Below are 110,945 nucleotides of genomic sequence, written 5' to 3' on the forward strand. Positions count from 1 at the left end.
CTGGCGTTGACTTTTGGCACGCTGTTGAGTTCTCAAGGAACGGACGCTTCCTTTGTACTCACCCTCTCGGGCTTTCCTCCGGGCGCTTCCCTTCGGTATTTCGTGTTTCCAACCTTACCAGATCCGTTTTCCGTTCCGTTCCCGGTTCGGATTTCATTTCCGGTGGCCGTTGGAGGGCCTTTGCCTTTCGGCGTGTTCACTACGTTAGCGGATTCCCTCTGCAACTCATAATCGAGTTCCGCGAGTTCGAATTCGGGCATGCGAGCACGCCAAATTCGCCCCCGCTGAGGGGAAGTCGTAGGTAGTGGTTGGCCGCTTCCAGCTGCTGGCAGATTGCCGTCACCGGGTCAAGCGGCTCGGGCTACATTACGGATCGCTCAAGGCCGCGTCAAGTTCGGCGGCGACGGGGCGCGTGCGCCCGATAGGGGCTGACCGTCGGGTCGTTGAGGGTCCAGAAGCGCCAGGGGTGGACGGCGCCCTCGCCGCCGACTCCGGTGCGCGGGCCGTTGCTGATCTGCTCGGGATCGACAGGGGTGCCCGTAAGGAGGGTGAGGGGTGCGTCCCCTCCCGTACAGAGGTCGATGCCGTTCTGGCTGCGGTCCACGTCAAGGGCCGTGGCCAGGCGTGCGGGGCCTTTGGCCAGTTCCCTGTCGTTGCGGGCCGAGAGCCGGCGCTTGCGGGCGATCTCCGCGCCGGTCGTGATCTCCCCTGCCCTGAGCAGGACACCGCTCGCCTTGCCCTCCGGGCCGCACACGACGTTGAGGCAGTGCCACATGCCGTAGGTGAAGTAGACGTACGCGTGTCCGGGCGGACCGAACATCACGCTGTTGCGGGCGGTCGGGCCGCGATAGGCGTGTGATCCGGGATCGGCCTCGCCCGCGTACGCCTCCACCTCTGTGAGGCGCAGTTCGATCGGGCCCTCCGGTGAGCTGCGCACCAGGACACGGCCCAGGAGATCCGGGGCCACATCGAGGACGGGTCGCTCGAAGAAGTCGTGCGTGAGGGGCGTACGGTCAGGGGCCTTGATCATGCCGTCCGAGCCTACTGGAGACGGTCCGGCCCGGCGGGTGGCCACAGGCGGGACGGATTGCCAGGGTGATGGCGCGGAACCGGACGTGGGTTCATCGCGTTTGTATCGATCAAGGATTCAAGTCGAGTCGAACCACAGGCAGGGCCTGGGGAGGAGAGTCATGGGGTTCAAGAAGCTGCTTGCGAGCCTGGGTGCCGGTGGTGCTTCGGTGGAGACGGTGCTGACCGAGGCCAACGTCGTACCCGGTGGTGTCGTCCAGGGTGAGGTGCGCATCCAGGGCGGGAACGTCGACCAGGAGATCGAGGGTCTGTCCGTCGGTCTGCAGGCGCGGGTCGAGGTCGAGGGCCAGGACCAGGAGACGAAGCAGGACATCGAGTTCACCAAGCTGCGCCTCGGCGGGGCCTTCACGCTCCAGGCGGGCCAGGTGCACGCGGTGCCGTTCGGCCTGGAGATTCCCTGGGAGACGCCAGTCACCTCCATCGACGGGCAGCAGCTGCGCGGGATGAACATCGGTGTGACCACCGAGCTCGAGATCGCGCGTGCCGTGGACTCCGGTGACCTGGACCCGATCAACGTGCACCCGCTGCCGGCGCAGCAGGCCATCCTGGACGCCTTCATCCAGCTGGGCTTCCGCTTCAAGAGCGCCGACATGGAGCGCGGTCACATCCGCGGCACGCGGCAGAAGCTGCCGTTCTACCAGGAGATCGAGTTCTACCCGCCGCAGCAGTACCGCGGCCTGAACCAGGTCGAGTTGAGCTTCGTGGCCGACGACCGCGAGATGGACGTCATCCTGGAGATGGACAAGAAGCCGGGTCTGTTCAGCGAGGGCAGCGACTCGTTCCGGTCGTTCAAGGTCGGTCTGGCCGACTTCCAGGGCACGGACTGGGCGGCCTACCTCAACGAGTGGCTGTCGCAGGTCGGCAGCAAGCGCAACTGGTTCTAGGCTCGGAGCGGAAGAGCCGTAGAGATACCGCTGATCAGGAACCAACCAGGAGGTGCCGACGTGACCGAGCTCAAGAGGCCGCCGCTTCCCCATGACTTCCATCCGCCCGTGCCGTCGTTCACGGTCGTGAGCGAGGACTTCGAGCCGGGGGCGGTCCTTAAGGACGCTCAGGTCCAGGCGGCCGGGAACACCTCGCCGCACCTGCGGTGGGAAGGCTTCCCGCCGGAGACCAAGAGCTTCGCCGTGACGTGCTTCGACCCGGACGCGCCCACGGGCAGCGGGTTCTGGCACTGGTCCGTGATCGACATCCCGGTGTCGGTGACGGAACTGCCCACCGGCGCGGGCAGCGGCAAGTTCGAGGGGCTGCCCGAGGGCGCGGTGCAGGTGCGCAACGACTACGGGACGAAGGAGTTCGGCGGCGCCGCGCCGCCGCCCGGTGACCCGGCGCACCGCTATGTGTTCACCGTGTACGCGGTGGATCAGGAGAAGCTCGGGCCGGATTCGGACGCCTCGCCCGCCGTCGTCGGATTCAATCTCCGGTTCCACACGCTCGGGCGCGCTCAGGTGCTCGCCGAGTACGCGGCTCCCGCCGACAGCTGAGCGTCCAGCGTTCACCGGACGTTTGCCCGCCCCTGGTCATGGAATTGATCAGGGGCGGGCATTTTTTATTGCGTTGTCCATCTCGGCGTGCCCGGCCAGAGTTGATCCCAGCCCGCCAGGGGGTGGGTCGGTGTGCATACGGGAGGTGGGCGAAATGCGGGACACGCTGGTGCTGAACGCGAGCTTCGAGCCGCTGTCGACGGTGACGCTGAACCGTGCCGTCGTACTGGTCCTCACGGACAAGGCAGTCGTCGAGCAGGCCCACCCCGGACTCCGTGTGCGCGCGGCGGCGGTCGAGATACCGGTGCCCCGGGTGATCAGGCTCTGCAGGTATGTACGGGTGCCGTTCCGAAGACGGGCTCCGTGGTCGAGGCGCGGTGTCCTCGTCAGGGACCAGCACAGGTGCGCGTACTGCGGGAGGCGGGCGACGACCGTGGACCACGTGGTGCCGCGGGCGCAGGGCGGTGCGGACTCCTGGCTGAACACGGTCGCTTCGTGCGCCCTGGACAATCACCGCAAAGCGGACCGTACGCCGGAAGAGGCGGGTATGCCGTTGTTGCGGCAGCCCTTTGAGCCGACTCCTGCGGACGCGATGTTGCTGGCGCTCGGCCGGGACGAGTTGGCCTCGCTGCCGGAGTGGCTGGCGGCGCCCGCCGCGTAGCCCTGAACGCGAAGAAGCCCGCGCCCCTCGGAGGGCGCGGGCTTCTTCGCGTTCAGTCGATCCGAGGCTGCGTTCAGTCGATCCGAGGCTGTTCGCGGCGCTCGGTGGCGGGGGCCGGGGCGGGGCTGCCGGAACCGCCGGAGCCGCCGCCCAGGGGGCCGAAGTTGCCGAGGGCGCCGCCGAGGCCCTTGAGGGCGTCGCCGATCTCGCTGGGCACGATCCAGAGCTTGTTCGCGTCGCCTTCGGCGATCTTCGGGAGCATCTGGAGGTACTGGTAGGAGAGCAGCTTCTGGTCCGGGTCTCCGGCGTGGATGGACTCGAAGACCGTACGGATCGCCTGGGCCTCGCCCTCGGCGCGCAGGGCCGCGGCCTTGGCCTCACCCTCGGCGCGCAGGATCGCGGACTGCTTCTCGCCTTCGGCGCGCAGGATCTCCGACTGCCGGACACCCTCGGCCTGGAGGATCGCGGCGCGCTTGTCGCGGTCGGCGCGCATCTGCTTCTCCATCGAGTCCTGGATGGAGGTCGGCGGCTCGATCGCCTTGAGCTCGACGCGGTTGACGCGGATGCCCCACTTGCCGGTGGCCTCGTCGAGGACGCCGCGCAGCGCCGCGTTGATCTCCTCGCGGGAGGTGAGGGTCCGCTCCAGGTCCATGCCACCGATGATGTTGCGCAGGGTGGTGACGGTGAGCTGCTCGATCGCCTGGATGTAGCTGGCGACTTCGTACGTCGCGGCGCGGGCGTCGGTCACCTGGTAGTAGATGACGGTGTCGATGTTCACCACGAGGTTGTCCTGGGTGATCACCGGTTGCGGCGGGAACGGGACGACCTGTTCACGCAGGTCGATGCGGTTGCGGATCGAGTCGATGAACGGGACGACGATGTTCAGGCCTGCGTTCAGCGTTCTCGTGTAGCGGCCGAAGCGCTCGACGATCGCCGCGCTGGCCTGCGGGATCACCTGGATCGTCTTGATCAGGGCGATGAAGACCAGCACCACCAGAATGATCAGGACGATGATGATTGGTTGCATCGTTGTTCCCCGTACCCCTCTTGCCTCGGTGTTCCCGGAAGATCCGCAGGGCCGGAACGCCCGCGAAGATCTTGCTGGTCGAGTCTGTCAGACCGCCGCACACCCCGTGGTGGATTCACATGACGATGGCCGTCGCTCCGTCGATCTCGACCACATCCACCTCGCGTCCCGTCTCATAGCTCTGCTCGGTGTCGAGCGCGCGGGCCGACCAGATCTCGCCGGCGAGTTTGATGCGGCCTCCGGAGGCGTCCACCCGCTCCACGACGACGGCCGTCCTGCCCTTCAGCGCGTCCACTCCCGTGGCCAGCTTGGGTCCTTGGGTGCGTTGTCGCGCCGCGACGGGGCGCACGACCGCGATGAGCGCGACCGACACGGCGGCGAAGACGACGACTTGGAGCACGGTGTCGCCGCCGAGGCCCGCGGTCACGGCGCCCGCGACAGCGCCCACGGAGAGCATGCCGAGCTCCGGCATCGCGGTCAGTACGAGCGGGATTCCGAGCGCGGCGGCGCCGATCAGCCACCACACCCATGCGTCGATGTCCACGTGTTCATGGTAGGACCGCGAGACCGTCCCGCACAGGGCACGTGATCTACCGGCCGGAGCGGGCCCGGCCGTTGGCGCCGGTTTCAGCCGAGCGGCAGGCCGTGCGCGCTCCAGCGCTCGCCCCGCTCCTCGACCACCAGGGGCAGTCCGAAGCAGAGGGAGAGGTTGCGGGAGGTCAGTTCGAGCTCCAGCGGGCCCGCGGCCATGATCTTGCCCTGGCGGATCATGAGGACGTGGGTGAAGCCGGGGGCGATCTCCTCGACGTGGTGCGTGACCATGATCATCGAGGGGGCGATCGGGTCGCGGGCGAGACGGCCGAGGCGGCGTACGAGGTCTTCGCGGCCGCCGAGGTCGAGGCCCGCGGCGGGCTCGTCGAGGAGGAGCAGCTCGGGGTCGGTCATCAGGGCGCGCGCGATCAGGGTGCGCTTGCGCTCTCCCTCGGAGAGGGTGCCGAACCTGCGGTCCAGGTACTCGGTCATGCCGAGGCGGTCGAGGAAGGCGCGGGCGCGCTGCTCGTCGACCTCTTCGTAGTCCTCGTGCCAGCCGGCGGTCATGCCGTACGCCGCCGTGAGCACCGTCTGGAGCACGGTCTGGCGCTTGGGCAGCTTCTCGGCCATCGCGATACCGGCCACGCCGATGCGCGGGCGGAGCTCGAAGACGTCCGTGCCGGGCTTGCCGAGGGTCTCGCCGAGGATGGTGGCGGTGCCGGTGCTCGGGTGGAGGTAGCTGGACGCGACGTTCAGGAGGGTGGTCTTTCCCGCGCCGTTCGGCCCGAGGATGACCCAGCGCTCACCCTCCTTGACCGACCAGGAGACCTGGTCCACCAGAGCCCGGCCCTCGCGGACAACGGATACGTCCTCCAGCTCCAGTACATCGCTCATGAGCGCGTTGTCTCCCATTGCAGTCTCGGCTGTCGCTTGCGTCTGTGGACGCAGTCCCCTGGGAGAAAACCTACGCCACCGGTCGAGCGCTCCAGCCCCTAGCCCGGTCCTTAGGGTGTACGCATGCTCTCGGAACCACGCTCAGGACGCTTGGCGGCATGGGGAAATGCCTTGCTTGCCGGACTTGTCTCGCCGGATGAGGCGGTGCTCTCGATGGTCGGCGACGACGCCGTGCACCGGGTCGAAGGTCTGCCGGGCGAGTCGGGGCCCGTCGGTCTCACGCTTGCCCTGGGAAGACTGCGCACGCTCGGGGTGACCGGGCTGAGGGTCGCGCTGCCCGCGCCGGGGCATCCGCTCGGTCTGAGCGGGCCGCCCGACTTCAACGCGCGGGCCCTGGACGCCGAGGAGGCGGTCGTCGCCTACGGAGCGCCGTACGGCCTTGTACCGGAGGTGTCCGAGGCGGGGCCGGCGGGCGATGTGCACGTGGAGGTCCTCTGGCACTGCCTGCCCGTCCGGGAGGCACCGCCCGCCGACGTGCCCTCGCTGAGCGAGGCGGAGCGTGAGCTCGCCGAGGCGCTGCGGGACGCGACGGAGGTGCTCTCGCGGCTCGACGTCGCGGGTTCGGGGCCGGTCGCCGAGGCGGCGGTGGACGCGTATCGGGCGCGGGCCGAGCGGGGGCGCGAGGTGCTCGCGCCGGGCTACCCGCCTCGTGCGGTACGGGTGTTGGAGCTGGCCCAGCGGGTCGGCCTGCTGATCTCGGTGGCGTACGAGAACGGCCATGGCGGGGCCGTGAGCGCCTCGGAGATGGCCGCGCGGGGTGAGGCGCTCCGTCCGGTCGAGCGGACGGCCCGGCGGGCGCAGGTGGCCGCGTACAACGCGTATGTGGAGGAGCGGGAGCGGTAGCCCTGGGGGCGCCTTGGCGGTTTGTCTCGTGCCCGGCGGTGTGCCGCTGCGCGGCGGGGCCCCGGCCGGGGGTGAGGGTGCTTCATTTTTGACCGCGGGTGCTTGGTGGCTTGTCGCGCAGTTCCCCGCGCCCCTTCAGGGCGTCACTGCGGCGTCACAGCAGACCGGCCCCCCGGGCATGCCCGGGAGGCCGGTGGTCACTGCTGGACCGTGTTGCGTCAGACGTTCACGCCGTCGTTCCCGAAGGCCGGGTTGAGGGCGCCGATGACGGACACGGTGTTGCCCACGGCGTTGACGGGGATGTGCACCGGCGCCTGGACGAGGTTGCCCGAGCCGACGCCGGGCGAGTTGACGGCCTTGCCGCCCGCGTGCGCACCGTCCGTGGCGGAGGCGAGACCGGCACCGGCGACGACGAGGCCACCCGCCACCATCGTGACAGCCGCGGCCTTCTTCAGGTTCTTCACTTCTGGATCCTCCTAGGCGATCGCTGCGGCCAGCCGCCGCAGCACGCACTGAAGAACGGCCGGGCGGCTCACAGGTTGCGCCGATCGGGGGACATCCACACGACGGTATGAATCTCAGACTGCGACGCATCCGTCCGCCCTGCCGGTTGACGAGGTCCGCAGAAACGTTAATCAGCCGGTCACACCATGTCGTACGGCCCACAGGGCGGCCTGGGTTCGGTCGGCGAGGTCCAGTTTCATCAGGATGTTCGAGACGTGGGTCTTGACGGTCTTCTCGGAGAGCACGAGCGCACGCGCGATCTCCCGGTTCGAGCGGCCGTCGGCGATGAGCCCGAGAACCTCGCGCTCCCGCTCGGTGAGCGAACCGCCCCTCCCCTGGCCGTTATTGGTCTCCTCCTGGGACAGCAGGGCCCCCGCCACCTCGGGCTGGAGGAGCACATGGCCCGCGTGCACGGAGCGGATGGCGCCCGCCAGGGCCTCCGGGTCCACGTCCTTGTAGACATACCCAGCGGCGCCGGCTCGCAGGGCCGGGACGACCGTGCGTTTCTCGGTGAAGCTGGTGACGATGAGCACGCGCGCGGGGTTGTCCAGTTCGCGGAGCTTGCGCAGCGCCTCGACGCCGTCCATGCCGGGCATCTTGACGTCCATGAGGACGACGTCCGGCTTCAGCTTCTCGGCCTGCTCGACCCCTTCGGCGCCGTCCGACGCCTCGCCCACGACCTCGATGTCGTCCTGCACCTCGAGGAACGTGCGCAGACCGCGGCGGACCACCTGGTGGTCGTCGACCAGCAGCACCCGGATCCCTGTCTTGGGACGGAACACACCGTCAGCCACCGGGAACCTCCATCTCGATCGTCGTGCCCTTGCCGGGCTCCGATTCCACGGTCAGCCGTCCGCCGACCCCGCTCGCCCTGTCCCGCATCGAGACCAGGCCCAAGTGCCGTCCCGCGCGGCGGATTCCGCGCGGGTCGAAGCCGCCGCCGTCGTCCGTGACGCGCAGCACGGCTCCCGCTCCGCGCCGCACCAGGGTCACGCCGACGCGTTCGGCCCCGGAGTGACGCAAGGCGTTGTGCAGGGCTTCCTGGGCGACGCGCAGCATCGCCTCCTCCTGGGCGGCGGGCAGGGCGCGCACCGCGCAGCTCTCGAAGGTGACTTCGGCGGAGTGCGCGCGGTCCAGGACCTGCGTGTGCGTGCGCAGGGTGGCCACCAGGCCGTCCTCGTCCAGGGCGGCGGGGCGCAACTCGACGACCGCGGAGCGCAGTTCGTCCGCGGCCTCTGCCGCGAGCACCGCCACCTGCTGGAGTTCGCCCTTGGCGCGCGAGGGATCGCGGTCCACCAGGGCGGCGGCGGCCTGGGCCGTCAGGCGCAGGGAGAACAGCTTCTGGCTGACGGCGTCGTGCAGTTCGTGGGCGAGACGCGAGCGCTCCTCGGCGATGGTCAACTCGCGGCTGCGTTCGTAGAGACGGGCGTTCGTCAGGGCGATCGCGGCGTGCTGGGCGAGGATCGTCAGGAGCTCTTCGTCCTCGGCGGTGAAGCCGCAACTCCCCTGCGGCTTGGGGCACCTCTTGTTCGCCAGGAAGAGCGCGCCGAGCGTCTCGTCGCCGGAGAGGATCGGCAGGCCGAGGAAGTCGGACATGTCCGGGTGGGCGGACGGCCAGCCCTCGAAGCGCGGGTCCTTGCGGACGTCGGCGAGGCGCTCGGGCTCCGCCTTGTGCAGCATCGCGGCGAGGATGCCGTGCTGGCGGGGCAGCGGGCCGATGGCACGCCACTGCTCCTCGCTGACGCCGTCCACGACGAACTGGGCGAATCCGCCGTGGTCGTCCGGGACGCCGAGCGCCGCATACTCCGCGTCGAGCAGCTCGCGGGCGGAGGCGACGATCGTCTTGAGGACGTCGCGCACCTCGAGCTGCCTGCTCATGGCGAGAAGCGCGGAGCTCACCGCGTTCAGGCCGGACCGGTGTCCTTGACTCATGGCCTCACGGTACCGGCGGGGTGTGACAGTGCGTATCGGACCTGTGGCGGCCACCGCCTAGGGCTGCGGGCGTAGGCCGAAGGACCCTCGCCGTTGCGGCCCGCGCACGAGGCGCCGGCGGCGGGAGCGTTCCTAGCGTGGGGTCTACCGCTGGAGACGCGGCTGCCAGGGCGACCCGAGGGGACGGATGTCATGCCGGTAGCGATCATCACGGGGGCTTCGAAGGGACTGGGCCGCGCGCTGGGGGCGGCGCTCGCGGGGCGCGGCTGGGATCTGGTGCTCGACGCGAGAACGGCCTCGGTACTGGAGGAGGCCGCACGCGACCTCGCGGGGCGCGGCGCGCGCGTGGAGGCCGTCGCGGGGGATGTCACGGATGCCGGGCACCGGGCGGATCTGGTGGCCGCGGCGCGCAAGCTGGGCGGTCTCGATCTGCTGGTGAACAACGCGAGCGCGCTGGGCGCGGAGCCTCTCGTACGCCTCGAAGAGCTCACGCCCGAGGGGCTGCGGCAGGCCCTGGAGACCAATGTGGTGGCGGCGCTGGGGCTGATCCGGGAGGCGCTGCCCCTGTTGCGGGCCTCGGGGGCGGGAGCAGTGGTCGACGTCAGCTCCGACGCGGCCGTCGAGGCGTACGAGACATGGGGCGGGTACGGGGCGTCCAAGGCCGCCCTCGATCATCTGTCGGCGGTCCTTGCCGTGGAGGAGCCGGGGATCAGGGTGTGGGCGGTCGATCCCGGTGACATGCGGACCGACCTCTACGAAGCGGCCGTTCCGGACGACGACGCCTCGGGGCGGCCGCTGCCCGCGACGGTGGTGCCCGGCTTCCTGCGGCTGCTCGACGAGCGTCCGGCGAGCGGGCGGTACTCGGCTGCTTCTTTGGCGGACGGTTCTTCCTCGCTGCCGGACGGTTCTTCTTCGCTGCCGGACGGTTCCTCCTCCGTGGACGTCCGGTGACGCTCGCCGTGCGGGTGCCCGATGAGCTGGCGGCCCGGGTCCCCGCCGAGCAGCGGGGCCAGGGCCTCGGCAGGGACGCGGTGCGGCTGCTCGTGTCCCGCGGGACGGAGGTCTCGCATCACGCGTTCGCCGACCTGCCCTCGCTCCTGCGGGCCGGGGACCTGCTGATCGTGAACACGTCGCGGACACTGCCCGCGGCGGTCGACGCGACCGCCGGGCACGCGCGCGTAGTGGTGCATTTCTCGACGCGGGGCGACGACGGACGGTGGGCGGTCGAGTTGCGCGATCCGGACGGAAGGGGCACCACGCGTGCGCGTGCGGGCGGGCCCGCGGGTTCAGTGGTGCGGCTCCCCGGAGACGTACGTCTCGTCCTGGAGGAGCCGGTGGTGCCGGGGAGCGGGCGACTGTGGTGGGCCAGGGTTCCGGCCGATGTGCCGTCCCTGCTGCGGCGGCACGGGCGCCCCATCCGTTACTCCTATACGGAGAGGGACCAGCCGCTCTCCGCCCACCAGACCGTGTTCGCGCTGCCCTCTCCCGACGGGACGGGCAGCGCGGAGATGCCGAGTGCGGCCCGGCCGTTCACCGCGGGCCTGGTGACACGCCTGGTGAGCCGGGGTGTGCAGTTCGCGCCGGTCACGCTGCACACGGGGGTGGCGTCGCCCGAGGCGCACGAGCCGCCGTATCCCGAGCTCTTCGAGGTGCCGGAGACGTCGGCGCGCCTGGTCAACGCCGCCAGGGCCGGTGGCGGGCGCGTCATCGCGGTCGGCACGACGGCCGTGCGCGCCGTCGAGTCGGCGGCGGGACCCGACGGCGTGGTCCGGGCGGCAGCGGGGCGTACTGAGCTCGTGGTGACGCCGGAGCGGGGCGTGCGCGCGGTGGACGGGCTGCTCACGGGGCTGCACGAGCCGCAGGCCTCGCATCTGCTGATGCTGGAGGCGGTCGCGGGCAGGGCCGCCGTCGACCGGGGGTACGCGGAGGCGGTACGCCGTCTCTACCTGTGGCACGAGTTCGGCGACGTACACCTCCTACTTCCGGAGGAGTTTGCTCACCCACAGGGTTGCTTCGGCAACTCATGGTGAGTTTGTTACGTGTTCGATGTGAGCCCGCGCATAGGGTGCACGTCACGTACGAAGACCCCTAGTGGATGAGATATCCCTTTATGCGCATGGCAAGGAATGCTGCCAAAAGGTACGACGCACCCCCTGATCCACTACCCGGCTTCGTACGTCACTGCTTTGCCACAGAATTTTGCGGCCGCTAACAATTGCTCCCGTCGCTCGGCGCCGCGGTCTCGCACCGCGGCGTTTGTGCCGGAGCAGCAATGTCCCCGCCGGCCGGAGCGACCTCCGCTATTCGAAGAGGTCCATCAGCATGTCCCAGCACACCACCCCTGGTCATAGTCGCCCCGCGCTGACCAAGACCCAGAAGTTCTCGATCGCCGGTGTCGCCACGCTCGGCGCCGCTGCCCTCGCGTTCTCCCTCGTGCCGGGCAGCGCCGATGCAGGAACCCGCGACGTCTCCGCCGCGCCGGTGGCCTTCACGCAGAACGCCGACGCCCAGCAGTCGGTGCACGCCAGTGTCGCCAAGCAGCAGACCAACGCCGACAAGCAGGCCAAGGACGCCGCTGCCGCGAAGGCGAAGGCCGACGCCGAAGCCGCCGCGAAGAAGCGGGCCGACGAGGAGGCCGCGGCCAAGAAGAAGGCCGAGGACGAGCGCAAGGCCAAGGAAGCCGCGAGCCGTGCCGCCGCGCGCAAGCCGGTCTACGCCAACAACCTCGACGGCTGGATCCGCCAGTCCCTGGACATCATGAAGTCCAAGGGCATCCCCGGCTCGTACGAGGGCCTGCACCGCAACATCATCCGTGAGTCCGCGGGCAACCCGAACGCCAAGAACGGCTGGGACATCAACGCCATCAACGGCACCCCGTCCGTCGGCCTGCTCCAGGTCATCCAGCCGACCTTCGACGCGTACCACGTCGAGGGCACGTCCACGAACATCTACGACCCGGTCGCCAACATCACCGCCGCCGCCAACTACGCGGCCGACCGGTACGGCTCGATGGACAACGTGAACAGCGCCTACTGAGCCTGATCCCCGGATCAACGGACCTCTTCGCCGAGGCTCGACAGACGCCGAAGGGCGGCACCCCCACGGGGGTGCCGCCCTTCTCGGCTGCCCGCGGGCAGCCGGTTACTTGCGCATGACCTCGGGCTCGTGGCGGCGCAGCAGTCGTGCGACCGCGAAACCGCAGGCGATGCCGAGCAGGAGCAGGATCGTGATGTTGATGCCCCACTGGCTTGCCGAGTGTTCCCACAGCGGGTCGAGGTCGTTCGGCTTCTTCGGGTCCCACGGCGGCATGAGGTGCGCCAGGTCAAGGGTGGAGCCCGCACCGGCGATGGCCCAGCGCGACGGCATCAGCCAGGCGAACTGCTCCAGGCCCGGCGAGCCGTAGACCTGGAAGAGCACGCCGGTGAAGACGACCTGGACGATCGCGAACATGACCAGGAGCGGCATGGTCTTCTCGGAGGTCTTCACCAGCGAGGAGATGACCAGGCCGAACATCATCGAGGTGAAGCCCAGGGCGATGATGACCAGGCAGATCTCGACGGCCGGGGGCATGATCAGGCCCTCCGCCGGCATGTCGCGGGTCGCGAAGCCGATGCCGCAGATGATGACGCCCTGGAAGGCCGTGATCACGCCGAGGACGATGACCTTGGACATCAGGTACGCCGAGCGGGAGAGGCCGGTGGCCCGTTCCCGTTCGTAGATGACCCGTTCCTTGATCAACTCACGTACGGAGTTGGCCGCACCGGAGAAGCACATGCCGACCGCGAGGATCAGCATGATCGTGCCCGCGTCGCCGTTGAACTTGGCCGGCGGCTTGGGCGGGCCGAGCCCGAAGTCGGCCGGGATGACGACGCTGACGATGCCGAGGACCGCGGGCAGGATCACCATCAGGCCCATGAAGCCCTTGTCGGAGGCGATCACCGAGGTGTAGCGGCGGATCAGGGTCCACAGCTGTGAGCCCCAGCCCTGCGGCTTGGGCGGCCTGATGGCCTGCGGCGGCGGCATGTGGACCGACTGCGCGGCCACGGCGTCGATGTCGGCGGCGTACATCTGGTAGTGCTGCGAGCCCTTCCAGCGGCCCGCCCAGTCGTAGTCGCGGTAGTTCTCGAACGCCGAGAAGACGTCCGCCCACGTCTGGTAGCCGAAGAAGTTGAGCGCTTCCTCCGGCGGACCGAAGTACGCGACCGAACCGCCGGGCGCCATCACCAGGAGCTTGTCGCAGATCGCCAGCTCGGCGACCGAGTGCGTGACGACCAGGACCGTACGGCCGTCGTCCGCGAGGCCGCGCAGGAGCTGCATGACGTCGCGGTCCATGCCCGGGTCGAGGCCGGAGGTCGGCTCGTCCAGGAAGATCAGCGACGGCTTGGTGAGCAGCTCCAAGGCCACCGACACACGCTTGCGCTGGCCACCGGAGAGGGAGGTGACCTTCTTCTCCTTGTGGATGTCCAGCTTGAGCTCGCGCAGGACCTCGTCGATGCGCTGCTCGCGCTCCTGCTCGCTGGTGTCCGAGGGGAAGCGCAGCTTGGCGGCGTACTTGAGGGCCTTCTTGACGGTCAGTTCCTTGTGCAGGATGTCGTCCTGCGGGACCAGACCGATGCGCTGGCGCAGCTCGGCGAACTGCTTGTAGAGGTTCCGGTTGTCGTAGAGGACATCGCCCTTGTTGGCGGGCCGGTAGCCGGTGAGCGCCTTGAGGAGCGTGGACTTTCCGGAACCCGAGGGGCCGATGACCGCGATGAGCGACTTCTCCGGGACGCCGAAGGAGACGTCCTTGAGGATGTCCTTGCCGCCGTCGACCGTCACCGTCAGGTGGCGGGCGGAGAAGGAGACCTCACCGGTGTCGACGAACTCCTCGAGCCGGTCCCCGACGAGCCGGAACGTCGAGTGACCGACGCTGACGGTGTCGTTCGGGCCGATGAGGGCCGAGCCCGACTTCGCGATCGGCTGGCCGTTGATGTACGTGCCGTTGTGCGAGCCGAGGTCGTGGATCTCGAAGCGGCCGTCCGGAGTGGCCGTGAACTCGGCGTGGTGCCGCGAGACCTGGAGGTCGGAGACGACCAGTTCGTTCTCCAGGGCGCGGCCGATGCGCATCTTGCGGCCGAGCGCGAGCTGGTGGAACGTCGTCGGGCTGCGGTCGCCGTAGACCGGCGGGGCCCCCGCGGCACCGCCGGAACCCGCACCGGGACCCTGCTGCGGGACCTGCGGCTGCTGAGGCTGCTGGTGCTGGGCCTGCTGTTGCGGCTGCGGCCAGCCCTGCTGCTGGGGCATCTGCTGCTGCGCGTGGTGCTGCGGCGCCTGCTGCTGGGGTGCCTGGGCGGCCCAGCCGGGTCCGCCCTGCTGCTGCGCCTGGTGCTGCGGTGCCTGGTGTTGCGGCGCCTGATGGGCCGGTGCCTGCTGCGCGGCCTGCTGCGGCGCGGACATGGCGGCGGCGCCGGACGCGCTGCCGGACACATTCAGCCGCGGGCCGTCGGTCGCGTTGCCGAGGTTCACGGCCGAACCGGGACCGATTTCCATCTGGTGGATCCGCTGGCCCTGCACAAAGGTGCCGTTGGTGCTGCCGTGGTCCTCGATGACCCAAGTGCGGCCGCTCCAGCTGATCGTGGCGTGACGCCAGGACACCCTGGCGTCGTCAAGCGCGAGATCTCCCTGCGGATCACGTCCGAGGGTGTACGACCTGGATGGATCGAGCGTCCAGGTCCTTCCATTCAATTCCAGTACGAGTTCCGGCACTCCAGCCCCACTGAGTTGTCCCCCGAGCTAGCCCCCGTCATGGGGAGTCTAGGGATGTCGAACATCGGGAGGAACTATTTCAGGCGGAGGCCTCTGACCGAAAGTCGGGCCTTGTGAAGACTGCGTACGGGCCTCCGTGACGGCCCCGTTGACTGGGCAGAAACCGCCCCGGAGAGTAGTAACCGCCCATGAGTGCATACGGATCATGCGTATTGCACATATCTCGCGTGAATAGGGCGACGCGGTGCGAGTCGGGGGGGTCCTGATGGAGACCGGCGATAAGCGGGCCGAAGGCCGGGGCGTGCGGTGGGGCGATGTGCTGCTCTCCGCGATCGCCGCCGTGAGCTGGGCTCTTGTCGGCATGGCCGGCACGGCGGCGCTCGGCCTGCATCTGCTCGGCGCGGACGCGGCCGCGTCGCTGGGTCCGATGACGGCGGCCGTGGTGGCGCTCGGCGCGGGGGGCTCGGTCACGCCGTCGGGCGACGTGTCGGCATTCGGCCTCGAAGGGGCGGAGGCGACCACCGCGATCGATGTCGCACCGCTGGGTGTCGGCCTCGCAGGCGCGGTACTCCTTGCGTATTTTTTCCTACGTTCCCTGCGCGGGGCGGGAGTTGTGATCTCTCCCGCGGAACTGGCCGCGCGGGCCGGTGCGGTGATCGTCCTCTTTGTCGCGATGCTCGGGGGGCTCGCCTGGGCGGGTCACGACATCATCACGATCAAGGGCGACCAGCTGGGGATCGACCAGGGCATCGACAAAGGGATCGACCAGCTTCCGGACGACATCACGGACAAACTGCCCGGTGGGCTCGGTGACATCGGGGGCCTGCTGCCCGATCGTCTCGGCGATCTGGCGCAGGCCAAGGCGTCGGTCGGCTTCACCGTGGAGACGGGTCCGACGCTGCTCGGGGGCGCGGTGTGGGTGCTCGTCGTGCTGCTGATCGCGCTGCTCGCCTCGCGGCGCACGCCGCTGCCGCGGGGGTGGGACGTCGTGCATCGCGTGGTGCGGCCTGCCTCGTCGGCGCTGGTCACCGTCTTGCTCGTGGCGGTGCTCGCGGGGCTCGCGGCGGCGCTGTACGCGATGATCGGCGACGACCATCCCAAGCGGATCGCGGGGGCGGCGCTGCTGGGGGCGCCGAACGGGGTGTGGCTCGGGGTGCCGGTCGGGCTCTTCGTGCCGTGGGACGGCGAGGCGACGGGGCAGCTGGCGAAGCTGCTTCCGGATCCGGTGGACGACCTCCTGACCGGGTCAGGCTCCTCCGGGAGCGAGGCGGTGACGCTGGGGCGGCTCGCGGAAATCGACGGCCGGGTGTGGCTTCTCGGCGTCGCCGCGGCCCTGATGATCCTGTTCGCCGGGGTGCTCACCGCCGTCCGCACTCCTTACTTACGCGGCGAGACGGGCGCCCTGAGGTTCGCGGGGCAGTGTGGAGTGCGGCTCGGCGTGGTGACGGCGCTCGGACTGCCGTTGCTGGTGTGGCTGACGGGGGTATCCGCGGACGCGTCGCTCTCGGTGCTCGGCTTCGACGCCTTCGGCGCGGGCATCGAGCTGCACGGGCAGTTGGGGATGGCGTTGCTTCTCGGTGCGGTGTGGGGTGCGGGGGCGGGGGCGGTGGGGGCGTTGCTCACGGTGGCGAGCGGGGCTGCGGGGGGTCGGGTTTCGGTGTTTGCCCGTGTGGGGGGAGGGGCGGTTGCGGCGGGGGCTGCTGGGTCGGCCGGGGTGCATGGAACTGCCGGCGGCGCCGGGCGCCCTGGAGCGGTCGGGACACCTGGGTCAGCCGGGCCGGCCGGGCCGCCTGGGGCAGGCGGACCGTCTGGGGCAGGCGGACCACCTGGGTCAGCCGGGCCGTACAGCCCCAGTGCGCCCTACCGGCCCTCGAACCCCGACACCAACCCCTACCTCCGGCCGCCGCGCGATGTCTCCGGCGCGCCGACGGTGGCGGGACCGGTCACTCCCCCTCCCCGCCCGAAGCCCCGGCCCCGCCCCTCGGACGAGGGCGGCGAATGGCCACCCCCACCGCCCCCTCCACCTCCGCCACCGGGGCCTCGATCCGGGCCCCGGGGAGGCCGGGGGCGGTAGGCCCCGTTCCGCCTGCCTGCACGTCCGGGGCATTCGGGACCGGCGCTTCGCGCCGGATGTCTCCCACCCACCCACCCACCCACCCGATCACCCGGCGTCAGATAACGGGGGCAGGACGGGCGGGGGAACGGTCGAATGCGAGCTAACGGGCCGGTGGGTGGAAGAGAAGCGGCACCGAGGGGTGGGCGGGAGCGGTCGAACGCGGGATATCGGGCGGGTGGGCGGGAAAAGATCGCCGCGCAGCGGCGCACAAGACCGGCCGAACGCGGGGTAACGGGCGGGTGGGCGGGAAAAGATCGCCGCGCAGCGGCGCATGAGAGCGGCCGAACGCCGGGCGCGAGAGGCAGCGGCGCACGAGAGCGGTCGAACGCCGGGCGCGAGAGGCAGCGGCGGATGCAGATGGCCCGCCGGGGGCAAGTGGAGACGGGCCCCGGCATGGCGGGCGGAGGCAGGCCCCGCCCGCAGGCGGTGTCCGGTACGCGGACCGGCTCCGCGGGGTGAGCGGGGCGCCGGATACGGTGGGCTCACCATGAGCGCTCCTCATCACCCGCAGCCCGCCGATGTCCCCACGCTCCTCGTCAAGATCTTCGGCAAGGACCGCCCCGGAATCACCGCAGGGCTTTTCGACACCCTCGCCGCCTACTCCGTCGACGTCGTCGACATCGAGCAGGTCGTCACCCGTGGCCGCATAGTGCTGTGCGCGCTCGTGACCGAGCCGCCGGCCGGTCTGGAGGGCGACCTGCGGTCCACCGTGCACAGCTGGGCCGAGTCCCTGAAGATGCAGGCCGAGATCATCTCGGGCATCGGCGACAACCGCCCGCGTGGCCTGGGCCGTTCCCACATCACCGTGCTCGGCCACCCCCTCACCGCCGAGTCGACGGCCTCCATCGCCGCCAGCATCACCGCGACCGGCGGCAACATCGACCGTATCTTCCGGCTCGCCAAGTACCCCGTCACCGCGGTGGAGTTCGCCGTCTCCGGCACGGAGACCGAGCCGCTGCGGACCGCCCTCGCCCTGGAGGCGGCCAAGCTCGGCGTGGACGTCGCCGTCGTCGCGGCGGGCCTGCACCGCCGTGCCCAGCGGCTCGTCGTGATGGACGTCGACTCGACCCTCATCCAGGACGAGGTGATCGAGCTCTTCGCGGCGCACGCAGGCTGCGAGGCCGAGGTCGCCGAGGTGACCGCGGCCGCGATGCGCGGCGACCTGGACTTCGAGCAGTCGCTGCACGCCAGGGTGGAGCTCCTCGCCGGACTCGACGCCTCGGTCGTCGACAAGGTCCGCTCCGAGGTCCGCCTCACCCCCGGCGCCCGCACCCTCATCCGCACGCTCAAGCGCCTCGGCTACCAAGTGGGCGTCGTCTCGGGCGGGTTCACCCAGGTGACCGATGATCTGCAGGAACGTCTCGGCCTCGACTTCGCGCAGGCCAACACCCTGGAGATCGTCGACGGCAAGCTCACCGGCAAGGTGACCGGCGAGATCGTGGACCGTGCGGGCAAGGCCCGTCTGCTGCGCCGCTTCGCCGAGGAGGCCGGGGTCCCGCTGGAGCAGACCGTGGCGATCGGCGACGGCGCCAACGACCTCGACATGCTGAACGCGGCCGGTCTCGGTGTCGCCTTCAACGCCAAGCCCGTCGTCCGGCAGGCCGCGCACACCGCGGTGAACGTGCCCTTCCTCGACACCGTCCTCTACCTCCTCGGCGTCACCCGCGAAGAGGTCGAGGCCGCGGACACGCACACCGACTGACGCACTTACGGCGTACGGTGATGGGCCCCGGAACCGCTGCGGTTCCGGGGCCCATCACCGTACGTGCGTCGGGGCCTGCTCAGGGTCTGCTCAGGGTCTGCCGGGAAGATCTACTCGGAAGGCGACCAGTAGTCGACCAGGGTGCCGACTCCCGGCTCCAGGGCCTTCCACGAGCCGGAGTACGTCAGGACGGCGAAGGCGGCCGTGGGGAAGCCGCGGCGGTCCATCCGCGTACGGGCGTCACCCTCGGAGTCGCCGGCCAGGATGTCGGCGAGCCCCTGCACTCCGGGGTTGTGGCCGATCAGTACGACGTTCTGCACGTCGTCCTGGGTTTCGTTGAGCACGGCGATCAGCTCGCCCGGAGAGGCCTCGTACAGCCGGTCCTCGTAGACGGTCTTGGGCCTGTGCGGGAGCTCATGGACCGCGAGCTTCCATGTCTCGCGGGTCCGGGCGGCGGTCGAGCAGAGGGCCAGGTCGAGAGGGATGCCGCTGTCTGCCAGCTTGCGCCCTGCGACGGGCGCATCCTTGCGGCCTCGCTCCGCGAGCGGACGCTCGTGGTCGGACACCTGCGGCCAGTCGGCCTTCGCATGCCGGAAAAGGACAATCCTGCGGGGTTCTGCGACGCTCATGGGTCCCAGCTTCGCATGAAACCCGCCGGTGGGCGCAGGGAGTTGGACTGCTCCCCCGGCACGGGTGACGGCGACCGCCGGGGGCGGGTCACCCGGTCGTACGGAAGACCGTCTCCTGGATGCGCTCCAGCAAGTGGGTGACCACCGGCTCGCCTGCCGTGGCGTGGGCGTCGGCGGGGTTCAGCATCAGCAGGAGCAGGGCCGCGAAGGCTATGGCGGGGAGGGCGATCGCCCACCACGGAAGCTGGATCTCGACGCTCGCGGAGTCCTTGGTGGCTCCCGGGTCGCGCCTGATGTGCGAACGGGCCGACATGCCGCCTCCGTGGTCTTCGAGTCCTCCGTGCCGCGTCTTCGCGGCCACATCTCGAAGGTACGGATCAGGCGACCCTCAGCACATCCGGTGATCCACCCACTTGACCCTGACACTGACCCCCTAGGGGATGGTGGTGCTAGCCCCACCACCGGCCCCGCCGGGGTCAGTTCACGGCGAGGCGATGGAGGCGATGATCCCGATGATCACGGTGATGGCCAGCATCGAGCCAAGCACGATGAGCAGCTTCTTCTGGCCGTTCTGGGGGTTCGGGTCGAGCACTGGCATGGGAAGAGTCTCGCACCCTTTGTCCGGGGCGGCTCCGCCGGGGTGCGCGGTACTCCCCCGGGGTCAGGCGGCCGCACGCCCCTGAGGCCGGGCGGCCGTACTCTCCCGGCGTCAGCCGGCCGCCGCGATCTCGTCCTCGACCGTGCGGTTGCGGCCCGCCAGGATGCCCACCACGATCTGCGGCACCATCAGGCCCGCCATGAGCGCGATCGGCAGCCCCCAGCCGCCGCTGTGCTGGTAGAGCACGCCCACCAGGAGCGGCCCCGGAATCGAGATGAGGTAGCCCGTGCTCTGCGCGAAGGCGGAGAGCTTGGCGACGCCCACACTGCTCTTGGCCCGCATGCCGACCATGGTGAGGGCCAGCGGGAAGGCGCAGTTGGAGACGCCGAGCAGCAGGGCCCACACCCAGGCACCGCCCGCGGGGGCGAGGTAGAGGCCCGCGTACCCGGCGAGACCGCAGACGCCGAGCACGACCACCACGGGGCCCTGGTTCGGCAGCCGGGTGGCGACCCGCGGGATGACGAAGGCCAGCGGCACGCCCATCGCCATGATGACGGCGAGGAGGACACCGGCCTCCCCCGCCGGGACCCCCGCGTCACGGAAGATCTGCGGCATCCAGCCCATCGTGATGTACGCGGCGGTGGCCTGGAGCCCGAAGAAGCAGGCCAGCGCCCATGCCGTACGACTGCGCGTGATCCGCAGCTGCGCGTCCTCCTGGCGCACCTCGGAGCTGACGTGCTCCGGGGCGGCGGACGCGGCGCCCCGGTCCCGCACGAGCGGCAGCCACGGCACGACGGCGACGACGGCGAGGGTCGCCCACAACGCGAGGCCGGTCTGCCAGCTGCCGCCGAGGGCGTCGGTCACCGGCACCGTGATGGCCGCCGCCAGCGAGGTGCCGAGGGCGAGGGCCATCGAGTAGAGCCCGGTCATCGAGCCGACCCGGTCGGGGAACCAGCGCTTGACGATCACCGGCATCAGGACGTTGCTGACCGCGATGCCCATGAGGGCGAGCGCGCTCGCGGCGAGGAAGCCGACGGTGCCGCCGAGGAAGGGGCGGATCGCCAGGCCCGTGGCGATCGCGACCATGCCCGCGCAGACCACCGCGCTGGGGCCGAACCGGCGGGCGAGCCGCGGAGCCATCACCCCGAAGATCGCGAAGCAGAGCGGCGGGACGGAGGTCAGCAGGCCGGCGAGCGTGCCGCTCATGCCGAGTCCGTCGCGTACCTCTTCGAGGAGGGAGCCGAGGCTGGTGATGCCGGGGCGGAGGTTGAGGGCGGCCAGGACGATGCCGACCATGACGAGACGCGTCGCCCACGCGCGCGTGGCGGGCTGTTTCTGCGCTGCCCCGTTCGCCGCGTCGGTACGTATCGGTGTCGTCGGTGTCGGTGTCATCGTCCTGGTTTCCTCACTAGCCATGGAGCCATCATAGAATCATGGGATGATTGGCTGTCCAATCCGTTGCCTCTGTTTCCGTCACATCGCGCACGAAGGAACGTCATGCCGCTGACCACCCCTCACCGATCTGCGCTCTCCGAGCAGGTCATCGCCGAGCTGCGCAACCAGATCTCGTCGGGAGAATGGCCGGTCGGCTCCCGTATCCCCACCGAGCCCGAGCTGGTGGAGCAGCTGGGCGTGGCGCGCAACACCGTCCGGGAGGCGGTCCGCGCCCTCGCGCACAACGGCCTTCTCGACATCCGCCAGGGCTCGGGCACCTATGTGGTCGCGACGAGCGAACTGGCCGGCGTGATGCAGCGCAGGTTCGCCGACGCGGAGCCGCGGCACATCGCGGAGCTGCGCAGCACGCTGGAGTCGAGCGCGGCGAAGCTGGCCGCGCAGCGGCGCACGGAGCGCGACCTCAAGCAGCTCGACGCCCTGCTCGAGCGCCGCGAGGAGGCCTGGGCCTCGGGCGACGCGGAGGCCTTCGTGACGGCGGACGCGACCTTCCACCTGGCCGTGGTGGCCGCGTCCCACAACGACGTGATGACGGCGATGTACGCGGACCTCGGCGAGGTCATGCGGGACTGGCTGCGCGAGGACGTCGGCGAGAAGCTGACCCCCGAGAGCCACATGGACCACGCCAGGCTCGTCGATGCGATCCGGGAGAGCGACGCGGAGGCGGCGGCGAAGGAGGCCGCGGGCTACCCCTTCATGTGCCGCCCGGAGCTCTTCGACGACGCGGCACGAGCCTGATCCGGGGCACCGGGCCGCCCCGGCCGCGACCCTCACTTCTCGTGGCTGACCCAGACCGTCCGGATCTCTTTCCAGCACCGCCCGGTGAGCCGCACCGTGGAGGCGGGCCCCGCCTCGACGGGCACTCCGTCGCTGTCGATGTCCCACCACTGCTCGCACTCGACGTGCAGGCGCACCCGGTCGGTCTCGGGGTACGGGTTGTGGCAGTACGCGACCGCCTCCGAGCCCTCGACGCCGGTGCGGCACTCCGCGCCGAACGGCCGGGGTTCACCGGCCTCCACGCGTGCGCGTGGAGGCTCCGCCTCTGTGACGGCATGCGACGCGGCGCCGTGCGGCAGGGCGATCAGCAGGGTGAGAGCGGCGAGCACCGCGGGAGATGACGGGCGCACACCTCAGGGTGCGCGGTTTGGCCCCGGCCCCGCCTGGCCGGTGAGCCGAACGGGTGACGCCCCGTCTCCCGCGCGGTGCGGGGGACGGGGCGTCGGAGACGTACGTAATGCCTGCTCAGGCACCCATCATGTGCACGCCGCCGTCGACGTGGATGATCTCGCCGGTCGTCTTCGGGAAGAAGTCCGAGAGCAGCGCGACGATGCCGCGGCCCGCGGGCTCCGGGTCGGCCATGTCCCAGTCCAGCGGCGAACGGGTGTTCCAAACGTCCGCGAGGTCGGCGAAGCCCGGGATGGACTTGGCGGCCATGGAGCCGATCGGACCCGCCGAGATCATGTTGCAGCGGATGTTCTCCTTGCCCAGGTCGCGGGCGAGGTAGCGGCTCGTGGCCTCCAGGGCGGCCTTGGCCGGGCCCATCCAGTCGTACTTCGGCCAGGCGAACTGCGCGTCGAAGGTGAGGCCGACGACCGAGGCGCCGTCCTCGAACAGCGGGCGGCAGGCCATGGTGAGCGACTTCAGGGAGAACGCCGAGACGTGCATCGCCGTCGCGACGTCCTCGAAGGACGCCTCGAGGAAGTTGAAGGCACCCTGCGGCGCGAAGCCGATGGAGTGCACGACGCCGTCGAGACCGCCGAGCTCGTCCTTGACCAGGCCCGCGAGCCGGTCGAGGTGCTCCTGGTTGGTCACGTCGAGCTCGATGACCTTGGCGGGCTTGGGCAGCTTCTTCGCGATGCGCTCGGTGAGCGTGGGGCGCGGGAAGGCGGTGAGGATGACCTCGGCGCCCTGCTCCTGCGCGACCTTGGCCGCGTGGAACGCGATGGAGGACTCCATCAGAACGCCCGTGATCAGGATCTTCTTGCCGTCGAGAATTCCGCTCATGGTGATCAGTGACCCATGCCCAATCCGCCGTCAACGGGGATGACGGCTCCAGTGATGTACGACGCGTCGTCCGAGGCGAGGAACTTGACCGCGGCGGCGATCTCCTCGGGCTGCGCGTAGCGGCCGAGCGGCACCTGCGCCACGATGTTCGACCGCTGCTCGTCGGTGAGCACCTTGGTCATGTCGGTGTCGACAAAACCCGGCGCGACGACGTTGAAGGTGAGGTTGCGCGACCCGAGCTCACGGGCGAGCGAGCGCGCGAAACCGACCAGGCCGGCCTTGGAGGCGGCGTAGTTCGCCTGCCCCGGACCGCCCATCAGGCCCACGACCGAGGAGATCAGGACGACGCGGCCCTTCCTGGCGCGCAGCATGCCGCGGTTGGCGCGCTTGACGACACGGAAGGTGCCGGTGAGGTTCGTGTCGAGGACGGACGTGAAGTCCTCCTCGGACATCCGCATGAGGAGCTGGTCCTTGGTGATCCCGGCGTTGGCCACCAGGACCTCCACGGGACCGTGCTTCTCCTCGATCTCCTTGTAGGCCTGCTCCACCTGCTCGGTGTCGGTGATGTCGCACTTGACGGCGAGGACTCCGAGCTCGGTGAGGGCCTGGGGCGGTTCACCCGAGCGGTAGGTGATCGCGACCTTGTCGCCGGCGTCGGCGAAGACGCGGGCGATGGCGAGGCCGATGCCCCGGTTTCCTCCGGTGACGAGAACCGAGCGGCTCAACGGATCACCCTTTCGATAGCGGTCTGGTACCTCGAAAACCTATCGGTACGGTGCTCCATACGGAGAATCGACGACCGACAGTGGCGTACCGGACTCACTGTCGGGTCCCTACAGAAAACTCTGGCCGCCGGGCCTCCACGCGCGACATGATCTGACCGACCGGTGCCGACAGCAGGGAGACATCCGTGCCCCATTCCATCGATGAAGCCTTCACGGCGCTGCCCCTGCGGGCTCTCGCCGACGCGGCACTCGCCCGCGCGCGTGCCCTGGGCGCGGATCACGCGGACTTCCGCTTCGAGCGGGTGCGCAGCGCGTCCTGGCGGCTGCGGGACGCCAAGCCGTCCGGTACGTCGGACACCACGGACCTCGGCTACGCGGTCCGGGTCGTGCACGGCGGAACCTGGGGCTTCGCCTCGGGCGTGGACCTGACGATGGACGCGGCGGCGAAGGTCGCGTCACAAGCCGTGGCGATGGCCAAGCTTTCCGCCAAGGTCATCAAGGCGGCGGGCTCCGACGAGCGAGTGGAGCTCGCCCATGAGCCGGTGCACGCGGAGAAGACCTGGGTGTCGGCGTACGAGATCGACCCCTTCTCCGTGCCGGACGAGGAGAAGAGCGGGCTGCTCGCCGAGTGGAGCTCCCGTCTCCTGGCCGCCGACGGCGTCTCGCACGTCGACGCCTCGCTGCTCACGGTGCACGAGAACAAGTTCTACGCGGACACGGCGGGGACGGTGACCACGCAGCAGCGGGTCCGCCTCCACCCGCAGCTCACCGCGGTCGCGGTCGACGAGACGAGCGGCGAGTTCGACTCGATGCGCACCATCGCGCCGCCGGCCGGGCGCGGCTGGGAGTACCTCACGGGGACCGGCTGGGACTGGGACGCCGAGCTGGAGCGCATCCCCGGCTACCTCGCCGAGAAGATGCGGGCGCCGAGCGTGGAGGCCGGCTCGTACGATCTGATCGTCGATCCGTCGAACCTCTGGCTGACCATCCACGAGTCCATCGGCCACGCCACCGAACTGGACCGCGCGCTCGGCTACGAAGCGGCGTACGCGGGCACCTCCTTCGCCACCTTCGACCAGCTCGGCAAGCTGGCGTACGGCTCGTCGATCATGAATGTGACGGGCGACAGGACCGCCGAGCACGGGCTTGCGACCATCGGGTACGACGACGAGGGCGTGGCCGCGCAGTCCTGGGACCTGGTGAAGGACGGCACCCTGGTCGGCTATCAGCTGGACCGGCGCATCGCGAAGCTCACCGGTTTCGAGCGCTCCAACGGGTGCGCGTACGCGGACTCCCCCGGCCATGTGCCGGTGCAGCGCATGGCGAACGTGTCGCTGCAGCCGGATCCGGGCGGGCTCTCGACGGAGGACCTGATCGCGGGCGTCGATCGCGGCATTTACGTGGTTGGCGACCGTTCATGGTCAATTGATATGCAAAGGTACAATTTTCAATTCACCGGGCAGCGGTTCTACCGCATCGAGAACGGCCGCATCGCCGGTCAGCTCCGCGATGTCGCGTACCAGGCGACGACGACCGACTTCTGGGGTTCGATGGCCGCGGTCGGCGGCCCGCAGACGTATGTGCTCGGCGGTGCCTTCAACTGCGGCAAGGCCCAGCCGGGCCAGGTCGCGGCGGTCTCGCACGGCTGCCCCTCGGCCCTGTTCCGAGGCGTGAACATCCTTAACACCACGCAGGAGGCGGGCCGATGACCTCTCGTACGAGCCGTACGAACAAGCCGCACGAGATCGTCGAGCGCGCCCTCGAACTGTCCACCGCCGACGGCTGCGTCGTCATCGCCGACGAGCACTCGACCGCGAACCTGCGCTGGGCGGGCAACGCCCTGACCACGAACGGCGTCACCCGCGGCCGCACCCTCACCGTCATCGCGACCGTCGACGGCAAGGAAGGCACGGCCTCCGGCGTCGTATCGCGCTCGGCCGTGACCGCCGCCGAACTGGAGCCCCTGGTCCGCGCGGCCGAGCACGCCGCGCGCGGGGCCGGTCCCGCCGAGGACGCGCAGCCGCTGGTGGCCGGGGCCGAGGAGTCCGCGGACTTCAGGGACGCGCCCGGCGAGACGTCCTCCTCGGTCTTCACGGACTTCGCCCCCGCGCTCGGCGAGGCGTTCGCCACCGCCCGCGCGGGCGGGCGCGAGCTCTACGGCTTCGCGAACCACGAACTCGTGACGAGCTACCTCGGTACGTCGACGGGCCTGCGCCTGCGGCACGACCAGCCCAACGGCACCCTCGAACTCAACGCCAAGTCCCCCGACCGCACGAAGTCGGCGTGGGCGGGGCGTGCCACCCGGGACTTCAAGGACATCGACCCGGCGGCGCTGGACGCGGAGCTAGCCAAGCGCCTGGGGTGGGCCCGGCGGCGCGTCGATCTGCCCGCGGGCCGGTACGAGACGATCCTGCCGCCCACCGCCGTCGCCGACCTGCTGATCTACCAGCTGTGGTCGGCTTCGGCACGGGACGCGGCGGAGGGCCGGACGGTGTTCTCCAAGCCCGGCGGCGGCACCCGGGTGGGCGACCGGCTCGCCGAGCTGCCCCTGACGCTGCGCAGCGACCCGAACGAGCCCGGTCTGGAGTCCGCGCCGTTCGTACTCGCGCACGCCTCGGGCGGCGACTCGTCCGTCTTCGACAACGGGCTTCCGCTGGCCGCCACCGACTGGGTACGCGCGGGCGAGCTCGCGCATCTGACCAGCACCCGGCACAGCGCGGGCCTGACCGGTCTGCCGGTGGCCCCCGCCATAGACAACCTCATCCTCGACGGCGGCACCGACCGCTCCCTGGAGGAGATGGTCGCGAGTACCGAACGAGGGCTGCTCCTGACCTGCCTCTGGTACATCCGCGAGGTCGACCCGGCCACCCTGCTGCTCACCGGGCTCACCAGGGACGGCGTCTACCTCGTGGAGAACGGCGAGGTCGTGGGCGAGGTGAACAACTTCCGCTTCAACGAGTCGCCGGTCGACCTGCTCTCGCGGGCCGCCGAGGCCGGGCGCACGGAAAAGACGCTGCCCAGGGAGTGGGGCGACTGGTTCACTAGGGCCGCGATGCCCGCCCTGCGCATCCCCGACTTCAACATGAGCTCGGTCAGCCAAGGCGTGTGACGCCCATAGACTGGCCGGTGCCAGCCGGTACCGGCCGGCAGCCTTTCGACCGGCCAGAAACCTCTCAAGGAGACACAGGACCGTGACGGACATCGTCGACGAGCTGAAGTGGCGGGGGCTTTTCGCCCTGTCCACGGACGAAGATGCACTGCGCAAGGCGCTCGCGGACGGCCCCGTCACGTTCTATTGCGGCTTCGACCCCACCGCGGCGAGCCTGCACGTCGGGCACCTGGTGCAGGTCCTCACCGTGCGCCGCCTCCAGCAGGCGGGGCACCGCCCGCTCGCGCTGGTGGGCGGCGCCACGGGCCAGATCGGCGACCCGCGGCCGACCGCCGAGCGCACCCTGAACGACCCGGAGACGGTCGCGAACTGGGTGGCCCGGCTGCGCTCGCAGATCGAGCCGTTCCTGTCCTTCGAGGGCGAGAACGCCGCGCTGATGGTCAACAACCTGGACTGGACCGCGGGCATGTCCGCGATCGAGTTCCTGCGGGACATCGGCAAGCACTTCCGCGTCAACAAGATGCTGACCAAGGACTCCGTGGCCCGCCGCCTGGAGTCCCAGGAGGGCATCTCGTACACGGAGTTCAGCTACCAGCTGCTCCAGGGCATGGACTTCCTGGAGCTCTACCGCCGCTACGGCTGCGCGCTGCAGACCGGCGGCAGCGACCAGTGGGGCAACCTCACGGCGGGCATCGACCTGATCCACCGCCTGGAGCCGGACGCCACGGTGCACGCCGTCGGCACGCCGCTGATGGTCAAGGCGGACGGCACCAAGTTCGGCAAGTCCGAGGGCGGCGCCGTCTGGCTCGACCCGGAGATGACCACGCCGTACGCGTTCTACCAGTTCTGGCTGAACGTGGACGACCGCGACGTCTCGACGTACATGCGCATCCTCAGCTTCAAGTCCCGCGAGGAGCTGGAGGAGATCGAGAAGCTCACCGAGGAGCGTCCGCAGGCCCGTGCGGCCCAGCGCGCGCTCGCCGAGGAGCTGACGACGCTGGTGCACGGCGCCGACCAGTGCGCCGCGGTCATCGCCGCGTCCAAGGCGCTGTTCGGCCAGGGCGAGCTCGGCGACCTCGACGAGGCGACGCTGAGCGCGGCCCTCTCCGAGCTGCCGCGCGTCCAGGTCACCGAGCTCGGCCCGGTGGTGGACTTGCTCGCGGAGGTCGGCCTGGTGGCGAGCAAGTCCGCGGCCCGGCGCACGGTCAAGGAGGGCGGTGCCTACGTGAACAACGCGAAGGTCGCCTCCGAGGACGCCGTGCCGTCGCGCGAGGACCTGCTGCACGGGCGCTGGCTGGTGCTGCGCCGGGGCAAGAAGAACCTGGCGGCGGTCGAGGTCACCGCGGGCTGAGCGAAGGACGCGGGCCTGGGCCCGCGTTCCCCTGCCTCTGCGAAAGGGGGCCGGCCCATATGGGCCGGCCCCCTTTCGTGTACCGCGCAGCCGCAGGTCAGGCCCGCTGCTGTTTGTTGCCTCTGATCATCTTGTACAGCATGTCTCCGACGCCCACGACGACGAGCGCCGCCACCAGCTGCAGGGCGTGCCGACCCCAGTCGATGCCCTTGGTGTCAGCGATGCCGAACCCGGAGGCCAGCGAGTTGCCGATGATCGCGCCGATGATGCCGAAGATCGTGGTCAGCCAGAGCGGACTGTGCTGCTTTCCGGGCAGGATCGCCTTGGCGAGCAACCCCAGCACGAATCCGACGACGATGGCCCACAACCAGCTCATAGCTGCCTCCTCATCCGGCTCAACATGAGCATTACGGCCAGTGTCGACCGATCCTCCATACGGCGCATGTCGGGCGCCCCCATACGTGGCACGGCGCAGTCAGGACACCGAGAAGGAACCCGCCCCGGTCTCGAAGGCTGCGCAGCCCCGGCGTAACGTGGAGCAGGTCCGGGCCGGGGAGCGCCCGGCCTCTTGTGAGCAGGCGGTGGAATGTGATGCGGAAGCAGAGCGGCGCCCAGGTCTTCCGGATCACAGGGGCCCGTCAGGGTCTCGCGGAGGACGTACGCGGCAGGCAGCGCCGGTATGTGATCTCGATGTCGATCCGCACCCTTTCGGTCATCGCCGCGGCGGTGCTGTGGAACGTCGAGCGACACGTTGCTTTCGTCGCTCTGGTGCTCGGCATCCTCCTGCCGTACATCTCCGTCGTGATCGCCAACGCGGGCCGGGAGAACGCCCCCTCGTTGCCGTCGACCTTCGTACCGGCGCCATCCCGGCCAATCCTTCCGCCGCCGCCGGCGCCCGGCGAGGCCGCGGAACCCGTCCCGGAAGGCGGCGCGGGCCCCGGACAGGGCGGTCCCAACGCTCCGTAGGGCCACCAGAACTGACCGTCGACGTTGCGCCAAGCTCAAGAAAAGCTCAGATCAATCATGTAGTTCCGGTGCCGGGTAGCGGGTCCCCCATGACATACTTCGTACGCGCTCCGCATCCCCCGTCGGAGCGACAGACCGACGCCGGGCAGCTCCCCCCGTGGCTGCTCGGCGTCGCCTTGTTTTGAACGCACTTGGACGTTAGCTGTGAGCGACGAAACACCGATCTGTTCCGCCAAGGGCTGCCGCGCCGCCGCCGTGTGGGTGCTCGCCTGGAACAACCCGAAGATCCACACTCCGGAGCGCCGCAAGACGTGGCTCGCCTGTGAGGAACACCGCGAGCACCTCTCCCAATTCCTGGGCGTGCGCAGCATGTTGAAGGACGTCGTGCCGCTCGCCGAGTGGGAAGCGCGCGGCGAGTCCTCCGACTCCTAGCCGCCGATCGCCGACATCGGGCGGTCAGGCTGCAGGAACGTCGGGTCGTCCAGGCCCGAGCCCGCCTTCTTGCCCCACATCGCGAGCTTCCATATGCGCGCGATCGCCTCGTCCGAGCCGTCCTCGCTGTCCTCGGCGTTGGCCCGCAGGGCCCCGCGCAGGTCGGTCTCCTCGGTGGCGAAAAGGCAGGTGCGGACCTGGCCGTCGGCCGTCAGGCGGGTGCGGTCGCAGGCCGAGCAGAACGGGCGGGTGACGGAGGCGATGACGCCGACGCGATGCGGTCCGCCGTCCACGATCCAGCGCTCGGCCGGCGCGGAGCCGCGCTCGCCGGAGCCCTCTTCGGTGAGCTCGAAGCGCGTACGCAGCGACTGCAGGATGTCACCGGCGGTGATCATTCCGTCGCGCTTCCAACCGTGCTGGGCGTCCAGCGGCATCTGCTCGATGAATCGCAGTTCGTAGTCGTTCTCGACGGCCCAGGCGAGGAGGTCGGGGGCCTCGTCGTCGTTCAGGCCGGGCATCAGGACCGTATTCACCTTGACCGGGGTCAGGCCCGCCTCGCGGGCCGCTTCGAGGCCCTCAAGGACGTCCTTGTGGCGGTCGCGGCGGGTGAGGGTCTTGAAGACGTCCGGGCGCAGTGTGTCCAGGGAGACGTTCACCCGGTCGAGGCCCGCGGCCTTGAGGGCCGCGGCGGTGCGCTTGAGGCCGATGCCGTTCGTCGTCAGGGACATCTTGGGGCGCGGCTCGAGCTGGGCGCAGCGCTCGACGATGCCGACGAGGCCGGGGCGCAGCAGTGGCTCGCCGCCGGTGAAGCGGATCTCGGTGATGCCGAGTTGCGTCACGGCGATCCGGATGAGCCGGACGATCTCGTCGTCGCTGAGGAGCTCGGACTTGGACAGCCACTGCAGGCCTTCTTCGGGCATGCAGTACGTGCAGCGCAGGTTGCATTTGTCCGTCAGCGAAACCCGCAGATCGGTGGCCACTCGGCCGTAGGTGTCGATGAGCACGTGGGCCCCCTCCCTGATCCTGTTCAGCCGGTTCGGTTCAGATACCACGAGCCTACGTGACGGGACTGACAGCGTCGGGGGCCCGATCCCACGAGGAGCGGCACGGCCGCGTCGTAGAGATCTACCAACGATCTACGACGCGGCCGCTGACCTGCGTGTTTCAGGTGGAGCCGAGGCGGGTCAGTGGGCTCCGGTACCGGTGAGGGACCGTACCTCCAGCTCCGCGTACTTGCCCTTGTCTGCCTCTTCCTTCGACAGGAGCGTGCCGAGCCAGCCGAGCAGGAAGCCCAGCGGGATGGAGATCAGACCCGGGTTCTCCAGCGGGAAGAAGTCGAAGTTCGCGTCGGGGAACATCGAGGTGGGCTTGCCCGAGACGACCGGCGAGAACAGCACGAGGCCGACGGCCGCGATCAGTCCGCCGTAGATGGACCAGAGCGCGCCCTGCGTGGTGAACCGCTTCCAGAAGAGGCTGTAGAGGATCGTCGGCAGGTTCGCGGAGGCCGCGACGGCGAAGGCCAGGGCGACGAGTCCCGCCACGTTGAGATCACGGGCCAGGGCTCCGAGGGCGATGGAGACGATGCCGATGAAGACGGTCGACCAGCGGGCCGCCTTCATCTCCTCCTTCTCGGTGGCCTTGCCCTTCTTGATCACGTTCGCGTAGATGTCGTGCGCGAAGGAGGACGACGAGGCGAGGGTGAGGCCCGCGACGACCGCGAGGATCGTGGCGAAGGCGACCGCGGAGATCACGGCGAGCAGGATCGCGCCGCCGGTGGAGTCGCCACCGCCGCCGATTTCCAGGGCGGCGAGCGGCGCGGCGGTGTTGCCCGCCTTGTTCGAGGCGATGATGTCGCCGGGCTTGAGCAGGGCGGCGGCGCCGAAGCCGAGGACGATCGTCATCAGGTAGAAGGCGCCGATGATGCCGATCGCCCAGTTCACGGACTTACGCGCGGCCTTGGCGGTCGGCACCGTGTAGAAGCGGATCAGGATGTGCGGGAGTCCCGCCGTGCCGAGCACCAGGGCGATGCCGAGCGAGAGGAAGTCCAGCTTCGAGGTGCCGCTCGCGCCGTACTTGAGGCCGGGCTCCAGGAAGGACGAGCCCTTGCCGCTGTTGGAGGCGGCGGTGCCGAGCAGGTCGGAGACGTTGAAGTTGAACTTCAGCAGGATCAGGAAGGTGATCAGGACGGTGCCCGCGATGAGCAGCACGGCCTTGACCATCTGCACCCAGGTGGTGCCCTTCATGCCGCCGATGGTGACGTAGACGATCATCAGGACGCCGACGAGGGCGACGATCAGGATCTTGCCCGCGTCGCTGGTGATGCCGAGCAGCAGCGAGACCAGGACACCGGCGCCTGCCATCTGCGCGAGCAGGTAGAAGATCGAGACGACGATCGTGGAGGTGCCCGCGGCGGTGCGCACCGGACGCTGGCGCATGCGATAGGCCAGCACGTCACCCATCGTGTAGCGCCCGGAGTTGCGCAGCGGCTCGGCGACCAGGAGGAGCGCGACCAGCCAGGCGACCAGGAACCCGATGGAGTAGAGGAAGCCGTCGTACCCGAAGAGGGCGATGGCGCCCGCGATGCCGAGGAAGGACGCGGCGGACATGTAGTCGCCGGAGATCGCCAGGCCGTTCTGGAAGCCGGTGAACTGGCGTCCGCCCGCGTAGAAGTCGGCGGCGCTCTTGGTCTGGCGCCCGGCCCAGACGGTGATGAAGAGGGTCGCGACGACGAAGGCCGCGAAGAGGCTGATGATCAGCGCCCGGTGCTCGGAGGCGTCGGACGCCGCCGCCAGGACAGTGGTGTTCAGCGCGGGGCTCATGCGCCGGCCTCCATACGGGACTTGATCGCCTCGGCCTTGGGGTCGAGCTTCGCGGCGGCGTGGCGCGAGTAGAACCAGGCGATGAGGAACGTGGTCAGGAACTGCGCGAGACCGAGGACCAGCGCGACGTTGATGTTGCCGAACACCTTGGTGCCCATGAAGTCGCCCGCGTAGTTCGAGAGCAGCACGTACGCGAGGTACCAGACGATGAAGGCGACGGTCAGCGGGAAGGCGAAGGAACGGTGCGCCTTGCGGAGTTCACCGAACTCGGGGCTCGCTTGCTCCTGGAGGAATTCTTCCGTGGACGGCGCATGGCGAGCGGGGGTTTCTCCGTCCTCGGACGGTGGGGAGGCATCGGTGGCCACGGAGTCTTCTCCTCGTGGTGCGGGTGCGGTGGGGACGGACAGCTGATCCATTGACTCTCTCTGATCCGGCAGTGACGCGGATCACTTGAGCCACGGATGGCGATGCTAAGGCCACGGGACGTGATCCGACAGGGGTCGATGTTGGTTCCGTTACCTGTTCAACGTCTCGGCGGCGCGCCCGGCGCGGGGTGACGGACCGATTTCTTCCGGAATCCATTGCTGGCCTGGGAGTTCGGGGGATAGCTTCACCCTGCACGACCCGTCATGTACCTGCCCGATCACGAGATGTGTTCGGGCAGTTCACGTATCCGGATGATGTGGAGATCCCATGGCTCATCTGCGTTCCAGACGTCGCATCGCGCTCAGCGTGCCCCTCGGTATCGCGCTCGCGGCGTCGGTCGGCTTCGCGCCGGGCGTCGCGACCGCGGCCCCCGACGCTCCCGCCACCGCGTCGGCGAAGGCCGAGGCCCCCAAGCTCGCGTACGTGGTCAACACCCGTACGGACTCCAAGACGATCGCGTACGTGAAGAAGGCGATCGCCAGGGCCGACGGTTCCGTGGTCGTCGCGTACCCGAAGATCGGCGTCATCGTCGCGCACTCGGCCAACCCCGACTTCGGCAAGCAGCTGCGCAAGGTCAAGGGGGTCCAGTCCGCGGGCGCGACCCGCACCTCGCCCCTGACGGCGGCGGGCACCACGGAGGAGGGCGCACCGACCCTCCTGTCGAAGGCCGAGGCCAAGTCGCTCAAGGCGCGGGCCGCCGCGGACGCCGAGCCGCTCGAGGCCGACCAGTGGGATCTGCGCGCGATAGGCGCCGACAAGGCAGCGAAGATAAACCCCGGCAGCAAGAAGGTCACCGTCGGCGTCATCGACACCGGAGTCGACGACACCCACCAGGACCTCGCCGCCAACTTCTCGGCCTCGCAGTCGGCCAGCTGTGTCGGCGGCAAGGCGGACACCTCGCCCGGCGCCTGGCGCCCGGAGAAGCCGGACCACTACCACGGCACGCACGTGGCCGGCGAGATAGCCGCCGCCCGCGACGGCGTGGGCGTCGCGGGCGTCGCGCCCGGCGTGAAGGTCGCGGGCATCAAGGTGGCCGACCCGGTCAGCGAGCTGTTCTACCCGGAGAGCGTCGTCTGCGCCTTCGTGTTCGCGGCCGACAAGGGCATCGAGGTCACGAACAACAGCTACTACGTGGACCCCTGGCTCTACAACTGCATGGACGACCCGGACCAGCGGGCCATCGTCGACGCGGTCAACCGGGCCCAGCTGTACGCCCAGAAGAAGGGCACCCTGAACCTCGCGTCCGCGGGCAACTCCAACCACGACCTCGCGGCCGACGAGATCCTGGACGATTCGAGCCCGGACGACTCGACGCCGGTGCCGCGCACCATCGACCCCTCCGAGTGCTTCGACATCCCGACGCAGCTGCCGGGCGTGGTCACGGTCAGCGCGACGGGCGTGCAGAACCTGAAGTCGTACTACTCCACGTACGGCAAGGGCGTCATCGACATCGCGGCCCCGGGCGGCGACGCGCGGCAGATCCCGGCCGACACCCCCTCGAAGAACGGCCGCATCCTCTCCACGATGCCGGGCAACCAGTACGGCTGGCTGCAGGGCACCTCGATGGCCTCGCCGCACGCCGCGGGCGTCGCCGCGCTCCTGAAGTCGACGCACCCCAAGGCGAGCCCCGCCGAGATCCAGCGGCTTCTCAAGAAGCAGGCCGACAACCCGGGTTGCCCGACGACTCCCTACGACCCGGACGGTGACGGCAAGGTCGACGCCGTCTGCGAGGGCGGCAAGAACAAGAACGGCTTCTACGGCAGCGGGATCGTCGACGCGCTCGACGCCGTGAAGAAGTGAGGGGCACGCGCACCATGACCGCACCTTTCACGCGCTCCCGGCGCGTGCTCGCACTCCCGCTCGGCATGGCGGTGGCCTCGGCCGTCGCCTTCCTGCCGGGCACGGCATCGGCCCAGCCCGACGCCGCGTCACGGCCGGACACCCCGGTGAACTCCGTCGTGTCCGCACTCGGCTCGTCCCTGACGGACGGCGCGTCGATGAGCTATGTCGTCAACGTCCGTGCCGGGCACGGCGGTTCGCCGTCCGCCAAGACGTCGGCCTACGTGAAGAGGGCCATCGCCAAGGCAGGCGGCAAGGTCGTCATCGCGTACGACAGGATCGGCGTGATCGTCGTCCACTCGTCGGACGCGGACTTCGCCGGGAAGATCCGCAAGGCGAAGGGCGTCCAGTCCGCGGGGGCCACCCGCACCGCGCCGCTGTCCGCGCAGTCCGACGACGCCCTCGAGGCCGACCGGCCGCTGACCGCCGCCGAGGCCCAGAAGGCCGCCGGGCGGGCGGGAGCGGGCCAGGATGAGCTCGAGCCGCTCCAGTGGGACCTGCCCGCCATCAAGGCGGACAAGGCCCACAAGGAGTCGCTCGGCAGCTCCAGGGTCACCGTCGGCGTCCTGGACTCCGGCGTGGACGACACGCACGCGGACATCGCGCCGAACTTCGACGCGAAGGCGTCCGCGAGCTGCCTGGGCGGCGTGCCCGTGCAGAAGGACAAGGCGTGGCGTCCGGTGAGCGGGGAGAGCGACCACGGCATGCACGTGGCGGGCACGATCGCCGCCGCGAAGAACGGCACCGGCATCACCGGTGTCGCTCCGGGCGTGAAGGTGGCGAGCCTGAAGGTGGCCGAGCCCGCGACCGGCATGTACTACACGGAGGCCGTGGTCTGCGGCTTCATGTGGGCGGCCGAGCACGGCGTCGACGTCACCAACTCCAGCTACTACACCGATCCGTGGCTGTTCAACTGCAAGACGGACGCCGACCAGAAGGCCCTGGTCGATGCCGTCGGGCGGGCCACCCGGTACGCGGAGCGCAAGGGTGCGGTGAACGTCGCGGCGGCCGGGAACGCCGAGACGGACCTCGCGCAGGACGAGATCGTGGACGACTCCAGCCCGGACGACACGACGCCGACCAAGCGGACGATTCTGACCGCGGACTGCTTCGACCTGCCGTCGCAGCTTCCGGGTGTCGTGACCGTCTCGGCCACGGGCGCGAAGGGCATCAAGTCCTCGTACTCGAACTACGGCCAGGGCGTCGTCGACATCGCGGCGCCGGGCGGCGACTCCACGAAGTTCCAGACGCCGGACGCACCGGCCACGGACGGCCGCATCCTGTCGACCCTGCCGGGCGGCAAGTTCGGCTACAAGGCGGGTACGTCGATGGCGTCACCGCATGCCGCGGGGGTGGCCGCGCTCATCAAGTCGGCCCACCCGCACGCGTCCTCGGCCAAGGTGAAGGCGCTCCTGTACGGCGAGGCCGACGCCATGAAGTGCACCGATCCGTACGACATCGACGGTGACGGCAAGGTCGACGCGGTCTGCGCGGGCGGCAAGAACAAGAACGGCTTCTACGGCGCGGGCATGATCGACGCGCTGGACGCCGTGCGGAAGTAACCCTCCTGCGGCGGGAGTCGGGCCGGGCGGTCACCGACCGCCCGGCCCTTCGCGAGAGGATCACGTGCCATGTACGAGTACAAGGACTCCGGCTTCGTCCCCGCCGACACGCGACACTGGGTGGCGGGGCGTCTGCGGCCCCGGTGGGAAGTGGTGCTCGGCTTCGTCGGAATGATCGTGTACGTGCCGTTCTGGATCGCGCTCACGGCGGTGGTGCTGGCCGGGGTCATCGTGGTCCTGTTCCTGTCGGAGATCGTCGAGGCGGTCAGCGACTCGGGCGAGCGGAAGCTGAACGCCCTGGCGGACGGCATGCTGGAGCGGCTGAGGATGCCGCGCTGGTGCGTGACCTGGCCCGAGCTGCGCCATGAGGGAGACGCGGCGTACTACCGCGCGCGGGTCGACAAGGTCGTGGGCCGCTGGACGGCTCGGGCGTCCGCCCCCAAGAAGCCGAAGAAGCCTGCCCCGCCCGTCGAGTGCGAGATCACGTGGCGCAACTACCGGGGCGTGGGCGGCCACTACGTGGTCGAGGCCGCGACCGCCCAAGGGTGGGAACTGCGGCCGTCGGACCCGCGGGACTCGGTCAGGCTGTGGTGGTCGGCGGCCACGGACGGCGGGGCGCACGAGGGCACTGCGGTGTAAGTGGCCTGTCGGGCGGAATGGGAATCCGCCAGTTGTTTGCCAGGACTTGCCCGTTTAGGGGGTGCCTGGTGAAGATCTTGTAGTGAGCTCCATACAACCGTCCGCCGACCCCGGTGGCGAGGCCCCGGCCGACACGGTCGCCGCCGCGCCCCGCGCCTCGCACCGCGCCGCCCGCCGCCCCTCTACGGGCCATGCCGTCGCCGTGCTGATCCTGGTGGCCGTCGCCGCCGTCGTCCCGCTCCTCGGCCCCTCGGCGGCCCTTGACGGCACCGGCGAGGCCGAGGCACCCGGTACCGCCGGGATCACGTTCCTGCGGACGGTCATGTTCGCCGCGCTGTGCGTGCAGTTGGGCGAGGTGTACGCGATCCGGCTCGCCCGCCGGGTGCCGGGGGCGCCGCTGGAGCGGGAGCCGCGGAGCTGGGCGGCGTACGCGGCGGGCGCGGGCCTCGTCGCCGCGCTCGGCCTGGCCTCGGTGGTGGCCACCGGCAACCTCGTGCCGCATCAGCTCTCCGACATGGACATCGGCGGCCTCTACGCCTCGCGCGACGGCAGACTGGCGCTCCTCGAAGTCAACGCCTTCATCGTGGCGCTGCTGTGCGCGCGCTCGCGCCGCCCGTCCACCGCCGCGCTTCCGCTGGCCGCGGTGATCGTCGCGGAGGCGCTGCGGGCCCACCCGCCGGCCGAGGACTCCCCGCTCATCGGCACCGGCCTGACGCTGGTGCATCTGACCTGCGGGGTGCTGTGGGCGGGCGGCCTGCTTCAGGTCCTTCGCATGCTCCGGCTGTGGCGGACGTCGGCTCCGGAGGCGGGCGCGGCGGTACTGGGGCTCTACGCGCGCGTGGCGGCCGTTCTGTTCGCCGCGATCACCGTGACGGGGGTGTGCAGCACGCTGCGTCGGATGCCGGCGAGCACGGTCCTCGATCAGCTGACGGAGACGGCCTACGGGCGCACGCTGCTCGCCAAGGTGCTCCTCGTGGTGGCCGTGGCCGTCCTCGCGCTCCTCGCCCGCCTGCGGTTGAGCAGGGCCGCCGACCCGACCTCCGCGTACGCGCCCTCCCGCTGGGAGGTCATCGCCCTGGGGGCCGTCGTGGCGGTGTCGGCACTCCTTACGGCGTTGCCGCTGCCGATTCGCTGGTGAGCCGCACGGGTCGGCGGGGCTGCGCCGCCAGTACGCCGACGGTCAGCAGAAACTGGGCGGCGATATAGGTCAGCATGATCCAGAAGTCGGGGCGGGGGGCCTGCGGCCACTCGGCGATGCCGGTCGCGATGAGGGTGTCCGACAGGAGGAACAGCGCGCCGCCCGCGCCCGCGGCGAGGCCCAGCCGGGTGGCGCCGAACGCCATCGCGGTGAGCAGGAGGCTGTAGCCCGCCACCGGACCGCGCATGTCCGCGGGGAGGTCCGGCCACAGGAGTACGACCGTGACGATCAGGGCGGTGGCGTACGCGGCCACCAGCCACCCTCCACGCGCGCGTGCCGTTCCGTGGCGCTTGAAGAGGGTGAGGTAGCAGACGTGGCCCGCGGCGAAGGAGCCCATTCCGGCGAGGAACGCGGCGTCGGCGTCGAGCAGGAGGAGGGTGTCGCCTCCCCAGCCGAAGAGGAGAGCGGCGGTCAGCAGGCGCGGGCCTTTGACGACTGCCGCGTAGCCCGCCAGGAGCGGCATGAGCAGGGGCTTGAAGACGGTGTGGGCTGCGTCCGAGCCGGCCAGGAGTGCTGCCAGATCACCCAGCGCGGCAACGCCGAACGCCACGAGGAGCAGCTTGGCCCTGCCCGCGACGGGGGCAGGGATCACGCCGCGCTCTCCGTCACCGGCTCCGTCGCCGGCTTCGGTGCCGACTTTGCTGCCTCAGGGGCCTCGGGCGCCCCGGATGCCTCAGATGCCTGTGGTTGCCAGCCAGGGCCTCGGAAAAGCCTTCCGCCGCGTTCGCGCCAGTTCGTCGCCTTCCTGATGTCCTTGGCTATCGCGACGTACTCGTGGGTGGCCACCCGCAGCGGGTTGTACGTGGTGATGTTCTTCGTGAGGCCGTAGACCGGGCGGTCCGTCTCCGCCACCCAGGAGCCGAACAGACGGTCCCAGATGATCAGGATGCCGCCGAAGTTGCGGTCCAGGTAGCCGCCCTGCGACGCGTGGTGGACGCGGTGGTGCGAGGGGGTGTTGAAGACGAACTCGAAGGGGCGGGGCAGCTTGTCGATGCGCTCGGTGTGGATCCAGAACTGGTAGACGAGGTTCGCCGAGGAGCAGAACGCGAGCGCCGCGGGATGCACGCCGAGTGCGATCAGCGGAACGTAGAACGGCCAGACGGTCAGGCTCGTCCAGGGCTGGCGCAGCGCCGTCGTGAGGTTGAACTTGCGGCTGGAGTGGTGCACGACGTGGCAGGCCCACAGGATGCGGATGACGTGATGCCCGCGGTGCGACCAGTAGTAGAAGAAGTCCTGCGCGAGCAGCATCAGCGGGATCGTCCACCACAGGACGGGGATGTGCAGCGGCGTCAGCGCGTACACCGCCGTGTAGATCGCGACGATGGGGATCTTCCACAGGAGGTCGAAGACGAGACTGCCGAGCCCCATGGTGATGGAGGTGGCGGCGTCCTTCGTCTCGTACCCGGCCTCGTCCTCGTCGGGATGGATCCGCACGCTCACGATCTCCACGACGGTGAGCAGCACGAAGGCAGGTATGGACCACAGCACGACATCGGGCAGGTTCGGCGGCATGCGTGCACCGTAAGGGCCCGTCGTCGGCCGCCGCTAGACGTAGTTACCGACAAGTATTACCAGCGGTAAAGAAGTGGATGTTGGCGATCCCCGCCAAAAGCGGACGCTCAAACCCGGGCGTCGCCCCGGACAAACGCAGCCGCTCAGACACCCACCGCCCCGAGCAACGCACCCGCCCCGTACGTCACCGCCATCGCGAGCGCCCCTCCCCCCATGTTGCGCAGCACGGCGGGCCGCGCCTTCGCGGAGCCGAGCCGCGCGCTGCTCCACCCCGTGAGGGCGAGCGCGGCGAGGACCGAGACGACGGTGACCCAGAGGCGCCAGTCGGCGGGCGGCAAGACGATCGCCAGGAGCGGGAGCAGCGCGCCCGCCGTGAAGGCCACGAAGCTGGCCCAGGCCGCGTGCCACGGGTTGGTGAGCTCGTCCGGGTCGATACCGAGCTCCACGCGCGCGTGCGCCCGCAAAGCGTCCCGCTCGGTGAGCTGCTCGGCCGCCTCCCGCGCCACCTCACGGCTCAGCCCCCGGTCCGCGAGGAGATCCGTCAGCTCGGTCAGTTCGGCGTCGGGCTGCTCCCGCAGTTCGCGCCGCTCCAGGGCGAGGGCGGCCTTCTCCGAGTCGCGCTGGGTGGAGACGGATACGTACTCGCCCGCAGCCATCGACATCGACCCGGCGAGCAGCCCGGCGAGACCGGCCGTGAGCAGCGCGCTGCGGTCATCCGTGGCGCCCGCCACGCCGACGACGATCCCCGCCGTGGAGACGATGCCGTCGTTGGCGCCGAGCACGGCCGCACGCAGCCAGTTGAGGCGCGTGCCCAGCGCGCCGCCGTGTGGTTCGTCGTGTCCAGCCGCCTGATCGCTCACCCGGGGAGGGTCTCACCCCCGGGTGAGCGAGTCCGGCAGTGGCACGCCGTCACCGCATAGAGCAGTGGCACGCCGTCACCGCATAGAGCAGTGGCAGGCCGTCACCGCATCGAGCGGGGGAACGCCGTCACCAGACGCGCGCCGACCCTCCCGAGGCGAACACCGGGCTCGTCGCCCCGGCCGGCGTCTCCTTGAGGGGCTCCTCCAGCTCCCCGACCGTCGGCCCCACGCGCGCGGCGACCTCCCCGAGCCGTTCCAGGTCGAAGCCGTACACGCGGGCCGCGTTGCCTCCGACCATGGCCGCTATCTCGTCCTTCGGGAGGCCCGCGTAGGCGATGCGAAGACCCTCGCGCGAGAACGGGTGCGTGCCCTCGTCGTGCGGATAGTCGCTGCCCCACATGATCTTGTCGATGCCGATCCGGTCCCTCATCTGCGCCTCGTGCGGACGCATGAAGCTCGCGCCGACGAAGCAGTTGTCGCGCCAGACCTCGGAGGGACCTTTGCCCATCGCATCGGCGAGCCCCGCACCGAACTTGGACTCCGCCGTACCCCCCGCGCCCGCCTTGGAGGCCGCCGCGACAAGACGCCCGTGGTAGTAGTCCAGCATGTCGAGCACGCCGGGGATCCAGCCCGAGCCCTGCTCCGTGAGCACGAGCCGCAGCTCCGGATGGCGGCGGAAGGCGCCGCCGAACACCAGGTGCCACAGCGCCCGGTGCGAGAACCACGTCGTCTCCACCATGAAGACGGCCCGCGCGGCAGGTTCCTCGCCGAGGGGAGGCGAGGCCGACCCCGCATGGTGGTTGACGGGCACGCCGCGCTCGGCGCAGGCCGCCCAGATCGGGTCGTACGTGACCGAGTAGAGCTCCGCGAGTCCGCTGCCCGGCGGTGTGCCGGGCAGCAGCAGACCGCCGTTCAGGCCCGCGTCGGCGGCCCAGTGGATCTCCTTGACGGCCTCGTCCACGTCGTTCAGGAGGATCTGGAAGACGCCCGCCCTGCGCCCCGGAGCGGCCGCGCAGAAGTCGGCGAGCCAGCGGTTGTGGGCGCGCAGGCCCGCCCAGCGCTGCTCGAACTCCGCGCGTGTCGGCGCCGGTGCCATCAGGGAGGCGCTCGGGAAGAAGGGCGGGATGGTGTTCGGGAAGACGACCTCGCCGACGATGCCGTCCTGTTCGAGCTCGGCGACCCGGCGATCGGAGTTCCAGTTGCGGTCGGCGGTGTCGGCGAGCAGGTCCTCGTAGGGATTGACGTAGGTGGCGGCCCAGGCGTCGAACGCGTCGTGGTGACCGGACGCCAAGTAGGGCCTGTAGTCCAGGAGGTCGGCGCCCGCGTGGCAGTCCGCCGAGATGACGGTGTAGCGCTCTTCGGTCCCGCCTCCGGTGATGTTCTCGCTCATGTCTGTGCCCCCAGTACCGGGAAGTCGTGGTCGGTCAGCCAGTGGCGCCCCACGTCGCGCGAGCGCGCCCAGGACGCCTCGACCGCCGACTGGTCGTCGTCCTGGCCGAGTTCGGCGGGGGTGGGACCGATCCGGCGGGCCAGCGGCGCCAGCTTCTGCGTGTCGAAGCCGAAGACGTCGGCCGCCGCCAGACCCAGCATCCGCCGGGTCTCCCCCACCGGGATGTCGTGGAAGGTCTTCTTCAGCCACGCGCGCGTGTCGGGCCAGGTGCCCTCGGGGTGCGGGAAGTCGCTGCCCCAGAGGATGTTGTCGACGCCGATCTCGTAGCGCTGGGCGAGTTCGCGGCGCTTGGTGTTGGTGGCGCAGATGAAGATCTGCCGGTCCAGGTACTCGTGCGGGGGCCGCTTGAGCTCCGCGAACGGGGAGAGCTTCTTGCCGCCGTGCGCGCCCAGGTAGAGCCGGTCCATGAACCACAGGAGGTTCGGCAGCCACCAGCAGCCGGACTCCGCGACGCCGAACTTCAGCCCCGGATGGCGTTCGAAGACGCCCGACCAGAGCATGAACCACAGCGGCCGCGCGGGCCACCAGGTCACTTCGGAGACGTAGATCCCCAGGTGGTCGCCGTACTCGTGGCGGGGCGCCGCCCCGGAGTGGGTCACCATCGGCATCGCGCACTCGGCCGCCGCCGCCCACACCGGGTCGTAACGGCGGTCGTGATAGGGCGCCTTGTCGACCCACATGGAGGGGATCATCAGCGCCCCGAGTCCGGACTCCTTGGCCCGGTGGATCTCGGCGACGACCCGGTCGACCTCCCCGGTGACCGGCAACAGGGCGACCCCGCAGTGTCGTTCGGGGTGCTCGGAGACGAACTCGGCCAGCCAGCGGTTGTGCGCCTGCGCGCCCGCCATGCCGAGCTCCGGGTCCTGGTCCCCCGAGAGGCCGAGGCCTACCCCGAAGGGCGCCGCCGTCTGGCTGTCCACGGCGTCCGCGTCCGGGAAGACGACCTCGGCGGCCACTCCGTCGCCGTCGAGCTCCTTGAGGCGCTGCGCGGTCTCCCAGCCGCCGCGCAGGCCCTCTTCGTTGTCCTCGAACCACTTGGCGGCGAACGCGTCGTTGCGGATGCCGAGCCGCGTCGCCTCCGCGCGCCGGGCGCCGCGCTCCCCCAGGAACTGGTCGAAGTCGCGGTGGAACCGCTTGTCGAGATAGGGCCGGTACTCCTCGGTCGGAAGCCCGGCGTGGCAGTCGGAGGAGATGATCAGGTAGGGATCCTGGTCGGTCATCACGTGCCCTTCAGTCCAGAATGAAGCTCTCCAGGTACGCCGGGTCGGCGCGGTCCAGCATCGACTGCGACCTGGCCTTGATCTGCCGGTCGCTGTGCTCGCTCCGCGGAAGCAGCCAGAAACGTCCGGCCTCGATCCCCTCCGCCACGAAGTCCGCGACCTCCTCGACCGGCGTGAAGGCCACCTCCTTGCCCGCGTCCTTCATCGCCGACTCCCACTGGTCGAGGCTGCGGTAAGGGGTTTTGCGGGGGCGGGACTTGGCATAGCGGTCGGGGCGGTTGCGGTGCGACTCCCACAGCCCGGTGCGCAGCATGTGCGGTCCCGGGAAGAGCACGGAGGCGCCCACCCGCGCGTGCTCCGCCTTCAGATGCGCGTACAGGGACTCCGTCATCGTCACGACGGCCGCCTTGGTCACCGCGTACACGGACGCCGTCGGCAGCGGTGCGATGCCGCCGTCACCGGAGGAGGTGTTGACGACATGGCCGGGCTCGCCGCCCGCGATCATCCGGGGCACGAAGGCCTGGATGCCGTGGAAGACGCCCCACACATTGACCTCGAACGCCCACTTCCAGTCGTTCGGCTCGTGCTCCCACATGCGGCCCTCGGCGCCCGAGCCGACACCCGCGTTGTTGCACAGCACATGGACGGCGCCGAACTTCTCGTACGCCGCTTCGGCGAGCGCGAAGACCTGCTCGCGTGAGCCGACGTCGACCACGCGCGCGTGCACGCTCGCCCCGTCCTCGCGAAGACCGGCCGCCGCCTTCTCCAGGGCGCCCTCCTCCACGTCCGCGAGGACCACCTTCAGGCCGTCCGCCGCGAACCGCCGCGCCATGGCGAGACCGATGCCGCTCGCCGCGCCCGTGACGACGGCGACCTGCCCTTCCCGCAACTCCATCTCAGACGCTCCCTTCGGGCGGACCGTCGAGGATCTGCTGCGGGTCGTCGTAGCGCTGGTGGATGTACGGAAGGAGCGCCTGCGCGCTGACCCGCTCGGCCACCCGGCCCTGCTGGTCGCTGGTCTTCTCGCCGATGGTGATCTCGACGACCGCGCGTACGGGGAGGTCGGCGACCGGGTCGTACATCGACTCGCGCAGGACGACGTCCCCGGTGATGCCCTCCAGCTTGCGCACCTTCTCGTTGCGCACGCAGTGCACGAGCACCGGGTCCGCGTCGAAACCCGAACCGTCCACCGCGGGCAGGAACTTGAAGTAGAAGTCCGTCTTCTGGACCGGATCGGGGATCGGCAGGGCGCCGCTGACCGCGCCGCGCACCTCCACGAAGGCGATGCCGTGCCGGGCAAGCCGGGCGCGGACGACCAGGCCGTCGCGCTCCACCTCGACCTCGCCCAGCTTCTTCGGCTCCCCGAAGACCTCACGCCCGCCGATCAGCGCCCGCTCGTGCGTCATCGGCATGACAAGGGGATACCAGCCCGCCACCCCGCCGTGCTCGGCGGCGACGGCCACCGAGCCCGCGCCGAGCGGATAGCCGGGCAGGTCGACCTTGCTTATGTTGGCCCGCACCAGCGGCCGACTGCCGGGCTTCAGCGGGGGCGGCAGGACGGCCGCCACCGCGTCCGGATCGCTCTCCCAGACGGCCACCACACCGGTGGACCAGATGTCGGGCAGCTTCGAACTCGCGGTGCGCGCGGCGGCGATCTCCGCCTCGGTGCGCGCTCCGTAACGTACGCGTGCCATGTCGTACCACCCTTCGTCAGGACTACAAGAGGTCTTGCGGGCGGTTCTGTAACACAGTTACAACAGGAGGCGTGAAGAGTGAAGAGACGCGTACGCATCCGGACCGGGAACGCGGGCATCTCGACCGGGAACAGGTCCTCGACGCCGCAACGGCCCTCGTGAAGCAGCACGGTCCGGCGGCCCTGACGATGCGCAGGCTCGCCGCCGAACTCGGCACCGCCGTCACCTCGATCTACTGGCACGTCGGCAACCGCGAATCGCTCCTGGACGCCCTCGTCGAGCGCACCCTCGCCGACCTCGGCGCGATCCGCCCCACCGGCCGCACCCCCGACCGGCGCATCGTCTCCGTGGCGCGCGCCCTGCGCCGGCAGCTGCGCGGCCACCCGCACCTCGTCGCGATGGTGCACGAACGCGGCCTCACCGAGCGGATGTTCCTGCCCGCCCAGCAGGTCCTGGTCCACGAGGTGCACGCGGCGGGCCTGCGCGGCACCCGCGCGGCCGACGCCGTACGCGCCGTGCAGGTCCACGTCGTCGGCCACCTCCTGGTCGAGCGGTACCGCGAACGCGCGCCCGTGCAACGGCCGGGCGAGGAGGAGCTGTGGGGCGCGCGGACAGCCGAACAGGACCCGGCGCTCGCCCGCGCGCTCGCCCGTCCCGCCGACCCCGAGGCACTGTTCACCATGTCGGTCAACGCACTGGTGTCCGGACTTCTGGGCCCCGGACCCGCGCCCGCCGGCGACGGAACCGGCCACGCGACCGACCCGCGCACCGGACCGGGGACCTGACTGTCAGTCGCGGCCCGTATCCTCATGGACCATGCTCGAAGACCAGACGACCGCAGCGTCCGCAGCCACCTGGCCGGCCGCGTACCCAACGGGGTACGCGGTCGTCGACGTCGAGACCACAGGCCTCGCCCGCGACGACCGCATAGTGTCGGCTGCCGTCTACCGCGTGGACGCCCGGGGCGAGGTGGAGGACCACTGGTACACGCTGGTCAACCCCCAGCGCGATCCCGGACCCGTCTGGATCCACGGCCTCACCAGCGAGCTCCTCGCCGACGCGCCGCTCTTCAAGGACATCGCCGCCGAGTTCGCGGCGCGCCTCGCCGACCGCGTCCTGGTCGCGCACAACGCCGTCTTCGACTGGTCGATGATCGCCAGGGAGTACGCACGCGCGGAGCTCACCGCCCCCGTGCGCCAGCGCCTGTGCACCATCGCCCTCTCCAAGGAGCTGCGGCTCCCGCTGCCCAACCACAAGCTGGAGTCGCTCGCCGCGCACTTCGGCGTCGAACAGCGCCAGGCGCACAACGCCCTGGACGACGCCCGCGTGCTCGCCGAGGCGTTCCGCCCCAGCCTCAAGGCCGCGGCAAGCGGCGGGGTGCGGCTGCCGCTCCTGGAGTGCCTGCCGCTCACCGAGTGGTCCGACGGGGCGCCCCGCATCGTCCGCCAGCCCACCGGACCGGGTTCCGCCTCCTCCTCATACTCCTCGTACGGGCCGGGTAGTTGGCGCCCCTCGCGCAAGCGGCCCGCCTGCCCGTACCCCAACCCGGGTCGGTATGAAACGGGCAAACCACTCCAGCAGGGCATGCGTGTCGCGTTCTCCGGCGACACCTCCGTCGAGCGCGAGCTCCTGGAGGACCGCGCGGTCGAGGCCGGTCTGCACATCGCGACGAGCGTGTCGCGGCTGACCAGCCTCCTCGTCACGAACGACCCGGATTCGGGCACCTCCAAGACCGTGAAGGCACGCTCCTTCGGCACCCCCGTCATCGACGAGGCCGCGTTCGGCCAGCTCCTCCAGGACGTCGCTCCGGCGGCGGAGGGCTGAGCCGCCCGGCGGGTGTCAGACGGGTGATTGTCGGCCCGGCTCCCGCCTGCTTGCTCGCATGCGGGCGTCTCGCGTCCCACCCTGTGGCGCATGGCACGTTGCGAGGTCTGCGGAAACGACTACGGCATGTCCTTCGAGGTGCACGCGCAAGGCGCGGTGCACGTCTTCGACTGCTTCTCCTGCGCCATTCACCGCATGGCGCCCATCTGTGAGCACTGCCGGTGCCGGATCATCGGCCAGGGCGTGGAGGTGCAGGAGAAGTGGTACTGCGGTGCGCACTGCTCGCGCGCGGAGGGGGAGGTGGGCATCGTCGACAGGGTGTGACCCCGGTCTCCGACCGACCGGTCCCCCTCACTGCCCGGAGCACCCCACTCCCCCGCACCCCATGGCCGAGTTGTACCGTCATGGGGTGTACCGCTTCCTGTTGACCCGGCAGTGGGTGATCCTTACCCTCATCGGCCTCGTTCTCATCCCCACGATGATCGAGCTGGGCTTCTGGCAGTTGCACCGCCACGAGCACCGCGTCGCGCAGAACGCGGAGATCTCGAAGGCGCTGGACGCCGAGCCGGTCCCGGCCGAGCAGCTGACCTCACCCGGTCACTCCATCGAGGACTCCGAGCGCTACCGCAGGGTGAGCGCGCACGGCACGTACGACACGAAGGACGAGGTCGTCGTGCGGCGCCGCACGAACTCCGACGAGGAGATCGGCTTCCACGTCCTGACCCCGTTCGTCCTCGACAATGGCAAGGTCCTGCTCGTCAACCGGGGCTGGATCCCGGCGAACGGGCCGCAGACCGAGTTCCCGAAGGCCCCCGCGGCGCCCAAGGGCAAGATCACCGTCACCGGCCGCCTGATGGCCGACGAGACGTCCGCGCAGAGCGGCATCAAGGACGTCCAGGGGCTGCCGGACCGTCAGATCATGCTGATCAGCAGCGGGCAGCAGGCGCACAGCCTCGGCAAGGAGGTGCTCGGCGGCTATGTCGAGCTGACCGCGCCGGAGCCCGCGGGGGACTCCCCCCAGCTGATCGGCGAGCCCGAGCACGGTGACATCGGCCCGCACATGGCGTACGCCGTGCAGTGGTGGCTGTTCTGCACGGGCGTCCCCATCGGCTGGGTTGTCCTGGTGCGCAGGGAGGTGCGGGACCGCCGCGCGGCCGCCGCGGAGGCGCCGGCGCCGGAGGCCGCGCCCGCTTCGGTGTAGCTCCGCCGCGTTCGCGTTCCGCCGTCCCGTTCCGGCCTCGCGTTCCGCCCTCGCGAGGCGGCAGGATAGGGCCATGGATCTTGGACTGAAGGACCGCGTCTACGTCATCACCGGCGCCACCCGTGGCCTGGGCAACGCCGCCGCGCGTGCGCTGGTCGCGGACGGCGCGAAGGTAGTGATCACCGGCCGGGACGAGAAGACGGTCGCCGAGGCGGCGGGCGAGCTCGGCGACAACGCCCGCGGCATCGCGGCGGACAACGCCGATCCGGCCGTCGCCGACCGGCTCATCGCCGCGGCGCGCGAGCATTTCGGGCGTTTCGACGGTGTGCTGATCAGTGTCGGCGGGCCCGCGCCGGGCTTTGTCGCCGACAACACGGACGAGCAGTGGGAGTCGGCCTTCGAGTCGGTCTTCCTCGGGGCGGTCCGTCTTGCCCGCGGCGCGGCGGCGGAGCTCGGCGAGGGAGGCGTCATCGGCTTCGTCCTCTCGGCGTCCGTGCACGAGCCGATTCCGGGGCTGACCATCTCCAACGGGCTGCGGCCCGGGCTCGCGGGCTTCGCGAAGTCGCTCTCCGACGAGGTCGGGCCGCGGGGCATCCGTGTCGTCGGGCTGCTTCCGTCCCGTATCGACACCGACCGGGTGCGGCAGCTCGACGGTCTCTCCGCGGACCCCGAGGCGACCAGGGCGGGCAACGAGTCGCGCATTCCGCTGCGGCGGTACGGAACTCCGGAGGAGTTCGGGCAGACCGCGGCGTTCCTGCTCTCGCCCGCGGCGTCCTACCTGACGGGGATCATGCTGCCGGTGGACGGCGGGGCACGGCACGGGTTCTGACCCCCGTACTCACCCCCGTACCCGATGACTTCGAGCGCCGGGCGGGCCGGAACATCCGGCCCGCCCGGCCTTTGAGGACGAGGTCAACTGACCCGCTCCGCCCGATGCTTCACACCCCTCAGCTGCACCACCGCGGGCAGCCGGTCGAGGCCCGCCGAATCCCTCGCGTGGGCCAGCGCCTGAGCGGAGAGCAGGTGCAGCGCCTCCCCCGGCGTCGCGTGGGGCTCCAGTTGCAGGGACACCCGCGCCTCCGGAGCGTTGCGGCGCCCCGTCAGGGAGACCGCGGCCCGCTGCACGCCCTCCAGGGACTCCGCCTCTCCCACCAGCACGTTCTCCAGGGCCCGCCCGCGCAGCAGCGCCCCCTCGCCGTCCCCGGTCTCCACGAGCACCTCGGCCAGCCTCCGCCGCCGGAACTGCGCAACGAGCCACCACAGGGCGAGCAGCAGACACACCGCGAGTACGGCGATGATCGTGGGCCAGAACCAGCCCTCGTCCCGCCACCGGTCCCGGTCCGCGTCGCTGAGCAGGACGTCACGCTTCCCGTCGTGGATCCACCACGACGGCGGCGACACCCCGAGCCCGACGGCGAGCACCGAGCCGCCGCCGAGCACGAGCACCAGGCCGATCAGGCCGAGGACCACACGATTGACCGTCTTCAGCATCGCGCTCACCCCTTCCTGCCGGGTCGCGCCACCCGCACCGAGAGCGCGGGACCGCGGCCAAGACCCAGGTCCCTGATGCCGTCGGCCAGCGTGGCGTCCAGGTCGCCGCGTACGTCGTCGAGTTCACGGAAGTGCGAGACGGCGCGGACGTCCACCTTGGAGCGCTTCATGCGGACCCGCACCGACTGCACGCCGGACACGTCCATCGCCCGGTCCCGCAGCACCATCGCGGCGGCGCCCCGGTGCAGCCCCGCGCGGACGTCGGGGTGCTCGCGCCGCATCGCGAGGACCGCCCGGAGGCCGGGGGTCGCGGCGAGCACGATCAGCCACACCCCGGCGGCCACGGCGACCCCGGCGCCAACGAGCACCCAGGTGTCCTTCAGCGGCCGCTCGGCGAGTTCGCGGGCGAGGTCGCCGCGCCACGCCATGGCGGAGTGCCCGGCCCGCACCGCCGCGATGTCGTACAGCAGGAGCCCCGCGCCGCCGAGGAGCAGCAGCGCGAGGACGGCGGAGGGCACGCGCCGCGGCGACCAGAAGCGGGTCGCCTTCGTGTCGTCGGCCAGCGTGGGCGGCGGGTCGTACGACGCCGCGGACGCCGACTGGTCGAGTTCGCTCTCGGCGCGTTCGACGACGGGCACCGGCTGTGTGCCGCCCGCGCCCCCCGCCGCATGAGCCCCCTGGGCCTCGCTCATCGCGTCCTCCCCTGTGCGGCGCCGTGCACGTGTGCCGAGTGCAGCCGCTCGACCTGGACCGCGACCTCGGGCACTTCCATTCCCGCCAACGCCTTTACCCGCTCGGCGACTTGGCGACGCACCGCGCCGCACTGCCCGCCGATGTCCGAGGGGTACTCGAGATCGACGCTGACGCGTACACGGGCGACATCGTGGCGGACGGTGACGGTCGCGTGCGGCGGTGAGCCGTTCGCGGGGACCCGGCTCAGCGCCTCACGTGCCGCCTGTGCCGCGATCTTCGCGACGACCCGGTCGGCGATCCTGGTCGCGCCGCGCTCCCCCGGCGCGATCTGCGCCCCCACGGCTCACCGCCGCCGGTCGTCGCCACGGGTACGGAAGAAGTCGCCGAGCTCCAGGTCCCCCTCGAGGAACCGGCCCGCGACAAACCCTATGGCGCCCAACGCGGCCACCAGCAGAAACGCCCCGAACCCGCCGAAGTACCCGGCGAAGCCGAGTGCCATTCCGGCCACCATGCCGATCACGGCCATGCTCATCGTGCGCTCCTAGAGTTTGCGCTCACGGCGACAGCATTACTGAAGGCGGCCTTGCGGCTCATCGTCTTCCTCGTCCGGGAGCTTCACGTCGCTCACCGCGATGTTCACCTCGACGACTTCGAGCCCCGTCATGCGCTCGACCGCCGAGATGACGTTCTCCCGCACGGCGCGCGTGACGTCCGCGATCGAGACGCCGTACTCGACGACGATCTCCAGGTCGAGTGCCGTCTGCACCTCGCCGACCTCGGCCTTCACGCCGCGCGAGACGGACTTGGAGCTCGAACCGCCGGGCACCCGGTCGCGTACGGCGCCGAACGTCCTGGCGAGTCCGCCGCCCATGGCGTGCACGCCGACGACATCGCGGGCCGCGAGCCCGGCGATCTTCTCGACGACACCGTCCGCGATGGTGGTGCGCCCGCGGGTGGCGGGGTCGCCGCCGCCCCTCCTGGTCGAGCCGCTCTTCCCCGTCGCCTCGTCGGGTGACTCCTTCGCGAGGGTCTCCTGGGGCCGGTTCCGCTGTCCGGTGTCACTCATCGCCGTCTGTCCCTTTCGAAAGGGGATCTGCTCCTTCGCCCACACTAAGTGCGGTTCCGTCCGCGCGCGCCCGGGATGCGGCAGGCTGGCCCAATGACCGGTGACGGATGGACCGAAGCGGTACGGCGGCAACTCGGCCTCGGGCGAGTTCTTCCTCTGGGCGGCCCCGGTGACGGAGCCTGGCTGACCGAGGCATGCGCGGGCGGGGTGCTGCGCCGTGCGGCGGATCAAGTGAGCGGTGTACGTGTCGGTGACCTGCGCCTCGCGCTCGCCGATCCGTCGAAGGCGGACGTCTCCTCGGTGCCGTCACCGCCGAGCGCGCTGCCACCGGGCCCGCTGCGGATCACGGCGGAGTTCGCGGCCGAGCCGACCGAGCCGCTTCCCGCGGCGGCGGCCCGGCTGCGCAAGGCGCTGTTCGCGGCGGCCGACGAACACCTGGGCCTGGTCGTCGACGAGGTGGACCTCAGCGTGACGACGCTGCTCGACGCGGGGCAGGCCCCCGTCGGCGTACCGCTGGACGCGCCGGAGGCGCAGGCTCCGCCGGACGGGTCGCGGGCGGCGTCCAAGAGCGGGGACGAGGCCCGCGCGGCGAGTGCGGCGCTGGCCGTGCCGGGCGTGCGGCGGCTGACCGGCGCCCTGGGCGGGCTGGGCCGCGCGGTGCACATCGACGAGTTGCCGACGACGGACACCGCGCTGCCGCGCCGCCACGCGCGCGTGGAGGTGGCGACGGACCGCGGGCACCGCGCCCTGGACGTGGCGCTCGCGGTCCGCACGGCGGTCGGCGAGGCGCTGCGGGACCACCCTTCGGTGGCCGTTCTGGTCACCGCGGTGGAGTGAGCAACAGGTAACCGCGGTGGAGTGAGGAACACGCGACCGCGGTGGAGTGGCGTCGTCAGTCGCCGAGTCCCGCCAGGTCCCGCAGGCGGCGCCCCTGCGCGGCACGCTCGGCGGTGCGCTGCTCCTCGTAGGTGCGTCCGGCGACGCCCTGGAGGAGGGCCTTGGTCTCGATGACGGCGTCGCGCGGCGCGGCGAGCAGTGCCGCCGCCAGGTCGCGCACGGACGCGTCGAGTTGGTCGGCGGGCACGACGAGGTTGGCCAGGCCCACCCGCTCGGCTTCGGGCGCGTGGACGAAGCGCCCGGTGGCGCAGATCTCCAGCGCGCGGGCGTAGCCGACAAGCCCCACGAGGGGGTGCGTGCCGGTGAGGTCGGGCACCAGGCCCAGGCTGGTCTCGCGCATGGCGAACTGCACGTCGTCGGCGGCGATGCGCAGGTCGCAGGCGAGCGCGAGCTGGAAGCCCGCACCGATGGCATGGCCCTGCACGGCGGCGATGGACACGATGTCACTGCGCCGCCACCAGGTGAACGCCTCCTGGTACTCCGCGATCGTCGCGTCGAGGACGTCGTCCTCACCGCGCGCCAGATCGATGAACGACGGCTCACCGTCGAAGCCCTCGGGCGTGAACGCCTGGCGGTCGAGGCCCGCGGAGAAGGACTTGCCCTCACCGCGGAGCACGACGACACGGACACTGCCCGGCAACAACCGGCCTGCCTCGGCCAACGCCCTCCACAGCGCGGGAGATTGGGCGTTGCGCTTGGCCGGGTTGGCCAGCGTCACCGTGGCGACGGCCTCGTCGACAGTCAGGCGTACGCCGTCCTTGTCGAGTACCGGTGCGGATCCGCCGAGTTCACTGCCGGGCGAAACCATAGGAGCCTCCGATGGTGGTGTGCAGTCGGTCGGGACGCGCGGACGCGCCCTTAAGTGACTGCACAGTAACCACCCGACCGATCAGTGGATCGACCGGGTGGTCACCGTCGGAGCCGGTGAACCGCCCGCAGCCGTCAGCCGGCTGCGGCCTTCTTGCCTCGCGTCGCCCCGCCGCGTCCCCGCAGCGTGACTCCGGACTCGCTGAGCATGCGGTGCACAAAACCGTACGAACGGCCGGTCTCCTCGGCCAACGCCCGGATGCTCGCACCGCCGTCGTACTTCTTCTTCAGGTCTGCCGCGAGCTTGTCGCGCGCGGCGCCGGTTACCCGGCTGCCCTTCTTCAGAGTCTCGGCCACCCGTGCCTCCTCATGGGAAGTGCGCTCTGGACTTCTCATGATCACCCCTCTCGGGCTTCCTGGCCACCCATTCGGCAAGGTCCGTACGACGAGGTTTCCCGCCAGGGCAAGCGACACCACGAGCGGAATTAACGATTCCGTGTGCCGAATTCCATACGGCTGAATGGGTTGAGCGCAGAAGTACCAGGTCAGCGAGGTGCCGGGCGAGAAACGCCGCCGAGGCCACGAGCCGCGAGGAAATCCGTGTATCCCACACTTCGGTACGAGGAGACCTCACACAGATGAAGGATCACGGATCGGCCGAATGATCCATACGCAGTGGATCAGTTATTCGATCAACCAATGTGGACACATCGGCGGACACGTCGGAGCCCCGCGCGGGCACCGCCGGGATCAGGCGAGCGCGACCAGATCGGCGTAGTCCTGGCCCCACAGGTCCTCGACTCCGTCGGGCAGCAGGATGATCCGCTCCGGCTGGAGCGCCTCCACCGCGCCCTCGTCGTGCGTGACGAGGACGACCGCGCCCTTGTAGGTGCGCAGGGCGCCGAGGATCTCCTCGCGGCTCGCCGGGTCGAGGTTGTTGGTGGGCTCGTCCAGGAGCAGCACGTTGGCGGAGGAGACGACCAGGGTCGCCAGGGCCAAGCGGGTCTTCTCGCCGCCGGACAGGACGCCCGCGGGCTTGTCGACGTCGTCGCCGGAGAAGAGGAACGAGCCGAGCGTCTTGCGCACCGCCACCAGGTCGAGGTCGGGGGCGGCCGAGCGCATGTTCTCCAGGACTGTGCGGTCCGGGTCGAGGGTCTCGTGCTCCTGGGCGTAGTAGCCGAGCTTGAGGCCGTGGCCCTCGATGACCTGCCCGGTGTCGGGCTTCTCGGCGCCGCCGAGGAGCCGCAGGAGCGTGGTCTTGCCCGCGCCGTTGAGGCCGAGGATGACCACGCGTGAGCCCTTGTCGATGGCCAGGTCGACGTCGGTGAAGATCTCCAGGGAGCCGTACGACTTGGAGAGGCCCTCGGCCATCAGCGGCGTCTTGCCGCAGGGCGAGGGGTCCGGGAAGCGCAGCTTGGCGACCTTGTCGCTCTGGCGCACCTCCTCCAGGCCCGCGAGGAGCTTGTCGGCGCGCTTGGCCATGTTCTGGGCGGCGACGGTCTTGGTGGCCTTGGCGCGCATCTTGTCGGCCTGCGAGTGGAGCGTCGCGGCCTTCTTCTCGGCGTTCTGGCGCTCGCGCTTGCGGCGCTTCTCGTCGGACTCGCGCTGCTGCTGGTAGAGCTTCCAGCCCATGTTGTAGACGTCGATCTGGGCGCGGTTGGCGTCCAGATAGAAGACCTTGTTGACGACCGTCTCGACCAGCTCGACGTCGTGGGAGATCACGATGAAGCCGCCGCGGTAGGACTTGAGGTAGTCCCGGAGCCAGACGATGGAGTCGGCGTCGAGGTGGTTGGTCGGCTCGTCGAGCAGGAGCGTGTCGGCGTCCGAGAAGAGGATGCGGGCCAGCTCGACGCGGCGGCGCTGACCGCCGGAGAGCGTATGGAGGGGCTGGCCGAGCACGCGGTCGGGGAGGCTGAGCGCGGCGGCGATGGTGGCGGCCTCGGCCTCGGCGGCGTACCCGCCCTTGGTGAGGAACTCCGTCTCCTGGCGCTCGTACTGCTTCATCGCCTTGTCGCGGGTGGCGCCGGAGCCGTTGGCGATGCGCTGTTCGTTCTCGCGCATCTTGCGGATCAGGGTGTCCAGGCCGCGGGCGGAGAGGATGCGGTCGCGCGCGAGCACGTCCAGGTCGCCGGTGCGGGGGTCCTGCGGGAGGTAGCCGACCTCTCCGCCGCGGCTGATGGTGCCGCCGGCCGGGACGCCCTCGCCCGCGAGGCACTTGGTGAGCGTGGTCTTGCCCGCTCCGTTGCGCCCCACCAGGCCGATGCGGTCGCCCTTGGCGATACGGAAGGTGGCGTTCTCGATGAGGATGCGGGCGCCGGCGCGCAGCTCGATGCCGGAAGCGGTGATCACGGACAGACTCCTGGGCAGGGGTGGGTATGGACGGCGGACGTTATGAAGGCGATCACGCCGTCTAATGCACGAGGAGAATGGCCATGGCCCAATTCTAACGGTGCGATGCAAGCTCTTTTTCTGCCCCGGTTCGTACGTCGCCCAAGCCGCCGCCCGGCAGCTCGTTGCCCAGGGGCGTTCGCCGGGGCACGATCCGGCCGAGGTCGTCCACGGCGATCAGCTGTGAGGTCCACGGCGTCGCCGCGTCGCCGCAGGGCTGGGCGACCATCAGGGCGTCGCGGTGGCGCACGGAGCGGGCGGGTTCGAAGGCGCAGCCGGGCTCGGCGGGCAGCACCCAGCGCAGGTCACCGTCGGCGCTGCGGTAGGCGGCGATGCGCTGCGGGGTGACGACGGCCAGCATGCGGCCGCGGGGATCGAGCCGGTTGAGGACCCCGGCGGCTCCGCGGGCGGCCGGGGTGCGCAGCCAGGCGGCGCTGCCGGGAATGGCGCGGTGCCAGCGCACCGCGCTGCCGTCGGCGCGCACGGTGTCGGTGACCAAACCGTCGTCCCAGAGCGTGACGGCGTGCTCCGGGGCGGGCAGCAGGGCGAGCGGACGGGCGCCTTCGCGCCGGTACGTCCAGCGCGGGCGGCCCGTCGCCCTGTCGTACGCCTCGACCGCGCGGCCCCTGGTGCGCAGACCGGGGTCGGCCGCACCGGCGTCCACGCGCGCGTGGACGCTGACGTGGTCTCCGTAGGGGGCCGGTCGTGAGTGGTGGGCGGCGGTGATGAGCGGCAGGGCGAGGAGGCCGAGGACCACAGGGAGCGCGAGCCGGGAACCGCGGCGGGCGGGCATCGGTCGCACCGGCCCGGATCCGGACGTCCCGAACGGCACTACGGACACGATGCCCCCCTCTTCGGCATCTCTGCCGGTACCTCTGCCCACGCGACAGGCGCAGAGCGTAGCGGCGGCGTCACCGTACGGGCCCGGGCGGCGGCCGCGACACGGCGCGCGGATCGGCCGGGGTCCCCCGTTCGGACCCCCGTCCGGCGCCGCGCGAGGTCGGGCATATCAGGATGAAGGCGCCGACATCTCGGCACAGGGCGACGAGACGCCGCCCCGGATGCGAGGCGGAGGGTGGTGCGCCCATGCAGTTCGACGACGACGCCGATCTGGACACGTCCGAGGTGCAGGACGTGCGGAACAGCCGGATTCCCGGCGGCAAGGCGACGGTCGGCGGCGGCATCGCGGGCCTGATCGCGCTGGTCCTGGGGCTGCTCTTCGGGGTCGGCCCTGACCAGCTCGGCCTCTCCTCGGGCAACGAGGAGCCCGCCGCCACCTCCTCGTCCCTCGCGCAGGTCCAGCAGAGCTGCCGTACGGGCCAGGACGCGAACACCAAGGACGACTGCCGGATGGTGGCCGTGGTCAACAGCGTGCAGGACTACTGGCGCCCCGAGTTCCAGCGCAGGAAGGGGACCTACTCCCCCGCGCCGACCGTCCTCTACACCAGCCGGGTGGGCACGGCGTGCGGCGCCGCGTCGTCGGCGGTCGGCCCCTTCTACTGCCCCGGTGACCGGAAGGTCTATCTGGACCTGGGCTTCTTCGAAGAGCTGCGGACCAAGTTCGGCTCCAGCGGCGGCCCCTTCGCGCAGGCGTACGTCGTGGCGCACGAGTACGGGCACCACGTGCAGAACCTGATGGGGACCCTTGAGCGCTCGCAGGACGGGCGTACGGGGCAGAACAGCAACGCCGTGAAGGTGGAGCTGCAGGCCGACTGCTACGCGGGTGTCTGGGCGCGGCACGCGACCCGTACCGCCGACGACAAGACGGGCAAGCCGCTGATCACCAGCCTCGACGACGCGGACATCCGCGAGGGCCTGGACGCGGCGGCCGCGGTGGGCGACGACCGCATCCAGGAGAAGTTCCAGGGCCGGGTCACCCCGGAGTCCTGGACGCACGGCTCGGCCGAGCAGCGGCAGCAGTGGTTCTACCAGGGCTACCGCACCGGCGACATGGGGCAGTGCAACACCTTCCGGTGAGGCGCCCGACCGCGGGTCAGACTCCCCCGGTGTGCACCTGGAAGGCCGCTCGGCGCACGGCCTTGGCCAGCGCCGGGTCGGGGTGGGCCGCGGCAAGCGCCACCAGGACCTGCACGGTGCGGGGATGCCCGATGCGCCGGACCTCGTCCAGGAGCGCGGGCACCGTGGGCTGCACCGCGGACTCCAGGTGCCGGACGAGCAGATGGGTCTCCCCGTGGTCGGCGACCGCCGCCGCGGTGTCGACCCACAGCCACGTCGACTCGTCCCGCGTCAGGACGAGATGGACGTCCTCGGGGTCGGCGCCCTCCTGCTCGGCGAGCCAGATGAGGGCGTAGGGCCGCAGGGAGGTCTCGTCCACGACGGCCCGCACCTCCGCCTCGGCGGGGGCTCCGACGACCCGCAGGGCCTCGAAGGCGAGGCCGCGCAGGAGGGCGTCCTCGCCGCGGGCGGCGTCCAGGAGCTCGGAGACGGCGCTGCCGACGGGGCGGGCCGCCAGCCAGGCGCGGTACTCGGAGCGGGCCGCGTTCGGGCGCAGCCGTGCGCAGCCGCGGAGCATGTCGTCGGCGGACTGCTCGATGTTGCCCGCCGGGCTCTGCGCGGCCACGCAGATCTGCTCCAGCTTGACCCAGACGGCCCAGCTGCCGAGCGGTGTGAGCGTGGCCTGTCCTTCGGCGTACGTCAGCGCGCCGACGGCGGCGAGGCCGCGCAGCGCCCAGTCCAGGAGGGCGGAAAGGGAGGGGGTGTCCTCCGGGTCGACCGGCTCGGGCTGCGGGCCGTAGGGGATCTCGCAGCGCTCGGTGCGCAGTTCGGTGACGCGCTGGTCCAGGAGGTCGAGGAGCTGCGGCACGGGCACGGGGCCCGCGGAGAGCTGCAGCAGGGTCAGGAGCTGCGGCATGGCCTCGACGGTCTCGGCCACGGTGGCGGGCGCCAAGTCGCGGGAGGCGGCGTGCGCGAGCGACCAGGCGTCGAAGAGGGCGACCCAGCCGCGCAGCACGGCGGCGTCGTCGCGGTCCCAGGCACGCAGCCGCCAGCCGGGGCGGGCGCTGTCGCCGTGCACCTCGATGAGGCCCGCGAGGCGTGCGGTGTCCCAGTCGGCGCGCACCTGATCCGGGGTCAGCGCCAGTTCCTGCGCCGCGCGTTCGGCGGTGGCGGCGGAGAGGGTGCCCCTGCCGTCCGGCTCGGCTCCGGCGCGGTCGCGTCCCGGGCGCAGCGAGGTGTCGGCCCAGCGGGCGACGCGGACGGCGTCGGCGAGGCGCCCCCGCGCCATCCTGGCCAGCTCGCCGGGGGCGGGTGTGCCCTCGGGCGGCCGGGGTGCGGGACGGCGTGCGCGCTGCTGCGTCACGGCGCCGGGGGTGGTCAGGGGCCGCGCCGCACCGCGCTCCGTCCCCGCTCGCCTCTCGGCCCTGGGGGATTGAGCGCGGACGAGTCGGAGCCTTGAGTCGCGCGGGATACGGGACGTCACGGGAGCAGTCTTCCTGTTGACGGTCCGAAAACCCAAACGGAATGCTTCCGCGGGGCTTCGGAGCGCTGCCCCGTGGGGCTCCCGCGCGCTACATGAGGGGCGTGAGGAAGCGCCGCAGCGCCTCTTCATACCCTGCGGGGTCGGCGTTCCACATGGCTCCGTGGGGCGCATCCGGAACGGTGTGGAGAGTGACCAGTTCCGGGCGCCTCGCCGCCAGTTGGCGCGACGGCGTCCAGGGGGCGATCACGTCGTCGGGGCCGTGGAAGAGGAGCGTGGGGACCGTGAGCACCCCGGGGTCCGCGGTCTCCAGGATGCGGTCGCCGCGCAGCCCCGTGCGGCCCTGTGCGGCGCGCACGGCGAGCGGCAGCAGGAGCCCCGGCGTGCGCCGGGCGGCGGCGAGCGCGCGCAGGGTGGTCTCCCAGTTGAGGACCGGGGAGTCCAGGACGAGTCCGCTGATCCTCTCGCGCAGGGCCGAGTGCGCGGCGGCGTGCAGGGCCATGGCGGCGCCCGTGGACCAGCCGTGCAGGATCACGTTCCGGGCTCCGTGCCGCACGGCGTAGCGGATGGCGGCGTCCAGGTCGCGCCACTCGGTCTCGCCGAGGTGGCCGAGGCCGTCCGGGGAGCGGGGCGCGCCGATGTCGCCGCGGTAGGCGATGTCGAGCACCGGGAACTGCTGGTGGTGCAGGAAGTCCATGACGACCATGGGGTGCTCGCGGGTCGTGCCGAGGCCGTGCACGGTGATCACCCAGGTGTCGCGGATGCCCGGCACGAACCAGGCGGGCAGGCCGCCGAGTTCGCCGGGGATGTCGATGTCCGCGTGGTCGATGTCCAGGGCGGCGTGCGGGTCGCCGATGTGGACCTGCGGGGTGAGCCAGACCTTGTCGCCGGGTTCCAGGGTGCCGTGCGTGACGCGCTCCAGGCGGCGTACGACGGTGTCCGCCTCGTGCGGTACGTGGTCCAGGACGGGGCCGATCACGGCGTGGCTGCCGTTGCCGCTGAGGCCGTACGTGCCGGGGCGCAGGCTCGCGAGGGCGCGGGTCAGGGTGATCTGTCCCGCGGCGATCGCGTGGACCGTGAGGCGGGGCTCGGTCGGCAGCGGCCGGCCCGCCGGCGGCTTCAGGGCCGCGTTGCTGGCGAACCGGCCCGCGGCGACGGCGGCTGCGCCGCCCAGGAGGGCGGTCGTGACGGCGGTGACGGCCGTTGCCGTCGCTTTGGCTGGGCGCACCTGCCCAGTGTCCGGCGGGCGGGTGGCCACGGCCAGTGGGCGTAGCCCGCGGGGTGACGTCATGTCGTCCGGCTACCCGCAGGTGATGCGCTGAATCCGTGGCCGCGCGGGACGAGACCGCCGTGGCGGCGGCCCCTCACCGTTGGCCGTATCCCCGCAGCCTGTCCTCCGCTTCCCGCAGCTGTCCCGCGGACAGGAGGGTCGGGGCGTGGCCCGGCACCGCGCTGGCCGTCAGCCACAGGCGGGACATCCACTCCAGCTGGGCCGTGCGGTCGTAGGCCTGGTCCAGGGTGTCGCCGTAGGTGATGGTGCCGTGGTTCTGGAGCAGGCAGCCCGTGCGCTCCCCGAGGGCCCGGAGCATGTTCTCGGCCAACTCGTCGGAGCCGTAGGGGGCGTACCGGGCGACCCGGACCGGGCCGCCGAGTGCGGCCGCCATGTAGTGGATGGGCGGGAGCTCGGGGACGAGGGTGGAGACGGCGGTGGCGTGCACCGCGTGGGTGTGAACCACGGCTCCGGCGTGCGTGGTGCGGTAGACCGCCAGGTGCATGGGCAGTTCGCTGGTGGGGGCGAGGTGGCCGAAGAGCTGGTTGCCGTCCTCGTCGACGCCGACCGCGTCCTGCGGTCCCAGGCGGTCGTACGGCACTCCGCTCGGGGTGACCAGGATCGTCCCGCCGACGCGTACCGAGACGTTGCCCGACGTGCCGACCACCAGGCCGTCCGTCACCGTCCTGCGGGCCGCGGCCACCAGCTCGCCCCACGCCCGCCCGATCGCCTCCGGCCGGTCATCGCCCCGCTCCTGCCGGTCATCGCCCCGCCGGCCCGTCACGCCCCGCTGCTCCGTCATGCCGCGATCCTGCCAGCCAGGGGCCGCGGCACCGTAGTGCGGAGCCCGGGAGTCCGTAAGGGCCAAATACGCATACATACCCCCCTGGGGGTGATTGGCCGGTGATCGACCGGCATTCGATGATCTTCCAGTACTCTCCGGAAGATTTGTCCCGCACGTCGCCATAGGGGGAAATATGGCTCGTGACCACACACCGTCCCGCCGTCGCGCCCGCGTCATCGCGGCCTCGGCGGCGACTCTGGCTCTGGGGGTGAGTGCCGCCGCCGAGATTCCGGTTTCGGCGGCGGGCAAGCCGAGGGGGCACGACGTCTCCTCGCACCAGAAGCACGTCAACTGGAAGAAGGCGAAGGCCAAAGGCGCACGTTTCGTCTACGTCAAGGCCACCGAGTCCCACACGTACCGCAACCCTCGCTTCAGGCACCAGTACAACGGCTCCCGCAACGCGGGCCTCATCCGCGGCGCGTACCACTTCGCGGTGCCGAGCAAGTCGTCGGGCAAGAAGCAGGCCAGGTACTTCATGAAGCACGGCGGGCGGTGGCGGGCGGACGGCCGGACGCTGCCGCCCGCGCTCGACATCGAGCGCAATCCGTACGGCAAACGCAAGTGCTACGGCATCGGCAAGGCGGGCATGGTCAACTGGATCAAGTCCTTCAGCGACGAGGTGAAGCGGCAGTCGGGGCGGCGCCCCGTGATCTACACGACCACCAACTGGTGGAACGACTGCACAGGCGGCAGCCGCGCCTTCGGATCGACGCACGCGCTGTGGCTCGCGCACTGGTCGCCGACGTCGGGGAAGCTGCCGAGGGGCTGGTCGTACCTCACGTTCTGGCAGCACGACAACGGCGGCAGACTGCCGGGTGACCAGGATCTCTTCAACGGCTCGATGACACAGTTGAAGAGGTTCGCCCGGGGGTAGTCCGAGGGGTCGCGCCGACCCGCTGGAAGCCCGGATTCCGGGCCTCGTGACGCCGCTCCGGTCGATCTTCGTCAGGGCCATGACGGAACCGGAGTGGCGGCGCCCCAGATTGGGTCACCGCACGGCCCGACCCAGTTCACTTTCCGTTCACCCTGCTTGCCTACGTTCCACTTGCCACTGACGTCCAACAGAAGCCTGGGTAAATGGAACACATCACGCTTCTCCTCGGGATCGTGATCGTTACCGCTCTCGTGTTCGATTTCACGAACGGTTTCCACGACACAGCCAACGCGATGGCCACAACCATCTCGACCGGCGCCCTCAAGCCCAAGACGGCGGTGGCCATGTCCGCCGTGCTGAATCTCGTCGGCGCATTCCTGTCGGTCGAAGTCGCCAAGACGATCTCTGGCGGCATCGTCAACGAGGACGGGCTCAAAACAGAGGTGATCTTCGCCGCCCTGGTGGGCGCGATCCTCTGGAATCTGTTGACCTGGCTGGTGGGCCTGCCCTCCAGCTCCTCCCACGCACTCTTCGGCGGCCTCATCGGCGCCGCGGTCATGTCGATGGGCTGGTCGTCGATCGACGGCGGCACCGTCGTCACCAAGATCCTGATCCCCGCGATCGCCGCGCCCCTGGTGGCCGGCATCGCCGCGACGCTGGCCACGCGCCTGACGTACCGCATCGGGCGCAACACCGACACCAAGGCGACCGCCAAGGGCTACCGCGCCGGTCAGATCGCCTCCGCGGGCCTCGTCTCGCTGGCCCACGGCACGAACGACGCGCAGAAGACCATGGGCATCATCACGCTCGCCCTGATCACCGGCGGCGTCCTGAACCCCGGCGCCAACCCCCCGATGTGGGTCATCGTCTCGGCCGGTGTCGCCATCGCGCTCGGCACCTACCTCGGCGGCTGGCGCATCATCCGCACCATGGGCAAGGGCCTCACCGACCTCGCGCCGCAGCAGGGCTTCGCCGCCCAGACCAGCGCCGCGACCGCGATCCTCGCCTCCTCGCACATCGGCTTCTCGCTCTCCACCACCCAGGTCTGCTCGGGCGCCGTGATGGGCGCGGGCCTCGGCCGCAAGGGCGGTGTGGTCCGCTGGTCCACGGCGACCCGCATGTTCGTCGCCTGGGGCCTCACGCTCCCCGCCGCCGGTCTGGTCGGTGCGGGCGCCGAGTTCCTCACAAAGCAGGGCCCCTGGGGCGTCGGGGCGACCGCGGCGCTTCTGGTGATCGGCTCCGCCGTCATCTGGACGCTGTCCCGGCGCAACGCCGTCGACCACACGAACGTCGCCGACGACGAGATCGGCGGCGCCCCTGCCGCCGAGCCCGCCGGTGTCGTGACCACCGCGATGGCCGCCGTCACGCCGCCGCCCACCGGCTCGGCCGTGACGACCTCGGACGTCGACCACGTCAAGACCACCATCCCGGCCCCGGCCCCGACCGGCACCGTGGCGGACCCCGCCCGGCCCGCCACGGTGTAAGGACTCAGCATGAACATCGACTGGGCAGCTCTCGGCTCCGTCTTCGGAGTCAGCCTCGCGGTGACGGTGGCCCTGGTGGGTCTGTTCACCCTCGGCATCGTCGGCCTCTCCAAGCACGAGGCGGCGACATCCGGCGCGACCGCCGCCACGGGCGGCTCCCCCGCGACGGCGCGCGCGGGAGCGTACGCCTGCTTCGCGCTCTGCGCGGCGGCAGTGGCGTACGGGATCTATCTGATCGTCGCCTGACGATCGCAGCTCCGGGCGGGGTGCGGGACGCTTCGGCGACCCGCACCCCGCCTTCGTGCGTGGGCCCGGCCGCGAGCCCGGCGGTGGGCCCGGCTGTGGGCCTCGGCACACTCTCCCGTCCCAGGTCAACGGCAAGTTGACGGGCGTACGCGGGCGTGGTGGACTTCCCCGAGCCATTACGGCGGCAGAAGAGGAAGCCGGTGCGAATCCGGCGCGGTCCCGCCACTGTCATCGAGGAACTGCTCAGCCGGTCCCCCGAAAGCCAGGAACTCTCGCCGCCGATCTCGTCGAATCAGGGCGCGGACACCCTGAGTGAGGACATATCGCCATGCGCGGCCGCCCGTTGCCGGTTTCTGTGCCCCTGCCCGTCCGGGTCGGGCTCCTCGCTCCCTTCCTCGTACCGGCCGGCTGAAGCCATGAGTGCCGATCGCGACTTCGCGTACGGCGCCGCCGCCGGCCTCCTCGGTGATCTGTTCCTCGGCGATCCCCGCCGCGGGCATCCGGTCGCCGTGTTCGGTCGGGCCGCGGGTGCCGTCGAGCGTGTGCTGTGGCGTGACCACCGCGGGTGGGGCGCCCTGCATGCCGTGGTGTGCGCCGGGGGCGCGGCCGGTGCCGCCGCCCTGGCCTCTTCTCTCGTACGCGACTCACGCGCCGCCTCCGTCGCGCTGACCGCCGCCGCCACCTGGGCCGTGGTCGGCGGGACCTCCCTTGGACGCGAGGCGCGGGCCATCGGCGGGGCGCTCGCCGCCGGAGACGTCGAGGTCGCCAGGGAGCGCCTGCCGCATCTGTGCGGGCGGGATCCGCAGGCCCTCGACGCCGACGGCATCGCGCGGGCCGTGGTCGAGTCCGTCGCCGAGAACACCTCCGACGCGGTGGTCGGCGCCCTGGTGTGGGGCGCGCTCGGCGGGGTGCCGGGGCTCGTCGGCTTCCGGGCAGTGAACACGCTCGACGCCATGGTCGGGCACAAGTCCGTGAAGTACCGGCGCTACGGATGGGCCTCCGCGCGCCTCGACGACGTCCTGGGGTGGCCGGGTGCCCGGCTCACCGCCGTCCTCGCCGCTGCCGCCGGGGATGCGCCGCGGGGCGCCGTGCGGGCCTGGCGTGCGGACGCCGCCAAGCATCCGAGCCCCAATGCGGGGCCCGTGGAGGCCGCCTTCGCGGGGGCGTTGGGGGTAAGGCTCGGGGGGAGCCTCTCGTACGGAGGCCGGGTCGAGCACCGGCCCGTCCTGAACGGGGACGGGCGCGGCGTCGAAGTCGCCGACATCGAACGGGCCGTGAAGCTGTCGCGCCGGGTGGGGCTCCTTGCCCTGGGCGTCGCGGCAGCGGTGAGCACCATACGGAAGGGCGGGGCGTGATGAGGGGTGGGCTGCTCGTCGCCGGCACCACGTCGGATGCCGGCAAGAGCGTGATCACCGCCGGGATCTGCCGGTGGCTGGCCCGTAAAGGGGTCTCCGTCGCGCCGTTCAAGGCGCAGAACATGTCGCTCAACTCCTTCGTCACGCGCGAGGGCGCGGAGATCGGGCGGGCCCAGGCCATGCAGGCGCAGGCCGCCCGGGTCGAGCCGAGCGCGCTGATGAACCCCGTACTGCTCAAGCCGGGCAGCGACCGCAGCAGCCAGGTCGTCCTCATGGGCAAGCCCGTGGGCGAGATGAGCGCGCGCGGGTTCTTCGGGGGGTCTGGGGGGTCGTCCCCCGGGAAAGGGCTGCACGGGGGGCGCCAGGAGCAGTTGCTCTCCACCGTCGTGGGATGCCTCGAAGAACTCCGGGGCAGCTATGACGCCGTGATCTGCGAAGGCGCGGGCAGTCCCGCCGAGATCAATCTGCGGCGCACGGACATCGTGAACATGGGCATCGCGCGGGCCGCCCGCTTCCCCGTCCTGGTCGTCGGCGACATCGACCGCGGGGGCGTCTTCGCGTCCTTCTTCGGGACCACAGCGCTGCTGAGCGCCGAGGACCAGGAGCTGGTCGCGGGGTATCTCGTCAACAAGTTCCGGGGCGACGTCTCGCTGCTCGAACCCGGGCTCGACATGCTCAAGGACCTCACCGGGCGGCGCACGTTCGGCGTGCTGCCGTTCCAGCACGGCCTCGGCATCGACGAGGAGGACGGCCTGCGGGTGTCCCTGCGGGGTGCCGTACGGGAGTCCGTCGTCGCTCCCCCGGTCGGCGAGGACGTGCTGCGGGTCGCGGTCTGTGCCGTGCCGCTGATGTCGAACTTCACGGACGTGGACGCGCTGGCCGCCGAACCCGGTGTCGTCGTGCGGTTCGTGGACCGCGCCGAGGAACTCGTCGACGCCGATCTCGTGGTCGTACCCGGCACGCGCGGCACCGTCCGCGCCTTGGAGTGGCTGCGCGAGCGGGGCCTCGCGGACGCCATCGCGCGGCGCGCCGCAGAGGGGCGCCCCGTGCTCGGGATCTGCGGCGGCTTCCAGGTGCTCGGCGAGCACATCGAGGACGAGGTGGAGTCACGCGAGGGCGCGGTGGACGGGCTCGGTCTGCTGCCCGTGCGCGTGCGCTTCGAGCGGGAGAAGACCCTCGCCAGGCCGGTCGGCGAGGCCCTCGGCGAACCCGTCGAGGGGTACGAGATCCATCACGGCGTCGCCGAAGTCCTGGGCGGAGAGCCCTTCCTGGACGGCTGCCGGGTGGGCGAGGTGTGGGGCACGCACTGGCACGGCTCCCTGGAGAGCGACGCGTTCCGGCGCCGCTTCCTGGCCGAGGTCGCCCGCGCCGCGGGCCGCCGCTTCGTGCCCGCGCCCGACACCAGCTTCGGCGCGCTGCGCGAGGAGCAGCTCGACCTGCTCGGCGACCTGATCGAGCACCACGCGGACACCGACGCGCTGCTGCGCCTGATCGAGACCGGCGCCCCCTCCGGCCTCCCCTTCATCGCACCCGGGGCGCCCTCATGACCGGCGGAGCGGGGCGGGCGAGATCCGCTGCCCGCTGCCCCGCCCGGAACCACGTACTGGAGGCCTTGTGAGCACCCCCTATCCGTTCACCGCTCTCGTCGGACAGGACGACCTGCGGCTCGCCCTGCTGCTCAACGCCGTCTCGCCCGCCGTCGGCGGTGTGCTCGTCCGCGGCGAGAAGGGCACCGCCAAGTCCACCGCCGTGCGGGCGCTCTCCGCGCTCCTTCCGCAGGTGCCCGTCGTCGCCGGATGCCGCTTCTCCTGCGACCCGGCCGCCCCGGACCCCGCCTGCCCCGACGGTCCGCACGAGGCGGGCGGGGCATCGGTGCGGGACGCCCGCATGGTCGAACTGCCCGTCGGCGCCTCCGAGGACCGCCTCGTCGGAGCCCTGGACATCGAGCGGGCGCTCGCCGAGGGCGTGAAGGCCTTCGAGCCGGGGCTGCTCGCCGACGCCCACCGCGGCATCCTCTACGTCGACGAAGTCAACCTGCTGCACGACCACTTGGTCGACCTGCTGCTCGACGCCGCCGCCATGGGCGCCTCGTACGTCGAGCGCGAGGGCGTGTCCGTGCGGCACGCCGCGCGGTTCCTGCTCGTAGGCACCATGAACCCCGAAGAGGGCGAGCTGCGCCCGCAGTTGCTCGACCGGTTCGGCCTCACCGTCGAGGTCGCCGCGTCGCGCGAGACCGACCAGCGGGTCGAGGTCGTACGGCGGCGGCTCGCGTACGACGACGACGCGGAGGGGTTCGCCGCGCGGTGGCACGAGGACGAGACCGCGCTGCGGGAGCGGATCGTCGCGGCACGCGCGCTGCTGCCCCGGGTGCGGCTCGGCGACGGCGCGTTGCGGCAGATCGCCGCGACCTGCGCGGCCTTCGAGGTCGACGGGATGCGGGCCGACATCGTGATGGCGCGTACGGCGACGGCGCTCGCCGCCTGGGCCGGGCGCGAGGACGTACTGGCCGAGGACGTGCGGCAGGCCGCTCTGCTCGCGCTTCCGCACCGGCGGCGGCGCAACCCCTTCGACGCGCCGGGGCTCGACGAGGACAAGCTCGACGACACGCTGGAGCAGAACGGCGACGACGGCGACGACGGCGACAACACGGACGGGACGGACGGGGACGACGACCCGGACGGTCCGGGCGGGGGCGGGCAGCCGCCTCAGGGCGACCCCGACGGCCCCGACGCCCCTGCAGCACCCGATGCCCCGGCCCCCGACGCCCACGACTCCCCCGCCGACAGCAGCGGGAGCGACAGCGGGCAGGACGACGACGCATCGCCCGCGCAGGCTCCCGCCGCGGCCGCCGGTGAGCAGCAGGCCGTAGGGGCCTCCGAGCCGTTCCGCACGAAGATGCTGAGCGTGCCCGGCCTCGGTGAGGGTGCCGCCGGGCGGCGCTCCAGGGCGCGAACCGAGCACGGGCGCACCACGGGGGCCCGGCGGCCGCAGGGGGCGCTCACCAAGCTGCACCTGGCGGCCACCGTGCAGGCGGCTGCCCCGCATCAGCGGGCGCGGGGTCGCTCGGGGCGAGGGCTCGTCGTACGGCGGGACGATCTGCGGCAGGCGACGCGGGAGGGGCGTGAGGGCAACCTCGTGCTCTTCGTGGTGGACGCCTCCGGATCGATGGCCGCGCGGAAGCGGATGAGCGCCGTGAAGGGTGCGGTGCTCTCGCTGCTGCTCGATGCCTACCAGCGCCGGGACAAGGTCGGGCTCGTGACCTTCCGGGGCGCCGATGCCGAGGTGGCGCTGCCGCCGACCTCGTCCGTCGACGCCGCTGCCGCCCGCCTGGAGACGCTGCCCACGGGCGGGCGTACGCCGCTGGCGGCCGGGCTGCTCAGGGCGCACGAGGTGCTGCGGGTCGAGCGGCTGCGGGACCCGGCACGGCGGCCGCTTGTCGTGGTCGTCACGGACGGCCGGGCCACGGGAGGCGTGGAGCCGGTGGCCACGGCGGGGCGCGCCGCGAGGCTCTTCGGGGCCGCGGGGATCGCCTCCGTGGTCGTCGACTGCGAGTTCGGGCCCGTCAGGCTCGGGCTCGCGGGACAGCTCGCGGGGGAGCTCGGCGGGACCGCCGTGACGCTCGACGAGCTGCGGGCCGAGTCCATCGCCGGGCTTGTTAAGGACGTACAGGGACATCGGATGAGGAGCGTGGCCTGATGCCGCAGGGACAGCCGAACGTGGTGCCGGACGACGGGCTCACCACGCGTCAGCGGCGCAACCGGCCGCTGGTCATGGTGCACACCGGGATCGGCAAGGGAAAGTCCACCGCCGCCTTCGGGATGGCGCTGCGGGCCTGGAATCAGGGGTGGCCCATCGGGGTCTTCCAGTTCGTGAAGTCGGCGAAGTGGAAGGTCGGCGAGGAGAACGCCCTCAAGGTGCTGGGGGCGTCCGACGAGGGCGGCTCCGTCACCTGGAACAAGATGGGCGAGGGCTGGTCGTGGATCCAGCGGGCGCCCGCCGAGGGCGAGCCGAGCCACGAGGACAAGGCCCGCGAGGGGTGGGAGCAGGTCAAGCGCGACCTCGCCGCCGAGACGTACTCGCTGTACGTCCTCGACGAGTTCGCCTATCTCCTGCACTGGGGGTGGATCGACGTGGACGAGGTGGTCGAGGTCCTGCGGAATCGCCCCGGGCACCAGCACGTCGTCATCACCGGGCGCTACGCACCCGAGGCCCTGGTCGAGTTCGCCGATCTGGTCACCGACATGTCCAAGGTGAAGCATCCGATGGACGCAGGTCAGAAGGGCCAGAGGGGCATCGAGTGGTAGCTCGGCTTGTCGTCGCCGCGCCGTCGTCCGGGAGCGGGAAGACGACCGTGGCCACGGGGTTGATGGCCGCGTTCTCGGCGGCGGGGCTCGCGGTGTCCCCGCACAAGGTGGGGCCCGACTACATCGACCCCGGCTATCACGCGCTGGCCACGGGCCGCCCCGGGCGGAACCTCGACGCGTTCATGTGCGGGCCGCAGATGGTGGCGCCGCTGTTCAACCACGGGGCGCGGGGCGCCGATCTCGCCGTGGTCGAGGGCGTCATGGGGCTGTACGACGGGGTCTCCGGGCAGGGGGAACTCGCCTCCACCGCGCATGTGTCGAAGCTGCTGCGGGCGCCCGTGGTGCTCGTCGTCGACGCGTCGTCGCAGTCCCGCTCCGTCGCCGCGCTCGTGCACGGGTTCGCGTCCTGGGACCCGGAGGTGCGGCTCGGGGGCGTGATCCTGAACAAGGTGGGGTCCGCGCGCCACGAGGAGTTGCTGCGGGACGCCCTGGGCGAGTCCGGGGTGCCGGTGCTCGGCGCGCTCGGCCGCGTCGGCCAGGTGCGGACGCCCTCGCGGCATCTGGGGCTCGTCCCGGTGGTCGAGCGGCAGACCGAAGCCGTCGAGTCGGTGGCCGCCCTGGCCTCCCGGGTGCGGGAGGGCTGCGATCTCGACGCGCTTCTCGCACTGGCGCGCAGTGCGCCCGAGATGACCGGCGAGACGTGGGATCCGGGTGCGGGAGCGCCTCGCACGCCGGACGAGCCGTTGCGGGACGGCGGGCGCGGGCCTGACGGCGGGCGCGGCGGGACTGACGGCGGGCGCAGGCCTGTGGTGGCCGTCGCGGGCGGGGCCGCGTTCTCGTTCTCGTACACCGAGCACACCGAACTGCTCACGGCCGCGGGCGCCGACGTGGTCGTCTTCGATCCGCTGCACGACGAGGAACTGCCGCCCGGCACCGCGGGGCTGATCATCGGGGGCGGGTTCCCCGAGGTGTACGCGCCCGAGCTCTCCGCCAACGAACCGCTGCGCAAAGCCGTCGCGGATCTCGCGCTGAGCGGGGCGCCCGTCGCCGCCGAGTGCGCCGGGCTGCTCTACCTGACCCGGGATCTTGACGGGAAGCCGATGTGCGGGGTGCTCGACGCCAGCGCCCGTATGTCGGAGCGTCTGACGCTCGGCTACCGCGACGCCGTCGCCGTGTCCGACAGCCCCCTCGCCGCGACCGGGACCCGGATGCGGGGGCACGAGTTCCACCGCACCGTCGTCGAACCCGGCGCGGGGGCGGCGCCCGCCTGGGGGATGCACTCCCCCGAGCGGCGCGTGGAGGGCTTCGTGCAGCAGGGCGTGCACGCGAGCTATCTGCACACGCACTGGGCCGCCGAGCCGGGCATCGCCCGCAGGTTCGTGGAGAGGTGCGGGGGGTGAGACCTCCTCACGCCGTGGTCTCACTCCGCGATGCCCACCACCAGCCAGATGAACGCGGCCCCCGCCACCGTGCACAGCAGCGTCGAGCGCGCCGGGTGGTCGTGGTGCGCCTCCGGAAGGATCTCGGCGGCCGCGAGGTAGAGCAGCGCGCCGCCGAAGAAGCCGAGATATCCGCCGAGCAGTTGCTCCGGAATGGTGAACAGGAGCGTCGAAGCGGCGCCCACGACGGGGGCCACCGCGTCCGCGAAGAGCATCGCGAGGGCCTTGCGGCGGGCGTTGCCGTACAGACTGGTGAGCGTGTACGTGTTGAAGCCGTCCGCGAAGTCATGGGCGACGACGGCGAGCGCGACCGCCACGCCCATGCCTCCGCCCACCTGGAACGCGGCACCGATCGCGACACCGTCCATGGCGCTGTGGCCGACCATCGCACCGGCCGCCGTCAGGCCCACCTGCGGGACCCGGCCGTTCGTGTGCTCGTCCGCCCCGTGCGCGGCGTGGCGGCCCGCGAGGAGGTGTTCCACCAGGTGCGCGGCGAGGAACCCCGCGACGAACAGGAGCAGCGCCGCGGGTACGCCGAAGACCGGGCCGCCCGCGGCGTCGAGCGCCTCCGGCAGCAGGTCGAGGCCGACCACGCCGAGCATCAGACCGCCCGCGAGGCCGAGGACGAGATGGCGCCGGTCGGTGACCCGCTGGGCCGTCCAGCCGCCCACCAGGGTCATCACAAAGGCGCCGAGCGCCACGAACACCGCCATGGGCCCTTGCTAGCCGATTGACCCCCTGCCCCGCACATCCACATCCGGTCGCGCAGAGCGCACCGATCCGTTTCTGTCCCGTACGAGAGGAGCCCCGGCCATGGCAGACACCGAAGCAGCCCCCGGCGGGGCGACCCCGGCGGTGTCCCTCGAACAGGTGGCGGCCGTCGATGAGCAGGCCGCCGGGTCCGGCGGGCGGTCCGCGGGCCTCGTGGTGGGCGTCGGGGCCCGCAAAGGCGCACCGGCCGATGAAATCCTCGGCCTGGTGCGGGACACCCTCCGGGACGCGGGGCTGTCCCCGGCCTGCGTCGCCGCGCTGGCGACCGTCGACACGAAGGCCGATGAGCCCGGCATCGTCGCGGCGGCGGCGCGACTGGGGGTACCGGTCGTGGCGTACGCGGCCGACGAGCTGGCCCGTGTCGATGTGCCGAACCCTTCCTACGCGCCGCTCGCCGCCACGGGTACACCGTCCGTGGCGGAGGCCTCCGCATTGTGCGGCGGCGGTGAACTCCTCGTGCCCAAGCAGAAGTCGGCGCCGGACGGGCGGGCGCCCATGGCAACCTGTGCCGTCGCGCGCCACACGCCTCTCGTACGGGGCGCCGTGCGCGCCTCCACCTCATCCGAACGGAACAGCTCATCCGAACGGAACAGGCAAAGCGATCAAGGAGTTCCAGTGACCAGCCCGCCCGCACTGCTCATCGCCGGACACGGCATCCGGGACGAGGCCGGGGCGAACGCCTTCCGGGACTTCGTGCGGGTACTCGCCCGCCGCGACCCCGAACTGCCGGTCGCCGGCGGCTTCGCCGCGTCCTCGTCGCCGTCGCTCGCCGACGCGGTCACCGAGCTCGTGGGGCTCGGGGCGGAACGTGTGGCGGCCGTGCCGCTGACGCTGCTGGAGTCGGGGAATGCCGCGGGCGGCCTGCATGCGGCGCTCGGCGGTGCCCGGGAGCGCCACTCCGGTCTCTCGTACTCCCGCGGCCGCCCGCTCGGCCCGCACCCCTCGCTCCTGAGGGTCCTCGGCCGCCGCGTGGACGAGGCGCTCGGCGGTCCGGCCCGCACGCCCGGTGACCGCTCGAACGTCATGGTGCTCCTGGTGGCCGACGGTTCGACGGACCCGGAGGCCAACGCCGATGTGCACAGGGCGGCCCGGCTGCTGTGGGAGGGGCGTGGTTACGCGGGTGTCGAGACGGCGTTCGTGTCGCTCGCCGCGCCGGACGTGCCCTCCGGCCTCGACCGCTGCGTGCGTCTGGGCGCGGCCCGGATCGTCGTCTTGCCCTACTTCCTGTTCACCGGCACCTTGCCGGAGCGGATCCTCCAGCAGACGGACGGCTGGGCGGCGGCGCACCCGGAGATCGAGGTGCACCCGGCGGACGTGATCGGCCCCGCCGACGAACTGCTCGACCTCGTCATGGAGCGCTACCGGGAGGCGGCGGCCGACGGCGGCCCGCTGACGGGCTCCCCTTCCGGAACGGACCACGGATCCCATGCACCTGCCTCCGGAACGGACGACGGATCCCATGCACCTGCCCGCTGAGCGCGACGGCGGTCCTGACCTGCGGCATCACGGGGATGCCGAGGTACGCGGCGCCGCGGACCTGACCGATCTCGCGGTGAACGTCCGCGCGAACACCCCGCCCGCCTGGCTCAAGCAGCACCTCGCCGCCTCGCTGGACGGCCTCGCCGCCTATCCGGACGGCCGTGCGGCACGGGCCGCGGTGGCGGCGCGGCACGGCGTGACGCCGGACCGGGTGCTGCTCACGTCGGGCGCGGCGGAGGCCTTCGTACTGCTCGCCCGCGCCCTGAAGGTGCGTCAGCCGGTGGTGGTGCACCCGCAGTTCACCGAGCCCGAGGCGGCGCTGCGGGATGCGGGGCACGCGGTGGGGCGGGTCCTGCTCCGGGAGGAGGACGGCTTCCAGCTCTCCGGGGCGGCGGTCCCGGAGGGCGCCGACCTGGTCGTGATCGGCAATCCGACGAACCCGACGTCCGTGCTCCACCCCTCCGCCTCGATCGCCTCGCTCGCCCGTCCCGGACGGTTCCTGGTGGTGGACGAGGCGTTCATGGACGCGGTGCCGGACGAGCGGGAGGCCCTCGCGGGCCGTACGGACGTGCCGGGGCTCGTGGTGCTGCGCAGCCTCACCAAGACGTGGGGCCTGGCGGGGCTGCGGATCGGTTACGTCTTGTCCGATCCGGAGACGATCGCGACGCTCGCTGCCGCGCAGCCGCTCTGGCCGGTTTCCTCCCCCGCGCTCGCGGCGGCGGAGGCGTGCGTGGCGCCTGCGGCGCTGGCCGAGGCGTCGGCGGCGGCGCGGCAGATCACCGCGGACCGGGCCCATCTCCTGGACGGTATACGAGAGTTCGCCCCCTTCGGGGTGCGCGCCGTGGAGCCCGCGGAGGGCCCCTTCGTCCTGCTCCGGGCCCCCGGGGCCCGGGCTCTCCGCGACCGCCTGCGGGAACGGGGCTTCGCCTTGCGGCGCGGGGATACGTTCCCGGGGCTCGGGGACGAGTGGCTTCGGGTGGCGGTACGGGACGCCGAGACCACGGATCGGTTGTTGGCTGCGGTGCGGGGGGCGCTGGGGCGCTGAAACCGGGACACCGGTCGCCGCCATCACCGGCTTGCCGAGTTCGTCCTCAAACGCCGACGCCGGACGGGCTGAGATCTCCCCGGCGCGGGGAAATCTTCAGCCCTGCCGCCGTTTGAGGCCCCCTGACCTCAGCCCCTGCGCCCCCGGCGCGTCATCGCCACCGCCCCACCCCCGGCGGCGAGCAGCACGACCGCGCCGCCCACCAGGTACGGCGTGGAGGAGTTCCCCCCGGTCTCGGCGAGGTTCGCCTCCTGCGGCTTCTCGGCCACCGGCTTCTCCTCCTTGCCGCCCTGCGGCTCCGGCTCCGGCTTCGGCTTCGCGGGAGTCGAAGGCTCCGGCTTCGCCGCCGCCGCGGGCGTCTCGCACGACGCGCCCGCGAGCGTCACCGTCCCCTCCACCTCCGCGACGTTCAGCTTCAGGGGATTCACGGAGACCTTCAGCTCAAGGGCGGACGCCGCCGCCGTACGCGACGTCGTGTGCGTCTTCGACAGGTCGAGCCGCACCTCGCCGACCCCCGGCACCTTCACCTGCGTCGTGCCGCCCGCCGACAGCGTGACCTTCTTGCCGAGCACGGTCACTCCGCCCAGGAGGTTCGCCTCGGCCACGGGCCGCTTGCCCGCCGCGCAGACCGCCTTGGACGTCACCTGCTCGACCTCGATGAGGGACAGCAGCGGCAGGCCCGGCACGTGCACCTTCGCCCGGGCGATGTTGCTGTACCCCTCCGCCTTCCCGTCCTCGACGGTCGCCTTCGCGGTGGCGACGTCGGCCCGGAGCACGCTGAACGGCTGTCCGCCGTCGACTCCGTCCAGCGTCGCGGTGAGGGCGGTCTTCTCGGCGCTCGCGGGCGCCTGGACTTCGTTGAGCGCGACCCTGAGCGGGACGTTCACGGTCTTGTTGAGCAGGGACACGTCGAGCCCGGTGCGCAGCACGACGGCGTTCGCGCGGCCCTTGTCGCCGCCCGTCGCCGATGGCGGTCCCGCGGTGGCGAGCGCCGCGGGGCCCGCGACGAGAACCGTGGCGGTGGCGATCACGCCGAGGCGGCGTGCGGGCAGGCGGAAGGTGTTGCTGTTCAAGGTGGTGGAACCCCCACAAGAGTTACGGAGCCGCCGGAAGCCTCGCGCTTCGCTGGATGGGGACATCGCATGAGCACGACACCGGCAACATCGACAGGGGGAATCTTTACGCACTGAGAGTGAATAGCCAGCGACCAAGCGTGAGTTCACTCCAAAGGGAGGTTTCCGCCCCTGCTTTCGAATCTTGCGGCACGGACGTTCTCCTCCGTCACCCGAGCAACTCCCTGGCTCGAACACAGCGGTTGACGCCCGGCGTCGTGGCCGAATCATGTGCAACGAACCGAGGGCCGTATACGTAACGCTCCGTCAATATGAGTCCCATGGGGAAGACGAAGCACACGCGGGGCGGGGAATGGTGCGCGCAGGGCGCGTACGGGGTGCGGTTCGAGTGGGGGCCCGAGGGGGCCCGGCGGCTCATGGCGGGCGTCGCCGACGTGGATGCGGACTCGGACGCGGACACGGATACGGATACGGATGCGGGCTCGGCCCTGGACACGGACGCGGGGTGCCTGGTCGTCGTCGACGTGCTGTCCTTCTCGACGGCCGTTTCGGTGGCGGTTGACGCGGGGACGCAGGTCTTCCCCTACGCGTGGCGGGACGAGAGCGCCGTCGCCTTCGCGGCCGGGCGGGGTGCCGAACTGGCGGTGGGGCGGCGCGCGATGAGCACCGCGTCACCGTGGTCCCTCTCTCCCGCCGCGCTGCGCCGGGCGCCCTTCACGCCCCGGCTCGTGCTGCCCTCGCCCAACGGATCGGCGATCGCCGCGGCCGCAGGGGCGTCCGGAGCGGTGGTCGCGGGGTGCCTCAGGAACGCGGCGGCGGTGGGGAGTTGGCTGGTGGGGCAGGGGTACGGGGTGCCCGGGCGGCCGGTGGCCGTGGTTGCCGCCGGTGAGCGGTGGACCGACGGGAGCTTGCGGCCCGCCGTGGAGGATCTGCTGGGGGCGGGGGCGGTGATTTCCGCGATGCGGGGGGTCGGGATCTCGCCGGAGGCGGCGGTTGCCGCGGGCGCGTTCGTGTCGTGCGGGGATGTCGCCTCGGCTGTCGCCGACTGTGCGTCGGGGGCGGAGTTGCGGGGGTACGGCTTCGCGGAGGATGTGGCGGTGGCCGTGGAGGCGGGAGCTTCGCAGGGGGTGCCGGTGCTGAAGGACGGTGCTTTCTCCTCCGCGACCGGGACTTTCCCCTCGCCGACCCCGCCCCAGCCCCCGAACAGGCCTCGCACCAGCCCGTCCGGCGTTTGAGGACGGACTCGGCGCAGCCGGTGATCAGCGGCAACCAGCGCCCCGCCTACCCCACGACCCGCCCGTTCAGCACCACCCTCCGCGGCGCGGCAAGAACCCCCACGTCCTGCCGGGGATCCGCGCCGTACACCACCAGATCCGCCGGAGCCCCCTCTTCGAGACCGGGGCGCCCCAGCCAGGACCTCGCTCCCCACGTCGTCGCCGACAGCGCGTCCACCGCCGGGATGCCGGCGAGCCGCAGCTCGGCCACCTCCGCAGCGACGAGCCCGTGGGCCAGCGAGCCGCCCGCGTCCGTCCCCGCGAACACGGGCACCCCGGCGTCGTACGCGGCCCGTACCGTGTCGTAGCGCCGGTCGTACAGGCGCCGCATGTGCCGCGACCACTTCGGGAACTTCGCCTCGCCGCCGTCCGCGAGCTGCGGGAACGTCGCGATGTTCACCAGCGTCGGGACGATCGCGACGCCCCGCTCGGCGAAGAGCGGAATGGTCTCCTCGGTGAGGCCCGTGGCGTGCTCGATGCAGTCGATGCCCGCCTCCACCAGGTCCCGCAGGGAGTCCTCGGCGAAGCAGTGCGCCGTGACCCGCGCGCCCAGGCGGTGCGCCTCCGCGATGGCCGCCTCCACCTCGGCCCGCGGCCAGCACGCCGTCAGGTCGCCCGCCTCCCGGTCGATCCAGTCGCCGACCAGCTTGACCCAGCCGTCGCCGCGCCGGGCCTCCTGCGCGACGTACGCGACGAGGTCGGACGGCTCGATCTCGTGGGCGTAGTTGCGGATGTAGCGGCGCGGGCGCGCGATGTGGCGGCCCGCCCGGATGATCTTCGGGAGGTCCTCGCGGTCGTCGATCCAGCGCGTGTCGGACGGGGAGCCCGCGTCGCGGATGAGGAGCGCGCCGATCTCCCGGTCGGTCAGCGCCTGCTTCTCCGCCGTGTCCGCGTCCACCGGGCCGTGCGCGTCCAGGCCCACGTGACAGTGCGCGTCGACCAGGCCGGGGAGCGTCCAGCCGTCGACCGTGACGTCCGGCGCCGCCGCCGGGCGGTCGTAGGTCACCCGGCCCCCGACCACCCACAATTCGTCCCGGACCTCGTCCGGGCCGACGAGCACCCGCCCCTTCACGTGCAGCACCGTGTGATCGCTCATGTACAGCAGCTTAGGAGCCTGTCGGTACGCTCGGTCCGGCAGCCCGAACGAACTCGTGAGCGAAGTGAGCAGCACCGTGACGCACCCCTTCCTTGACCTGGCACCCCTGAGTGCCCAGCACTTCGCCTCCATCGAGGAGCGCGTCGCCGGGCTGCTCTCCACCTCACAGGACGTCGTGATCATGCAGGGCGAGGCGCTGCTTCCCCTGGAGGGCTGTATCCGGGGTGCGGCGCGGCCGGGCACGACCGCCCTGAACGTCATCACCGGTCCTTACGGGCAGACCTTCGGGAACTGGCTGCGGGACTGCGGTGCGACCGTCGTCGACCTCGCCGTCCCCTTCCACACCGCCGTGACCGCGCAGCAGGTCCGCGAGGCGCTCGCCGCGCACCCCGAGATCGACTTCGTGTCGCTCGTCCACGCCGAGGCCGCGACCGGCAACACCAACCCCGTCGCCGAGATCGGTGAGGTCGTCCGCGAGCACGGCGCCCTCTTCATGCTCGACGCCGTCGCGTCCGTGGCCGCCGAGCCGCTGCTCCCCGACGCCTGGGGCGTGGACCTGTGCGTGATCGGCGCCCAGAAGGCGATGGGCGGCCCCGCGGGCGTATCGGCCGTCTCCGTGAGCGAGCGGGCCTGGACGCGGCTCGCCGCCAATCCGCAGGCGCCCCGCCGCTCGTACCTCTCCCTCCTGGACTGGAAGGAGCGGTGGATCGACGGCGGGCGCAAGGCGCTCCTGCACGCACCGGCCCAGCTGGAGATGCTCGCGCTCGAAGCGTGCGTGGAGCGCATCGAGGCGGAGGGGCTCGATGCGCTGATGGCGCGGCACGCCACCGCCGCGGCCGCGACCCGCGCGGGTGCGATCGCGCTCGGCGGCGGGCTCGAGCCCTACGTCCACGAGGCGCGGGACGCCGCTCCGGTCGCCACGACACTGCGCGCCCCTGAGGGCGTGGACGCCTCGCTGCTCGTCGCCAAGGCGCTGGCCGCGGACCCGGTGCTTCCGCTGGTCGCCGGTGGCGGTGCGCTGGCCAAGGAGATGATCCGGGTCAATCACTACGGCCCGGACGCGACCCGTGGCGTCGTGCACGCCTCGCTGGCCGCCCTGGGGGCCACGATGAGCGAGGCGGGGCTCGCGGTCGACCTCGAAGCGGCCCGGCGTGCGGTGACGGCCGCCTGGCAGTAGGCGACGGCGCGCTTCCCACCGCGGGGGCCTGAATCGCGGGGGCCACAACCTGAGGGTCCAGAACCGCGGGGCCCGAAGCCGCGGCGGGCGCCACGTCTGCCCCTCCGCGCCGGATTCATGCCGGCGCGGAGCCTCTCCAAGCTCACAGCGAACAGCGGACGCGACGAGGGTCCCGCATGGCAGCGTGACGGCCATGACCACGCTCCCGGACGGCCGCCCCGTGCCCGCCCCGACCGCGGGCGAGCCGGCGATGCTGGCGGACTGGCTCGACTTCCACCGCGAGACGCTCGCGATGAAGTGCTGCGGCCTCGACGACGCACAGACCCGGCTCACGGCGGTCCCGTCCTCGTCGCTGACCCTGCTCGGCCTCGTGCAGCATCTGGCCGAGGTGGAGCGGAACTGGTTCCAGCGGGTGCTCGCCGGGCGGGACGTGCCGCCGGTGTACGGGGACCCCGCCGGTGGTTTCGCTCTGGATCCGCGGCGGTCGTACGGCCAGGCCCTGGCCGTGTGGCGGCGCGAGGTGGCGGTGAGCCGGGAGCTCTGCGAGGGACGTTCGCTGGACGACGTCGGGCGGCTGAGCGAGCAGGAAGCCGCGGTGGCGGGCAGCGCCGAGGTGAGCCTGCGCTGGATCCTGGTCCACCTCATCGAGGAGTACGCGCGGCACAACGGCCACGCCGATCTCCTCAGGGAGGGAATCGACGGGGTAACGGGGCCGTAAATGCTCTACGTAAATTCACGGACGCATTCTCACCGCTTCTTTATCCACTTTATCAGCACAGCTTCCCGTATTCTTCTGCCCGCTTTTCCGGGACCTAAACACTAAGGTTTCGGCAACGCGCAGTCTCACAATTCGGACACGCTTCGAGGGAGTTACGCTTCTGTGACGTACTCCACATCACGCCCGGAATGTGGCTTACGACCCCGTCAAATCAGGCCAAATCGCCGAGTTCTCCTGCGGGCGCGCACCCCCGCGTGATAACACATGGGGCGCCTTTACGTAACCCCTCCTGCCGATGCAATTAAAGAAATTGCTCGGTAAATTCAATCTGCATGACCGCAGCACAAGCCGATCTACCGACCGACCTGCTAGCGAATTCCCTGGAAATGCCCGAGGGGTTGCGACTCGACACCCCCGACGTCGCCGACGGTGCCGCGATCTGGCGGATCGCCCGCGACTCGAAGGTGTTGGACCTCAACTCCTCGTACAGCTACCTGCTGTGGTGCCGCGACTTCGCGGCGACCTCCGTGGTGGCCAGGGACTCGAACGGTGAGCCCGCCGGGTTCATCACCGGCTACATCCGGCCCGAGCGGCCGCGCACCCTGGTGGTCTGGCAGGTGGCCGTCGACCAGGCGCACCGGGGCCGCGGCCTTGCCGGTGCGCTGCTCGACGGTCTTACCGCCAAGGTCGCCGCCGACCGGGAGCTGGTCTCGGTCGAGACGACCATCACCCCGGACAACGCCCCGTCCCAGCGGCTCTTCACCTCGTACGCACAGCGCCACGGAGCGTCGGTCGAGCGCACGGTGCTCTTCGACGCCGGGCTCTTCCCCGAAGAGGGGCACGAGCCCGAGGTCCTGTACCTGATAGAGCCGATCACCAAGACCGGGCAGGCCGCGCAGACCGGGCCGGTCGAGCCAGTCGGCTGAGTTCCGCCCTTCCCCCCACGCACCACCCGTTCCCCCCACCTCCCACGTCTTTCCATCTCCCAGGAGATCTGCTGTGACCATCACCCAGCCCGACCTGAGCGTCTTCGAGACCCTGGAGTCGGAGGTGCGCAGCTACTGCCGCGGTTGGCCCACCATCTTCGACCGTGCGCAGGGCAGCCGCATGTTCGACGAGGACGGCCACTCGTACCTCGACTTCTTCGCCGGGGCCGGGTCGCTCAACTACGGCCACAACAACCCGGTCCTCAAACGCGCCCTGATCGACTACCTGGAGCGCGACAGCATCGTCCACGGCCTGGACATGTCGACGACCGCCAAGCGCGCGTTCCTCGAGTCGTTCCAGAACATCATCCTGCGCCCGCGTGACCTGCCGTACAAGGTCATGTTCCCGGGCCCGACGGGCACCAACGCCGTCGAGTCCGCGCTGAAGCTGGCGCGCAAGGTCAAGGGCCGCGAGTCGATCGTGTCGTTCACGAACGCCTTCCACGGCATGTCGCTCGGCTCGCTCGCGGTGACCGGAAACGCCTTCAAGCGCGCCGGCGCCGGCATCCCGCTGGTGCACGGCACGCCGATGCCGTTCGACCACTACTTCGACGGCAAGACCCCTGACTTCATCTGGTTCGAGCGGCTGCTCGAGGACCAGGGCTCCGGCCTCAACCAGCCCGCCGCCGTGATCGTCGAGACGGTGCAGGGCGAGGGCGGCATCAACGTCGCCCGCGCCGAGTGGCTGCGCAAGCTCGCCGAGGTGTGCGAGCGCTGGGACATGCTCCTGATCGTCGACGACATCCAGATGGGCTGCGGCCGTACCGGCGCGTTCTTCTCCTTCGAGGAGGCGGGCATCACGCCGGACATCGTGACGGTGTCCAAGTCCATCAGCGGCTACGGCCTGCCGATGGCGCTGACCCTGTTCAAGCCGGAGCTGGACATCTGGGAGCCGGGCGAGCACAACGGCACCTTCCGCGGCAACAACGCCGCGTTCGTCACGGCCGCCGCCGCCCTGGAGACCTACTGGTCCGACGGTCCGGCCATGGAGAAGCAGACCCGCGCCCGCGGCGAGCAGATCGAAGAGGCCTTCGCCGCGATCGCCGACGAGAATCCCGGCGCCATCAAGGAGTACCGCGGCCGCGGTCTCGTCTGGGGCATGGAGTTCATCGACAAGGCACGTGCGGGCGCCATCGCCAAGCGCGCCTTCGAACTGGGCCTGCTCATCGAGACGTCCGGACCCGAGAGCGAGGTCGTCAAGCTCCTTCCGGCGCTGACGATCACCGCCGACGAACTGGACGAAGGGCTTCGTACCCTCGCCCGCGCGGTGCGCGAGACCGCCTGAGCGAAATCGAGCCAGCTTCTTCACCCCCGTAAGAGAAAAGGAACCAACTCACCGTGATCGTCCGTTCGTTCAAGGACATTGAAGGCACCGACCGGCACGTGAAGTCCGCGTCCGGCACCTGGGAGAGCAAGCGCATCGTCCTCGCCAAGGAGCGAGTGGGCTTCTCGGTCCACGAGACCATCCTGTACGCGGGTACGGAGACGTCCATGTGGTACGCCAACCACATCGAGGCCGTCGTGTGCACCAAGGGAGAGGCCGAGCTGACCGACGAGACGACCGGCGAGAAGTACACGATCACGCCGGGGACCATGTACCTGCTGGACGGGCACGAGAAGCACACGATGCGGATCCGGGAGGACTTCCACTGCATCTGCGTCTTCAACCCGCCCGTCACGGGTCGTGAGGACCACGACGAGAACGGCGTGTACCCGCTGCTCACCGAGCCGGAGCCGGCGGCCTGAATGCCGCGAAAGGCGTGAGCTCCGGCTCCCCGTCACAGGGCTGAGACACGCCCCCATAATCTCCCCCGCCGCCCTCTTCCTCTGGGCGGCGGGGGTGTGCATCCCGGAAAGGGCCGTACGAGAGGAGAGGCAGGCAACACCATGACCACCGCACCCGAACGCACCGCCGATCTGTACCCGACGCGAGGCACCGAAGAGGTCCTCATCGAGCGCAAGGACCCCGTCGTGTGGTCCGCGCCGGGTACGCCGGGGCCTATCGAGGCCGATGAACTGGCGGGGTTCGAACGGGACGGTTTCCTGGCGATCGACCAGCTCATCACTCCGGACGAGGTGAACCTCTACCACTCGGAGCTCGAGCGGTTGATCGACGACCCCACGATGCGGGCGGACGACCGCTCCATCGTGGAGCCGCGCTCCCAGGAGATCCGCACCATCTTTGAGGTGCACAAGATCAGCGAGCTGTTCGCCAAGCTCGCGGCCGACCCGCGAGTGGTGGGTCGGGCCCGGCAGATCCTGGGGTCCGACGTGTACGTCCACCAGTCCCGGATCAACGTGAAGCCCGGCTTCGGAGCCTCCGGGTTCTACTGGCACTCGGACTTCGAGACCTGGCACGCCGAGGACGGACTCGCGAACATGCGGACCGTCTCCGTCTCGATCGCGCTCACGAAGAATTACGACACCAACGGCGGCCTCATGATCATGCCGGGGTCGCACAAGACGTTCCTCGGCTGTGAAGGCGCGACGCCGAAGGACAACTACAAGCGGTCCCTGCAGATGCAGGACGCGGGCATTCCCTCGGACGAGACGCTGACCAGCCTCGCCTCTGACTACGGCATCCGGCTCTTCACCGGTGAGGCGGGCTCTGCGACCTGGTTCGACTGCAATGCCATGCACGGTTCGGGGGACAACATCACGCCGTTCCCGCGAAGCAACGTCTTCATCGTGTTCAACAGCGTGGAGAACACGGCGGTGGAGCCGTTCGCGGCGCCGGTCCGGCGGCCGGATTACATTGGGGCTCGGGACTTCACTCCGGTGAAGTAAGCAGTCTTGTAGGAGAGTTGGCCCGGCACTCGGGGGTGCCGGGCCACACTTGGTTCCCGGGTCAGCGGCCCCTGGTCGGCCGTTCCGGATCAGCCTCGCCGGTTCACAGCGCCGGGTAGTCCGTGTAGCCCTTCTCCGTGCCGCCGAAGAACGTCGCCGTGTCGGGGGTGTTGTACGGGCCGTCGGCCTTGAGGCGGGCCGGCAGGTCGGGGTTGGCGAGGAACAGCGCGCCGAACGCGACGACGTCCGCGGTGCCGTCCTCGACCAGGGCGAGGGCGTCGGATCCGGTGGGGCCCTCGGTGGCGGGGTTCAGGACGAAGGTTCCGTCGAAGCTGCCGCGCAGCGTGTTCACCAGGTCGCGGATCGAGCCCGACTCCATGACGTGCAGATACGCGAGGCCCAGGGCGCTCAGCTCCTTCACCAGCGGTGTGTACGTCGCCTCGAGCCCGTCCGCGGGCTCGGAGATGCTGTTGAAGGGGTTGCCCGGCGAGAGGCGCAGGCCGGTGCGGGCGGCGCCGATCTCCGCCGCGACCGCCCGTGCGGTCTCGACCGCGAAACGGATGCGGTTCTCGGGGGTGCCGCCCCATTCGTCGGTGCGCAGGTTCGAGCCGGGGGCCAGGAACTGGTGGATCAAGTAGCCGTTGGCGCCGTGCAGTTCGACTCCGTCGAAGCCCGCGTCGATCGCGTTGCGGGCGGCGGTCACGAAGTCGTCGATGGTGGCGCGGATCTCGTCGCCGGTCAGTTCGCGGGGCGTGACGAAGTCCTTGGGGCCCTCGGCCGTATAGACCTGGCCCTCGGCAGCGACGGCCGAGGGGGCGACGTTCACCGAGCCGTCGGAGAACAGTACGGGGTGGCCGATGCGGCCCGCGTGCATGAGCTGGGCGAAGATCCGGCCGCCGGCGGCGTGGACGGCGGAGGTGACCTTGCGCCAGGACTCGACCTGCTCATCTGTGTGCAGGCCCGGCGTGTCCGGGTAGCCCTGGCCGATGACCGAGGGCTGGATGCCCTCCGTGATGATCAGGCCCGCCGAGGCGCGCTGGGCGTAGTACTCGGCGGTCAGTTCCGTGGCGGTGGCGCCCGCGCCCGCGCGGCTCCGGGTCATCGGGGCCATGGCTATGCGGTTGCTCAGGGGGGTGCCGGCGAGGTCGAGCGAATCGAAGGCGGTGGTCATCGGGGGCTCCAGGGGGTATTTACGGGGAGTATTTATTGGTCGGCCAATTGATTGAACCGAGCGCCGCCCCGAGTCATTCCTTGGCCGGCCAAGTTAATCTGGGGGGACTGGTCCGTACTCCCCCACTCCCCTTGCAGGAGCACCGATGAATGCCCGGGACGAACCCGCCTGTCCGCTGCCCGCCGCGACACGGAGGGGGCCCGTGAGCCACACCGTGAGCCGGGTGGCCCGGCTGCACCGGACCGCGGCGGGCAAGGTGCTGAAGGAGGTCGGGCTCTACCCCGGTCAGGAGTTCGTGATGATGTACCTGTGGGACGCGGGGGCCGCGCGGCAGTCGGACATCATCAAGGCGGTCGGCCTCGACCCCTCGACGGTCACGAAGATGCTGCAACGCCTGGAGCAGGCGGGACACGTGCAGCGCCGCCCCGACCCGGACGACCGGCGCGGGGTCCTCGTGGAGGCCACGGAGGCGAGCTGCGGGTTGCTGGCGGACGTGGAGCGGGCGTGGGGCGCACTGGAGGAGCAGACGCTGGCGGGCTTCGACGACCGGGATCGGGCGGAGCTGGTGCGGTTGCTTGGGCGGGTGGAGGCGAATCTGTGCGCGGGGGGCGGGGTCTAGCGGGGCCGGTTCGTCTTGGGGGTGGGGGCGCGCCTGTATGTCCGTCCTCGCCGACTGCGGGCCGTCGTGCGTGCTGCGGTACTGCTCCGTCTGTGGGTGCGGGGGCGCGCCGGTATGTCCGTCCTCGCCATCCGCCTCTGGGCGCTCTTTTGCTTCGGCTGGGGAGTGTTGCGAGCCGTGCTCCGGGCGGAAATACCGGCACACCCCCTCGCGTCTCGTCGCCGACTGCGGGCGCGTGGGGCGTGCTGCCGGGCAATCGGGTGGGTGGGCGGGAGAGGTTGTTCGGGCACGTGGAGACGCGGGGGTCAGAGCCAGGCCAGGGACGCCGCTCGGGTCAGGACGTGGTCCGCGGCGGATTCGTCGCCGGAGAGGCCACGGGGGACCCCCGCGGGATCCACCCTGCCGCCCATGAGCAGGCAGAAGTCCACCGGGTCCAGGACAAGCTCCGCACTCACCGGCTCCGCCCCGTCCCCCAGGATCCAGGAGACCTCGCCGCCGTCCCCGGCGACGGTCAGCGCGACGGCCGGTGTCGCGGGACCGAGGGCCAGCCCCAGGATCCGTACGGCAAGACGCACCAGCTGCCACAGATGGGCAGTACGGGGCGGCGGAACCGGCAGGTCCAACGCCCTGCCGATGTCCTCCGTATGCACCCACGCCTCGAAGGCCCTGACCAGGAAATGGTCGGCCAGCGGAAGCCGCGCGCCCATCAACGTCGTCGCCCGCCCCGCCAGTTCCGGATCATGCGCCTCCGGAGAGGAAAGGAGCGCGTTCGCCTGGTTCCGCCAGGACACGACGGTCTCGGCGGGGGCACGGCCGCGCTCGCGGGCGAGGACCTCCTCCGTACGGGCCGCCCACGCCTCGCGCCACGACGTCCCGTCCACGCCGTCGAACTCCCCCGGCACCCGCAGGCCCAGGCGTACGGCGAGCGGCTCGTCGGCGGCCAGCAGATGCGCGACCGTGTCGTGCGCGTCCCAGTCGTGCACGACAGGAACCCCCCAGGACCCGCGCTCGTCCAGCTCCCCGAGGAGCGCCTGGAGCCCGGCGACGGCAGCGGCGTACGGCGCCGCGTGCGAAGCCGTGCGGGAGGCGGCGGGACGGGTGCGCAGGGCCAGGGCGAGGCCCCGCCCGGCGGGAGCGGGCCCGGTGGTGACGGGCGGCCCGTCCAGGTCCCGTACGACCGCCCGCAGCCGCGCCGCCTCCGCCGCGCACGGATCGCAGTCGGCCAGATGCGGCGCGAGGGTCCGCTCGTCCCCCGGCATGAGCGCGCCGACGGCCCAGGCCCCGAGAAGGTCACGTACGGCTTCGTGATCCGTGGTCATCACGCGCCTCTTTCGCCTGGAGCGTCGGCAAGTGCCGGGTCGGGTGGTTCGGTCAGGGCTTCGGCCAGCTTGCGCAGGGCCGTGCGTAATCGGGTCTTCGCCGTTCCCTCGGGAATGCCGAGTTCCACGGCGGCCTGGCGGTACGTGCGGCCCGCGAAGTACGCCAGGTGCACCACCTGGCGCTGCGGGAGCGGCAGCGTGGCCAGCGCGGAGTGCAGGAGCAGGGAGCGTTCTCGTGCCATGACCACGTCTTCCGGGGGCGGGTCCGGGGTGGGGATGGTGTGCAGGGTCGTGTCGTCCGCATGGGCCGCCTTGCGGTGGCGCTCCTCGCCGCGTACCCAGTCCACCGCCCGGCGATGCGCCAGCATGCTCAGCCAGGTGCGCAGACTGCCTCGCCGCGCGTCGAACGCGTAGGGCCGCGACCAGAGATGGGCGAAGACCTCCTGGGCGACGTCCTCCGCCCCGGCGGGGCTGCGGGTGACGCGTGCGGCGATGCGGTGGACGAGCGGGCCGTACGTGTCGTAGACCTCGGCGAGGGCCGTCTCGTCGCCGTACACCAGGCGCTGGTGCAGGTCGGTGTCCACAGAGGGCTGTTCCGCCACTGAACACCACCGCCTCGTGAGGCCACGCCGTTCTGCCTTCCTAGCGCCCCGCCGCGCCGCGCGCCAGTGTTCAGCCGGAGAGCACGTCGAGGATCCTGTCCACGTCCGCCTCCGTGTTGTACAGATGGAACGAGGCTCGCAGGTGTCCCGCCCGCGCGGACGTGAAGATCCCGGCCCGGCGCAATTCGGGTTCCTTGTCGGCGAGTCCGGGGACCGCGACGATGGCGGCCCCGCCGGGCACCGGCTCGTGGCCGAGCTCCGCGAGCCCCGCGCGGTAGCGGGCCGCGAGCGCCGTGTCGTGGGCGTGCACCGCCTCGATGCCGGTCTCCTCGATGTACGCGAGGGACTGCGCCGCTCCGTGGTAGGCGAGGAAGGCGGGCGGTTCGTCGAACCGGCGCGCGTCGGCGGCGAGTTCGGACAGTGGGCCGTACGTGGAGTGCCAGCTGTCCGCCGAGGCCATCCACCCGGCGTGCAGCGGCACGAGGGATTCCTGTGCCTCCTCGCTCACCGTCAGGAACGAGGTGCCGCGCGGGCAGAGCAGCCATTTGAAGGCGCCGGTGACGGTGTAGTCGTACGCGCCCGCGTCGAAGGGCAGCCAGCCCGCGGCCTGTGTGGCGTCGTTGAGGATGCGGGCACCGTGGGCGGCGGCGGCCGCGCGCAGCGCCGTGTCGTCGGCGATACGGCCGTCGGCCGACTGCACGGCGGAGTACACGACGAGGGACGTGGTGGGGCGTACCGCTTCGGCGAGGTCTTCGAGGGGGGCGAAGCGGATCTTGAGGTCGCCGCGCACCACGAAGGGGTTGATGATCGAGCTGAAATCCCCCTCGGGGAAGAGGATCTCGGCTCCCGGTGGCTGCGCGGCGGCGATCAGACCGCAGTGGACGGCGACCGAGCCGCCGTTGGCCACCCGTCCGCCGGGCACGCCGACGATCCGCGCGAAGGACTCGCGGACCGCGTCCACGATCCCGAAGTCACCCGCCCCGTCGCCCCTGCCCGCGGCGTTCCCGGCCGCGAGGCGCTGGACCGCCTCGACCGCGCGGGCGGGCAGCAGGCCGCATTTCGCGGTGTCCAGATACGTCGACGTGGGCGCGAACTCGGCGCCGTTGATGATCCCCATGGGATCAACCTTCGCGCCCGTTCACGCCCACGTCCATCACGCGTCCGCCGGCGGGACCGGTCCGGTGGCGTCTACGCGCCGTCGCTCCCGGCCTGCGGGACCGCGCAGCCGTCGGGGCCGCAGGCGTCACCGTCCGCGAGGGTGGTGAGCGGCGAGCGGCTGCCCCATGCCTGTTCGAGGGCCTGCGTGAAGACGTCGGCGGGCTGGGCGCCGGAGACGCCGTACTTGCGGTCGAGGACGAAGAAGGGCACGCCGTTCGCGCCGAGTTCGGCGGCCTCGCGCTCGTCGGTGCGTACGTCGTCGGCGTAACGGGTGGGGTCGGCGAGGACCGCGCGCGCGTCGTCCGCGTCCAGGCCGGCCGCGACGGCCAGCTCCACGAGGCGCTCGTCGTCGTCGAAGACGGAGCGCTCCTCGGCGAAGTTGGCGCGGTAGAGGAGCCCGAGCAGCTCGTCCTGCCTGCCCTGCTCCTTGGCGAGGTGCAGGAGGCGGTGCATGTCGAAGGTGCTGCCGTGGTCGCGGCCCTCGGTGAGGTAGTCGAGGCCTTCGGAGGAGGCGTTCACGCCGAGGTTCCGCTCGGCCTCCTGGGCCTGCTCCTCGCTCATGCCGTACTTCTTGGCGAGCATCGGGATCACGAGGCCGCTGTCGCCCTTGGCCCGCGAGGGGTCGAGCTCGAAGGAGCGGTGCACCACCTCGACGTCGTCGCGGTGCGGGAAGGCGGCGAGCGCCTTCTCGAAGCGGGCCTTTCCGACATAACACCAGGGACAGGCGATATCGGACCAGATCTCGACGCGCATGTGACTAGCTCTCTTCAGGTCGAACGGTAGTGCGGAGGGTCCCTCCGGTCAGTTGAAGAACGTACGACCTGCTCCCGTCATTCCCCGGCCGTCACGGTCAGCCGCATCCGCAGATGCGTGCCCGCGCCCTCGCCCGGCTCCGCGGGATGCCAGCCGTGCCGGGCGTAGAAGGCCTGGGCGCGGCGGTTGTCCCGGTGGACGTCCAGGGTGGCCACCCGGATGCCGTCGGCCCGCCACTCCTCCACGCAGGCGGCGTGCAGCGCCGTGCCGACCCCCGCCCGCCAGTGCTCGGGGTCGACGTGGAACTGGAAGAGCACCACAGTGTCCGCCGCCTCGCCCTCGGGCGTACGGAAGGACGCGAGCCCCACGATCCTGCCCTCGCGAACCGCGCACAGCACATGCCCGTGACGGCGCTCGACGGCTTCACGCCACAGCACGGTCCCGTCGACGCCCTCGTCCGGCAGTCCCTCCGGGTAGTACGTGGCGCGGGCGCGCGCGTGCAGGGCGGCGAGGGCCGGGGCGTCGGCGGTGACAGCGGTGCGTATGACGGTCGGCATCACGGTCCGCATCGTGGTGGGGAGGGCTGAGTGGATCATGCTGCGACAGACGCGTTTGCGGAGCTTTGGGTTCCAAGGCGGCCGAAATGGACGCGACGGGCGCTCTGCGTGAGCCCGGTCCGGCGCACCAGGTGACTACGAACCGTCCCTGAGGCCCTGCGGCCAGTTCGGGCGGAACTCGATCCCCTCGTACGTCACCACGCACCCCTCCCCCACCGGGGACTGCGCCATGAAGCCGACCAGGGCCGCGCCCGCCGTCTTCTCCTCGCCCAGGGAGAAGATCCGGACGAACGTCCACTGCTTGCCGTCCAGGGACGCGTGGAACGCGAACGCCGAGCCCGTGCGGCTGATGCGGAGCCAGACGCTGCTGCCGTCCACCACAAAGGCGTTCGCGTCGTCGGAGCGGCCGCGGGTGACGACCGTGCAGACCGTCGCCTCGTCCGGCGACCGCTCCAGGCAGAGCTTGGCCCACTCCCGGTCGCCCACGTGCAGGTACAGCACGCCCGCGTCGAACGCCGCCGCGAAACCGACCGTCACCCGGGCGATCAGCTGGAAGTCCCCCTCGGGCGCACCGAGCAGGCGGGGCGCGTCCGACGCGGGGTCGAGCGCCTCGCCCGTCGGCGGCACGAAGCGGTCCTGCCGGGCGCCCGCCCAGCCGGTGAGCACACCGTCCTCGTACGACCAGTTCCCGTCGGGACCGTACGTACGCAAGGAGAAGGTCAGTTCGGGGATGTTGACGTCCATGGACGTCAGTGTTCCAGGCGCCCGTCGTAGCGGCGCGGGAGCCCCAGCGGATTGTCGTCACGCAGCTCGGGCGGGAGCAGCGCCTCGGGCGTGTTCTGGTACGCGACGGGACGCAGCCAGCGCTCGATCGCCGTGCCGCCCACGGAGGTGGAGGTCGACGTCGTCGCCGGGTACGGGCCGCCGTGGTGCTGCGCGGGCGCTACCGCGACGCCGGTCGGCCAGCCGTTGACCAGCACGCGCCCGGCCAGCGGCGTCAGTTCGGCGACCAGCGCCGCACCTCGCCCCTCGCCCGCGGCCTCGTCGGCGGACAGCTGCACCGTCGCCGTGAGGTTGCCGGGCAGCCGGGTCAGCACCGAGGTGATCTCCGCCTCGTTCTCGTAGCGCGCGACGACCGTCACGGGGCCGAAGCACTCCTCCAGGAGCAGATCGTGCTCGCCCTCGGTGGCCAGCTTCGCCGCCGGAACCGTCAGGAAGCCCGCGCTGACCGTGTGCTCGCTGCCCGCGCCCGGCGTCACCGGCGCGTCCACGTCCGGCAGTTCGCCGCGCTCGCGCACGCCCGCCACGAAGTTGTCCCGCATCCGGTGGTCCAGGAGCACCCCGGCCTCGGTGTCGCTGACCGCCTCGGTCAGCGACTTGAGGAACCGGTCGCCGCCCTCGCCCGCGGGCGCGAAGACCAGGCCGGGCTTGACGCAGAACTGGCCGACGCCGAGCGTCATCGAGCCCGCGAGGCCGGTCCCGATCTCCTCCGCGCGCTCGACGGCCGCCGCCTCGGTCACGACGACCGGGTTGAGGGAGCCGAGCTCGCCGTGGAAGGGGATCGGCACGGGGCGGGCCGCCGCCGCGTCGAAGAGGGCACGGCCGCCGCGGATGGAGCCGGTGAAGCCCGCTCCGGACACGAGCGGGTGCTTGACCAGCTCGACTCCCGCCTCGAAGCCGTGCACGAGGCCGACGACGCCCTCGGGGATGCCGTGCCGGGCCGCGGCCCGCCGCAGCGTCGCCGCCACCAGCTCGGAGGTCGCCGGATGGTCCGGGTGCGCCTTGACGACCACGGGGCAGCCCGCGGCGAGCGCGCTCGCGGTGTCGCCGCCGGGCACGGAGAAGGCGAAGGGGAAGTTGGACGCGGAGTAGACGGCCACGACGCCCAGCGGGATCTTGTAGCGCCGCAGGTCCGGGATGGGCGGGGTCGCGCTGCTGTCGGGGTGGTCGATGACGACGCCGAGGAAGCCGCCCTCGTCGACCACGTCCGCGAAGGCCCGCAGCTGGAAGCAGGTGCGGGCCAGTTCGCCGGTGAGCCGGACGGGACCGAGCGCGGTCTCCGCGTCCGCGGCCTCCACCAGGTGGTCCTTGGCTCCGTCGAGCAGTTCGGCCGCGGAGCGCAGGAAGGCCGCGCGTACGGTGCGGTCGGCGAGCGCGTCCCCGGCGGCCAGTGCGGCGCGTACCGCCTGATCGACCTCCTCGGCTGTGGCTTCGACCGCAACCTGTTCGCGCTGCTTCCCGGTTCGGGGGTCGACACTCCAGACTGGTGCTGCTGCCACCGCGGGGTCCTTCCAGAGGTGATGCCACAGATGTGCTGCCACCCACCTGGGCTGTTCGATATGCTGAACGCTGTCTCCGATGATGAACCGGAGACTTCGGAGACTATTTCTCGTCGAACTAAGGGGTCAAGGGCGATGTCGGCTGGCGAGACTGGCGGGGCACAGGTCAAGTCCGCGGTGCGGACGGTGGAGTTGCTCGAATACTTCGCGGGCCGCCCCGGAATGCACTCCCTGGCCGCGGTGCAGGAAGCCGTCGGATACCCCAAGTCCAGCCTCTACATGCTCCTTCGCACGCTGGTGGAGCTCGGCTGGGTCGAGACGGACGCCACGGGCACGCGGTACGGGATCGGGGTGCGGGCGCTGCTCGTCGGCACGTCGTACATCGACGGCGACGAAGTGGTGGCGGCGGCGCGTCCGACGCTCGACCGCCTCTCGGACGACACCACGGAGACCATCCACCTGGCGCGCCTCGACGGCACGAACGTCGTCTACCTCGCCACGCGCCAGTCCCAGCACTACCTGCGCCCCTTCACCCGGGTGGGCCGCCGCCTCCCCGCGCACTCGACGTCCCTGGGCAAGGCGCTGCTGGCCACCCACACCGACGAGCAGGTCCGCAAGATGCTCCCGGAGACGCTGCCCGCGCTGACCGAGCACACGATCACCGACCGCGAGAAGCTGATCGACGAGCTGCGCACGGTCCGCGAGCAGGGCTTCGCGGTGGACCGCGAGGAGAACACGCTCGGCCTGCGCTGCTTCGGCGTCGCGATCCCGTACCGCACGCCCGCGCGGGACGCGATCAGCTGCTCCGTGCCGGTCGCGCGGCTTACGCCCGCGCACGAACAGATGGTGAAGGACGCGTTGTTCGACGCGCGGGACCGCTTGACACTGGCGACTCGTAGGCTCTGACCATGGTCAGCATGGATGTCATTCTGCGCCCGGTGCACGACAGCGATCTGCCGGTCTTCTACCGGCAGATGAACGATCCCGAGTCGAACCACGTGGCCGCGTTCACCTCTCCGAAGACGTCCGAGTGGGACCTCTTCGAGGCCCATTGGAAGGGTCTCCGGGAGTCGGCCGACGTCGTCGCGCGTACGGTCCTGGCGGACGGCGACGTGGTGGGCAGCGCGGCGGTGTACGGGGAGCCGGGCGAGCGGGAGGTCACGTACTGGATCGACCGCGCGTACTGGGGCCGCGGGCTCGCCACGGCCGCGTTGCGGGCCCTCCTCGCGGAGGTGCCCGAGCGGCCTCTCTACGCCCGCGCGGCCGCGGACAACGCGGGGTCGTTGCGGGTCCTCGAAAAATGCGGGTTCCGGGTGACGGCCCGTGCGAGCGGGTTCGCTCATGCGCGGGGCGAGGAGATCGCGGAGGACGTGCTGATACTGGAGAGCTGAGGCCGGCGGGGGCGCCCTGCGCGTACGGTCGTCACCGGCTCCGCCGAGTTCGTCCTCAAACGCCGGACGGGCTGGATTTGCATGCACCCCCTCCCCCGCGCGGCGGACCCGGATCATCGCGGCGCAGGACGTGATCCGCGCCCCGCGACGGGAGCGTGGAGGGCATGAAAGCTCTCCGCGCCGTGGCCATCCTCGCCGCCCTGCCCTACCTCGCCCTCAAACTGGCCTGGATCGCGGGAAGTCACATCGGCATCCCCGAGGACAGCACCCTCCTCGAACACCGCACCGCCATGATCTTCGCCAACGCCCTGACCCTCCTGATGGACGCGTGCGTCATCGTCCTCGCCCTCGTCCTGACCCGCCCCCGGGGCCTGCGCACCCCCGCATGGCTGCTCGCGTTCCCCCTGTGGGCGGCCACCGGACTGCTGACGCCGATCATGGCCGGGTTCCCGCTCCAGCTCCTGGTCAAGGCGCTCGGCGGCAGCGTCGACCAGCCCTCGGCGAGGGACGGCGGCGGCGCCTTTCTCGACGAGTGGGTCTTCGGCGTCGTCTACGGCGGCTTCATCCTCCAGGGCCTGGCCCTGGGCGCCCTGTTCGTCCGGTACGCACGCAACCGCTGGGGCCGCCTTTGGGAGGGCCGGGTCCTCGACCTTTCCCGCGGCGGCTCCCTGCGGATCACCGCCGTCGCCGCCGCCCTCCTGGCCCTCGTCCCCGCCGCCCTGCACCTCCTGTGGCTCAGCGGCTCCGCCTTCGCCCTCAACCAGGCGCGCGCCGAGGACCGTACGACCGACTTCTACGTCCTCGAAGCGATGGACCTGGTCTACCTCGGCTCCGCCGTGACCGGCGGGCTGCTCATCGCCTTCCGGTGGGCCCCCGCCCTGCCCGTCAAGGTCCCGCTCGCCCTCGCCTGGCTCGGCTCGGGCGCGATCGCCTGCTGGGGCGCCTGGCTGCTGTTCGCCACGGTCGTCGGCACGGACGACATCGCCCGGCGGCCGACGGCGGGAATGCTCCTGACCTACTCTGTGCAGATGATCGTCGGGACGCTCGTGGCCACCCTCGGAGCACGCTTCCTCAAGGAGCGGTCGGGCGCGGTCACCACGGCGGCACGGCTCCCCGCGTGAAGGCTTTCGCGGCGACCCTGACCGCTCTCTTCGGGCGCCGGGCGCGGCGCCGGTGGATCCATCTGATCCTCGGCGGCGCACTCGCCATGCCGTACGTCTTCGTGGGCTCCGTCATCGTCGGGCCGCTGCTCGGCGAGGACAACGTCTTCGGCTCGATCACCTCCCAACTCGGCGCGTTCGCCGTGGGGTTGCCGCTCGCCGCGATCACCGCGCTCTTCCCGCTCACCCGGCCCATGTCGGTGGCCGCCGTACGCGCGCTGTGCGACGTACCGGGCGACGTGCTCGCCGACGGGCCCGCCAGGTCCCGGCAGGCGCGCGGACGCACCGTCGCGTGGTTCACGCTGCACCTCGGGTTCGGCGGGGTCATCAGCGGGATGTCCCTCGCACTGCCGCCGTTCGCCGCGGTGCTCATCGCGCTGCCCTTCGTCGCCGCGCTGCGGGACAGCCGTCTCGGGATGCCCGAAGCCCTCGGCGACGGCTGGCTGCTCGCGCTCTCGCCGGTCGCCGGAATCCTCTCCCTCGTCGCGCTCGCGGGGTGCGCGGCGGTGGCCGGGAGCCTGCTCGCGCGCTGGGCGCCCGATCTCCTGGGGCCCTCGCCCGCCGACCGGCTCGCGGCGGCCGAACAGCGCGCCGCGGACCTCGCCGTACGCAACCGTATTGCCCGGGAGCTGCACGACTCGGTGGGCCACGCCCTGAGCGCCGTCACGCTCCAGGCGAGCGCCGCCCGCAGGGTCCTCGACCGCGACCCGGAGTTCGTCCGCGAGGCGCTGGCCGCCATCGAGGAGACGACCCGGCGCACGGTCGGCGAACTCGACGCGGTCCTCGGCGTACTGCGGGAGGGCGGCACCGACCGGGCGGCTCCGACAGCACCGGCCCCCACCCTCGCCGCCGATCTCGACGGGCTCCTGGGGCGCACCCGTGCGGGCGGCCTGCGGGTCAGGGCCACGGTCGACCTCGGCCCCGGCGGCCCGGACGCCCTGCCCCCGATGGTGTCCCGCGAGGCCTACCGCATCGTCCAGGAGAGCCTGAGCAACGCGCTGCGGCACGCGGGCCCCGACGCCCCGCTCACCCTCCGCATCGCCCTGGACGGCGCCGACCTGGAGATCGTCGCGGAGAACCCGCTGCCTCACGGCGGCCCAGCGTCTTCGGGGTCCCGCCCCGGCGGCGGCCACGGCCTGCGCGGCATCACCGACCGGGCCAGGCTCCTGGGCGGCACGGTCCGGGCGGGCCCCGACGACGGGGTGTGGCGCGTGGACGTACGACTCCCCCTGAAGGGGCCCGCCGAAGGGCCCCGTGCGACGACCGACCCGAAGGGACCCGTACGCCCATGACCGAGACAGCCGCGCCAGCACCCATCCGCATCGTGCTCGCCGACGACGAGCGCATGGTGCGCACCGCCCTGCGCGTGATCCTGACCGCCGAGCCCGATCTGGAGGTCGTCGGCGAGGCGGCGAGCGGCGCGGAGGCGGTGTCCGTGGTGCGCGAGCTGACGCCCGACGTGGTGCTCATGGACGTCCGCATGCCGGAGATCGACGGCATCAGGGCCACCGAGCAGATCCTGCGGACGCTCGCCGATCCGCCGCGCATCGTGGTCGTGACGACCTTCGAGAACGACTCCTACGTGTACGAGGCGCTGCGCGCCGGGGCCTCCGGGTTCCTGCTCAAGCGGGCCGACGCGGACTCCCTGGTACAGGCGGTGCGGCTCGTCGCGCGCAGCGACTCGCTGCTCTTCCCGGCCGCCGTGCGCGCCCTGGCCGCCGAGCACGGGCGCGCGAAGCCCGCGCCGCCCGCCTGGGTGGGCCGCCTTACGGGGCGCGAGAGCGAGGTCCTGAGGCTGATGGCCGCGGGGCTGACCAACGCGGAGATCGCGGGGCGGATGGGGGTCGGGCCCGCGACGGTGAAGACGCATGTGGCGTCGGTGCTCGCCAAGACGGGGGCGCGGGACCGTACGCAGGCGGTGATCGCGGCCTACGAGGCGGGCTTCATGGACGCCGGCTGACTCCGGGACCGGGCCGGGTCGCAGTATGAGGAATCTCTAAGAAACCCGGCAGAACGGAACGAACAGATCCGCGCCGCTCGTCCTTTTACGGGATGAACAAGACGATCAGGCGCGCCTCGGTCTTCACACTGCTGCTCGTGATCGCCCTCCTTGTGCGGGCGACGTGGGTGCAGTTCTACGACTCGAAGGCGCTCGCGGACAACAAGCTGAACCGGCGCAACGCGATCGAGCAGTACGCGAACCCGCTCGGCAACATCATCGTGGGCGGTGAGGCGGTCACCGGCTCCGCGCGGACGAAGGGCAGCGACCTCAAGTACAAGCGCACCTACAAGGACGGCGAGCTGTACTCGTCCGTCACCGGCTACAGCTCGCAGGTGTACGGGGCGACGCAGCTGGAGGGCATCTACAAGGACGTCCTCGACGGCACCGACAACCGGCTGAAGAACCCGCTGGACACGGTCACGAACAAGCGCGCCGATCCGGGTGACGTGGTCACGACGATCGATCCGGCGGTGCAGAAGGCCGCGTACAAGTCGCTCGGCGACAAGAAGGGCGCGGCGGTCGCCGTCGACCCGAAGACGGGCAAGATCCTCGGCATGGTGTCGTCGCCGTCGTACGACCCCTCGGACATCAGCGGTTCCACGGACTCCAAGGAGTGGTCGGCGCTCCTGAAGGACAAGGAGAAGCCGATGGTCAACCGCGCGCTGCGGCAGCCGCTGCCGCCGGGCTCGACGTTCAAGCTGGTCGTCGCGGCGGCCGCGTTGGAGGACGGACTCTACGGTTCGGCGGACAGCAAGACGGAAAGCCCGAATCCGTACATGATGCCCGGCACGACCACCCCCCTGAGGAACGAGAACGCGTCCGCGCCCTGCGAGGACGCGACGATCCGTACGGCGCTCCAGTACTCGTGCAACAACGTCTTCGGGAAGATGGCCGTCGACCTGGGCCAGGACAAGGTCAAGGCGATGGCCGAGAAGATGGGCTTCAACACCGACAAGCTGGACGTGCCGGTGCGCGCGTCCGAGAGCGTGTACCCCTCGGACATGGACAAGGCCCAGACGGCGCTGACCGGCATCGGCCAGTTCGACGTGACGGCGACGCCGCTGCAGATGTCGATGGTGTCGGGAGCGATCGCCAACGGCGGTGAGCTGGTCGCGCCGCACATGGTGTCCCAGATCTCGGATTCGGGCGGAGACGTCCTGGAGTCCTTCGACGACCCGGAATCGCAGCGTGTGATGAGTCAGGACACGGCGAGTCAGCTCCAGTCGGCGATGGAGACGGTCGTCGAGAAGGGCACGGGCACGAACGCGCGGATCAGCGGCGCGGACGTGGGCGGCAAGACGGGCACGGCTCAGCACGGCGAGAAGAACAGCAAGACGCCGTACGCCTGGTTCACCTCGTACGCCAAGGGCAGCGACGGCAAGGAGGTCGCGGTGGCGGTCATCGTCGAGGAATCGGACGCGGCGAGGTCCGAGGTGAGCGGCAACGGCCTGGCGGCGCCGATCGCCAAGGCGATGATGTCGGCGGCCCTGAAGCGCTAGCCGCCTCCCTCTCCTGCTGTGGGCAGGCGTTCCGCAGGGCGGAACGGGTGGGCACAGCCCCGAAGACGCGGGGTGCCGTTCAAAGCGACGGCACCCCGCGGAGGTCAACGCCGCGACCGCCAGACCTGCCAGCCCCACAGGAGGCCGAGCGGAACCATGGCACCCGCCAGCAGTCCTACGGCGAAGCCGAAGCCGCTGTCGGCCTCGCCCTCATCGACGGCGACGGCGACGCCCGCCAGGACGACGGCCACCCCCGTCACGACCAGGAGCACATAGAACCGCCGGCTGAAGAACCGCCCCCGCTCAGGCACCCCCGGCGGCTCCGAAACCTCCGCTTCCGGCCCGAGGCTCGCAGCCAGAGGCCGCTTGAACCACGCGTACACGATCCAGTTCCCGCACGCCTCCCAGCCGTCGGGAGCGAGCCGCTCGTCGAGCCCTTCGCGCCCCCGCGTGACCAGCTCACGCCGGTACTCCCACCGCTGCGGCCGTTCCAGGTCCCGGTGGCTGACGAAGCGCCCGAGCGCGTCGACCCGCTCGACCTCCCATCCCTCGCCGCCGAAGCGGTTCAGGAGCTCTTCGTCGACGTATGTGTCGGCGGTCCACCGCCACGTCTCGACGTGCGCGCCCGGCACCTCGGGCCCCTGGTCTCCCGCGGGCGCAAGCTCGCGGGCGAACTCCTCCGCGGGCCCGAACTCCGCCTCCGGGTCCGCCCCGCCCGACTCCTCCAGGTGCGCCGCCAGATCGGCGAGGGTGGCCTCTACGTGGTCACAGGGCACTCCCTGCGCCCGCAGCCGCTCGGCGAGGTCGTCGAAGTAGCTCATCGCACGCCCGCCTTCGCCAGGACCTCGCGTACGGACCCGTCGAAGGCGAGCCACAGCCCGCCCTGCTCGCCGAGCGTGGCGCGCCCGGCGTCCGTCAGGGAGTAGTAGCGCCGGCCGGGGCCCTTCTCGGTGGCCCGGAACTCCGCGGCGACCAAGCCGGCCTCCTCCAGGCGGTTGAGCACGGGATAGAGCGTGCCGCCCTTGATCTGGCCGAACCCGGCGGCGCCGAGCAGCTTGGCGATCTCGTAGCCGTAGCTCTCGCCGTCGGTGAGGCTGGCGAGCACGAGCAGGTCGAGTACGCCCTTGAACCAGCTGGCCCGGCGGTCGGTCTTCGCGCCGCCGGAGGCGGATGCGGCCATGGTCAGCTTCCCTTCGGGGCGGGCGCGTGCACGGTCACGCCGCCGATCGGCTCCGGCTCGGGGAGCGTCAAGTCCCTTACGGAGAGGGCGACATGGATGACGACGGGAAGCAGCAGGCTCCCGGTGGACACATAGAGCCCGGCGAACAGCACTCCGACGAGGGCGAAGGCGATGGCGCCGCTGCGTCCCTGGTAGAGGCCGGCGAGGGCGTACACGAGCACCGAAATGCCCGCCGCCGCATAGAGGTCGAGGCCGAGCACGCCGACGCCGAAGGCGATCAGGAGACCGCGGTAGACGAGTTCGGCGCAGATGCCGTCGGTCACGGCGACGGCGATCGCGAGGCGGCGCTCCTGTGCCGTGCGCGGCAGCATCGCCCGGATGGAGGCGAGCCCCGGCACGTTCCTGCCGTCTTCGGCGAGGGTGCGCATCTTCCGCCCCGACATCACGGTGACCACCAGGAACACGACGATGACGACGGCCGTGGTCAGCGGCGATTCGGGCGCCGCGATGCCGAGGTCGGCGGCGGCCATGCCCGGCGAGAGCAGCAGCGCCGCCACGGCGAGGGCGGCGAAGACCCACCAGAAGACGAGCACGAAGGTGAAGTAGCCGACGAGGGCGCGCGGTTCGGTGTCCCGGCGGCGGGCGAGCGAGCCGTAGAGACGGCGGCCGAGCCAGGGCTCACCGAGCAGCAGATAGGCGCCGAGCACGGCCGTTATGGCCGTGGACGCGACCGAGAAGTCCGGCGAGATGGTCATGGGATTCCCCCTTCCCGACGGGGTCGCGCGGCGCGCGGCGCATGCCGCACGACCCGCACGACCCCATGAGCATGTGAGCTACCTAGACCGTAAGGCGACCTAGTCAGGAATGCAACCTATCTCGCGATGCCCACCACACTGTTGGGCAGCGGACTACTCCACGAAGTACGTCGGGTTCGGCAGCTTGTACGTCTTGTCCGCGTATCCGCCCGCGAGGTCGGAGACCTGGTCGCCGAAGCTGCCGACGATGTCGTAGCCGGTCGACTCGATGTGCTTGCGGGTGCCCTCCTTGAACTGCACGGTGGTGCACTCCCACTTGGCGGGCGTGGCGCAGTTGCTCAGGTAGGCGGGCGGCGCGGTCTTGTTCTTGGTGAACACGTGCTTGGTGTCCAGCTGCGTGTCGTACCCGGCCTTGGCGAGGTTGGTGACCGCGCCCTCGCGCTGGGCCTCGCTCAGGCCGGTCAGGAAGAAGACCTCGACGCCCTTGCCCTTGGCGTACTTCACGAGTTCGGGCATGCCGAAGACGGCGGGGCGCTTGGCCGCCTTCACGTAGGCGTCCCACGTGGCGCTGTTGTACGTGTAGTTGGTGGACTTCTCGTAGTCGAAGCTGAGCAGCGAGGTGTCGTCCACGTCGAGAACGATCGCGGGCTTCTTGCCGTGGCGGCCGTTCTTCGCGCCGTGCGCGGCGGCCTTCCTGATGTCCTTCTTCGCCTTGGCCTGGATGCGCGCCAGGTCCTTGGCGTACGGGCTGTCGGGCGAGGAGCGCCAGACGCCGTCGGCGTCCTGGTGGGCGCCGTAGTAGTCGTCGATCTCACCGACGAGCAGGCCGATGTTGTGGGGTTCGGCGGTGTGCCGCGCCGATGCCGTGTCGGCGGTGTCGGCGGTGGCGGCACCGGTGCCGTACAGCGCGGCGCCGGCGACGGCACAGGCGGTGGCGATGCCCGCCACCCGTAGGGACTTGCGCATGAGTCGTACTCTCCGGATCAGGGTCGGGGCCGCAGGGCCCGTGCAGGGGCAACGAGTTCGAGCAGGTCAATGCCTGTCTACGCGCACTGTCTACGCGCATCACATGCATCTGCGCGAGACCCTTTGCCCGATCGATACCTGATCCGGAGAAAGCCCGGTGCTTCCGGTGCTCGCCGGGTGCGCCTCAGGCGCCCGGCTTCCAGCCCGGGTCCCGCCCGCTGAGACCGATCACATGGTCGAGGCGCGAGGCGTCGTCCGGCACCGGGAACACGGCCCCGAACAGGCTGTTCCCCGACGTGTCCCCCTCCTCGGGCGTGAGCAGGGCCTCGGCCACCCCGAGGCTCGAAGCGTCGGGGTCGTACGCCTGGCCGGTCGCCCGCGCCAGGTCCCAGCCGTGCACGACCAGTTCGTCCATGGCGACGGCGCCCGCGACGGCACCGGGCAGATCGAGGCCGCCCGCGCGGGTCATGCCCTCCCACGCGGCCGGGTCGCGCCAGGCCTCCACCAGCTCGTCGAGCAGCTTCGGCAGATCGGCACGCCAGCCGGGGCCGACGTCCGGCACGACGCTGCCGGGGTCCCGGTCGAGGTGGGGCCCGAAGTCCTTGCGCGCGGCGTCCCGGAACGCGCCGGTCAGCTGGATCAGATGGCCGAGGAGATGGCGCACCCGGTACTCGGGGCAGGGCGTGGCTCCTTCGAGCTGCCCGTCGGCGACACCTTCGGCGACGGCCGCCACAAGGCGGGCCTGCGGCGCGAAGTCGATCATCTCCGTCATGAATCCTCCCGAATCCCGGCGGCCCCGCCCCCTCAGACCGCACCCCTGCCCTGTAGACCGGCCCGGCGCCCGGAACTCATCGCCGGACCGGTCATCCGGGAACCCGGGGATCCCGCTACTTCACGTCGGCCCAGCGCTTGATCGTCGCGGTCACCTCGGCCTGCTCGGCGGCGGGCAGCTTGGCGATGGAGGCGCCGTGGTTGGAGCCGGGGACCGCGTAGCGGTAGGAGTCGCGGTGGCTCGGGGTGAACTTCTCCGCGCTCCACGGGTCGTTCTCGCCGTAGATGAACATCATCCGCTGGCCGCGGGTCTTCACCCAGCGGTCGACGTCGGCGATGGTGCTGTTGTCGTACGAGCCGCGCATCGCCTCGGGGAGGACCGAGTTGGGCTGGTAGATGCCGGGGTAGCGGCGGACGTCCCCGAGGTGCTTGAACTTCAGGTCGGCCCAGCCGAGCTGGGTGGCGGCCTGGCGGTAGTAGGGGCCCGTGCCGTTCGTGCCGAGGGTCTCGTCCTGGTAGACGCTGAAGCCGTGCTTCTTCGACCAGTCGTAGAGCTCGTCGTCGCTCGCCTTCTTCGCGTCGGGCACGGTCGGGCAGTTGTCGACGCTGCCGCTCTGCCAGAAGTTCCACACCTGGTCGAGCACCGCGAACTCGTAGGCGCGGTCGGTGGTGCCGAGCGTCTCCTCGAAGGTGTCGCCCGCCTCCTTCGCGTCCGCCTCGAACTTGGGCAGCAGCGCCTCACGGCGTACGAGCATCTCGCGCTGCACGGCATTGAGCGCGCTGCGGCACTCGGCGGTGCCGACCGTCCGGAAGAAGCGTTCGTAGCCGCTGTCGTCCCTGTTGTTCGCGTCGTTCGGGGCGACGAACGCGACGACCGCGTCCAGATCGCCGGGGTAGAAGCGCTCGTGGTACGTCGCCGTCATGCCGCCCTTGCTGGCGCCCGTGCCGAGCCACTTGCCCTTCTCGATGCCGCGCAGGGCCCGCGTGAGGCGGTGTTCGTCGGCGGCCTCCTGCTGGACGGTGAGCTTGGACCAGTCGGAACCGGCGGCGCCCGAGGGGCGGGACTGTTCGAAGTAGCGGTGTTCGACGCTGACCTGGTTGGCGTCGATCAGCTTGGTGAGGGCGGTGGTGTTGGACGCCAGGGTGTAGCCGCCGGTGTAGAGGACGGTCGGCTTGTCCGTGGCCTTGTGCCAGAGCGTGGCGCGCTGGGTGAACGTGCCGGCGCGGGGGTTGCCGTGGTCGACGGGCTGGGCGTAGGTGAGCGTGTAGAAGGGGTACCCCTCACGGTCGGCCACGGAGACGACCTTCATGCCGGGGATCTTCTCCAGCCGGTCCCGGATGTCGCTCGATGCGCCGACCCGCCCGTCAGCGGCCTGCGCGCCACCGGTCTGCGCGTCAGCGGCCTGCGCGTCACCGGCTTGCGCGGCGGCGGGCACGGCCCCGCCGAGTACCGCCGCGCCCGCCATGAACCCGGCGCAGACCAGCGCCGATATCCCCTTGTTGCGCACCTTGTCTCCTCGTACTGGAGCGAAATGGTTGCGCGGATGGTAACCGCTTCCACTTCTGGTGCGACAGAGGCTATTTGAGGTGCTCCAGGGCCTTCGTCACCTGCGCCAGATCCGCGTCGGAGGCCAGCCCCGCGTGGTAGAGCCGCAGCTCGTCGGCGCCCAGGGTGCGCGCGTGCGCGGCGTCGGCGGCGAGGGTGGCGGGGCTGCCGCCCATGCCGGAGACCACGGTGAAGTTCGCGGCGAGGGTGGTGCGGGCCGTGCGGTGCGCGTCGAAGGGCGCGAGGGCCCCTGCGCCGCCCGTGCAGGGCACGACCACACCGTCGGCCACGGAGAGGATGTGCTCCGGGTCGACTCCGGCGTTGGCCCCGCAGTGGTACGTCACCGGGTCGGCGTGCAGCAGCACTTGGAAGCCGTCCGGCGCCTCGGCGCGCACGGCCGCGATCGCCGTCTCCTGGAGCGTGCGGGCGGTTTCCTCGCGCCACGCGCGCGTGGCGGCCGCCGTATCGGCGCCGAGGAGCTTCTCCACCGCCTCCCAGCCGCCGGGGGGCTCCTCGCCGCGCCACACGGGCTCCAGGGCGCCGCGGACCCCGGCCGCGAGACCGTCGGGGTCGAGCCCCCGGCCCGCGTACCCCGCACGGCAGTCCGTACAGAAGCACAGCGACATCAGGTACTGGCCGGCCTCCCCGAGCGGCACTCCCGCGATCTTGTCGTGGGCGTGCAGATGCGCGAGGCCGTACCAGCCAAGGGACTCCAGCTCGGTGCCGCGCGCGCCGGGGCGTACGGCGGCTTCCGCGGCGAGGTCGACGAGGTACGCGCGCGTGGCGGGCTGCGCGATGCAGGGCGCCCAGGGATAGCGGTCTCCGTAGGCGTTGACCACGGAGGTGTCCGGATGGTCGGCGCCCATACGGGAGTTGTGGGCGAGGACGACCCAGGTGTGCACGTCGAGCCCGGCGTCCGCGAGCGCTTCTGCGGCCTCTCCGTAGGCGTTGCCCGGGGCCCAGCTTCCTGCCGCGTACGGGCGCAGGCGGCTGCCCTGCCAGCGGTCGTCCGGCTCGTACAGCACCGCCGCGTGCTCGGCGGTGACGATGCGGTGGCGGGGGTGGCGCGGGGTCAGGGCGCGCGTGGAGTGGTAGGCGGAGGCGAGGGTGACCTGCCGGACGCCGAGGGCGGCGATGCGGGCGGGCGCGCCGGGGTCGCCGACGACGTCCCAGGGGTACAGGAAGGCGGAGGTCCTCACGCGCTCTCCTCCCGCAGCAGGGCGCGCCCGCGCTCGGTCAGTTCGACCAGGCGCTTGATGTGCTCGTCGGCGGGTTCGTGCAGCGGCGTCCGCACCTCGCCGACGTCGAGCCCGGCCATGCGCACGCCCGCCTTGACCAGCGAGACGGCATATCCGCGGCCCTCGGCGCGCAGCTCCACGAAGGGCCGGTAGAAGCCGTCGATGAGCCGGTTGACCAGGGCGTCGCCCTCGGCGGTCCGGGCGTTGAAGGCGCGGTGGAAGGCGAGCGCGATGTCGGGCGCGAAGCAGAAGGCCGCCGACGAGTAGAGCGTGATGCCGATGCCCCGGTAGGCGAGGCCGGTGAGCTCGGCGGTGGGCAGGCCGTTGAAGTAGAGGAAGTCCTCCGGGCCTTCCGCGCGCACGGCGCTGACGATGCGCTGCATCAGGTCCATGTCGCCGAGGCCGTCCTTGAAGCCGATGATGCCCTCGACGCGGGCGAGTTCGACCACCGTCTCCGGGGTGAACACGGCGTTGTCGCGCTGGTAGACGATGACGTCGAGGGAGGTGGCCGCCGCCAGTTCGGCGTAGTGGGCGAGCAGTCCCTCCTGTCCGGCGACGACGAGGTAGGGCGGCATGGCGAGCAGCCCGTCGGCGCCCGCCTCCTCGGCGAGCTTCGCGTACCGCACGGCGAGCGCGGTGCCGTACCCGGCGCCCGCGACCACCGGCACCCGGCCCGCCGACTCCTCGGCGGCCGCGGCGACGCACGCCCGGAACTCCTCGGGCGTCAGGGCGTGGAACTCACCGGTGCCGCAGCAGGCGAACACGGCGGCCGCTCCCGCCTCGATGCCCGCGCGCACGTGCGCGCGGAAGACGTCGAGGTCGACGGAGCCGTCGGGGCCGTAGGCGGTGACCGGGAAGAACAGCGGCCCGCTGGGGACGTTGAGTCGATCGGCGAGGGGTGCTGACGTCACGGGCTCTCCCTTAGCGTGCACGTTTCTGATCCACGTCCATATTTCTGAACGGACCCACGCTAAGCCGCCCCCGATCCCCGGTCAAGCGGCGAGGTCCGCGAGAGATCGCGAAGAGATCGGGAAGAGAACCGCGATCGAGGAGCGGATTCCCCGCCTCCGTACGACACTTGACTCGGCGAGGCATTGATCCTTACTTTGTCCACAGATGTGAATGCTGTACGCACACACGAACTCCGAGGAGACCCCCTCATGCCCGCTCCCCGCACCGTCCTGCTCACCGGCGCCGCAGGGGGCCTCGGCACCCTGATGCGGGGGCTCCTTCCGGCGTACGGCCACGAGCTGCGGCTGCTCGACGTGCGGCCCATCGAGGGCGAGCCGGACGCGATCACGGCGGACCTCTCCGACAAGAAGGCGCTGCGGGAGGCCGTGCGGGGCGTCGACGCGGTCATCCATCTCGCGGGCATCTCCCTGGAGTCCTCCTTCGACAAGATCCTGCGGGCGAACATCGAGGGGACGTACAACCTCTACGAGGCGGCGCGCGAGGAAGGCGTCCGCCGTATCGTCTTCGCCTCCTCCAACCACGCGGTGGGGTTCACGCCGCGGCCCGTCGGCGACGATCCGCTGATCCCGGTGGACACGCCGCGCCGCCCCGACACCTTCTACGGCCTCTCGAAGTCCTTCGGCGAGGATCTCGCCCAGTTCTACTGGGACAAGCACGGCGTCGAGACGGTCTCGGTGCGGATCGGCTCGTGCTTCCTGGAGCCGACGAGCGTGCGGATGCTGTCGGTCTGGATGAGCCCCGGTGACGGCGCCCGCCTCTTCCACGCGGCGCTGACCGCTCCGGAGGTGGGGCACACCGTGGTCTACGGCTCGTCCGCGAACACCCGGCTGTGGTGGGACCTCTCGTCGGCGCGCGCGATCGGCTACGAGCCGCAGGACGACTCCGAGCAGTACGCGCAGAAGCTGGTCGCCGAGCAGGGCGAGCTGGACCCCGCGAACCCGGACCACGTGCACCTCGGCGGCCACTTCTGCACGAACCCGCCGGTCTGGCCGTACTGAGAGCGGAACGCCCCGCAGGCCGGAAGGGCCGAAATCAGCCCTTCCGGTGGGACACAAGAGCCCCCGGAACCTGAATCGGGCACGAAACGGGCGGCCCCGACCCCCCGAACGGGCACCCCTCCCGCCCGGAGCAGAGGCCGAGGCTCTGCCAAACGGGCAGAGACGGGCACCATCGCCCGCACTCCGAGCCTGTTCACACACCGTCCCCCGCTGTAGAACTTCCCCACAGGGCCCGAACGGGCACAGCCAGGGAAGGAGGCGGCATCCATGACCGCGGAAGAGCGACAGCGGGAGATCGTCCGGGTCGCGCGGACCTCCGGCTCCGTGGACGTCACCGCGCTCGCCACCGAACTGGGCGTCGCCAAGGAAACCGTCCGCCGTGACCTGCGCGCCCTGGAGGACCACGGGCTGATCCGCCGCACCCACGGCGGCGCCTACCCCGTGGAGAGTGCGGGCTTCGAGACGACCCTCGCGTTCCGCACCACCATGCACGTCCCCGAGAAGAGAAGGATCGCCACCGCCGCCGCCGATCTCCTCGGCGACGCCGAGACGGTCTTCGTCGACGAGGGCTTCACCCCGCAGCTCATCGCCGAAGCACTGCCCGAGGCCGCCAAGGGACGCCCCCTGACCGTCGTCACCGCGTCCCTGGCCACCGCCGGCGCCCTCGCCGAGGCGGACAACATGTCCGTCCTGCTGCTCGGCGGCCGCGTCCGCCCCGGCACGCTGGCGACCGTCGATCACTGGACGACGCGCATGCTGGCCGGGTTCGTGATCGACCTCGCCTACATCGGCGCCAACGGCATCTCCCGCGAGCACGGTCTGACCACGCCCGACCCCGCGGTCAGCGAGGTGAAGACACAGGCCATCCGCGCGTCACGGCGCACCGTGTTCGCGGGCGTGCACACCAAGTTCGGGGCGACGAGCTTCTGCCGGTTCGGGCACGTCGGCGAGTTGGAGGCCATCGTCACGAGCACGCAGCTGCCCGCCTCCGAAGCGCACCGCTACTCGCTCCAGGGCCCCCAGGTCATCCGCGTCTGACACCCCCGCCCCTCGCTCACGTCTCCCCCCACTCCCGCTCACGTCTCCCCGCCCCCGACCCTCCAGCCCGGCACCTCTCGTGATCCCGCACGCCCAAAAATCCACTCCAGGAGCATTCATGCGAACCCAGAGCCGACGGAGGTCGCGCGCACTCGCCGCGGCAGCCGCAGGGACGCTGCTTGCCCCGCTGCTCTCCGGCTGCTGGGCCGGGGCGGGCGGGACCGGTTCCGGCGACTCCATCAACGTACTGATGGTGAACAACCCGCAGATGGTCGAATTGCAGAAGCTCACCGCGGCCCACTTCACCAAGGAAACGGGCATCAAGGTGAACTTCACGGTCCTGCCCGAGAACGACGTCCGCGACAAGATCAGCCAGGACTTCGCCAACCAGGCGGGCCAGTACGACGTCGCCACGCTCTCCAACTACGAGATCCCGATCTACGCCAAGAACGACTGGCTGCACGAACTCGGCTCGTACACCAAGAAGGACAAGGCGTACGACGAGAAGGACGTACTGCCGTCCATGCGCGAGTCCCTCACCGGTGACGACGGCAAGCTCTACGGACAGCCCTTCTACGGAGAGTCGTCCTTCCTGATGTACCGGAAGGACGTCTTCAAGAAGGCCGGTCTCACCATGCCGAAGAAGCCCACCTGGCAGGAGGTGGGCAAGCTCGCGGCCGAGGTGGACGGCGCCGAGTCCGGCATGAAGGGCATCTGCCTGCGCGGCCTGCCGGGCTGGGGCGAGCTGATCGCGCCCCTGACGAGCGTGGTGAACACCTTCGGAGGGACGTGGTTCGACAAGGACTGGAAGGCCAGGCTCGACTCCCCCGAGTTCAAGAAGGCGACCCAGTTCTACGTGGACCTGGTCCGCAAGCACGGCGAGTCCGGAGCCGCCCAGTCCGGCTATGCCGAGTGCCTGAACAACCTCACCCAGGGCAAGACCGCGATGTGGTACGACGCCACGGCCGCCGCCGGTTCGCTGGAGTCCGCCAAGTCCCCGGTCAAGGGCAAGATCGGCTACGTACCCGCGCCCGTGGAGAAGACGAAGCACTCCGGCTGGCTCTACACCTGGGCGTGGGGCCTGCAGAAGGCCTCGCGCAACCCCGACAAGGCCTGGAAGTTCGTCTCCTGGGCGTCCAGCAAGGAGTACGAGGAGCTGGTCGGCGAGAAGATCGGCTGGTCCAACGTCCCGGCGGGCAAGCGCTCCTCCACGTACGACAACCCCGAGTACGTCAAGGAAGCCGCCGCTTTCCAGGACGTCACGCACGACGCCATCGAGGGTGCGCAGCCGACCGACCCGGGCGTGCAGCCCAGGCCCGCGCCCGGCATCCAGTTCGTCGGCATCCCCGAGTTCACCGATCTCGGCACGAAGGTCTCCCAGGAGATCAGCGCGGCCATCGCCGGGCGCCAGTCCGTCGAATCGGCCCTCAAGAAGTCGCAGAAGCTCGCCGAGAAGATCGCCGAGGAGTACGAGGGACGATGACCGCCACCGCGAGCACCACCACCGTCGCGCCCACCACCGTGCGCGCCCCCGGCCCCAAGGCACCGGGAAGGCTGCGCGCCTGGGCCACCAGGGCGCCGCTCCTGCCTGCCCTGATCTTCATGGTCGTCGTCACCCAGCTGCCGTTCGTGGCCACGCTGGTGATCTCCTTCTTCGACTGGAACGCCCTCTATCCCGACGCCCGCAGCTTCGCCGGATTCGACAACTACTCCGAGGTCCTCACCGACCCTGACCTGCGTAAGTCCGTTCTGACGACCATCGTGCTCACGGCCACCGTCGTGCTCGCGAGCCTCGTCATCGGGCTCGGCCTCGCCCTGCTCCTGGACCGGAAGTTCCGGGGCCGCGGAATGGTGCGCACGTTGCTCATCGCGCCGTTCCTGCTCGTGCCGGTGGCCGCGGCGCTGCTGTGGAAGCACGTGCTCTACAACCCCGAGTACGGCCTCTTCAACGGTCTGCTGCACTGGCTGGGCGGTGACGGCGCGGCCCAGCCCGACTGGGTGTCCAACACCCCGCTGCTCGCCATCGAGGCCTCCCTGATCTGGCAGTGGACGCCCTTCATGATGCTGATCCTGCTCGCCGGACTGCAGAGCCGCGACAACGAACTCGTCGAAGCGGCCCGGATGGACGGCGCGGGCAACTGGCAGATCTTCCGCTATCTGACGCTGCCGCATCTGCGCCGCTATCTGGAGCTCGGCTCGCTGCTCGGCTCGATCTACATCGTGCAGAACTTCGACGCCGTCTTCACGATCACCTCGGGCGGCCTCGGCACCGCCAACCTGCCCTACACCGTCTACCAGAGCTTCTACCAGGCCCACGAGAACGGACTGGCGTCCGCCGCCGGTGTCCTCGTCGTCATCGGTTCCATCATCATCGCGACCTTCGCGCTGCGGGTCGTCTCGTCCCTGTTCCGTGAGGAGGCGTCCCGCGCATGAGCACCGCTGCGACGCGTGTACGCACACAGCCCGCAAACCGCTTCCGCATCCGGGGCTCCGCGGGCCTCGGCCTGGCCGCCTGGCTGGCCGGCATCCTGTTCTTCCTGCCCATCGCCTGGATGACGCTGACGTCCTTCCACTCGGAGGAGGACGCGGCCACCAACCCGCCCTCACTGGCCGCCTCGCTCACCCTGGACGGCTACCGCGACTTCTTCGGCTCGGGCGGCGGCGCGAGCCCCTGGCCCTCGCTCATCAACTCGACCGTGGCGTCGGTCGCCTCCACACTCCTGGTGCTCGTCCTCGCGCTGCCCGCCGCGTACGCGCTGTCCATCAGGCCGGTGAAGAAGTGGACGGACGTCCTGTTCTTCTTCCTGTCGACGAAGATGCTGCCGATCGTGGCCGGTCTCCTGCCGATCTATCTCTTCGCCAAGAACACCGACATGCTCGACAACATCTGGCTGCTCGTCATCCTCTACACGTCGATGAACCTGCCGATCGCGGTATGGATGATGCAGTCCTTCCTCGCCGAGGTGCCGCCCGCGATCATCGAGGCCGCGCAGATCGACGGGGCGCGCCTGCCGACCATCCTCGCGCGCGTGGTGGCGCCCATCGCGCTGCCGGGGATCGCGGCGACGTCCCTGATCTGCTTCATCTTCAGCTGGAACGAACTCCTCTTCGCACGGGTGCTCACGGGTGTCGTCGCCCAGACCGCGCCCGTGTTCCTGACCGGCTTCATCACCAGCCAGGGCCTGTTCCTGGCGAAGGTGTGCGCCGCGTCGCTCGTGATCTCCCTGCCGGTGCTCGCCGCGGGGTTCGCCGCCCAGGACAAGCTGGTCCAGGGCCTGTCGTTGGGAGCAGTCAAGTGAAGGCCGCCATCATCGAGTCCGTCGGCAAGGCTGTGGTCGGCGAGGTGCCCGACCCCACTCCGGGGCCGCGCGACGTCGTCGTCGAGGTCGCCGCATGCGGTCTGTGCGGGACGGATCTGCACATCCTGCAGGGCGAGTTCGCGCCCACGCTGCCGGTGGTGCCGGGGCACGAGTTCGCCGGTGAGGTGGTGGGGCTCGGCCGTGAGGTCACGGAGCTCGCGGTCGGCGACCGGGTCGCCGTCGACCCCTCGCTGTACTGCTACGAGTGCCGCTACTGCCGCACCGGCCACAACAACCTCTGCGAGCGCTGGGCCGCGATCGGCGTCACCACCGCGGGCGGCGCGGCCCAGTACGCCGTCGCGCCGGTCGCCAACTGTGTGCGGCTCCCCGAGAACGTCCGCACCCAGGACGCGGCCCTCATCGAGCCGCTGTCCTGCGCGGTACGCGGCTACGACGTGCTCCGCGCCCAGCTGGGCGCCCACGTCCTGATCTACGGCTCCGGGACGATGGGCCTGATGATGCTGGAGCTCGCCAAGCGGACGGGCGCCGCGAGCGTGGACGTCGTGGACCTGAA

113 protein-coding genes, 2 pseudogenes and 1 riboswitch (1 of these 116 running past the window's edge) are annotated in these 110,945 nt (G+C 71.1%); of the genes and pseudogenes, 58 read left to right on the forward strand and 57 right to left on the reverse strand.

The window, feature by feature from the left end:
* Positions 1 to 231, forward strand: a 231-nt coding sequence (locus ABZ906_RS13170; protein WP_361381496.1) for a hypothetical protein, incomplete at its 5' end; no start/stop codon positions are given.
* A 157-nt stretch (positions 232 to 388) separates the two neighbouring features.
* Here the strand turns inward: ABZ906_RS13170 and ABZ906_RS13175 are convergent.
* Positions 389 to 1,030, reverse strand: coding sequence for a DNA-3-methyladenine glycosylase (locus ABZ906_RS13175; RefSeq protein WP_361188048.1), 642 nt, complete (start codon positions 1,028 to 1,030; stop codon positions 389 to 391).
* A gap of 160 nt (positions 1,031 to 1,190) precedes the next feature.
* Between ABZ906_RS13175 and ABZ906_RS13180 the strand changes: the two genes are divergently transcribed.
* The 3 genes from ABZ906_RS13180 (at position 1,191) to ABZ906_RS13190 (ending at position 3,234) form a co-directional block, all read left to right on the forward strand.
* Positions 1,191 to 1,973, forward strand: coding sequence for a sporulation protein (locus ABZ906_RS13180; protein ID WP_361381499.1), 783 nt, complete (start codon positions 1,191 to 1,193; stop codon positions 1,971 to 1,973).
* A 60-nt stretch (positions 1,974 to 2,033) separates the two neighbouring features.
* The gene (locus tag ABZ906_RS13185; RefSeq protein WP_361188052.1) at positions 2,034 to 2,573 is read left to right on the forward strand and encodes a YbhB/YbcL family Raf kinase inhibitor-like protein; all 540 of its coding nucleotides are present in this window, start codon (positions 2,034 to 2,036) and stop codon (positions 2,571 to 2,573) included.
* Positions 2,574 to 2,727: 154 nt separating this feature from the next.
* On the forward strand, positions 2,728 to 3,234 hold the full coding sequence (locus tag ABZ906_RS13190; protein WP_361188055.1) for an HNH endonuclease: 507 nt from the start codon (positions 2,728 to 2,730) through the stop codon (positions 3,232 to 3,234).
* A gap of 73 nt (positions 3,235 to 3,307) precedes the next feature.
* Here the strand turns inward: ABZ906_RS13190 and ABZ906_RS13195 are convergent, their stop codons facing one another.
* From ABZ906_RS13195 to ABZ906_RS13205, 3 genes are all read right to left on the reverse strand, one after another.
* The gene (locus ABZ906_RS13195; RefSeq protein WP_361381502.1) at positions 3,308 to 4,261 is read right to left on the reverse strand and encodes an SPFH domain-containing protein; all 954 of its coding nucleotides are present in this window, start codon (positions 4,259 to 4,261) and stop codon (positions 3,308 to 3,310) included.
* 115 nt (positions 4,262 to 4,376) lie between these two features.
* On the reverse strand, positions 4,377 to 4,805 hold the full coding sequence (locus ABZ906_RS13200; protein WP_361188061.1) for an NfeD family protein: 429 nt from the start codon (positions 4,803 to 4,805) through the stop codon (positions 4,377 to 4,379).
* 83 nt (positions 4,806 to 4,888) lie between these two features.
* Positions 4,889 to 5,686 carry an ABC transporter ATP-binding protein gene (locus tag ABZ906_RS13205; protein WP_361188063.1) on the reverse strand — a complete coding sequence of 266 codons (798 nt, stop codon included), beginning with the start codon at positions 5,684 to 5,686 and terminating at the stop codon, positions 4,889 to 4,891.
* Between the two features lie 123 nt (positions 5,687 to 5,809).
* On the opposite strand from ABZ906_RS13205, the gene ABZ906_RS13210 reads away from it, so the two are divergent.
* The gene (locus tag ABZ906_RS13210) at positions 5,810 to 6,589 is read left to right on the forward strand and encodes a hypothetical protein (RefSeq protein WP_361381504.1); all 780 of its coding nucleotides are present in this window, start codon (positions 5,810 to 5,812) and stop codon (positions 6,587 to 6,589) included.
* A 218-nt stretch (positions 6,590 to 6,807) separates the two neighbouring features.
* On the opposite strand, the gene chpE is transcribed toward ABZ906_RS13210, so the two are convergent.
* The 3 genes from chpE to ABZ906_RS13225 form a co-directional block, all read right to left on the reverse strand.
* Complete coding sequence (gene chpE / locus ABZ906_RS13215) at positions 6,808 to 7,053, reverse strand: chaplin ChpE (protein WP_361188067.1); 246 nt, start codon at positions 7,051 to 7,053, stop codon at positions 6,808 to 6,810.
* A 171-nt stretch (positions 7,054 to 7,224) separates the two neighbouring features.
* Complete coding sequence (locus ABZ906_RS13220) at positions 7,225 to 7,887, reverse strand: response regulator transcription factor (protein ID WP_361381507.1); 663 nt, start codon at positions 7,885 to 7,887, stop codon at positions 7,225 to 7,227.
* Positions 7,880 to 9,025, reverse strand: coding sequence for a GAF domain-containing sensor histidine kinase (locus ABZ906_RS13225; RefSeq protein ID WP_361188073.1), 1,146 nt, complete (start codon positions 9,023 to 9,025; stop codon positions 7,880 to 7,882). Before ABZ906_RS13225 ends, ABZ906_RS13220 begins: the two co-directional genes overlap by 8 nt.
* 192 nt (positions 9,026 to 9,217) lie before the next feature.
* Here ABZ906_RS13225 and ABZ906_RS13230 point away from each other — a divergent pair, with 192 nt between their 5' ends.
* From ABZ906_RS13230 to ABZ906_RS13240, 3 genes are all read left to right on the forward strand, one after another.
* On the forward strand, positions 9,218 to 9,976 hold the full coding sequence (locus ABZ906_RS13230) for an SDR family oxidoreductase (RefSeq protein ID WP_361381510.1): 759 nt from the start codon (positions 9,218 to 9,220) through the stop codon (positions 9,974 to 9,976).
* Complete coding sequence (locus ABZ906_RS13235; RefSeq protein ID WP_361381513.1) at positions 9,973 to 11,055, forward strand: S-adenosylmethionine:tRNA ribosyltransferase-isomerase; 1,083 nt, start codon at positions 9,973 to 9,975, stop codon at positions 11,053 to 11,055. Before ABZ906_RS13230 ends, ABZ906_RS13235 begins: the two co-directional genes overlap by 4 nt.
* A 292-nt stretch (positions 11,056 to 11,347) precedes the next feature.
* Positions 11,348 to 12,061: a transglycosylase SLT domain-containing protein gene (locus ABZ906_RS13240; protein WP_361188081.1), complete on the forward strand. Its 714-nt coding sequence runs from the start codon at positions 11,348 to 11,350 to the stop codon at positions 12,059 to 12,061.
* A 105-nt stretch (positions 12,062 to 12,166) separates the two neighbouring features.
* On the opposite strand, the gene ABZ906_RS13245 is transcribed toward ABZ906_RS13240, so the two are convergent.
* Positions 12,167 to 14,770 (reverse strand): FHA domain-containing protein, encoded by a 2,604-nt coding sequence (locus ABZ906_RS13245; RefSeq protein ID WP_361381516.1) that lies wholly within the window; start codon positions 14,768 to 14,770, stop codon positions 12,167 to 12,169.
* A gap of 265 nt (positions 14,771 to 15,035) precedes the next feature.
* On the opposite strand from ABZ906_RS13245, the gene ABZ906_RS13250 reads away from it, so the two are divergent.
* Positions 15,036 to 16,844: a streptophobe family protein gene (locus tag ABZ906_RS13250; RefSeq protein ID WP_361381519.1), complete on the forward strand. Its 1,809-nt coding sequence runs from the start codon at positions 15,036 to 15,038 to the stop codon at positions 16,842 to 16,844.
* Positions 16,845 to 17,373: 529 nt separating this feature from the next.
* A complete protein-coding gene (gene serB / locus ABZ906_RS13255) occupies positions 17,374 to 18,588 on the forward strand; it encodes a phosphoserine phosphatase SerB (RefSeq protein WP_361188087.1) in 1,215 nt (404 codons plus the stop codon).
* A 110-nt stretch (positions 18,589 to 18,698) separates the two neighbouring features.
* On the opposite strand, the gene ABZ906_RS13260 is transcribed toward serB, so the two are convergent.
* The 4 genes from ABZ906_RS13260 to ABZ906_RS13275 form a co-directional block, all read right to left on the reverse strand.
* Positions 18,699 to 19,217: a histidine phosphatase family protein gene (locus ABZ906_RS13260; RefSeq protein ID WP_361381522.1), complete on the reverse strand. Its 519-nt coding sequence runs from the start codon at positions 19,215 to 19,217 to the stop codon at positions 18,699 to 18,701.
* A gap of 88 nt (positions 19,218 to 19,305) precedes the next feature.
* Entirely contained in the window at positions 19,306 to 19,578 is a 273-nt protein-coding gene (locus ABZ906_RS13265; protein WP_361381525.1) for a hypothetical protein, read from the reverse strand.
* Positions 19,579 to 19,698: 120 nt separating this feature from the next.
* The gene (locus ABZ906_RS13270; RefSeq protein WP_150166275.1) at positions 19,699 to 19,815 is read right to left on the reverse strand and encodes an SGM_5486 family transporter-associated protein; all 117 of its coding nucleotides are present in this window, start codon (positions 19,813 to 19,815) and stop codon (positions 19,699 to 19,701) included.
* A gap of 111 nt (positions 19,816 to 19,926) precedes the next feature.
* Positions 19,927 to 21,231 carry an MFS transporter gene (locus ABZ906_RS13275; RefSeq protein WP_361188094.1) on the reverse strand — a complete coding sequence of 435 codons (1,305 nt, stop codon included), beginning with the start codon at positions 21,229 to 21,231 and terminating at the stop codon, positions 19,927 to 19,929.
* A gap of 81 nt (positions 21,232 to 21,312) precedes the next feature.
* On the opposite strand from ABZ906_RS13275, the gene ABZ906_RS13280 reads away from it, so the two are divergent.
* Entirely contained in the window at positions 21,313 to 22,005 is a 693-nt protein-coding gene (locus ABZ906_RS13280) for a FadR/GntR family transcriptional regulator (protein WP_361381528.1), read from the forward strand.
* A gap of 32 nt (positions 22,006 to 22,037) precedes the next feature.
* On the opposite strand, the gene ABZ906_RS13285 is transcribed toward ABZ906_RS13280, so the two are convergent.
* The 3 genes from ABZ906_RS13285 to fabG all read right to left on the reverse strand — a co-directional run bounded on the left by ABZ906_RS13285 (position 22,038) and on the right by fabG (position 23,996).
* Complete coding sequence (locus tag ABZ906_RS13285; protein ID WP_361188099.1) at positions 22,038 to 22,394, reverse strand: hypothetical protein; 357 nt, start codon at positions 22,392 to 22,394, stop codon at positions 22,038 to 22,040.
* Positions 22,395 to 22,509: 115 nt separating this feature from the next.
* Positions 22,510 to 23,271 (reverse strand): enoyl-ACP reductase FabI, encoded by a 762-nt coding sequence (fabI, locus tag ABZ906_RS13290; RefSeq protein ID WP_361188102.1) that lies wholly within the window; start codon positions 23,269 to 23,271, stop codon positions 22,510 to 22,512.
* Positions 23,272 to 23,276: 5 nt separating this feature from the next.
* Positions 23,277 to 23,996, reverse strand: coding sequence for a 3-oxoacyl-[acyl-carrier-protein] reductase (fabG, locus tag ABZ906_RS13295; RefSeq protein WP_361188104.1), 720 nt, complete (start codon positions 23,994 to 23,996; stop codon positions 23,277 to 23,279).
* Between the two features lie 185 nt (positions 23,997 to 24,181).
* Here fabG and ABZ906_RS13300 point away from each other — a divergent pair, with 185 nt between their 5' ends.
* The 3 genes from ABZ906_RS13300 to tyrS all read left to right on the forward strand — a co-directional run bounded on the left by ABZ906_RS13300 (position 24,182) and on the right by tyrS (position 28,456).
* Positions 24,182 to 25,705, forward strand: coding sequence for a TldD/PmbA family protein (locus ABZ906_RS13300; RefSeq protein WP_361188107.1), 1,524 nt, complete (start codon positions 24,182 to 24,184; stop codon positions 25,703 to 25,705).
* Positions 25,702 to 27,105, forward strand: a complete 1,404-nt coding sequence (locus ABZ906_RS13305; protein ID WP_361381531.1) for a TldD/PmbA family protein — start codon at positions 25,702 to 25,704, stop codon at positions 27,103 to 27,105. Before ABZ906_RS13300 ends, ABZ906_RS13305 begins: the two co-directional genes overlap by 4 nt.
* An 82-nt stretch (positions 27,106 to 27,187) precedes the next feature.
* On the forward strand, positions 27,188 to 28,456 hold the full coding sequence (gene tyrS, locus ABZ906_RS13310; RefSeq protein WP_361381534.1) for a tyrosine--tRNA ligase: 1,269 nt from the start codon (positions 27,188 to 27,190) through the stop codon (positions 28,454 to 28,456).
* 97 nt (positions 28,457 to 28,553) lie between these two features.
* Here tyrS and ABZ906_RS13315 read toward each other — a convergent pair whose 3' ends face one another.
* Positions 28,554 to 28,832, reverse strand: coding sequence for a GlsB/YeaQ/YmgE family stress response membrane protein (locus ABZ906_RS13315; protein WP_361188114.1), 279 nt, complete (start codon positions 28,830 to 28,832; stop codon positions 28,554 to 28,556).
* A 215-nt stretch (positions 28,833 to 29,047) separates the two neighbouring features.
* On the opposite strand from ABZ906_RS13315, the gene ABZ906_RS13320 reads away from it, so the two are divergent.
* Together ABZ906_RS13320 and ABZ906_RS13325 are read left to right on the forward strand one after the other, a co-directional pair.
* Positions 29,048 to 29,422 carry a DUF3099 domain-containing protein gene (locus tag ABZ906_RS13320; RefSeq protein ID WP_361381537.1) on the forward strand — a complete coding sequence of 125 codons (375 nt, stop codon included), beginning with the start codon at positions 29,048 to 29,050 and terminating at the stop codon, positions 29,420 to 29,422.
* Positions 29,423 to 29,626: 204 nt separating this feature from the next.
* Positions 29,627 to 29,854, forward strand: a complete 228-nt coding sequence (locus tag ABZ906_RS13325) for a hypothetical protein (RefSeq protein ID WP_361188119.1) — start codon at positions 29,627 to 29,629, stop codon at positions 29,852 to 29,854.
* Here the strand turns inward: ABZ906_RS13325 and moaA are convergent.
* The 3 genes from moaA to ABZ906_RS13340 all read right to left on the reverse strand — a co-directional run bounded on the left by moaA (position 29,851) and on the right by ABZ906_RS13340 (position 33,038).
* Complete coding sequence (gene moaA / locus ABZ906_RS13330) at positions 29,851 to 30,858, reverse strand: GTP 3',8-cyclase MoaA (RefSeq protein WP_361188121.1); 1,008 nt, start codon at positions 30,856 to 30,858, stop codon at positions 29,851 to 29,853. The two genes, ABZ906_RS13325 and moaA, sit on opposite strands and share 4 nt — an antisense overlap.
* Before the next feature lie 180 nt (positions 30,859 to 31,038).
* Entirely contained in the window at positions 31,039 to 32,673 is a 1,635-nt protein-coding gene (locus ABZ906_RS13335; protein WP_361381540.1) for a cation acetate symporter, read from the reverse strand.
* Complete coding sequence (locus ABZ906_RS13340; protein ID WP_361381543.1) at positions 32,670 to 33,038, reverse strand: DUF485 domain-containing protein; 369 nt, start codon at positions 33,036 to 33,038, stop codon at positions 32,670 to 32,672. Before ABZ906_RS13340 ends, ABZ906_RS13335 begins: the two co-directional genes overlap by 4 nt.
* Positions 33,039 to 33,366: 328 nt before the next feature.
* On the opposite strand from ABZ906_RS13340, the gene ABZ906_RS13345 reads away from it, so the two are divergent.
* The 4 genes from ABZ906_RS13345 to ABZ906_RS13360 all read left to right on the forward strand — a co-directional run bounded on the left by ABZ906_RS13345 (position 33,367) and on the right by ABZ906_RS13360 (position 38,277).
* On the forward strand, positions 33,367 to 34,899 hold the full coding sequence (locus tag ABZ906_RS13345; RefSeq protein WP_361381546.1) for a S8 family serine peptidase: 1,533 nt from the start codon (positions 33,367 to 33,369) through the stop codon (positions 34,897 to 34,899).
* Positions 34,900 to 34,913: 14 nt separating this feature from the next.
* Complete coding sequence (locus ABZ906_RS13350; RefSeq protein ID WP_361381548.1) at positions 34,914 to 36,500, forward strand: S8 family serine peptidase; 1,587 nt, start codon at positions 34,914 to 34,916, stop codon at positions 36,498 to 36,500.
* Between the two features lie 69 nt (positions 36,501 to 36,569).
* On the forward strand, positions 36,570 to 37,139 hold the full coding sequence (locus ABZ906_RS13355) for a hypothetical protein (protein WP_361381549.1): 570 nt from the start codon (positions 36,570 to 36,572) through the stop codon (positions 37,137 to 37,139).
* A gap of 82 nt (positions 37,140 to 37,221) precedes the next feature.
* Complete coding sequence (locus ABZ906_RS13360) at positions 37,222 to 38,277, forward strand: CopD family protein (RefSeq protein ID WP_361381552.1); 1,056 nt, start codon at positions 37,222 to 37,224, stop codon at positions 38,275 to 38,277.
* Here the strand turns inward: ABZ906_RS13360 and ABZ906_RS13365 are convergent.
* The 7 genes from ABZ906_RS13365 to ABZ906_RS13395 form a co-directional block, all read right to left on the reverse strand.
* Complete coding sequence (locus ABZ906_RS13365; protein ID WP_361383131.1) at positions 38,246 to 38,926, reverse strand: lysoplasmalogenase; 681 nt, start codon at positions 38,924 to 38,926, stop codon at positions 38,246 to 38,248. The two genes, ABZ906_RS13360 and ABZ906_RS13365, sit on opposite strands and share 32 nt — an antisense overlap.
* Positions 38,926 to 39,849 (reverse strand): sterol desaturase family protein, encoded by a 924-nt coding sequence (locus tag ABZ906_RS13370; protein ID WP_361381555.1) that lies wholly within the window; start codon positions 39,847 to 39,849, stop codon positions 38,926 to 38,928. Before ABZ906_RS13370 ends, ABZ906_RS13365 begins: the two co-directional genes overlap by 1 nt.
* Before the next feature lie 143 nt (positions 39,850 to 39,992).
* Positions 39,993 to 40,709 carry a VIT family protein gene (locus ABZ906_RS13375; RefSeq protein WP_361381558.1) on the reverse strand — a complete coding sequence of 239 codons (717 nt, stop codon included), beginning with the start codon at positions 40,707 to 40,709 and terminating at the stop codon, positions 39,993 to 39,995.
* Positions 40,710 to 40,836: 127 nt separating this feature from the next.
* The gene (locus ABZ906_RS13380; protein WP_361381561.1) at positions 40,837 to 42,099 is read right to left on the reverse strand and encodes an amidohydrolase family protein; all 1,263 of its coding nucleotides are present in this window, start codon (positions 42,097 to 42,099) and stop codon (positions 40,837 to 40,839) included.
* On the reverse strand, positions 42,096 to 43,379 hold the full coding sequence (locus ABZ906_RS13385) for an amidohydrolase family protein (RefSeq protein ID WP_361188147.1): 1,284 nt from the start codon (positions 43,377 to 43,379) through the stop codon (positions 42,096 to 42,098). Before ABZ906_RS13385 ends, ABZ906_RS13380 begins: the two co-directional genes overlap by 4 nt.
* Before the next feature lie 10 nt (positions 43,380 to 43,389).
* Positions 43,390 to 44,274, reverse strand: coding sequence for an SDR family NAD(P)-dependent oxidoreductase (locus ABZ906_RS13390; protein ID WP_361381564.1), 885 nt, complete (start codon positions 44,272 to 44,274; stop codon positions 43,390 to 43,392).
* A gap of 1 nt (position 44,275) precedes the next feature.
* Positions 44,276 to 45,073, reverse strand: coding sequence for an acetoacetate decarboxylase family protein (locus ABZ906_RS13395; protein ID WP_361381567.1), 798 nt, complete (start codon positions 45,071 to 45,073; stop codon positions 44,276 to 44,278).
* A 71-nt stretch (positions 45,074 to 45,144) separates the two neighbouring features.
* On the opposite strand from ABZ906_RS13395, the gene ABZ906_RS13400 reads away from it, so the two are divergent.
* The 5 genes from ABZ906_RS13400 to ABZ906_RS13420 all read left to right on the forward strand — a co-directional run bounded on the left by ABZ906_RS13400 (position 45,145) and on the right by ABZ906_RS13420 (position 48,927).
* Positions 45,145 to 45,858, forward strand: a complete 714-nt coding sequence (locus ABZ906_RS13400) for a TetR family transcriptional regulator (protein ID WP_361188154.1) — start codon at positions 45,145 to 45,147, stop codon at positions 45,856 to 45,858.
* Positions 45,859 to 45,889: 31 nt separating this feature from the next.
* Complete coding sequence (locus ABZ906_RS13405) at positions 45,890 to 46,897, forward strand: DEDDh family exonuclease (RefSeq protein WP_361188156.1); 1,008 nt, start codon at positions 45,890 to 45,892, stop codon at positions 46,895 to 46,897.
* Positions 46,898 to 46,987: 90 nt separating this feature from the next.
* Positions 46,988 to 47,221, forward strand: a complete 234-nt coding sequence (locus ABZ906_RS13410; protein WP_361188159.1) for a hypothetical protein — start codon at positions 46,988 to 46,990, stop codon at positions 47,219 to 47,221.
* Between the two features lie 85 nt (positions 47,222 to 47,306).
* Positions 47,307 to 48,098, forward strand: coding sequence for an SURF1 family protein (locus ABZ906_RS13415; RefSeq protein WP_361381570.1), 792 nt, complete (start codon positions 47,307 to 47,309; stop codon positions 48,096 to 48,098).
* A gap of 73 nt (positions 48,099 to 48,171) precedes the next feature.
* Positions 48,172 to 48,927, forward strand: a complete 756-nt coding sequence (locus tag ABZ906_RS13420) for an SDR family oxidoreductase (RefSeq protein ID WP_361381573.1) — start codon at positions 48,172 to 48,174, stop codon at positions 48,925 to 48,927.
* 83 nt (positions 48,928 to 49,010) lie between these two features.
* On the opposite strand, the gene amaP is transcribed toward ABZ906_RS13420, so the two are convergent.
* Genes amaP through ABZ906_RS13445 form a run of 5 tightly spaced genes read right to left on the reverse strand, consistent with a single transcriptional unit; the run spans position 49,011 to position 51,348 of the window.
* Entirely contained in the window at positions 49,011 to 49,589 is a 579-nt protein-coding gene (amaP, locus tag ABZ906_RS13425) for an alkaline shock response membrane anchor protein AmaP (RefSeq protein WP_361188167.1), read from the reverse strand.
* 5 nt (positions 49,590 to 49,594) lie between these two features.
* Entirely contained in the window at positions 49,595 to 50,281 is a 687-nt protein-coding gene (locus tag ABZ906_RS13430; protein ID WP_361381576.1) for a DUF6286 domain-containing protein, read from the reverse strand.
* Positions 50,278 to 50,622 (reverse strand): hypothetical protein, encoded by a 345-nt coding sequence (locus tag ABZ906_RS13435; protein WP_361188171.1) that lies wholly within the window; start codon positions 50,620 to 50,622, stop codon positions 50,278 to 50,280. Before ABZ906_RS13435 ends, ABZ906_RS13430 begins: the two co-directional genes overlap by 4 nt.
* 3 nt (positions 50,623 to 50,625) lie before the next feature.
* Complete coding sequence (locus ABZ906_RS13440) at positions 50,626 to 50,814, reverse strand: hypothetical protein (protein ID WP_249590721.1); 189 nt, start codon at positions 50,812 to 50,814, stop codon at positions 50,626 to 50,628.
* Between the two features lie 36 nt (positions 50,815 to 50,850).
* Positions 50,851 to 51,348, reverse strand: a complete 498-nt coding sequence (locus ABZ906_RS13445) for an Asp23/Gls24 family envelope stress response protein (protein ID WP_361188173.1) — start codon at positions 51,346 to 51,348, stop codon at positions 50,851 to 50,853.
* Between the two features lie 93 nt (positions 51,349 to 51,441).
* Between ABZ906_RS13445 and ABZ906_RS13450 the strand changes: the two genes are divergently transcribed.
* Entirely contained in the window at positions 51,442 to 52,185 is a 744-nt protein-coding gene (locus ABZ906_RS13450; RefSeq protein ID WP_361381579.1) for a nucleopolyhedrovirus P10 family protein, read from the forward strand.
* Between the two features lie 55 nt (positions 52,186 to 52,240).
* Here the strand turns inward: ABZ906_RS13450 and ABZ906_RS13455 are convergent, their stop codons facing one another.
* The 4 genes from ABZ906_RS13455 to ABZ906_RS13470 form a co-directional block, all read right to left on the reverse strand.
* The gene (locus tag ABZ906_RS13455) at positions 52,241 to 53,053 is read right to left on the reverse strand and encodes an enoyl-CoA hydratase/isomerase family protein (RefSeq protein WP_361188176.1); all 813 of its coding nucleotides are present in this window, start codon (positions 53,051 to 53,053) and stop codon (positions 52,241 to 52,243) included.
* 134 nt (positions 53,054 to 53,187) lie between these two features.
* Entirely contained in the window at positions 53,188 to 53,409 is a 222-nt protein-coding gene (locus tag ABZ906_RS13460; protein WP_055550175.1) for a helix-turn-helix domain-containing protein, read from the reverse strand.
* A gap of 393 nt (positions 53,410 to 53,802) precedes the next feature.
* Positions 53,803 to 55,401, reverse strand: a complete 1,599-nt coding sequence (locus ABZ906_RS13465) for an ABC-F family ATP-binding cassette domain-containing protein (protein WP_361381582.1) — start codon at positions 55,399 to 55,401, stop codon at positions 53,803 to 53,805.
* A 94-nt stretch (positions 55,402 to 55,495) separates the two neighbouring features.
* Positions 55,496 to 56,281: a hypothetical protein gene (locus tag ABZ906_RS13470; protein WP_361381585.1), complete on the reverse strand. Its 786-nt coding sequence runs from the start codon at positions 56,279 to 56,281 to the stop codon at positions 55,496 to 55,498.
* Between the two features lie 245 nt (positions 56,282 to 56,526).
* Here ABZ906_RS13470 and ABZ906_RS13475 point away from each other — a divergent pair, with 245 nt between their 5' ends.
* Positions 56,527 to 57,417, forward strand: a complete 891-nt coding sequence (locus tag ABZ906_RS13475; RefSeq protein ID WP_361188183.1) for a neutral zinc metallopeptidase — start codon at positions 56,527 to 56,529, stop codon at positions 57,415 to 57,417.
* Positions 57,418 to 57,433: 16 nt separating this feature from the next.
* Here the strand turns inward: ABZ906_RS13475 and ABZ906_RS13480 are convergent, their stop codons facing one another.
* From ABZ906_RS13480 to ABZ906_RS13490, 3 genes are all read right to left on the reverse strand, one after another.
* A complete protein-coding gene (locus ABZ906_RS13480) occupies positions 57,434 to 58,759 on the reverse strand; it encodes a hypothetical protein (RefSeq protein WP_361381588.1) in 1,326 nt (441 codons plus the stop codon).
* A gap of 208 nt (positions 58,760 to 58,967) precedes the next feature.
* A complete protein-coding gene (locus ABZ906_RS13485; protein ID WP_361188187.1) occupies positions 58,968 to 60,104 on the reverse strand; it encodes an alpha/beta hydrolase in 1,137 nt (378 codons plus the stop codon).
* A 136-nt stretch (positions 60,105 to 60,240) separates the two neighbouring features.
* Positions 60,241 to 60,948, reverse strand: a complete 708-nt coding sequence (locus ABZ906_RS13490) for a class II aldolase/adducin family protein (RefSeq protein WP_361381591.1) — start codon at positions 60,946 to 60,948, stop codon at positions 60,241 to 60,243.
* A gap of 175 nt (positions 60,949 to 61,123) precedes the next feature.
* Here ABZ906_RS13490 and ABZ906_RS13495 point away from each other — a divergent pair, with 175 nt between their 5' ends.
* From ABZ906_RS13495 to ABZ906_RS13530, 8 genes are all read left to right on the forward strand, one after another.
* Complete coding sequence (locus ABZ906_RS13495; RefSeq protein ID WP_361381594.1) at positions 61,124 to 61,864, forward strand: lysozyme; 741 nt, start codon at positions 61,124 to 61,126, stop codon at positions 61,862 to 61,864.
* A gap of 203 nt (positions 61,865 to 62,067) precedes the next feature.
* Entirely contained in the window at positions 62,068 to 63,348 is a 1,281-nt protein-coding gene (locus ABZ906_RS13500) for an inorganic phosphate transporter (RefSeq protein WP_361188194.1), read from the forward strand.
* Between the two features lie 9 nt (positions 63,349 to 63,357).
* Positions 63,358 to 63,594, forward strand: a complete 237-nt coding sequence (locus ABZ906_RS13505) for a hypothetical protein (protein ID WP_361188196.1) — start codon at positions 63,358 to 63,360, stop codon at positions 63,592 to 63,594.
* 151 nt (positions 63,595 to 63,745) lie between these two features.
* Positions 63,746 to 63,887, forward strand: a riboswitch (cobalamin riboswitch).
* Positions 63,888 to 64,010: 123 nt separating this feature from the next.
* Complete coding sequence (locus ABZ906_RS13510; protein ID WP_361381597.1) at positions 64,011 to 64,949, forward strand: cobalamin biosynthesis protein; 939 nt, start codon at positions 64,011 to 64,013, stop codon at positions 64,947 to 64,949.
* Entirely contained in the window at positions 64,949 to 66,496 is a 1,548-nt protein-coding gene (locus tag ABZ906_RS13515; protein WP_361381600.1) for a cobyric acid synthase, read from the forward strand. The genes ABZ906_RS13510 and ABZ906_RS13515 overlap by 1 nt, the downstream gene beginning before the upstream one ends.
* Positions 66,497 to 66,563: 67 nt before the next feature.
* Positions 66,564 to 68,645 carry a putative cobaltochelatase gene (locus ABZ906_RS13520; RefSeq protein WP_361381602.1) on the forward strand — a complete coding sequence of 694 codons (2,082 nt, stop codon included), beginning with the start codon at positions 66,564 to 66,566 and terminating at the stop codon, positions 68,643 to 68,645.
* Positions 68,645 to 69,253 carry a cob(I)yrinic acid a,c-diamide adenosyltransferase gene (cobO, locus tag ABZ906_RS13525; RefSeq protein WP_361188206.1) on the forward strand — a complete coding sequence of 203 codons (609 nt, stop codon included), beginning with the start codon at positions 68,645 to 68,647 and terminating at the stop codon, positions 69,251 to 69,253. Before ABZ906_RS13520 ends, cobO begins: the two co-directional genes overlap by 1 nt.
* On the forward strand, positions 69,247 to 70,653 hold the full coding sequence (locus ABZ906_RS13530) for a cobyrinate a,c-diamide synthase (protein ID WP_361381605.1): 1,407 nt from the start codon (positions 69,247 to 69,249) through the stop codon (positions 70,651 to 70,653). The genes cobO and ABZ906_RS13530 overlap by 7 nt, the downstream gene beginning before the upstream one ends.
* A 20-nt stretch (positions 70,654 to 70,673) precedes the next feature.
* On the opposite strand, the gene ABZ906_RS13535 is transcribed toward ABZ906_RS13530, so the two are convergent.
* A complete protein-coding gene (locus ABZ906_RS13535) occupies positions 70,674 to 71,405 on the reverse strand; it encodes a ZIP family metal transporter (RefSeq protein WP_361188211.1) in 732 nt (243 codons plus the stop codon).
* A gap of 100 nt (positions 71,406 to 71,505) precedes the next feature.
* On the opposite strand from ABZ906_RS13535, the pseudogene ABZ906_RS13540 reads away from it, so the two are divergent.
* The 3 genes and pseudogenes from ABZ906_RS13540 to cobC form a co-directional block, all read left to right on the forward strand.
* Positions 71,506 to 71,967: pseudogene (locus tag ABZ906_RS13540) on the forward strand (cobalamin biosynthesis protein); the annotation flags it as partial.
* A gap of 111 nt (positions 71,968 to 72,078) precedes the next feature.
* Positions 72,079 to 72,834, forward strand: a pseudogene (locus ABZ906_RS13545) (sirohydrochlorin chelatase); the annotation flags it as partial.
* An 88-nt stretch (positions 72,835 to 72,922) separates the two neighbouring features.
* On the forward strand, positions 72,923 to 73,987 hold the full coding sequence (cobC, locus tag ABZ906_RS13550) for an Rv2231c family pyridoxal phosphate-dependent protein CobC (RefSeq protein WP_361381608.1): 1,065 nt from the start codon (positions 72,923 to 72,925) through the stop codon (positions 73,985 to 73,987).
* Positions 73,988 to 74,115: 128 nt separating this feature from the next.
* On the opposite strand, the gene ABZ906_RS13555 is transcribed toward cobC, so the two are convergent.
* Positions 74,116 to 75,060 (reverse strand): SCO1860 family LAETG-anchored protein, encoded by a 945-nt coding sequence (locus tag ABZ906_RS13555; protein WP_361381611.1) that lies wholly within the window; start codon positions 75,058 to 75,060, stop codon positions 74,116 to 74,118.
* Between the two features lie 320 nt (positions 75,061 to 75,380).
* On the opposite strand from ABZ906_RS13555, the gene ABZ906_RS13560 reads away from it, so the two are divergent.
* Positions 75,381 to 76,295, forward strand: coding sequence for a 2-phosphosulfolactate phosphatase (locus tag ABZ906_RS13560; RefSeq protein ID WP_361381615.1), 915 nt, complete (start codon positions 75,381 to 75,383; stop codon positions 76,293 to 76,295).
* Positions 76,296 to 76,341: 46 nt separating this feature from the next.
* On the opposite strand, the gene ABZ906_RS13565 is transcribed toward ABZ906_RS13560, so the two are convergent.
* Positions 76,342 to 77,430 carry an amidohydrolase family protein gene (locus ABZ906_RS13565; protein WP_361381618.1) on the reverse strand — a complete coding sequence of 363 codons (1,089 nt, stop codon included), beginning with the start codon at positions 77,428 to 77,430 and terminating at the stop codon, positions 76,342 to 76,344.
* 76 nt (positions 77,431 to 77,506) lie between these two features.
* On the opposite strand from ABZ906_RS13565, the gene ABZ906_RS13570 reads away from it, so the two are divergent.
* From ABZ906_RS13570 to thpD, 6 genes are all read left to right on the forward strand, one after another.
* Positions 77,507 to 78,607 carry an aminotransferase class V-fold PLP-dependent enzyme gene (locus ABZ906_RS13570; protein ID WP_361383134.1) on the forward strand — a complete coding sequence of 367 codons (1,101 nt, stop codon included), beginning with the start codon at positions 77,507 to 77,509 and terminating at the stop codon, positions 78,605 to 78,607.
* 193 nt (positions 78,608 to 78,800) lie between these two features.
* On the forward strand, positions 78,801 to 79,325 hold the full coding sequence (locus ABZ906_RS13575; RefSeq protein WP_361188222.1) for a DinB family protein: 525 nt from the start codon (positions 78,801 to 78,803) through the stop codon (positions 79,323 to 79,325).
* Between the two features lie 332 nt (positions 79,326 to 79,657).
* Positions 79,658 to 80,251: a diaminobutyrate acetyltransferase gene (ectA, locus tag ABZ906_RS13580; RefSeq protein ID WP_361188224.1), complete on the forward strand. Its 594-nt coding sequence runs from the start codon at positions 79,658 to 79,660 to the stop codon at positions 80,249 to 80,251.
* Positions 80,252 to 80,324: 73 nt separating this feature from the next.
* Positions 80,325 to 81,596: a diaminobutyrate--2-oxoglutarate transaminase gene (gene ectB, locus ABZ906_RS13585; protein WP_361188226.1), complete on the forward strand. Its 1,272-nt coding sequence runs from the start codon at positions 80,325 to 80,327 to the stop codon at positions 81,594 to 81,596.
* A gap of 53 nt (positions 81,597 to 81,649) precedes the next feature.
* The gene (locus ABZ906_RS13590; RefSeq protein ID WP_361188229.1) at positions 81,650 to 82,057 is read left to right on the forward strand and encodes an ectoine synthase; all 408 of its coding nucleotides are present in this window, start codon (positions 81,650 to 81,652) and stop codon (positions 82,055 to 82,057) included.
* A gap of 141 nt (positions 82,058 to 82,198) precedes the next feature.
* A complete protein-coding gene (gene thpD / locus ABZ906_RS13595) occupies positions 82,199 to 83,098 on the forward strand; it encodes an ectoine hydroxylase (protein WP_361188230.1) in 900 nt (299 codons plus the stop codon).
* A 103-nt stretch (positions 83,099 to 83,201) separates the two neighbouring features.
* Here thpD and ABZ906_RS13600 read toward each other — a convergent pair whose 3' ends face one another.
* Complete coding sequence (locus tag ABZ906_RS13600) at positions 83,202 to 84,269, reverse strand: alkene reductase (protein WP_361381621.1); 1,068 nt, start codon at positions 84,267 to 84,269, stop codon at positions 83,202 to 83,204.
* A gap of 145 nt (positions 84,270 to 84,414) precedes the next feature.
* Between ABZ906_RS13600 and ABZ906_RS13605 the strand changes: the two genes are divergently transcribed.
* Positions 84,415 to 84,888, forward strand: coding sequence for a MarR family transcriptional regulator (locus tag ABZ906_RS13605; RefSeq protein WP_361381624.1), 474 nt, complete (start codon positions 84,415 to 84,417; stop codon positions 84,886 to 84,888).
* Positions 84,889 to 85,193: 305 nt separating this feature from the next.
* Here the strand turns inward: ABZ906_RS13605 and ABZ906_RS13610 are convergent, their stop codons facing one another.
* From ABZ906_RS13610 to ABZ906_RS13640, 7 genes are all read right to left on the reverse strand, one after another.
* Complete coding sequence (locus ABZ906_RS13610; protein ID WP_361381627.1) at positions 85,194 to 86,207, reverse strand: maleylpyruvate isomerase family mycothiol-dependent enzyme; 1,014 nt, start codon at positions 86,205 to 86,207, stop codon at positions 85,194 to 85,196.
* Positions 86,207 to 86,791, reverse strand: coding sequence for a sigma-70 family RNA polymerase sigma factor (locus ABZ906_RS13615; protein ID WP_361188238.1), 585 nt, complete (start codon positions 86,789 to 86,791; stop codon positions 86,207 to 86,209). The genes ABZ906_RS13610 and ABZ906_RS13615 overlap by 1 nt, the downstream gene beginning before the upstream one ends.
* Positions 86,792 to 86,879: 88 nt before the next feature.
* Positions 86,880 to 87,926 carry an aminotransferase class V-fold PLP-dependent enzyme gene (locus ABZ906_RS13620; RefSeq protein WP_361381630.1) on the reverse strand — a complete coding sequence of 349 codons (1,047 nt, stop codon included), beginning with the start codon at positions 87,924 to 87,926 and terminating at the stop codon, positions 86,880 to 86,882.
* Between the two features lie 71 nt (positions 87,927 to 87,997).
* Positions 87,998 to 88,720 (reverse strand): DsbA family oxidoreductase, encoded by a 723-nt coding sequence (locus ABZ906_RS13625; protein ID WP_361381633.1) that lies wholly within the window; start codon positions 88,718 to 88,720, stop codon positions 87,998 to 88,000.
* 77 nt (positions 88,721 to 88,797) lie between these two features.
* Positions 88,798 to 89,316, reverse strand: coding sequence for a GNAT family N-acetyltransferase (locus tag ABZ906_RS13630; protein ID WP_361381636.1), 519 nt, complete (start codon positions 89,314 to 89,316; stop codon positions 88,798 to 88,800).
* Positions 89,317 to 89,412: 96 nt separating this feature from the next.
* The gene (locus tag ABZ906_RS13635; RefSeq protein WP_361381639.1) at positions 89,413 to 90,021 is read right to left on the reverse strand and encodes a DUF1349 domain-containing protein; all 609 of its coding nucleotides are present in this window, start codon (positions 90,019 to 90,021) and stop codon (positions 89,413 to 89,415) included.
* A 5-nt stretch (positions 90,022 to 90,026) separates the two neighbouring features.
* On the reverse strand, positions 90,027 to 91,556 hold the full coding sequence (locus ABZ906_RS13640) for an aldehyde dehydrogenase (NADP(+)) (protein WP_361188248.1): 1,530 nt from the start codon (positions 91,554 to 91,556) through the stop codon (positions 90,027 to 90,029).
* Between the two features lie 135 nt (positions 91,557 to 91,691).
* Here ABZ906_RS13640 and ABZ906_RS13645 point away from each other — a divergent pair, with 135 nt between their 5' ends.
* The 6 genes from ABZ906_RS13645 to ABZ906_RS13670 all read left to right on the forward strand — a co-directional run bounded on the left by ABZ906_RS13645 (position 91,692) and on the right by ABZ906_RS13670 (position 97,608).
* Entirely contained in the window at positions 91,692 to 92,462 is a 771-nt protein-coding gene (locus ABZ906_RS13645; RefSeq protein ID WP_361188251.1) for an IclR family transcriptional regulator, read from the forward strand.
* An 11-nt stretch (positions 92,463 to 92,473) separates the two neighbouring features.
* Complete coding sequence (locus tag ABZ906_RS13650) at positions 92,474 to 92,947, forward strand: GNAT family N-acetyltransferase (RefSeq protein ID WP_361188937.1); 474 nt, start codon at positions 92,474 to 92,476, stop codon at positions 92,945 to 92,947.
* A gap of 164 nt (positions 92,948 to 93,111) precedes the next feature.
* A complete protein-coding gene (locus ABZ906_RS13655; RefSeq protein ID WP_361381642.1) occupies positions 93,112 to 94,068 on the forward strand; it encodes a hypothetical protein in 957 nt (318 codons plus the stop codon).
* Positions 94,065 to 95,399, forward strand: a complete 1,335-nt coding sequence (locus ABZ906_RS13660; protein WP_361381646.1) for a histidine kinase — start codon at positions 94,065 to 94,067, stop codon at positions 95,397 to 95,399. Before ABZ906_RS13655 ends, ABZ906_RS13660 begins: the two co-directional genes overlap by 4 nt.
* Complete coding sequence (locus ABZ906_RS13665; protein ID WP_361381649.1) at positions 95,396 to 96,067, forward strand: response regulator transcription factor; 672 nt, start codon at positions 95,396 to 95,398, stop codon at positions 96,065 to 96,067. The genes ABZ906_RS13660 and ABZ906_RS13665 overlap by 4 nt, the downstream gene beginning before the upstream one ends.
* A 92-nt stretch (positions 96,068 to 96,159) precedes the next feature.
* A complete protein-coding gene (locus ABZ906_RS13670) occupies positions 96,160 to 97,608 on the forward strand; it encodes a penicillin-binding transpeptidase domain-containing protein (RefSeq protein WP_361381652.1) in 1,449 nt (482 codons plus the stop codon).
* 104 nt (positions 97,609 to 97,712) lie between these two features.
* Here the strand turns inward: ABZ906_RS13670 and ABZ906_RS13675 are convergent, their stop codons facing one another.
* From ABZ906_RS13675 to ABZ906_RS13710, 8 genes are all read right to left on the reverse strand, one after another.
* Positions 97,713 to 98,429, reverse strand: coding sequence for a hypothetical protein (locus ABZ906_RS13675; protein ID WP_361381655.1), 717 nt, complete (start codon positions 98,427 to 98,429; stop codon positions 97,713 to 97,715).
* Positions 98,426 to 98,788, reverse strand: a complete 363-nt coding sequence (locus ABZ906_RS13680) for a PadR family transcriptional regulator (RefSeq protein WP_361381658.1) — start codon at positions 98,786 to 98,788, stop codon at positions 98,426 to 98,428. Before ABZ906_RS13680 ends, ABZ906_RS13675 begins: the two co-directional genes overlap by 4 nt.
* Before the next feature lie 2 nt (positions 98,789 to 98,790).
* On the reverse strand, positions 98,791 to 99,543 hold the full coding sequence (locus tag ABZ906_RS13685) for a CPBP family intramembrane glutamic endopeptidase (RefSeq protein WP_361381661.1): 753 nt from the start codon (positions 99,541 to 99,543) through the stop codon (positions 98,791 to 98,793).
* A gap of 153 nt (positions 99,544 to 99,696) precedes the next feature.
* The gene (locus ABZ906_RS13690) at positions 99,697 to 100,509 is read right to left on the reverse strand and encodes an HAD family acid phosphatase (RefSeq protein WP_361381664.1); all 813 of its coding nucleotides are present in this window, start codon (positions 100,507 to 100,509) and stop codon (positions 99,697 to 99,699) included.
* A 184-nt stretch (positions 100,510 to 100,693) separates the two neighbouring features.
* The gene (locus tag ABZ906_RS13695) at positions 100,694 to 101,281 is read right to left on the reverse strand and encodes a TIGR03086 family metal-binding protein (protein WP_361381667.1); all 588 of its coding nucleotides are present in this window, start codon (positions 101,279 to 101,281) and stop codon (positions 100,694 to 100,696) included.
* A gap of 115 nt (positions 101,282 to 101,396) precedes the next feature.
* Positions 101,397 to 102,788 carry a S28 family serine protease gene (locus tag ABZ906_RS13700; RefSeq protein ID WP_361381670.1) on the reverse strand — a complete coding sequence of 464 codons (1,392 nt, stop codon included), beginning with the start codon at positions 102,786 to 102,788 and terminating at the stop codon, positions 101,397 to 101,399.
* Between the two features lie 70 nt (positions 102,789 to 102,858).
* The gene (locus ABZ906_RS13705) at positions 102,859 to 104,025 is read right to left on the reverse strand and encodes a hypothetical protein (protein WP_361381673.1); all 1,167 of its coding nucleotides are present in this window, start codon (positions 104,023 to 104,025) and stop codon (positions 102,859 to 102,861) included.
* Positions 104,022 to 104,975, reverse strand: a complete 954-nt coding sequence (locus ABZ906_RS13710; protein WP_361381676.1) for a 5-dehydro-4-deoxyglucarate dehydratase — start codon at positions 104,973 to 104,975, stop codon at positions 104,022 to 104,024. Before ABZ906_RS13710 ends, ABZ906_RS13705 begins: the two co-directional genes overlap by 4 nt.
* Before the next feature lie 249 nt (positions 104,976 to 105,224).
* Here ABZ906_RS13710 and ABZ906_RS13715 point away from each other — a divergent pair, with 249 nt between their 5' ends.
* The 6 genes from ABZ906_RS13715 to ABZ906_RS13740 form a co-directional block, all read left to right on the forward strand.
* Positions 105,225 to 106,034: an NAD(P)-dependent oxidoreductase gene (locus tag ABZ906_RS13715; RefSeq protein WP_361381679.1), complete on the forward strand. Its 810-nt coding sequence runs from the start codon at positions 105,225 to 105,227 to the stop codon at positions 106,032 to 106,034.
* A gap of 267 nt (positions 106,035 to 106,301) precedes the next feature.
* On the forward strand, positions 106,302 to 107,072 hold the full coding sequence (locus ABZ906_RS13720; RefSeq protein WP_361188281.1) for a DeoR/GlpR family DNA-binding transcription regulator: 771 nt from the start codon (positions 106,302 to 106,304) through the stop codon (positions 107,070 to 107,072).
* A gap of 118 nt (positions 107,073 to 107,190) precedes the next feature.
* A complete protein-coding gene (locus ABZ906_RS13725; RefSeq protein ID WP_361188284.1) occupies positions 107,191 to 108,555 on the forward strand; it encodes a sugar ABC transporter substrate-binding protein in 1,365 nt (454 codons plus the stop codon).
* Complete coding sequence (locus tag ABZ906_RS13730) at positions 108,552 to 109,505, forward strand: sugar ABC transporter permease (protein ID WP_361188286.1); 954 nt, start codon at positions 108,552 to 108,554, stop codon at positions 109,503 to 109,505. The genes ABZ906_RS13725 and ABZ906_RS13730 overlap by 4 nt, the downstream gene beginning before the upstream one ends.
* On the forward strand, positions 109,502 to 110,371 hold the full coding sequence (locus ABZ906_RS13735) for a carbohydrate ABC transporter permease (protein ID WP_361188288.1): 870 nt from the start codon (positions 109,502 to 109,504) through the stop codon (positions 110,369 to 110,371). The genes ABZ906_RS13730 and ABZ906_RS13735 overlap by 4 nt, the downstream gene beginning before the upstream one ends.
* Positions 110,368 to 110,945: the 5' portion of a zinc-dependent alcohol dehydrogenase family protein gene (locus tag ABZ906_RS13740; protein WP_361188291.1), read on the forward strand. Its footprint extends 418 nt past the window's final position; 578 of the gene's 996 nt are visible here — the first part of the coding sequence; the start codon lies at positions 110,368 to 110,370; its stop codon lies off the right edge, out of view. Before ABZ906_RS13735 ends, ABZ906_RS13740 begins: the two co-directional genes overlap by 4 nt.

The sequence above is a fragment of the Streptomyces sp. NPDC046925 genome (assembly GCF_040644915.1).
Lineage (GTDB): Bacteria > Actinomycetota > Actinomycetes > Streptomycetales > Streptomycetaceae > Streptomyces.

Bases quoted from the DNA above. Each gene is read 5' to 3' on its own strand.
- ABZ906_RS13630 (WP_361381636.1), bottom strand. From the start codon at position 89,316: ATGATCCACTCAGCCCTCCCCACCACGATGCGGACCGTGATGCCGACC.
- ABZ906_RS13345 (WP_361381546.1), top strand. From the start codon at position 33,367: ATGGCTCATCTGCGTTCCAGACGTCGCATCGCGCTCAGCGTGCCCCTC.
- ABZ906_RS13280 (WP_361381528.1), top strand. From the start codon at position 21,313: ATGCCGCTGACCACCCCTCACCGATCTGCGCTCTCCGAGCAGGTCATC.
- ABZ906_RS13605 (WP_361381624.1), top strand. From the start codon at position 84,415: ATGAATGCCCGGGACGAACCCGCCTGTCCGCTGCCCGCCGCGACACGG.
- ABZ906_RS13370 (WP_361381555.1), bottom strand. From the start codon at position 39,849: ATGCCGCCGAACCTGCCCGATGTCGTGCTGTGGTCCATACCTGCCTTC.
- ABZ906_RS13410 (WP_361188159.1), top strand. From the start codon at position 46,988: ATGGCACGTTGCGAGGTCTGCGGAAACGACTACGGCATGTCCTTCGAG.
- ABZ906_RS13600 (WP_361381621.1), bottom strand. From the start codon at position 84,269: ATGACCACCGCCTTCGATTCGCTCGACCTCGCCGGCACCCCCCTGAGC.
- ABZ906_RS13380 (WP_361381561.1), bottom strand. From the start codon at position 42,099: ATGAGCGAGAACATCACCGGAGGCGGGACCGAAGAGCGCTACACCGTC.
- ABZ906_RS13635 (WP_361381639.1), bottom strand. From the start codon at position 90,021: ATGGACGTCAACATCCCCGAACTGACCTTCTCCTTGCGTACGTACGGT.
- ABZ906_RS13670 (WP_361381652.1), top strand. From the start codon at position 96,160: ATGAACAAGACGATCAGGCGCGCCTCGGTCTTCACACTGCTGCTCGTG.
- ABZ906_RS13510 (WP_361381597.1), top strand. From the start codon at position 64,011: ATGAGTGCCGATCGCGACTTCGCGTACGGCGCCGCCGCCGGCCTCCTC.
- ABZ906_RS13535 (WP_361188211.1), bottom strand. From the start codon at position 71,405: ATGGCGGTGTTCGTGGCGCTCGGCGCCTTTGTGATGACCCTGGTGGGC.
- ABZ906_RS13500 (WP_361188194.1), top strand. From the start codon at position 62,068: ATGGAACACATCACGCTTCTCCTCGGGATCGTGATCGTTACCGCTCTC.
- ABZ906_RS13305 (WP_361381531.1), top strand. From the start codon at position 25,702: ATGACCTCTCGTACGAGCCGTACGAACAAGCCGCACGAGATCGTCGAG.
- ABZ906_RS13260 (WP_361381522.1), bottom strand. From the start codon at position 19,217: ATGAGCGTCGCAGAACCCCGCAGGATTGTCCTTTTCCGGCATGCGAAG.
- ABZ906_RS13250 (WP_361381519.1), top strand. From the start codon at position 15,036: ATGGAGACCGGCGATAAGCGGGCCGAAGGCCGGGGCGTGCGGTGGGGC.
- ABZ906_RS13350 (WP_361381548.1), top strand. From the start codon at position 34,914: ATGACCGCACCTTTCACGCGCTCCCGGCGCGTGCTCGCACTCCCGCTC.
- ABZ906_RS13205 (WP_361188063.1), bottom strand. From the start codon at position 5,686: ATGAGCGATGTACTGGAGCTGGAGGACGTATCCGTTGTCCGCGAGGGC.
- ABZ906_RS13430 (WP_361381576.1), bottom strand. From the start codon at position 50,281: ATGAGCGAGGCCCAGGGGGCTCATGCGGCGGGGGGCGCGGGCGGCACA.
- ABZ906_RS13390 (WP_361381564.1), bottom strand. From the start codon at position 44,274: ATGGAGTTGCGGGAAGGGCAGGTCGCCGTCGTCACGGGCGCGGCGAGC.
- ABZ906_RS13620 (WP_361381630.1), bottom strand. From the start codon at position 87,926: ATGGGGATCATCAACGGCGCCGAGTTCGCGCCCACGTCGACGTATCTG.
- ABZ906_RS13270 (WP_150166275.1), bottom strand. From the start codon at position 19,815: ATGCCAGTGCTCGACCCGAACCCCCAGAACGGCCAGAAGAAGCTGCTC.
- ectA (WP_361188224.1), top strand. From the start codon at position 79,658: ATGACCGCAGCACAAGCCGATCTACCGACCGACCTGCTAGCGAATTCC.
- ABZ906_RS13685 (WP_361381661.1), bottom strand. From the start codon at position 99,543: ATGACCATCTCGCCGGACTTCTCGGTCGCGTCCACGGCCATAACGGCC.
- thpD (WP_361188230.1), top strand. From the start codon at position 82,199: ATGACCACCGCACCCGAACGCACCGCCGATCTGTACCCGACGCGAGGC.
- ABZ906_RS13625 (WP_361381633.1), bottom strand. From the start codon at position 88,720: ATGCGCGTCGAGATCTGGTCCGATATCGCCTGTCCCTGGTGTTATGTC.
- ABZ906_RS13210 (WP_361381504.1), top strand. From the start codon at position 5,810: ATGCTCTCGGAACCACGCTCAGGACGCTTGGCGGCATGGGGAAATGCC.
- ABZ906_RS13320 (WP_361381537.1), top strand. From the start codon at position 29,048: ATGCGGAAGCAGAGCGGCGCCCAGGTCTTCCGGATCACAGGGGCCCGT.
- ABZ906_RS13505 (WP_361188196.1), top strand. From the start codon at position 63,358: ATGAACATCGACTGGGCAGCTCTCGGCTCCGTCTTCGGAGTCAGCCTC.
- ABZ906_RS13725 (WP_361188284.1), top strand. From the start codon at position 107,191: ATGCGAACCCAGAGCCGACGGAGGTCGCGCGCACTCGCCGCGGCAGCC.
- cobO (WP_361188206.1), top strand. From the start codon at position 68,645: ATGCCGCAGGGACAGCCGAACGTGGTGCCGGACGACGGGCTCACCACG.
- ABZ906_RS13385 (WP_361188147.1), bottom strand. From the start codon at position 43,379: ATGACCGACCAGGATCCCTACCTGATCATCTCCTCCGACTGCCACGCC.
- ABZ906_RS13315 (WP_361188114.1), bottom strand. From the start codon at position 28,832: ATGAGCTGGTTGTGGGCCATCGTCGTCGGATTCGTGCTGGGGTTGCTC.
- ABZ906_RS13230 (WP_361381510.1), top strand. From the start codon at position 9,218: ATGCCGGTAGCGATCATCACGGGGGCTTCGAAGGGACTGGGCCGCGCG.
- ABZ906_RS13355 (WP_361381549.1), top strand. From the start codon at position 36,570: ATGTACGAGTACAAGGACTCCGGCTTCGTCCCCGCCGACACGCGACAC.
- ABZ906_RS13560 (WP_361381615.1), top strand. From the start codon at position 75,381: ATGGGGAAGACGAAGCACACGCGGGGCGGGGAATGGTGCGCGCAGGGC.
- ABZ906_RS13495 (WP_361381594.1), top strand. From the start codon at position 61,124: ATGGCTCGTGACCACACACCGTCCCGCCGTCGCGCCCGCGTCATCGCG.
- ABZ906_RS13680 (WP_361381658.1), bottom strand. From the start codon at position 98,788: ATGGCCGCATCCGCCTCCGGCGGCGCGAAGACCGACCGCCGGGCCAGC.
- ABZ906_RS13225 (WP_361188073.1), bottom strand. From the start codon at position 9,025: ATGAGTCAAGGACACCGGTCCGGCCTGAACGCGGTGAGCTCCGCGCTT.
- ABZ906_RS13190 (WP_361188055.1), top strand. From the start codon at position 2,728: ATGCGGGACACGCTGGTGCTGAACGCGAGCTTCGAGCCGCTGTCGACG.
- ABZ906_RS13195 (WP_361381502.1), bottom strand. From the start codon at position 4,261: ATGCAACCAATCATCATCGTCCTGATCATTCTGGTGGTGCTGGTCTTC.
- ABZ906_RS13735 (WP_361188288.1), top strand. From the start codon at position 109,502: ATGAGCACCGCTGCGACGCGTGTACGCACACAGCCCGCAAACCGCTTC.
- ABZ906_RS13420 (WP_361381573.1), top strand. From the start codon at position 48,172: ATGGATCTTGGACTGAAGGACCGCGTCTACGTCATCACCGGCGCCACC.
- ABZ906_RS13275 (WP_361188094.1), bottom strand. From the start codon at position 21,231: ATGGCTAGTGAGGAAACCAGGACGATGACACCGACACCGACGACACCG.
- ABZ906_RS13575 (WP_361188222.1), top strand. From the start codon at position 78,801: ATGACCACGCTCCCGGACGGCCGCCCCGTGCCCGCCCCGACCGCGGGC.
- ABZ906_RS13720 (WP_361188281.1), top strand. From the start codon at position 106,302: ATGACCGCGGAAGAGCGACAGCGGGAGATCGTCCGGGTCGCGCGGACC.
- amaP (WP_361188167.1), bottom strand. From the start codon at position 49,589: ATGCTGAAGACGGTCAATCGTGTGGTCCTCGGCCTGATCGGCCTGGTG.
- ABZ906_RS13445 (WP_361188173.1), bottom strand. From the start codon at position 51,348: ATGAGTGACACCGGACAGCGGAACCGGCCCCAGGAGACCCTCGCGAAG.
- ABZ906_RS13405 (WP_361188156.1), top strand. From the start codon at position 45,890: ATGCTCGAAGACCAGACGACCGCAGCGTCCGCAGCCACCTGGCCGGCC.
- ABZ906_RS13690 (WP_361381664.1), bottom strand. From the start codon at position 100,509: ATGCGCAAGTCCCTACGGGTGGCGGGCATCGCCACCGCCTGTGCCGTC.
- ABZ906_RS13455 (WP_361188176.1), bottom strand. From the start codon at position 53,053: ATGGTTTCGCCCGGCAGTGAACTCGGCGGATCCGCACCGGTACTCGAC.
- fabI (WP_361188102.1), bottom strand. From the start codon at position 23,271: ATGAGCGGAATTCTCGACGGCAAGAAGATCCTGATCACGGGCGTTCTG.
- ABZ906_RS13655 (WP_361381642.1), top strand. From the start codon at position 93,112: ATGAAAGCTCTCCGCGCCGTGGCCATCCTCGCCGCCCTGCCCTACCTC.
- cobC (WP_361381608.1), top strand. From the start codon at position 72,923: ATGCACCTGCCCGCTGAGCGCGACGGCGGTCCTGACCTGCGGCATCAC.
- ABZ906_RS13730 (WP_361188286.1), top strand. From the start codon at position 108,552: ATGACCGCCACCGCGAGCACCACCACCGTCGCGCCCACCACCGTGCGC.
- serB (WP_361188087.1), top strand. From the start codon at position 17,374: ATGAGCGCTCCTCATCACCCGCAGCCCGCCGATGTCCCCACGCTCCTC.
- ABZ906_RS13675 (WP_361381655.1), bottom strand. From the start codon at position 98,429: ATGAGCTACTTCGACGACCTCGCCGAGCGGCTGCGGGCGCAGGGAGTG.
- ABZ906_RS13695 (WP_361381667.1), bottom strand. From the start codon at position 101,281: ATGACGGAGATGATCGACTTCGCGCCGCAGGCCCGCCTTGTGGCGGCC.
- ABZ906_RS13335 (WP_361381540.1), bottom strand. From the start codon at position 32,673: ATGAGCCCCGCGCTGAACACCACTGTCCTGGCGGCGGCGTCCGACGCC.
- ABZ906_RS13440 (WP_249590721.1), bottom strand. From the start codon at position 50,814: ATGAGCATGGCCGTGATCGGCATGGTGGCCGGAATGGCACTCGGCTTC.
- ABZ906_RS13475 (WP_361188183.1), top strand. From the start codon at position 56,527: ATGCAGTTCGACGACGACGCCGATCTGGACACGTCCGAGGTGCAGGAC.
- ABZ906_RS13240 (WP_361188081.1), top strand. From the start codon at position 11,348: ATGTCCCAGCACACCACCCCTGGTCATAGTCGCCCCGCGCTGACCAAG.
- ABZ906_RS13175 (WP_361188048.1), bottom strand. From the start codon at position 1,030: ATGATCAAGGCCCCTGACCGTACGCCCCTCACGCACGACTTCTTCGAG.
- ABZ906_RS13645 (WP_361188251.1), top strand. From the start codon at position 91,692: ATGTCGGCTGGCGAGACTGGCGGGGCACAGGTCAAGTCCGCGGTGCGG.
- ABZ906_RS13450 (WP_361381579.1), top strand. From the start codon at position 51,442: ATGACCGGTGACGGATGGACCGAAGCGGTACGGCGGCAACTCGGCCTC.
- ABZ906_RS13610 (WP_361381627.1), bottom strand. From the start codon at position 86,207: ATGACCACGGATCACGAAGCCGTACGTGACCTTCTCGGGGCCTGGGCC.
- ABZ906_RS13565 (WP_361381618.1), bottom strand. From the start codon at position 77,430: ATGAGCGATCACACGGTGCTGCACGTGAAGGGGCGGGTGCTCGTCGGC.
- ABZ906_RS13490 (WP_361381591.1), bottom strand. From the start codon at position 60,948: ATGACGGAGCAGCGGGGCGTGACGGGCCGGCGGGGCGATGACCGGCAG.
- ABZ906_RS13715 (WP_361381679.1), top strand. From the start codon at position 105,225: ATGCCCGCTCCCCGCACCGTCCTGCTCACCGGCGCCGCAGGGGGCCTC.
- ABZ906_RS13395 (WP_361381567.1), bottom strand. From the start codon at position 45,073: ATGGCACGCGTACGTTACGGAGCGCGCACCGAGGCGGAGATCGCCGCC.
- ABZ906_RS13650 (WP_361188937.1), top strand. From the start codon at position 92,474: ATGGATGTCATTCTGCGCCCGGTGCACGACAGCGATCTGCCGGTCTTC.
- ABZ906_RS13515 (WP_361381600.1), top strand. From the start codon at position 64,949: ATGAGGGGTGGGCTGCTCGTCGCCGGCACCACGTCGGATGCCGGCAAG.
- ABZ906_RS13665 (WP_361381649.1), top strand. From the start codon at position 95,396: ATGACCGAGACAGCCGCGCCAGCACCCATCCGCATCGTGCTCGCCGAC.
- ABZ906_RS13180 (WP_361381499.1), top strand. From the start codon at position 1,191: ATGGGGTTCAAGAAGCTGCTTGCGAGCCTGGGTGCCGGTGGTGCTTCG.